The sequence below is a fragment of the Pseudomonas sp. NY11955 genome, from assembly GCF_048068035.1.
In the GTDB taxonomy this organism is placed as follows: domain Bacteria; phylum Pseudomonadota; class Gammaproteobacteria; order Pseudomonadales; family Pseudomonadaceae; genus Aquipseudomonas.
The window spans coordinates 1-93,858 of the sequence record NZ_JBLUPS010000020.1 but is presented as its reverse complement, the minus strand read 5'-3'; the positions used below and the strand labels follow the sequence as shown (position 1 = coordinate 93,858).

The window sequence follows — 93,858 nt, the reverse complement described above, 5'->3', positions numbered from 1 at the left end:
AACAAGGCGGTCGCGCGCAAATGGCACAGGCAACACTGGCCCGAAACAAACGTAGGAGCGAGCAAAGCTCGCGATGCGCCGCGCGGGCGGCGCTCGATCTCATAGGCGCCACAACAACAAAGGCAGGCACCTTTCACAACCAATGCCATCCCAAGGCAAGCCCATAGCCACCCCGACACCCACAACAGCAACACCCCCCAAAAACAAAGCGGGGAGGCCTACCGGCCTCCCCGCTTCTATATAGCTACACCACCCGGCAATCACTCCGCCTTCAGGGTAACCCGGCCAAACGACTTCTTCCCCGCCTGGCACACATGAGTAGCGCCAAGGACAAACATGAAGTCCTTGTCGACTACCGCGCCATCAACCTTCACCGCACCGCCACTCAGCAAGTCCCGCGCCTGCGCTGAGTTCTTCACCAGGCCAGCCCGGTTCAACACCGCAGCAATCGGCAGGTCTTCCGACGCAGCCACTTCGATTTCCGGCAGGTCTTCTGGCAGCTCGCCCTCCTTCATACGGTTACCCGCAGCACGGTGAGCATTGGCGGCAGCCTCTTCACCGTGGAAGCGCGCCACGATCTCTTCCGCCAGCTTGATCTTGATATCGCGCGGGTTCGCGCCATTGGCGACATCAACCCGGAACTGCTCGATCTCTTCCATCGAGCGGAAGCTCAGCAGCTCGAAATAGCGCCACATCAAGGTATCCGGGATCGACACCAGCTTGCTGTACATCACCCCTGGCGCCTCCTGGATACCGACATAGTTACCCAGCGACTTGGACATCTTCTTCACGCCATCGAGCCCTTCGAGCAGCGGCATGGTCACGATGTTCTGCGCTTCCTGGCCATAGGCGCGCTGCAGCTCGCGCCCCATCAGCAGGTTGAACTTCTGATCGGTACCACCCAGCTCGACGTCCGCCTTCAGCGCCACCGAATCGTAGCCCTGCACCAGCGGGTAGAGGAACTCGTGGATGGCAATCGGCTGGTTGGTGGTGTAGCGCTTGTCGAAGTCGTCGCGCTCAAGCATGCGCGCCACGGTGTACTGCGACGCCAGGCGAATGAAGTCGGCCGGAGTCAGCTTATCCATCCAGGTGGAGTTGAACGCGACTTCGGTCTTGGCCGGGTCGAGGATCTTGAACACCTGCTGCTTGTAGGTCTCTGCGTTATCCAGCACCTGCTCGCGCGTCAACGGCGGGCGCGTCGCGCTCTTGCCACTGGGGTCGCCGATCATGCCGGTGAAGTCACCTATAAGGAAGATGACCTGATGGCCCAGCTCCTGGAACTGGCGCAGCTTGTTGATCAGCACCGTGTGACCCAGGTGCAGGTCTGGTGCGGTCGGGTCGAAGCCGGCCTTGATACGCAGAGGTTGGCCGCGCTTGAGCTTCTCCACCAGTTCCGACTCGACCAATACTTCTTCCGCACCGCGCTTGATAAGCGCCAGCTGCTCTTCAACCGACTTCATAGACAAACCCGCAAGGCTCAGATTCAGGGGGAGCCAACCATACAAGATCGGCCGTCAATTACAAGTTTCGCAAAGGAATGTGACCCGAACACGGGTTTGCGGCGTCTACGCGCCCTTGCGTGAAAATGGATTTGGTTATATTTTATACAGTTATTTCATCTTCATCATGTCATTCATCTTTTCCATTTCACCTTTTTCAAAGTCACCTTGCCCATGACCAACGAACCGCCTAAAGCGCCCCCGCTTTATCCGAAGAGCCATCTGTTGGCCGCCAGCGGCATCGCCGCCCTGCTCAGCCTGGCTTTGCTGGTATTTCCCTCCAGCGAAGTGGAAGCCAAGAAAACCACCCTCAACCTCGAGCTGGAAAGCCCTGCCGAGCAGTTGAAAGACGAATCTCGCGCAGCGCCCCTGGTGCAAGCCGAAGGTGAGCAAGGCTCGCCTTTCGCCCAAATCGAAGAGACTGCCCCCGAAACCCAGAAAGCCGAACAGCAGCCCCCCGCCGTCGAACCGGTCGCCGAAGCGGCCAAGGCGCCTGGCCACCGCGAAGTCACCGTAGCCCGTGGCGATACACTCTCCACCCTGTTCGCCAAAGTTGGCCTGCCGGCCAATGCTGTGCATGACTTGCTGGCGGCCAACAAGCAGGCCAAGCAGTTCAGCCAGCTCAAGCACGGCCAGGTGCTGCAGTTCGAACTCGACAAGGATGGCCAACTGGCCAGCCTGCACAGCAAGGTCAGCAACCTCGAAACCATTCGCCTGACCAAGACCGCCAAGGGCTACACCTTCAACCGTGAAATCAGCAAGCCAGTGGTGCGTACCGCCTATGCCCACGGCGTCATCAAGAGCTCTCTGTCGGCTTCGGCCCAGCGCGCCGGCCTGTCACACAGCATGACCATGGACATGGCCCGTGTGCTGGGCTACGACATCGACTTCGCCCAGGATATTCGTCCGGGTGACGAGTTCGACGTGGTCTACGAGCAGAAGGTGATGGACGGCAAGGTCGTCGGCACCGGCAACATCCTGTCCGCCCGCTTTACCAACCGCGGTAAAACCTACACCGCCGTGCGCTATACCAACAAGCAGGGCAACAGTACCTACTACACCGCTGACGGCAACAGCCTGCGCAAGGCGTTCATCCGTACCCCGGTCGACTTCGCCCGCATCAGCTCGCGCTTTTCCGCCGGCCGCAAGCACCCGATCCTGAACAAGATCCGCGCCCACAAAGGCGTGGACTACGCAGCCCCGCGCGGCACCCCGATCAAGGCTGCCGGTGACGGCCGTATCGAACTGGCCGGGCGCCGTGGCGGCTACGGCAATACCGTGATCATCCAGCACGGCAACCGCTACAAGACGCTGTACGGCCATATGCAGGGCTTTGCCAAGGGCATCAAGACCGGCAGCACGGTCAAGCAGGGCCAGATCATTGGCTACATCGGCACTACCGGCCTGTCCACCGGCCCGCACCTGCACTACGAGTTCCAGGTCAACGGTGTGCACGTCGACCCGCTGAGCCAGAAGGTACCGATGGCCGACCCGATCGCCAAGAACGAGCGCCAGCGCTTCCTGCAGCAGAGCCAGCCACTGATTGCCCGTATGGATCAGGAAAAGGCCACCCTGCTCGCAGCGAACAAGCGCTAAGCCATGGCGCTCTACCTGGGGGTGATGTCCGGCACCAGCCTCGACGGCCTGGACATCGCCCTGATCAAGCAAGGCGAGCAGCTTGAGCTGCTCGCCACGCATTACCTGCCCATGCCCGGCGATTTGCGCCAGGAGTTGCTTGCCCTGTGCAGCAGCGGCCCCGACGAGATCGCGCGCGCGGCGCTGGCGGAAAACCGCTGGGCCAGCCTGGCGGGCGAAGGTATCCGCCAGTTGCTGGCCCGCCAGGGCCTGCAGGCTGACGCCATCCGCGCCATCGGCAGCCACGGCCAGACCATCCGCCACGAACCGGCACGCGGTTTTACCGTGCAGATCGGCAACCCGGCGCTGCTCGCCGAGCTTACCGGCATCAGTGTGGTCGCCGACTTCCGCCGCCGCGATGTGGCAGCCGGTGGCCAAGGCGCGCCGCTGGTGCCGGCCTTCCACCAAACCCTGTTCAGCCACCTTGGCCAGCGCCTGGCAATTCTGAACGTGGGCGGCTTCAGCAACCTGAGCCTGATCGAACAAGACAAACCGGTCCACGGTTTCGACTGCGGCCCCGGTAACGTGCTGCTGGACGCCTGGATCGAGCGCAAACGTGCTCAGGCCTACGATGCCGATGGTGCCTGGGCAGCCTCTGGGGTGGTACAGGCGGGTCTGCTCAGCGCATTGCTCGCCGACCCGTTCTTCGCCGGCAGCGGCCCGAAGAGCACCGGCCGCGAAGTGTTCAACCTGCCTTGGCTGGATGGCCACCTGGCCCGCCTGCCCACTTACCGCGACGAAGACGTACAGGCGACACTGCTGGAACTGACAGCTCGCAGCATCATCGACTCGCTGAGCAATGCCCAGCAAGGCACCGAAGCGCTGCTGGTATGTGGCGGTGGCGCCCGTAACGGTGCACTGATGACCCGCCTCGGCCAGCTGTTGCCCAAGGCCCGCGTGGCCAGCACTGGTGCCCATGGCGTGGACCCGGACTGGGTCGAAGCCATGGCCTTTGCCTGGCTGGCGCACTGCTGCCTGGAAGGCATCGCCGCCAACCGCCCCAGCGTCACTGCAGCCAAGGGGCTGCGCGTACTGGGCGCGATCTACCCGGCATAACCACTACGCCAGAAAGCAAAACGCCGCGCAATTGCGCGGCGTTTTCGTTTTGGCCAGGCCTTAGATCGAGAACGACGACCCGCAACCACAGGTGGTGGCGGCATTCGGGTTCTTGATCACGAAGCGCGAACCTTCCAGGCCTTCCTGGTAGTCCACTTCGGCGCCGGCCAGGTACTGGAAGCTCATCGGGTCGACCACCAGGGAAACGCCCTCGCGCTCGACGATGGTGTCGTCTTCGGCCACGTCCTCATCGAAGGTGAAGCCGTACTGGAAGCCCGAGCAACCGCCACCGGTCACGAACACCCGCAGTTTCAGACGTTCATTGCCTTCCTCATTGACCAGGTTCTTCACCTTCTGGGCTGCCCCATGGGTAAATTCCAGGCCGGTAGGGGTGAAGGTTTCGACGCTCATGTTGATTCTCCCGGCGCGGTAGCCGCCATAAAACTCGATGACGCGCATTATCCGCTTTCCCGAGAAAATCGGTCAAGAATTGTGCGGCTTTAGTCGCGACATGCAAAAAGGCCCGCACGACGCGGGCCTTTCTCCAACGCTGGCTGCTTACGGCAGCAAGCCGGCATGGGACAGGCCCATGCGTTCATCCAGGCCGAACAGGATGTTGAGGTTCTGTACCGCCTGGCCGGAGGCGCCCTTGACCAGGTTGTCGATGACCGACAGCACCACCACCAGGTCACCGCCTTGCGGGCGATGAACGGCAATGCGACAGACGTTGGCACCGCGCACGCTGCGGGTTTCCGGGTGGCTGCCAGCTGGCATCACGTCGACGAACGGTTCATCGGCGTAGCGCTTTTCAAACAGCGCCTGAAGGTCGACCGAGGTATCGACGACATTCGCGTACAGGGTGGCGTGGATACCACGGATCATCGGCGTCAGGTGCGGCACGAAGGTCAGGCCGATATCCTTGCCCGCGGCCAGGCGCAGGCCCTGGCTGATCTCCGGCAGGTGACGATGGCCCTTGACCGCGTAGGCCTTCATGCTTTCGCCGGCTTCGCAGAACAGCGAGCCCACAGCCGCGCCACGGCCAGCACCGCTGACACCCGACTTGCAGTCGGCGATCAGGCGCGAGGGATCGGCCAGGCCCGCTTCCAGCAGCGGCAGGAAACCCAGCTGGGTAGCGGTCGGGTAGCAACCCGGCACAGCGATCAGGCGCGCTTGGCGGATCTTCTCGCGGTTGACTTCAGGCAAGCCATACACCGCGTCCTTGAGCAATTCTGGCGCGCCGTGCGGCTGACCGTACCACTTGCCCCACTCGACGGCATCCTGCAAGCGGAAGTCAGCCGACAGGTCGATTACCTTGGTGCCTGCCGCCAGCAGCTCACCAGCCAAGGCGTGGGCCACACCATGCGGGGTGGCGAAGAACACCACATCGCAGGCAGCCAGTGTCTTGCTGTCCGGCACACTGAACGCCAGCCCGTCATAGTGCCCGCGCAGGTTCGGGTACATGTCCGCCACCGCCACGCCCGCCTCGGAGCGCGAAGTGATGACCGCCACTTCGGCCTGTGGATGCTGTGCCAGCAGACGCAACAGTTCGACGCCGGTGTAACCCGTGCCGCCGACGATACCGACCTTGATCATAACGCTTGCCCCTTATCAACGAGCCGTCTGGAAAGCGCACGATAATAGGGGCGCAGGGCGCCTGTAACAACTCTTCGGGTGACCCTTCGGGCGCTTGACCACTACTATCTGACGACCGTGATTACCTGAAGGAACTCCCTCCATGCTTTACCTATGGATCAAAGCGCTGCACATCGTCAGCGTGGTCTGCTGGTTCGCCGGCCTGTTCTACCTGCCGCGGCTGTTCGTCTACCACGCCCAGAGCCAGGACAGCGTCAGCCAGGACCGCTTCGTGACCATGGAACGCAAGCTGTACCGCGGCATCATGAACCCGGCAATGATCGCCACCTACGTGTTCGGTGCCTGGATGCTGTACCTCACCCCCGGCTGGCTTAGCCAAGGCTGGCTGCATGCCAAGCTCACCCTGGTGATCCTGCTGACCGGCTACCATCACGTGTGTGGCGCCCAGCGCAAGCGCTTCGCCAGCAACACCAACACCCGCAGCCACGTCTACTATCGCTGGTTCAACGAAGTGCCCGTGCTGTTCCTGCTGGGTATCGTAATTCTGGTGGTGGTCAAACCGTTCTGACATAGCCACCCGCTCAAGGAGCCTTGCCATGTCGTTACCTGCCTCGCTCGAACAACGCCTGCGGCTGCCCGTGGTTGCCGCGCCGATGTTCCTCATCTCCAACCCCCAACTGGTGCTGGCCTGCTGCGCCAGCGGCGTGGTCGGCAGTTTCCCGGCCCTAAATCAGCGCGACAGCGCCGGTTTCAGGGCCTGGCTGGAAGAGATCGAGGCAGGCCTGGCCCAACTGCAGGCACCAGCGCCCTACGCCGTCAACCTGATCGTCCACCCGACCAACCCACGCCTGCAGGCCGACCTGGCCTTGTGCGTGGAACACCGCGTACCGATCGTCATCACCAGCCTGGGCGCGGCAAAGGAAGTGGTCGATGCCGTGCACGGCTACGGTGGCCTGGTGTTCCACGATGTCACCACCCGCCGCCATGCCGAGAAGGCCGCCGCAGCGGGTGTCGATGGCCTGATCGCCGTCGCCGCAGGCGCGGGTGGCCATGCCGGCACCTGGAGCCCGTTCGCCCTGGCTGCGGAAATTCGCCAGTTCTTCGACAAAACCTTGCTACTGGCCGGCTGCATCAACCACGGCCATGAGATCCTGGCCGCGCAACTGCTGGGCGCCGACCTGGCGTACATGGGCACGCGGTTCATCGCCACCGCGCAAAGCCAAGCCCAGGACGCCTACAAACAGATGCTGCTGGATGCCCATGCCGCCGACATCATCCACACGCCAGCGGTCTCCGGCATTCCCGCCAGCTTCCTGCGCCCAAGCCTCGAGCAGGCCGGCTATGACATGAACACCCTGAAGGGGGGCCATGAGCAAGGCAAGCTCAAGCCGATCGATGACGAAGCCAAAGCGTGGAAGACCGTATGGTCAGCGGGCCAGGGGGTCGGCGCAATTCACGACCTGCCCGACGCCTGCGCATTGATCGAACGGCTGCATAGCGAGTACCGGGAAGCCCTGGAACGCTGCCAGGTTTTGCGCGCCCGCACCTTGTAGCAAAAGGCAACACCTTGCTTGGGCAAGCTGTACACTAGGCGCCCTCTTCCGTCCCCAGGAGCCTTGCATGACCCGTTACGCCATGATCACCGGTGCTTCCAGCGGCCTGGGCCTGGCCCTGGCGGAAGCGCTGGCACGGCGCGGGCGCAACCTGATCCTGGTGGCACGCCAGCGGGAAACCCTGGAACCTGTAGCCATCGAGTTGACCCAGCGTTTCGGTGTCGAGGTGCTGTTCCGCGCCTGTGATCTCAGCCAGCCGCTGCGCCTTTCAGGCTTCGTGCTGGAGCTGGAAGAAGGCGAACGGCGCATCGACCTGCTGGTCAACTGCGCGGGTTTACGCACCTACGGGCCGTTCCTGGCCCATGAGTGGGCCGACGAGCAAGACCTGCTGGAAGTCAACGTGCTGGCCCTGAGCCGCCTGTGCCACGCCATCGGTAACCTGATGGCCGTACAGGGTGGCGGGCAGATCCTCAACGTCGCCGGTCTGGCTGGCGTGGCACCCGGCCCGTGGATGGCCGCCTATGCCGCCAGCAAGGCCTACGTGTTGAGCTTTTCCCAAGCCCTGCGCGAGGAGCTCAAGCGCACCGGCATCAAGGTTTCGGTACTGTGCCCCGGCCCAGTGCGCTCGACGCGCCGGCGCATTGCGCGGCTCGATGGCAAGCCGCGCTGCCTCAGCCCCGAGGAAGTGGCGCTGTACACCGTGCGCGCACTGGACAAGAACCGCGCGCTGATCATGCCCGGCCGGCGCAACCGCTGGCTGGCGTTCGCCCCCCGCCTACTGCCGCGCTGGCTGGTGCGCAAGCTGGCCGGGGCCATCCACCGCCGCTATTGCCCAGTTGGCATGGAATAGCCACTGGGCGAGCGGCGCACGGCTGAGTACACTCGGCCCGACCCTCACCATGGAGCAAGTGCTGTGGACGATCTATTCCTCAAAATCATCAACCGGGAAATCCCGGCGGATATCATCTACGAAGACGACCAGATCCTGGCCTTCAAGGACATTGCACCCGCGGCGCCGGTACATTTTCTGGTCATTCCGAAAAAGCACATCCGTACCCTCAATGACCTGACCGAAGAAGACAAGGCCCTGGCTGGCCACATCTTGTTCACCGCCCAGCGCCTGGCTGTCGAGCAAGGCTGCGAGGAAGGTTTCCGCGTGGTCATGAACTGCAACCCGAAAGGCGGCCAAACCGTCTACCACATCCATATGCACGTGCTTGGCCAGCGCCAGATGAACTGGCCACCGGGCTGATCCACGGCAAGCGACCCCGCCGCTATTGCGGTAAACTGTCGGGCACATTCTTGCGGAGGTGCCCGATGGCTACCGAACGTCACTACTCGCCGCTCGACCGCTTGTTGCTGCAGGCCGATACCGCCATGCGCACCTTGCTGCCCTTCAGCGGCCAACCCGCCCGGCCATCGCCGGCCATCATCCAGCCAGACGCCGATCTGGACGAGCAACAGAGCCGCCACATTGCCGGGCTGATGCGTATCAACCACACCGGCGAAGTCTGCGCCCAGGCGCTGTACCAGGGCCAAGCCCTGACCGCCAAGCTGCCCGAAGTGCGCAAGGCCATGGAGCATGCCGCCGAGGAAGAAGTGGACCACCTGGCCTGGTGCGAACAGCGCATTCGCCAGTTGAACAGCCACCCGAGCGTGCTCAACCCCCTGTTCTACGGCATGTCCTTCGGCATCGGCGCACTCGCCGGGCTGGTCAGCGACAAGGTCAGCCTGGGCTTCGTCGCCGCCACCGAGCACCAGGTGTGCAAGCACCTCGACGAACACCTGGAGCAGATCCCGCAGGCAGATGAAAAGTCCCGGGCCATTCTCGAGCAAATGCGCATCGACGAAGAGCAGCACGCCGAGTCCGCACTGGAAGCCGGTGGCTATCGCTTCCCGGCCCCGGTCCGCTTTGGCATGAGCTTGCTGGCCAAGGTCATGACCAAGAGCACCTACCGCATCTGAAGGCATCGCCATGACGGACCGTTTCGACGCCAAGGACCTGGCGCGCGCCGTGCAAGCCGGCATTCTCCAGCCAGGCCAGGACCAGAGCCTGTTGGCATTCCTGCGCCAGCAGCCGGCACCACGCGGCAGCTTTCAGCTGGCCCATGTGGCGTTCTACTTTGGCGCCATGCTGATCATGGCAGCCATGGGCTGGTTGCTCACCCAAGCCTGGATGAGCATCGGTGACGGCGCGCTATTGATCATCGCCAGCCTGTATATCCTGCTGATCACCTTGTTCGCCCTCAACCTGCAGCGCCGCGCCCAGCCAGTCGCCGCCGGGGTGCTGGCGGCTGTCGCGGTCAGCATCGTGCCACTGGCAGTGTTCGCCATCGAACGCCTGGCAGGCTGGTGGCCACTGGACGACGCCCAGGCCAACTACCACCAGTACTACACCTACGTGCAGGGCGGCTGGCTGGCGATGGAAGCCGCCACGGTGCTTGCCGGGCTGTTGATGCTGCGGCTAATCCCCTACCCGTTCGTGGTCATGCCGATAGCCGTGGCCTTGTGGTTCATGTCGATGGACCTGAGCGAGTGGTTCTTCGGCTCGCCGTTCAGCTGGGAGCAACGCCGCCAGGTCTCGCTGTGGTTCGGGCTTGGCTTGCTGGTGGTGTTCCTTGTGATAGATGGCCGCACACGCGAAGACTATGCCCGCTGGGGCTACCTGGCCGGGCTGGCGGCATTCTGGGGCGGGTTGACGCTGCTGGATAGCGGCAGTGAGTTGGGCAAGGCCATGTACTGCCTGGTCAACATTGCACTGATGGGCATGGCGGTGCTGTTACGCCGGCCGGTGTTCATGGTGTTTGGTGCGCTGGGGGTGGCGGCTTACCTGGGCTACCTGTCGTACGAGGTGTTTGCCGAGTCGCTGCTGTTCCCGGTGGTGGTGACCTTGATCGGGCTGGGGGTTATCGGGCTGGGGTTGGTTTATCAGAAACGGCGGGAGCGGTTGAGCCAAGTGTTGCGGGGATGGTTGCCAGGGTGGGTGCGGGCTGCACTGCCAGCGCTTCGGAGCTGAAATTGCCGGGGCTGCTTCGCAGCCCATCGCAGGCAAGCCAGCGCCTACAGGTACGGCGCTGGCCTGCAACGGAGCGAAATAGCCCCAGAACCTCAGTTTCAGGCCAACTCTACGATTTCATACCCATGGGTAATCTCAACCCCGGCACGCTCCAGCATGATCGAAGCCGAGCAGTACTTCTCTGCCGACAGCTCCACCGCACGCTTGACCTGTGCTTCTTTCAGCGCACGCCCTTTCACCACGAAGTTCATGTGAATCTTGGTGAAGACTTTCGGGTCTTCGCTGGCGCGCTCCGCCTCCAGGAAGGCCTCGCAGCTTTCCACCGCCTGGCGCGACTTCTTCAGAATGCTCACCACGTCAAAGCTGCTGCAGCCACCCAGGCCCAGCAGCAGCATTTCCATCGGGCGCACACCCAGGTTGCGACCGCCGGCCTCGGGCGGGCCGTCCATCACGACGACATGGCCGCTCCCCGATTCGCCGAGGAACATTGCTTCACCGGCCCACTGGATACGTGCCTTCATCTACCCGGACTCCTGATTTTCGAAAAAGGGTGTCAGCTTAGACCTTGTGCGCCTGTGGGAAAAGCACGAGACGTGTCGGTTTAATACCGAAACATCCGCTAGTGTCTGATAAGCTGGCGCCAAATGACTGGCGCTTTCCGTCAGCCAACCTCAAAAAAAAGCCTTTGCCTCGTATCGAACAGGATTTCGTGATGGTTGCCTCCGCCCTACCCGCCAAGATCAAGAACATCGACAAACTGCTGGTGCACTGCCAGCGCCGTCGCTACACCGCCAAAAGCAACATCATCTGCGCCGGTGACCGGGCCGAGACACTGTCGTTCATCATCAAGGGTTCGGTCACCATCCTCATCGAGGACGACGACGGCCATGAAATGATCATCGCCTACCTCAACAATGGCGATTTCTTTGGCGAGCTGGGCTTGTTCGAGCCGGTTGAAGGCGAACAGCAGCGCAGTGCCTGGGTACGCGCCAAGACCGAATGCGAAGTGGCCGAAATCAGCTACGAGAAGTTTCGCGAACTGGCGCGCCAGGACCCGGAAATCCTCTACGCCCTGGGCAGCCAAATGGCCCAGCGCCTGCGCAACACTACGCGTAAAGTCGGCGACCTGGCATTTTTTGACGTGACCGGGCGGGTTGCCCGCTGCCTGCTGGAGTTGTGCAAACAGCCCGATGCCATGACCCACCCCGACGGCATGCAGATCAAGATTACCCGTCAGGAAATCGGCCGTATCGTCGGCTGTTCGCGGGAAATGGTCGGCCGCGTCCTCAAGGACCTCGAGGAACGCAGCCTGGTGCAGGTCAAAGGCAAGACCATGGTGGTCTACGGTACCCGCTAGTCCTTGGGCAACTCCGCCAGTACCTTGGCGTAAGCCTGTGAAAGCCGCTCGAACCACGGCGCCGCGGGCGCCACTTCATGCAAGGCAATGTGCGCATCGGCGCGGCAGCGTTGTTCCAGTTCGCAGCACTCGTTGAAGCGGTTGACCGCCGCCACCATCGACTCACGCTCGTTGTCCAGCAGCAGCGCCCCGTGCACCAGCACCACCGGGCGCTTGCCACCCAAGCCCTGGCGCCAGCGCTGGGCTGTGCCCACCAGTTTGCGGCCATTGAGGTTGACGTTGTAGCGGCCATCGCAAAAGGCGCCGTCGATTTCCCCCACCGACGCCACCCCGCCCCACTCGCGCAGTACATCGCACAGCGGCAGGCACAACCGTTCGTAGGCATTTTCGATGCGACCGTGGTCGCCTTCACTGCGCGGGGCGGCATAGACCAGTGCAACGTTCACCGTCGAATGCGACTGCGGCACCGGCTCACCGCCGGTTTCGCGCAACAATACTGGCCAACCGGCAATCGCCAGTTCCGCGCAGGCGGCCTCGAAGTTGTCCAACCGGCTCATGCGCCGAGGCATGACCAGGGCATGGTCGGTCGGGCGCCAGAACAGCACGCCGCTGCCACATTCGCCACGGCAGACGGCGGCCAGCAGTTCCTGCTCGGCGTGTAGCCCTTGTTCGACGGTCAGGGCCAGGGGTTGATCGGTCATTGATCCACCTTTGATATTGTGGTGTCACTGTGGGAGCGGGCGTGCCCGCGAAGAGGCCATTGCAGGCCTACAAAAAAGCCGGCAAAAACGCCGGCTTCGTTTGATCAGTCCAGTGGCTGAACAGTCTTCTTCACCTGCTCGGGGAAGAACAACCGCTGCAACTCCAGGCCAGGCTGCTCCGCTCGCATGAACGCCTCGCCCACCAGGAACGAGTAAACCTCGTTGATCGCCATCAGCTCCACATCGGCCCGGTTGAGAATCCCGCTCTCGGTGATCGCCAGGCGATCACGCGGAATGCGCGGCAGCAGGTCGAGGGTGGTTTCCAGGCTGACCTCGAAGGTGTGCAGGTTGCGGTTGTTCACCCCGACCAGCGGCGTATCCAGGGTTTTCAACGCGCGCTCCAGCTCATCGCCATCGTGCACTTCCACCAGCACGTCCAGGCCGACATCCTTGGCAGTGGCAGCCAGTTCGGCCATTTTCACATCGTCCAACGCCGACACGATCAACAGCACACAGTCCGCACCCAAGGCCCGAGCCTCGACGATCTGATAAGGGTCGACCATGAAGTCCTTGCGGATCACCGGCAACGAAACCGCCGCGCGGGCCTGCTGCAGGTACTTATCGGCCCCCTGGAAATAATCGACGTCGGTCAGCACCGACAGGCAGGTAGCGCCGCCCTTCTCGTAGCTGACAGCGATTTCCGCCGGCACGAAGTGCTCGCGGATCACGCCTTTGCTCGGCGAGGCCTTCTTGATCTCGGCAATGACCGCCGGCTGCTTGCGCTTGGCCTGCTCGATCAACGCGTTGGCAAAGCCGCGTGGGGCATCGGCGGCCTTGGCCAGCCCTTCCAGCTCGGCGAGGCTGACGCGCGCACTGCGCTCGGCCACTTCCTGAAACTTGCGGGCAATGATCCTTTCCAGCACCGTCGGTACACTCATGCTTCGTTCTCCACCTTGAATACCGCTGTAAAGGCACCCAGCTCCTGCAGCTTCTCCCAGGCCAGTCCGGTGTGCAGGACGTCGTGGGCCAGTTCGACACCTTGTGCCAGGGTCATTGCATGATCGGCGGCATACAGCGCCGCGCCCGCGTTGAGCACAATCATTTCCGCAGCCTTCTGACCATTTTCGGTCTTGCGCCGGCCCAGCGCATCACGGATCAGCTCCAGCGAGGCCTGTGGGTTCTCGACTGCCAAGCCATGCAGGCTCTGGCTTTTCATGCCGAGGTCTTCCGGCTCGACCCAGTATTCGCTGATCTGGTCATTCTTCAGTTCGGCGACGAACGTCGGTGCGGCCAGGCTGAACTCGTCCAGGCCATCCTTCGAGTGCACCACCAGCACATGTTTGCTGCCCAGGCGCTGCAGCACCTCGGCCAGCGGGCGGCACAGCGCCTGGCTGAATACGCCAACCACCTGGTGCTTCACACCGGCCGGATTCGTAAGCGGGCCAAGCATGTTGAACAAGGTACGCAACCCCAGATCACGACGCGGGCCAGCGGCATGCTTCATGGCGGAGTGATGGCTCTGGGCGAACATGAAACCGATACCGAGGCTGTCGATGCAGCGCGCAACCTGCGTTGGCGTCAGGTTCAGATAGATGCCTGCGGCTTCCAGCAGGTCGGCACTGCCGCTCTTGCCAGATACCGCGCGGTTACCGTGCTTGGCAACCGTGCAGCCCGCCGCCGCCAGGACGAACGCGGAGGCAGTGGACACGTTGAAGATATTGGCGCCATCACCGCCGGTGCCGACAATGTCGACTACGCCATCGAGGCTTTTCAGTTCAACCTTGTCGGCCAGCTCGCGCATCACCGACACCGCCCCGACAATCTCGTCGATGCTTTCGCTTTTCATGCGCATGCCCATCAGGAAGGCGCCGATCTGCGCCTCGCTGCATTGGCCGGTCATGATCTGGCGCATGACGTCGCGCATTTCTTCGGTGGAGAGGTCCAGGTGGCCGACGATACGGCTCAACGCGCTCTTGATGTCCATCTTCGATCCTTAGCGGCGGCCGCCGGTCTGCTTGAGGAAGTTGGCGAACAGTTCGTGGCCCTGCTCGGTCAGGATCGACTCGGGGTGGAACTGCACCCCTTCGATATTCAGCGTTTTGTGGCGCAGGCCCATGATCTCATCGACCGAGCCGTCCGCATGGGCGGTCCAGGCGGTCACTTCCAGGCAGTCGGGCAAGGTTTCGCGCTTTACCACCAACGAGTGGTAACGGGTCACGGTCAGCGGGTTGTTAAGGCCGGCAAACACGCCAAGGTCGCGGTGATGGACCGGGCTGGTCTTGCCGTGCATGACCTGCCGTGCGCGAACCACGTCACCGCCAAAGGCCTGGCCGATGGACTGATGGCCCAGGCACACACCGAGGATTGGCAACTTGCCGGCAAAATGCAGGATGGCTTCGATGGACACACCTGCCTCGCTCGGCGTGCACGGGCCTGGGGAAACGACGATGCGCTCAGGGTTGAGGGCCTCGATTTGGGCGATGGTCATTTCGTCATTGCGAATGACCTTGACCTCGGCACCCAGCTCGCCAAGGTACTGAACGACGTTGTAAGTGAATGAGTCGTAATTGTCGATCATCAGTAACATGGTGTTAAACCTCTTGAATCTACTGACTTCAGAATTCGAACCTTCCAGCACCAGCCACAGGCGCGGCTTTGCCACAACGGGCGGTAAACGGGAAGGCAAACGGGGGCGGGCCGGGCAGGCCGGCAGGAGATAAAGTCAGGCGCGCCAACGCCAACGGGCGTGGGCCTTGATTACGCGCATCAAGAGTTTGCTGACGATCAACACAGGATAGGTCTCGCTCATACGTCCCGGCACAGTAGCCTACCGGGGCCACGGGCGCAATATGCCTGTAAACACGGGGAAACGAATGGACTTGGGAGGGATGCACAGCGATTTGCTAAGGTCGATGGGGTTGTCCCAATAAAAACAAAGAAAAGGATGTTCCCTGATGCGAAAAGCCCCGTTATTGCGTTTTACCCTCGCCACACTGGCATTTGCCTGCAGCCAGGCCTTCGCGGCACCCTCACCCTATTCCAGCCTGATCGTGTTCGGCGACAGCCTCAGCGACGCCGGGCAGTTTGGCGGCGTACGCTTCACCAACCGCGATGCCGATGGCAACTATGCACCAGTGTCACCGATGATCCTGGGTGGGCGACTGGGTGTGAGCCCGACGGAGCTTGGCCCTTCCACCTCCCCGCTCAAACCGGCATTGGGGCTTCCCGACGGCAATAACTGGGCGGTCGGCGGCTACACCACCCAACAGGTCCTCGATTCGATCACCAGCACGTCCGAGACGGTCATCCCGCCGGGCCGCCCCGGCGCCGGGCAGGTTCTAAGGGAAAAACCGGGCTACCTGGCCAATGGCCTGCGCGCCGACCCCAACGCATTGTACTACCTGACCGGCGGCGGTAATGACTTCCTGCAAGGCCTGGTAAACAGCCCGGCCGATGCCATCGCCGCCGGTGCCCGCCTGGCCGCCAGCGCCCAGGCCCTGCAACAAGGCGGTGCCCGCTACATCATGGTCTGGCTGCTGCCTGACCTGGGCCAAACACCTAACTTCAGCGGTACGCCACAACAAAACCCGTTGTCATTACTGTCCGGCGCCTTCAACCAGTCGCTGCTCGGCCAACTGGGGCAGATCGATGCCGAGATCATCCCACTGAACGTCCCTTTGCTGCTGAGCGAAGCATTGGCCAGCCCCAGCCAGTTCGGCTTGGCCAGCGACCAGAACCTGGTCGGCACTTGCTACAGCGGCGAAGGCTGTGTGGCCAACCCGGTATATGGCATTACCGGTACCACACCCGACCCAAGCAAACTGCTGTTCAACGACGCGGTGCATCCGACCATCGCTGGCCAGCAACTGATTGCCGACTACGCCTACTCGATCCTCTCCGCACCGTGGGAACTGACCCTGCTGCCGGAAATGGCCCATGCCAGCCTGCGCGCGCATCAGGATGAATTGCGCAACCAGTGGCAGACACCCTGGCAGGCCGTTGGCCAGTGGCAAGCCTTCGTCGCCAGCGGCGCCCAGGACCTGGACTTCGACGACCAGCACAGCGCGGCCAGCGGCGATGGTCGCGGCTACAACCTGACCGTGGGCGGCAGCTATCGCCTGAACGACGCCTGGCGCCTTGGCCTGGCTGGCGGTGCATACCGGCAGAAGCTGGAAGCTGGCGAACAGGACTCGGACTACAAGCTGAACAGCTATCTGGCCAGTGCCTTTGCCCAATACCGCCAGGACCGCTGGTGGGCCGATGCGGCGCTGACCGCCGGGCACCTGGACTACAGTGACCTCAAACGCACGTTCACCCTGGGCGTGAATGACCGCAGCGAAAAAGGTGACACCGACGGCGAGGCCTGGGCAATGTCCGGGCGGCTGGGCTACAACCTGGCGGCCGACGGTAGCGACTGGCAGCTGGCCCCCTTCATCAGTGCCGACTATGCCCGAGTGAAGGTGGATGGCTACGCCGAGAACAGCGGGCGCTCAACGGCGCTGGGCTTCGATGACCAGGAACGCACCTCACGCCGCCTGGGCGTGGGGCTGTTGGGCAGTGTGCAGGTACTGCCAAGTATCCGGTTGTTTGCCGAAGTGGCGCAGGAGCATGAGTTCGAAGACGACCAGCAGGATGTGACGATGCACTTGACCCGCTTGCCGGCGAATGATTTCACCCTGACCGGGTATACGCCGCACAGCGACCTGACCCGAGCGAGCCTGGGGGTGAGCCATGAACTGGTGGCGGGGGTGCATGTGCGCGGCAACTACAACTGGCGCAAGAGTGATGAGTTGACGCAGCAGGGTGTGAGCCTGGCGGTCAGCTTGGACTTCTGAATTGACGGGGCCGCTTTGCGGCCCTTCGCGGGCGTGCCCGCGAAGGGCTGCAAAGCAGCCCCACTCTGTTTACTTGGCCGAAGTCTGCTCAGCCAGCGCCACGGCACGGAACATCGCCCGGCGCTTGTTGATGGTTTCTTCCCACTCCAGCGCCGGCACCGAGTCGGCAACGATGCCGCCACCGGCTTGCACATGCAGCTCACCGTCCTTGATCACGGCAGTACGGATGGCAATTGCGGTGTCCATGTTGCCGTTCCAGGCAAAGTAGCCGACAGCACCACCGTAAACCCCACGCTTGACCGGTTCCAGCTCGTCGATGATTTCCATGGCGCGGATCTTCGGCGCACCCGACAAGGTGCCCGCCGGCAGGATCGCCCGCAGTGCATCCATCGCCGTCAGCCCTTCACGCAGTTGGCCGGTAACGTTGGAGACGATGTGCATCACGTTGGAATAACGCTCGATCACCATTTTTTCGGTCAGACGCACGCTACCGGTCGAAGACACACGGCCCACGTCGTTGCGGCCCAGGTCGATCAGCATCAGGTGCTCGGCAATCTCCTTGTCGTCCGACAGCAGGTCGTCTTCCAGCGCGCGATCGGCCTCTTCGGTCGCGCCACGCGGGCGGGTGCCGGCAATCGGGCGCACGGTGACCAGGTTGTCCTCGACACGGACCAGCACCTCGGGCGAGCTGCCGACCACGTGGAAGTCACCGAAGTTGAAGAAGTACATGTACGGCGTCGGGTTGAAGCAGCGCAGCGCGCGGTACAGGTCTATAGGCGCAGCCTTGAAGTCGATGGACATGCGCTGCGACGGCACCACCTGCATGCAGTCACCCGCCAGGATGTATTCCTTGATGCGGCCGACGGCGTTTTCGTAATCCTCACGGGTGTAGCTGGAACGGAATTCCGGCTCGGCAGCCTGCGGGCCGCTCAGGTCCAGGCCGCGGCGCGGGGTGATGGGCTGACGCAGGGTTTCCAGCAAGCCCTGCAGGCGAGCCTGGCCCTGCTCGAAAGCCTGTGCCTCAGCCGGATCGACCAGCACAATGGCGTGCATCTTGCCCGCCAAGTTGTCGAACACCACTACCGCATCGGACACCATCAGCAGGATATCCGGTACGCCCAGCGGGTCCGGGTTTGGGCTCGCGCCCAAGCGCTTTTCAACATAACGCACGCAATCGTAGCCGAAGTAGCCGACCAGGCCGCCGTTGAAACGCGGCAAGCCGGGGATGTCGGCAACCTTGTAGCGGTCCTTGAAGGTTTCAACGAACGCCAGCGGGTCTTCGACATCATGGCTTTCCACTTCCACGCCATCCTGCAGGATGCTGACGTGGTAGCCATGCACACGCATCACCGTGCGCGATGGCAAGCCGATCATCGAATAGCGGCCCCACTTCTCGCCGCCCTGCACCGATTCGAGCAGGTACGAGTTGGGCTGGTCGGCCAGTTTCAGGTAGATCGACAGCGGCGTGTCGAAGTCGGCCAGGGTTTCGCAGGCCAGGGGAATGCGGTTGTAGCCGGCAGCGGCCAGGCGCAGAAATTCTTCGCGGTTCATGAGTAGCCTCGGGGCAAGCAGCAATAGGTCAGGCAAACGGACGGGCCGGCACGCGCCGGCAGGCAAAAGTCAGGCGCGCCAACGCCAACGGGCCAGGGCCTTGATGACTTTCATCCAGAATTTGCCAGTAACCACCACGGTGGGCTCTCTGTCTTGTGAGGCTTGAAGGTCCGCCAACGTTATCCCAGTGGCCGGGTCTGCGCAACCGGGCAGCAAAGCACGCAGGTCGTCGATCACCAGGCTGGGAGACTCGTCATCGATCGGCCGGCCATGGTTGTAACCGTAGGTCAGGCCCACGCACTGCACGCCAGCCGCCTTGGCGGCCAGCACGTCACTGCGCGAATCGCCGACGAACAGCGACTGCTGCGGGGTAACGCCAGCCATCTGCATGACAAACAGCAGCGCCGCCGGGTCGGGCTTTTTCTGCGGCAGGGTGTCGCCGCCAATGATCCAGCGGAAATAGCGGCCGATCTTCATCTGATCCAGCAGCGGGCCAACAAAACGCTCAGGCTTGTTGGTGATCAGTGCCATCTCCACACCCTGCTTGCGCAGCCAGCGCAGGGTGTCCTGCACGCCGGGATACACCACAGTCAGCTCATGGCTTTCGGCGTAAGCATCCATGAACAACGCCAGCGCCTGCTCAGCAAGCGCATCGTCCACAGTGGTGTGGTCGATGCTTCCTGCCAATGCCCGGCGCACCAGCACCTGGGCGCCATTGCCAACCCAGTGGCGCACCGCTTCGAGGCCAGCAGGCGGGCGCCCCAGTTCGAGCAGCATACGGTCCACGGCGGCGGCCAGGTCTGGCACGGAATCGATCAGGGTACCGTCCAGATCGAACATCACCAGCCTGGGCAGCGTCCCCGGGAACAGCTGCTCGAAGCCACTCATGGGCGGGCCTGGGCCAGTTCGGCGCGCATCTTGGCGATGACTTCCTGGTAGTCCGGGGCGTTGAAGATCGCCGAGCCGGCCACGAAGGTGTCGGCGCCAGCGGCAGCGATCTCACGGATGTTGTTGACGTTGACGCCGCCATCGATCTCCAGGCGGATATCACGGCCACTGGCGTCGATCAGCGCGCGCGCTTCGCGCAGCTTGTCGAGGGTGCCGGGGATGAACTTCTGCCCGCCGAAGCCTGGGTTGACGCTCATCAACAGCACCATGTCGATCTTGTCCATCACATACTTCAGGGCATCCAGGCTGGTGGCCGGATTGAACACCAGGCCGGCCTTGCAGCCACCGTCCTTGATCAACTGCAGCGAACGGTCGATGTGCTGAGTGGCTTCCGGGTGGAAGGTGATGTAGGTGGCGCCGGCTTCGATGAAGTCGCCGATGATGCGGTCGACCGGGCTGACCATCAGGTGCACGTCGATCGGCGCGGTAACGCCGTACTTGCGCAGGGCAGTGCAAACCATCGGACCGATGGTCAGGTTGGGGACGTAGTGGTTGTCCATGACATCGAAGTGGACGATGTCTGCACCCGCAGCCAATACCTTGTCGACATCTTCACCCAGACGGGCGAAATCGGCGGAGAGAATGGAGGGGGCAATAGCGTAGGGCTGCATGGCGCACCTGTTGGCAGAATCACGGTGGCGCGCATTGTAACTCAGGCGAACGGGTAGAGGCTGATTGGTATCAATCGGTGTCGACCAGCTGCTGCAACCTGTGCGGGCCTCTTCGCGGCTGTAGGAGCAGCCTGGTGCTGCGAAGAGGCCAGTAGGGCTTGAGAACAAATTTTGCCTTACCGGCCTCTTCGCAGCACCAGGCTGCTCCTACAGTGACTCACTCAGGCTGGCTGCTGGGTTCTCAGCTTCTCGCTGCGCCCACGCAACCACTCCAGGGTCAGCAGCAACACCACCGAAAAGGCGATCAGCAAGGTCGCCGCCGCGGCAATGGTCGGGCTCAGGTTCTCGCGAATACCGCTGAACATCTGCCGTGGCAGGGTCGCTTGCTCCGGCCCGGCCAGGAACAGTGTCACCACCACCTCGTCAAACGAAGTGGCAAATGCGAACAGCGCACCTGAAATGACACCGGGCGCGATCAGCGGCAGGGTCACCCGGCGGAACGTCAGCAGCGGCGAGGCACCCAGGCTGGCCGCCGCACGCACCAGGTTGTAGTTGAAGCCCTGCAACGTTGCCGACACGGTAATGATGACGAACGGCACACCCAGCACCGCATGCACCAGAATCAACGAGGTAAAGCTGTTGCCCATACCCAGCGGGGCAAAGAACAGGTAGCTGGCGACCCCGATGATCACCACCGGCACCACCATGGGTGAAATCACCAGCGCCATCACCAGCGACTTGCCGGGGAAGTCGCCACGGGTCAGGCCGATGGCCGCCAAGGTGCCGAACACCATGGCCAGCACCGTGGCTGCCGGGGCAACGATGATGCTGTTCTTCAACGCCCGCATCCACTCGGCCGAGCCGAAGAAGTCCTGATACCACTGCAGCGAGAACCCCTGCAGCGGATACACCAGGAAGCTGCCACTGTTGAACGACAGCGGCACGATCACCAGTACCGGCAAGATCAGGAACAGCAGGATCAGGCCGCAAAGAATGCGCAGGCTATAGAACCAGACCCGCTCCACGGGCGACATGTATGGGCTCAGCATGACAGGCTCCTCAGCTCAGGCGCAGGCGGCTGGCGCCGACCAGCCAGCTATAGATCAGGTACAACAGCACGGTCGCCAGCAGCAGCAGCCCGCCCAGCGCGGTAGCCATGCCCCAGTTGATGCTGGTGTTGGTGTAGAAGGCGACGAAGTAGCTGACCATCTGGTCGTTCGGGCTACCCAGCAGCGCCGGGGTGATGTAGTAGCCGATGGCCAGGATGAACACCAGCAGGCAACCCGCGCCAACACCTGCGTAGGTCTGTGGGAAGTACACCCGCCAGAAGCTGGCGAATGGGTGGCAACCCAACGAGATTGCCGCACGCATGTAGCTTGGCGAAATGCCCTTCATCACGCTGTACAGCGGCAGGATCATGAACGGCAGCAGAATGTGCACCATCGAGATGTACACGCCGGTACGGTTGAACACCAACTCCAGTGGCTGGTCGATGATGCCCATGGCCATCAGCGCACTGTTGATCAGGCCGCCCGACTGCAACAGCACGATCCACGCCGCCACCCGTACCAGGATCGAGGTCCAGAACGGCAGCAGCACCAGGATCATCAGCAGGTTGCTCTGCCGGGTCGGCAGGTTGGCCAGCAGGTAGGCCAACGGGTAGGCCAGCACCAGGCAGATGGCGGTAATCACCACACCCATCCACAGGGTGCGGGCGAAGATATCCAGGTAGATGGCCTGGTCCGGGGTGGCCTTGGCCAGTTCGCCAAGGTCGTCGATACGGTGGTCGAGCGAAGCCAGCAGGTAGAACGAGGTCACCGTGCTGGTGTTACGGCGGATTGCCTGCCAGTAAGCCGGGTCGCCCCAACGCTCGTCGAGGGCCTGCAGGGCATCTTTATAGGAAGCCGGTTCACTCTTGAATGGCAACGCCCGCGCGGTCTTGGCCAACAGGCTGCGGTAACCGGCCAGTTCCATGTTCAGGCGCTTGGACAGGTCGCCAAGGGTCTGGTTCTTGCGCGACTCGGCCAGGTCCTGGCTCAGCGCCTTGTACACGTCTTCGCCGGGCAGGCTCTTGCCATCCCACTGGCTGATGACCTCGACCGTGCGCGGCAGGCCGCCGACCACTTCCGGGTTGCCGACGCTCTTGTACAGCAGCGCCGCGATCGGCACCAGGAACACCAGCAGAAGAAACAGCGCCAGCGGCGCGATCAACGCCTGCGCCTTCCAGCGGTTGACCCGCTCGGCGTGCTTGAGGCGCTGCTTGAGACTTGGACCTGCGCCTTCTTTGAGGGGCACTGCAATGGCCATGGCGAACTCCGCAATACAGGCTGAAATGGGGGCCGCTTGGCGGCCCCGCATACTGGACGTTTACTTCTTCGCCGCCCAGGCGTTGAAGCGTTGCTCCAGCTGCTCGCTGTTGTCGGCCCAGAAGGCCACGTCGATCTGCACCTGGTTGGCGATGTTCTCAGGCGTGGTCGGCATGTCCTTTTTCACCTCATCCGACAGCAGGCTCACAGCCTTGGAATTGGCCGGGCCATAGGCGATGTTCTCGGAGTAGGTCTTCTGCTGCTCGGGTTGCACGCTGAAGGCGATGAATTTCTTCGCTTCGTCGGCATCCTTGGCACCTTTCGGGATGGCCCAGGCGTCGAAGTCGTAGATGCCACCGTTCCACACCACCTTCAGATTGCTCTCCTTCTGCACGGCGGCAATGCGACCGTTGTAGGCCGAGCTCATGACCACATCACCCGACGCCAGGTACTGCGGCGGCTGGGCGCCGGCTTCCCACCACTGGATGCTTGGCTTGAGTTCGTCGAGCTTCTTGAAGGCGCGGTCCACGCCCTCCTTGGTGCCCAGCACCTGGTAAACGTCCTTCGGCGCCACGCCGTCGGCCATCAGGGCGAACTCCAGGGTGTACTTGGCGCCCTTGCGCAGGCCGCGCTTGCCCGGGAATTTCTTGGTGTCCCAGAAATCGGCCCAGCTGGTGGGTGCTGTTTTCAGCTTGTCGGCGTTGTAGGCCAACACCGTGGACCATACAAAGAAGCCCACGCCGCAAGGCTGGATGGCACCCGGCACGTAATCGGCCTCATTGCCGAACAGGGCCGGGTCGAGCTCCTCGAACATGCCCTCGTCGCAGCCACGAGCCAGCTCCGGCGATTCCACTTCCACCAGGTTCCACGACACGCTCTTGGTGTCGACCATGGCTTTGACCTTGGCCATTTCGCCGTTGTACTCACCCGCGACGATCTTGCCCTTGCCGGCCTTTTCCCACGGCTCGTAGAACGCCTTTACCTGGGCTGCCTTGTTGGCACCGCCGAACGAGACCACGGTGAGGTCTGCGGCCATGGCCTGGCCAGCGGCGAACAGCCCCAGGGCCAGGGCGGTCAGTTTCAACTGCTTGCGCATTATTATTCTCTCCACAGTACAGGGTTGGTGAAGCAATCCATCAATGGGCTTCGGCAATTGGATCGAGCGCGCGGGCGTGCTCCACCTCCCAGCCCAGCGGTACCACATCGCCCACGGCCAATGCCGGGTCGAGCTCGGCAATCGGCTGTTTCACGAAGAAGTCGCCCTTGCCGCAAACTTCCAGGCGCACCCGCACGTGGTCGCCCAGGTAAATGAATTCGGCCACCCGGCCAGAGAAGCGATTGACGCAGCTTTCGCTGTGGCCGTTCAGGCGCACACGCTCCGGGCGAATCGACAGGGTTACCGGCTCGCCGGCCTGGCCGACGTTCACCGCCAGCGCCTCGACCCGCTCGCCACGCGGCAACTGCACCTGGCAGCGTTTGCCATCGCTGGCCAGCAGGGTGCCGTTGATGCGGTTGTTCTCGCCGATGAAGTTGGCGACGAAGGTATTGCAGGGCTCTTCGTACAGCGTGCGCGGGTCGGCGATCTGCTGGATCTCGCCCTGGTGGAACACGGCCACGCGGTCAGACATGGTCAGCGCTTCGCCCTGGTCGTGGGTCACATACACCACGGTCACGCCCAGGCGCTGGTGAATGTGCTTGATCTCCATCTGCATGTGTTCGCGCAGCTGCTTGTCCAGTGCGCCGAGTGGCTCGTCCATCAGCACCAGCTGCGGCTCGAACACCAGTGCCCGTGCCAGCGCCACACGTTGCTGCTGGCCGCCGGATAGCTGCCCAGGGTAACGCTTGGCGAAGGCATCGAGCTGGACCATGTTCAGCACGCGTTTGACCCGCTCGCTGATGTCGGTCTTGCTCAGGTTGCGCACGGTCAGCGGAAAGGCCAGGTTCTCGGCCACGGTCATGTGCGGGAACAGCGCGTAGTTCTGGAACACCATGCCGATGTCACGCTTGTGCGGCGGCACATTGTTGATCGAGCGCCCGGCCAGCTGGATTTCGCCGGCGGTGGGGGTTTCGAAACCGGCCAGCATCATCAGGCTGGTGGTTTTGCCAGAGCCGGACGGGCCAAGCAGGGTAAGGAATTCGCCCTTGCGGATATCCAGGTTGAGGTCTTTGACGATCAGCGACTCGCCGTCGTAGCTCTTCTGCACACCACGGAAGCTGACCAGCGTTTCGCCGGTTGCAGCGTTCGACTTCGCCTCGCTCATGCCTGCACCTTCTTGTTGGATGACTGCGTAGGCAAAAGAGTAGAAGAGGCGCAAGCGCCCGAAAATCGGGGGGGCTGAGAGAATGCCATCATCCAGATGGAAGATTCGCTGTAGGGAATGCCCTACAAGGATGGCGGGATTGGAATGCCCTTCCGAGTCACCCACTAAACCTGTGGGAGCGGGCATGCCCGCGAAGAGGCCGGTTCAGCCATAGAGATCAGCAGGCCAGGCCCTTTCGCGGGCATGCCGCACCCACAACGGGGATGTCGCAATCAGACCAGCTTGTGCTCCATGGCGTACTTCACCAGCTCCGCCAGCGAGTTCACCTTCAGCTTCTGCATCAAGCGCGCCTTGTGCGTGCTGATGGTCTTGCTCGACAGCGCCAGCTGCTGGGCGATGTCGTTGACGTTGGCACCTTGGGCCAGGCGTTCGAACACCGAAAACTCCCGCTCCGACAACAGCGTGTGCAACGGACGCGACTCGGTCAGGCCGACTTCGAACACCATGCGATCAGCCAGCGCCGGGTCGATGTAGCGCCCGCCGCTGGCCACCCGGCGAATCGCCGTCAGCAACAGCGCCGGGTCGCTGTCCTTGGTGGCATAACCGGCGGCGCCCGCTTTCAATGCCCGCGCCGCCATCTGCGCTTCATCGTGCATCGACAGCATCAGGATGGCCGGTGCATCCTGCAATGCGCGGATCCGCGGGATCGCTTCCAGGCCATTCACCCCCGGCATCGAGATATCCAGCAATACCACCTCGCACGGCGTGTGCCGCAGGGTTTCGAGCAACTGCTCGCCATTACCGGCCTCCCCCACCACCTGCATGTCCTTGGCCAGACCAATCAACTGCTTGATGCCTTCACGGACAATGGTGTGGTCTTCGGCCACCAGCACTCGAATCACGCTCGCTCTCCTACTCCAACGGAATGGCCACGCTCAGGCTGGTGCCTTCGCCCGGTTGACTGTCCAGCGCCATGCTGCCACCCAGCATCAGCACGCGCTCGCGCACCCCCACCAGGCCGAACGAGGTGGGCCGGGTCTGCTCGCGGCAGAAACCCTGGCCATCGTCACTGACCGTCATGCGCAACTGACCGTCCTCATGCACCAGTTCGATCTCCACGCTGTGGGCCTGGGCGTGACGCATCACGTTGGTCAGCGCTTCTTGAAGAATACGAAACAGCCCGGTGGCCTTGGCATCGCTCAATGCTGGCAGATTATCCGGTACTTGTACCAGGCAGGGGATTTGCGTGCGGGCCTCGAAGCGCCGCGCCTGCCATTCGATGGCCGAGGCTATGCCGGCATCGAGAATCGGCGGGCGCAAGGCGGTGGCCACATCGCGCACCAGCTGGAACAGCTGCGCGATCAGGCGCTTCATGCTGGTCAGGCGTTCGTTCAGGCCTGGGTCCAGCTCGGCGAATGCCAACTCGCACATCGACACTTCCAGCTTGAGCACGGTCAGCATCTGCCCCAGCTCATCGTGCACTTCCCGGGCGATACGCGCCTTTTCTTCTTCACGCACGCTTTCCAGGTGGGCCGACAGTTCGCGCAGTTGCTCCTGGGATTTGGCCAACGCCAGCTCGGCCCGCTTGCCCTGAGTGATGTCCCACACCACACCGTCCCACACCACTTGGCCGCTAACCAGGCGCCGGGTGCTGGCCTTGATGTCGGCCCAGCGCTGTTCGCCCTGGCGGGTGAGGATGCGCCCCTGCCAGGACCAATCCTGGTCGCTGGCCAGGGCCAGGTCTTGCACCCGATGGTAATCGGCGCGGTCCTCGGGGTGCACCAGGTTGCGCAGGCCCATCTGCGGGTGCTGGATCTCGCCGGGTGTGTAGCCCACCAGCGCCTCGCTGCCCTCACTGATATAGGGGAACTCCAGGTCGCCCTCGGCCGGGTCGCGCTCCAGGCGGAACACCAGCCCCGGCACGTTGCCGGCTATGCCCTTGAGCCGCGCCTCGCTTTCGCGCAGCGCCGCCAGCGCGCGATGGCGCTCGGTGACATCGGCGAGGTAGACCACCAGGTACTCGGAATCACGAAAGCGCAGAAAACTCAGCGACAGCTCCACCGGCAGCAAGCTGTTATCGGCCCGCCGGCACTGCGCCTCGAACTGACCCACACCGCCCGCCCCCGTACGCGCGCCCTTCCAAAGCTCCAGCCAGCGGTCCATGTTCAGGCTTGGCTCGAAGTCGCTCAGCGGCCGCTCCAGCAGCTCGCCCTCGGCGTACCCCAGCATGCGTTCGGCAGCGTGGTTGGCGTAGCGCACGTGGCTGTCCCAATTGACCCAGAGGATACCCACCGTACTCTGGTCGATGGCGAACTGGCTCAGGCGCAGCGCCTCCTCACGCACTTGGCGCTCCACCAGGTTTTCCCGCGTGGCCAGTAGGCTGCGCTCCAGCTGGCGCTGCTGCCGGCGTTGCCACACCAGCGTGGCCAGCGCGCACAACAGCAGCATGCCAAACAACAAGGCCAGGTTTTGCCAGAAGCCAGGCGACTCGCTCAGGCGTGGGTACTTGGGCTGCAACCAACGCTGGTGCAGCTGTTCCAGCTCCTTGGCCGGCAGCGCCTGCAAACCACGCTCAAGGACATCGGCCAACACAGGCCAGTCGCGCCGCGAACCGATGCGCAGCAGCTGCGGCAGGCCAATATCGCCGACCACTGCCAGTTCGCCGAACTCGCTCTCGCGTGACAAGCGGCTGAGCTGTGCTTCATCCAGCACGGCGAAACTGGCCTGGCCGCCCACGACCAACTGCAGCGCTTCACGCTCGTTGGGTACCCCCTGCACGTTGAGGTTGCTGTAGTTACCGCGCAGGTAGTCCGCCAACGGGCTGGGCATGCGTACCGCCACACGCTGCTCGGGTTCAAGCTTTTCCAGCTCCACCGCCATGGCCCCGGTGCGCAGCCCCACCACCAGTTGCGGCACGCGCATGTACGGGTCGCTGAACAACCACAGGCGCAGGCTGGCTGGCGTCTGGGTAAGGCCAGGGGCGAAGTCGATTTCGCCGCTCTGCAGGGCATGCTCCAGGCTGGCCTGGTCGCTGAAGTTGCGCCAGGTAAGGTCCAGCCGCAGCGCCTGTGCCAGGCTGTTCACCAACTCCACATTGGCCCCGTACAGTTGCTGCAGGCGCCGATCGAACTGGGCGTAGGGCGCCTGCAGCACCAGGCCGACACGCAAGCTGCGGTGGGTGTCCAGCCACTGCTGCTGGGCAGGCTCCAGCACCACGGAGGGCTGCGCCTCGGGCCTGGCCAATGCCATCAAGGGCAGCCACAAGCAGCCGATAACCAACAGGCGACGCATTCGCTTCATCTACACGCTCGTCTTGGCAAAGGCGGCCATGCAGCATGGCCGCCACGGGCAAATACTATTAGGCTGCCGGTATCATTCTGGCCTTGGGTCGACTCATGTCCACACTTTATCGCACGACGCTGGCAATGTGCTGCCTGGCCTCGCTCCTTCCACTCGGCGCCCTGGCCGCCGATGCCGAAACACCACCTGTCAGCAGCGCCGCACCGGCGACTGAAGCGCCGCGACCACCGCTGCTGGAACGCAGCCAAGAGGATGCCCAGGCGCTCGAACGGCTGGTGCCCAAAGCCGAGCAACAGACCCTGCAGGCGGGTGCCGAGAGTTTCCTGGCCCTGTGGAAACCGGCCAACGACAGCGACCCGCAGGGCGCGGTGATCATTGTCCCGGGTGCTGGCGAAACGGCCGACTGGCCGAATGCCGTCGGCCCGCTGCGGCAGAAATTCCCGGATGTCGGCTGGCACAGCCTGAGCATCAGCCTACCCGACCTGCTGGCCGACAGCCCACAGGCGCGAGCCGAAGCCAAGCCCTCTGCCGAGCCGGAAAAGCCCAAGGGAGAAAGCGCTCCGGCCAAGGACGTACCTGCCGACGCCAATGCCAATGTCGCCCAGGCCACTGCGGCCGATGCCGACACGGCGCAAGGCACCGACGCCGAACAGGTCAGCGAACAGAACGACCCGGCCGACGCCGAACGTATTTTCGCCCGCCTGGACGCCGCCGTGGCCTTTGCCCAGCAACACAACGCCCGTAGTATCGTGCTGGTCGGCCATGGCAGTGGCGCCTATTGGGCGGCCCGCTACCTGAGCGAGAAGCAACCGCCGCAGGTGCAGAAACTGGTGATGGTGGCTGCGCAGACGCCGGCACGGGTAGAAGATGATCTGCAAAGCCTGGCCCCAACCTTGAAGGTGCCCACGGCCGATATCTACTACGTCACCCGTAGCGCTGACCGCAATGCCGCCGAGCAGCGCCTGCAGGCCAGCAAACGGCAGAAGGATAGCCAGTACCGGCAGCTGTCGTTGATTGCCATGCCGGGGAACAAGGCTGCGGAGCAAGAGCAGTTGTTCCGCCGCGTGCGAGGGTGGATGAGCCCACAGGGTTGAGCTGAAATCGATGGGCCGCAAAGCGGCCCGTTTTTTACAGGCCCCGCCGTTTGCGGATCATGGCATAGGCCTGATGCAACTCACGGGTACGCTCGGTCGCTTCACGCACTTGCGCCTCGCTGGCGCCGGTACCCGCCAGCTTGTCCGGATGATGCCGGCTGACCAATCGGCGGTAGGCCTGCTTGACCTTGTCAGCATCGGTATCGGCCTCCACCGCCAGCAAGCGCAACGCTGCCGCATAGGTCATGGGTACGCCTTCTGCTGTCGGGGCCTTGCGCGGCTCGTACTCCAGCGACATGGCCTGCACCTGGCGCCGGCTCATGCCCAGCTTCTGCCCCCAGTCCAGCAGCAACTCACGCTCCTTGTTACCCATCTTGCCGTCAGCCCAGACCATGCGCCAACAGGCCCGCAAGGTGCCTTCGGCAGCATGGGGCTGCTGGCGGATACGCCGCAGGTGCCCGCCCAGCCGGTCCTTGCCCGCCTTGCCACGGTTGAACGCATTGATAGCGCGCAGCCGAGCTGCCTCGGCCAGGTCCAGGCGCACCATCTCCTGACGCGCCTGCTGGATATGCTGCTCCCCCACCCGGCCATCGCACTTGGCCAGGCGCCCGAGCATCACGAACAGCAACTCGTCGTCGCGCAAGGCCGAGCGCCCGCCCAGGCGCTCGCGCATGTCGTCCCAGCCTTGCAAGCGCAGCCGGCGGTCCATGGCCTGCCCAAGCAAGGCACCGAGCAAGGCACCCGGAATGCTCGCGACGGCAAAGCCGGCACCTACACCAATCACCGTGCCTGGCCACCACATGTCAGGCGCGCTCGCCAATCAAACGCTCAACCTCGGCCAAGCGTTCGAGCGTGCCGACATCCACCCAGTGCCCTCGGTAGTGTTCACCCGAGACCTTGCCGGCGGCCATGGCCTGGCGCAACAACGGTGCCAGCTTGAAGGCACCCGCCTGGCAACCTTCGAACAGCGCCGGGCGCAGTAGCGAAATGCCACTGAAGGTCAAGGTGCCGGGCGCGTCGTCACCATCGACCACTTGCTCGCCCAGCAGACGGAAGTCACCACGGCCATGATGGCCAGGGTTGTCGACCAGCACCAGGTGAGCCAAGCCTTGCAGCGGAGCCTGCAGGCGGGCGAAGTCGTAGTCGGTCCAGACATCGCCGTTCACCAACAGGAATGGCGCGTCACCCAGCAAAGGCAGGGCCTTGAAGATGCCGCCGCCGGTTTCCAGCGGCTCGCCTTCCGGCGAATAGCGGATGCTCAGGCCGAAGCGGCTGCCGTCACCCAGATGATCTTCGATTTGCTGACCGAGCCAGGCGTGGTTGATCACCACTTCGGTGACGCCCGCCGCCGCCAGGGCGCGCAGGTGATATTCGATCAGCGGCTGGCCGGCGACCGGAACCAACGGTTTGGGGGTGTGCAGGGTCAGCGGGCGCATGCGCTCGCCCTTGCCCGCAGCCAGGATCATTGCCTTCATGCACGCGCTCCGGCCTGCAACTGCGCAATCAGCTCACCCAGCTCCGCCAATTCGGGCCGGCGACCGATCACTTCATTTATATAGGCGAAGAAACGCGGCACGTCGCCCAGGTAACGCGGTTTGCCGTCGCGGTGGCAGATGCGGGCAAAAATACCGATCACTTTCAGGTGGCGCTGCACACCCATCAGGTCGCTGGCACGCTGGAACGCCTCGAAGTCGGCCTGCAGCGCAATACCGGCCGCCTGCGCCTTGTGCCAGTAGTCACGCAGCCAACCTTCGACCCGTGACTGCGGCCAGCTGAGGAAGGCGTCCTTGAACAGGCACGTGATGTCGTAGGTGACCGGGCCGTACACCGCGTCCTGGAAGTCCAATACGCCGGGGTTTGGGGTGCTCTGCATCAGGTTGCGTGGCATGTAGTCGCGGTGTACCAGCACCTTGGGCTGGGCCAGGGCGCTGTCTATCAGCAACTGGCTGACGCGCTGCCAGGTGGCCTTCTGGGCATCGGTGAAGGCCAGGCCCAGTTCACGCCCCACGTACCACTCGGGGAACAGTTCCACTTCACGGCGCAGCAGGGCGTCGTCGTAACTGGGGAGCGGCGCATCCATTGGCAAACGCTGGAACTTGAGCAAGGCATCGATGGCATCGGCGAACAAGCTGTCGGCGTTGTCGGCATCAATGATGTCCAGGTATGTCTGGTGGCCCAGGTCGCCCAGCAGCAGGAAGCCGCGCTCCAGGTCCTGGGCGTGAATCAGCGGCACGTGTACGCCGGCGCTGGCCAGCAGGTGGTCAATGGCGACGAACGGTCGGCAGTTTTCCTGCGGGGGTGGCGCATCCATGATCACGAAGCTGTGGCCAGCGCCCTGCCAGCGGAAATAGCGGCGGAAGCTGGCGTCGCTGCTGGCAGCCGTCAAGCTGCCTGCAGGCACTTCGCCCCAGGCGTTGTTGCGGAAAAGCTCATCGAGCTGCTCATCGAGCCAGGCGGTCAGTTGTTGCAGGCGTACATCGTGTTCAGGCATTACAAGGGTCTCCGACGGCCCTAGCCGTCAAGCGGGTCATGCTTTATTATCCAGCATCTTTTTCAGACCATCGAGAGGCGTGCGGCCCCACACGCGGGCAGATGGCACGCAGGAAGCCCGGACTAATAAGATGGCATTGAAATCCCCCGCGTTTCGTAGAAAGTTTCCGTTGCTGGTAACCGGCGGTCTGCTGGCCCTGCAACCTCTGGCCAGCTCATACGTAGTGGCAGCCGAACAGTTCGACTGCCAAGTGTCCGCCGCCGGTGGCTGGGACTGCAAGCCCAAGGCCCCAGTCAACAACCTGCCACCGCGCCCGGTGCACGAAGGTGCGGCCGTAAGCGCCGGCAGCGAAGCCGCGAGCGAAAGCGAAACCGCGGACCGGCCAATGTTGGTTACCGAGGCCAAGGGCCGTGCCCTGAAGTCGCGCAGCGAAGACTACAGCCACCTGGACTGGGTACCGCGTGAAAAGCTCACCGCCGCGCAACTGGCCGAAACCGGCCCGTACTGCGGTGGCGCCTATGTCGAGCCAACCCGCCCGGGCATGGCCGACACCACGCCGAAGGACGAGTCGCCGACCTACATCAACGCCAAGGTGTCCAAGTACCAGCAGGAGCAGCAGATCGCTACCCTGGCCGGTGACGTGGTGATGCGCCAGGGCAGCATGCAGGCCGAGGCCGACGAGGCCAACCTCTACCAGACCGAAAACCGTGGCGAGCTCAAGGGCAACGTCAAGATCCGTGACAACGGTTCGCTGGTGGTCGGTGACGAGGCACAGATCCAGCTCGACACGGGCGAAGCCCAGGTCGACAACGCCGAATATGTGATGCACAAGTCGCACATTCGCGGCAGCGCCCTGTACGCCAAGCGTGGCGAAAACGCCATCATCCGCCTCAAGGACGGTACGTACACCACCTGCGAACCGGGCAGCAACGCCTGGCAGCTGAAGGGCAACAACATCACCCTGAACCCGGCCACCGGTTTCGGTACCGCGACCAACGTTACGCTGCGGGTCAAAGATTTCCCGGTGTTCTACACACCGTACATCTACTTCCCGATCGACGACCGTCGACAGTCCGGCTTCCTGCCGCCATCGTTCAGCACCAGCAGCGACACCGGCTTCATGCTGGTCACGCCGTACTACTTCAACCTGGCGCCGAACTACGACGCCACGTTGTACCCGCGTTACATGGCCAAGCGCGGCCTGCTGATGGAAGGCGAGTTCCGCTACCTGACGCCTTCGAGCGAAGGTCAGTTTGGCGGTGCCTACCTGAACGACAAAGACGATGATCGTAAAGACCAGACTGACTACAAAGATCAGCGCTGGATGGTCAACTGGCAGCACAAGGGCGGGTTGGACGAGCGCCTGATGACCGAGGTGGACTACACCGACATCAGCGACCCGTTCTACTTCCAGGACCTGGAGTCCGACCAGATCGGCGTGGAAAGCCGCGACCTGCTGAACCAGCAGGGTGCGCTGACTTACCGTGGCGACAGCTACACCGCACGACTGAACGTGCATGCCTACGAGATGGCGACCATCTCGCAGATCACGCCGTATGATCGTCTGCCGCAGGTTACCTTCAACGGTACGTTGCCGTTTGAGCCGGGCGGCCTGAACCTCGCCTACGAGACTGAAGCTGTTCGCTTTGAACGGGACCTGAAGAGCGGGACTGTAAGAAATAAAGATGGCGAACTCGATACCTCTGCTGGCGAAGATGGCCGCAGGATCGACCAGAACGTTTCGGGTATTGCACGCGCTAACGGCACTCGCCTGAATTTCGCGCCTTCGATCAGCTTGCCGATGCAAGCGAGCTATGGCTATCTGACACCCAAGCTGAAGTACGCGTACACCCATTACGACCTGGACTTGGACAGCCAAGGCAAAGCGCAGGCCATTACTCAATCGGCTAACCCTGCCTACGGTAGCTACAACAGTTCGCTCAACCGCGATGTTCCGATCTTTAGCGTCGACAGCGGCCTGTACTTCGACCGCAACACCTCGCTGTTTGGCACAAACTACAAGCAAACGCTTGAGCCGCGTCTGTTCTATCTCAATGTCCCGTACAAGGATCAGAAAGACATCCCGCTGTTCGACTCGGGCGAAACCCTGTTCAGCTATGACTCGCTGTTCCGCGACAACCGCTTCAGCGGTACCGACCGTATCGGCGACGAAAACAAGCTTTCGCTGGGCGTGACTACCCGCTGGATCGAAGAGAACGGTTTCGAACGCCAGAACTTCAGCATCGGTCAGGCGTACTACTTCAAGGATCGCAAAGTCCAACTGCCAGGTATCGACTACCGTACCCGCAAGGATTCGCAGTCCGACGTATCGCCATACGCATTGCTGTACAACTACTACTTCAACCGCGACTGGCGCTTCAACTCGGACTTCAACTGGGACCCGGACAGCCGCAGCACCCGTTCGGGCAGCGCGATGTTCCACTACCAGCCTGAAGACAACCCGAACAAGGTGGTCAACCTGGGTTATCGCTACCGCAACGACACCATTTCCTACGACTCCACGACCGGTACGTGGAAAGTGGGCGGCGGCGACTACGGTACCCCGGGCAGCCCGAACTACATCAAGGACTACTACAAGATCCAGCAGCATGACTTCTCGGTCATCTGGCCGATCGTTCCGCAGTGGAGCGTCATCGCTCGCTGGCAGCATGACTACAACCGCAACCGCACCCTGGAAGCCATGGGCGGTTTCGAGTACGACAACTGCTGCTGGAAGCTGCGCCTGATCAACCGCTACTGGATCGATTACGACGACTTCAGCCAGGCACTTCCGCAGAACGAAAAAGGCGACCACGGTGTCTTCCTTCAGATCGTCCTGAAAGGCCTCGGTGGCGTAGTTGGCAACAAGGTCGAATCTTTCCTCGACCAAGGCATTCAAGGTTACCGTGAACGTGAAGACCAAGCTTATTGATCGTCTGCGCCCAGTGTTGCTGGGCGCCGCTTTGCTGAGTGGCGCGGTGCATGCCGCGGTACAACCTCTTGATCGCGTGGTGGCCATCGTCGACAACGACGTGGTCATGCAAAGCCAGCTGGACCAGCGCGTCCACGAGGTGCAGCAGACCATCGCCAAACGTGGCGGCGGCGTGCCGCCCACTGGCGCCCTGGAACAGCAGGTGCTGGAACGCCTGATCGTCGAGAACCTGCAGTTGCAGATCGGCGAGCGCTCCGGCATCCGCATCACCGACGAAGAGCTGAACCAGGCCATCGGCACCATTGCCCAGCGCAATGGCATGTCGCTGGACCAGTTCCGCGCCGCCCTGGCCCATGACGGCCTGTCGTTCGACGACGCTCGCGAGCAGGTCAAGCGCGAGATGATCATCAGCCGCGTGCGTCAGCGCCGCGTGGCCGAGCGCATTCAGGTGTCCGAGCAGGAAGTGAAGAACTTCCTCAACTCCGACATGGGCAAGATGCAGATGTCGGAAGAGTACCGCCTGGCCAACATCCTCATCCCGACTCCGGAAGCCGCCAACTCGGATGATATCCAGAAGGCCGCGCGCAAGGTCGGTGACGTGTACCAGCAACTGCGCCAGGGCGCCGACTTCGGCCAGATGGCGATTGCCAACTCGGCCAGCGAAAACGCCTTGGAAGGCGGCGAGATGGGCTGGCGTAAAGCCGGCCAGCTGCCACCTGACTTCGCCAAGATGCTCAGCAGCATGCCGGTGGGTGAAATCACCCAGCCCATTCGCATCCCCAACGGCTTCATCATCCTCAAGCTCGAGGAGAAGCGCGGTGGCAGCGAGAACGTGCTGCGTGACGAAGTGCATGTACGCCACATCCTGATCAAGCCAAGCGAGATCCGCAGCGAAGCGGCCACCGAGCAACTGGCCGAGCGCCTGTACGACCGCATCAAGAACGGCGAAGACTTCGGCGAGCTGGCGAAGAGCTTCTCGGAAGACCCGGGTTCGGCGCTCAACGGCGGCGACCTCAACTGGGTAGACCCGAACAGCCTGGTACCGGAGTTCCGTGAGCAGATGGCCAACGCCCAGCAAGGCGTCGTGACCAAACCGTTCAAGACCCAGTACGGCTGGCACGTTCTGGAAGTGCTGGGCCGCCGCGCCACCGACAGCACCGAGCAGGCTCGCGAACAGCAGGCCCTGAGCGTACTGCGCAACCGCAAGTACGACGAAGAGCTGCAAACCTGGCTGCGCCAGATCCGCGACGAAGCTTACGTTGAAATCAAGCTGCCTGGCGCTGACCAGGCCGCCCAGTGAAGCCCCTGCGCTTCGCCGTCACACCCGGCGAGCCAGCCGGCATAGGCCCCGACCTGTGCCTGCTGCTCGCCGCAGACGCCCAGCCCCACCCCCTGATCGCCATCACCAGCCGTGACCTGCTCGCCGAGCGGGCCACGCAGCTGGGGCTGGCTGTCGACCTGCTGCCGGTAGCGCCGGGCCAATGGCCCGAGCAGCCGGCGCCAGCGGGCAGCCTGTACGTCTGGGATACCCCGCTGTCGGCCCCGGTAACGGCTGGCCAGCTCGACAAGGCCAACGCCGCGTTCGTGCTGGAAACCCTGACCCGCGCAGGCCAAGGCTGCCTGGACGGGCATTTCGCCGGGATGATCACCGCCCCTGTGCACAAGGGTGTGATCAACGAAAGCGGTATCGCCTTCTCCGGGCATACCGAATTCCTTGCCGAACTGACCCACACCGCGCAAGTGGTGATGATGCTGGCCACCCATGGCCTGCGCGTGGCCCTGGTGACCACGCACCTGCCGCTGCGCGATATTGCCGATGCCATCACTGCCGAGCGCATCGAGCGCGTAACCCGTATCCTGCATGCCGACATGCGCGACAAGTTCGGCATTGCCGACCCGCGCATCCTGGTGTGCGGCCTCAACCCGCACGCGGGCGAGGGCGGCCACCTGGGCCGCGAGGAAATCGACATCATCGAGCCGACCTTGGCCCGCCTGCGCACCGAAGGCATGGACCTGCGCGGGCCGCTGCCGGCCGATACCCTGTTTACCCCCAAATATCTGGAGCACTGCGATGCGGTGCTGGCGATGTACCACGACCAGGGCCTGCCCGTACTCAAGTACAAAGGCTTTGGCGCTGCAGTGAACGTGACCCTGGGCCTGCCGATCATCCGCACATCGGTCGATCACGGCACCGCCCTGGACCTGGCCGGCACCGGCAAGGTCGACACCGGCAGCCTGCGCGTCGCGCTGGAAACCGCCTACCAGATGGCCGAGAACCGACCATGAACGAGCAATACCAACACCGGGCGCGCAAGCGCTTCGGCCAGAACTTCCTGCACGACGCCGGCGTCATCGACCGCATCCTGCGTGCCATCAATGCCAAGGCTGGCGAACACCTGCTGGAAATCGGCCCGGGCCAGGGCGCCCTCACCGAAGGCCTGCTGGGCAGCGGTGCACAGCTGGACGTGGTGGAACTGGACAAGGACCTGGTGCCGATCCTGCAGCACAAGTTTGCCGGCCGCAGCAACTTCCGCCTGCACCAGGGCGACGCGCTGAAGTTCGACTTCAACCAGCTCGGCGTGCCGCCGCGCAGCCTCAAGGTGGTGGGCAACCTGCCCTACAACATCTCCACCCCGCTGATCTTCCACCTGCTCAGCCATGCCGGGCTGATTCGCGACATGCACTTCATGCTGCAGAAAGAAGTGGTCGAGCGCATGGCCGCCGGCCCTGGCGGTGGTGACTGGGGGCGCTTGTCGATCATGGTGCAGTACCACTGCCGCGTGGAGCACCTGTTCAATGTCGGCCCTGGCGCCTTCAACCCGCCGCCGAAGGTGGATTCGGCCATCGTCCGCCTGGTGCCGCACGAAGTGCTGCCACACCCGGCCAAGGACGCGAAACTGCTGGAGCAGGTGGTACGCGAGGCGTTCAACCAGCGCCGCAAGACCCTGCGCAACACCATGAAAGGCCTGCTCGACAGCGCAGCCATCGAGGCTGCCGGCGTGGATGGCAGCCTGCGCCCCGAACAGCTCGACCTGGCGGCCTTCGTGCGCCTAGCCGACCAACTGGCTGATCAGCAAGCCTGATATCGCCTGTACCGGTCTATTCGCGGGCTTGCCCGCTCCCACAGGTAAATCACCCCCTGCAAATGTGGTGAGATCCTGTGGGAGCGGGCAAGCCCGCGAACAGGCCGGCACCAAAAACGCAAATCCCCAAGCCCCCACGCCGCTGGCCCTCCCCCCTCCCAATGGCCTAGACTGCGTTATTGCGTCAGTTCGCCCAAGGCCCTTGCATGTCCGACCCCCGCTATCAGATCGACGTCAGCGTCGTGACCCGCTACCTGAAAGAACAATCCGACCCCGAAAACAGTCGTTTCGCTTTCGCCTACACCATTACCGTGCAGAACAACGGCTCGCTCAAGGCCAAGCTGCTGTCGCGCCACTGGCTGATCACCAACGGTGACGGCGAGGTCGAGGAAGTACGCGGCGCCGGCGTGGTCGGCCAGCAACCCAATATCGACCCTGGCCAGAGCCACACCTACAGCAGTGGTGCCGTCATCAGCACCCGCGTGGGTACCATGCAGGGCAGCTACCAGATGTTCGCCGAAGACGGTAAACGCTTCGACGCCGAGATCGCTCCCTTCCGCCTGGCGGTGCCCGGGGCACTGCACTGATGGCCACCTACGCCGTCGGTGACCTGCAGGGCTGCCTGCAGCCACTCAAGTGCCTACTGGAGCGTGTCAACTTCAACCCTGCCGTCGACCGCCTGTGGCTGGTCGGCGACCTGGTCAACCGTGGGCCCGAGTCACTGGAAACCCTGCGTTTCCTGTATTCGATCCGTCAGTCGCTGGTCTGCGTACTAGGCAATCATGACCTGCACCTGCTGGCCGCCTGGCACAACGTTGAGCGCCTGAAGAAAAGCGACACCCTGCGCGAAATCATCGAAGCCCCGGACGCCGACCAGCTGTTCGACTGGCTGCGTCAGCAAAAGCTGCTGCATTACGACGAGGCCCGCGGCATCGCCATGGCACACGCAGGCATTCCGCCACAGTGGACGCTCGGCCAGGCCCTGGGCCTTGCGGCGGAGGTGGAAGAAGTGCTGCGCGACGATGGCCGCCTGAAGCTTTACCTGGATGGCATGTACGGTAACGAGCCGAACAAGTGGAGCAAGAACCTCACCGGTGTCGAGCGCCTGCGGGTCATCACCAACTACCTGACCCGCATGCGGTTCTGCACCGCCGAGGGCAAACTCGACCTCAAGAGCAAGGAAGGCCTGGGTACCGCCCCCAAAGGTTACAAGCCCTGGTTCGCACACAAGGACCGCCGCTCCCGGCACGTGACCATCATCTTCGGCCACTGGGCCGCCCTCGAAGGCCGCGTCGACGAACCGGGCATCATCGCCCTGGACACCGGCTGCGTGTGGGGCGGCGCCATGACCCTGTACAACGTCGACAGCGGCGAATACCACCGCTGCGACTGCGCCGACGACGGCACCCTGCGCCAAGCGGCGCAACCCACTACACTCAACGACCACACCTGAAGGAAGTAGTACCCATGAGCGAATTCAAGCGCATCCCTCCCGAGCAGGCCTTGGAGCTTCGCAAGAAAGAAGGTGCGGTCGTCGTCGACATTCGCGACCCGCAGGCCTTCGCCGCCGGCCATATCACCGGCGCCCGGCACCTGGATAACCATTCGGTTGCCGATTTCATTCGCAGCGCCGACCTCGACGCCCCCACCCTGGTGGTCTGCTACCACGGCAATTCCAGCCAGAGCGCTGCCGCCTACCTGGTAGGCCAGGGCTTCTCCGACGTGTACAGCGTGGACGGCGGCTTCGAGCTGTGGCGCGCGACCTACCCGGCCGAGACCGCCCAAGGCGCCGCCGAATAATTTTTCATTTTCCCTGCAGCCCGCGCCCCGTGCGGGCTTGCGGGTTATCTGACGAACGGTAGTTGGTAACTTCTACCCTCCTCGCCCCTTGACCTTGCGGATAACCAACTACGCTTAAGCTCAGGCCATCCAAAAAAGGGGAGAGCCGGTACACCGGCGTGCGGGTCATCGGTAGCGTTACAGGGTGTTCTGGGGGGTATACAGCAATCGGCCAACCCGGTTGCATGCCAGCATCAGCTGACTGATCCGGCGTCGTCTCCACGTATCGAGCGAGGTGACGTCATGAGTATTTTTAGCCACTTCCAACAACGTTTCGAGTCTACGCGCCAGGAAGAACTCTCGCTGCAGGAGTACCTCGAGCTGTGCAAAGGGGATCGCAGTGCCTACGCATCGGCGGCCGAACGGCTGTTGCTGGCCATCGGTGAGCCAGAGCTGATCGACACCTCTACCAACTCCAGGCTGTCGCGAATCTTCTCCAACAAGGTTATTCGCCGCTATCCGGCCTTTGCCGACTTCCATGGCATGGAAGAGTGCATCGACCAGATCGTGTCTTACTTCCGCCACGCCGCCCAAGGCCTGGAAGAGAAGAAACAAATCCTCTATCTGCTGGGCCCGGTAGGCGGCGGCAAGTCCTCGCTGGCGGAAAAACTCAAGCAGCTGATGGAAAAGGTACCGTTCTACGCGATCAAGGGCTCGCCGGTATTCGAGTCGCCTTTGGGTTTGTTCAATGCCACTGAAGATGGGGCCATTCTCGAGGAAGAGTTCGGTATCCCACGGCGCTACCTGAATACCATCATGTCGCCATGGGCCACCAAGCGCCTGCAGGAGTTTGGCGGCGATATCTCCAAGTTCAAGGTGGTGAAACTCTACCCGTCGATCCTCAACCAGATCGCCATTGCCAAGACCGAACCTGGCGATGAGAACAACCAGGACATCTCGGCCCTGGTCGGCAAGGTCGATATCCGCAAGCTTGAAGAATACCCACAGAACGACGCCGACGCTTACAGCTACTCGGGCGCGCTGTGCCGGGCCAACCAGGGCCTGATGGAATTCGTCGAAATGTTCAAGGCGCCGATCAAGGTCCTGCACCCCTTGCTCACCGCCACCCAGGAAGGCAACTACAACAGCACCGAAGGCCTTGGGGCGATTCCCTATACCGGTATCCTGTTGGCGCACTCCAACGAATCGGAGTGGCACACCTTCCGTAACAACAAGAACAACGAAGCGTTCATCGACCGGATCTACATCGTCAAGGTGCCGTACTGCCTGCGCGTCAGCGATGAAATCAAGATCTACGACAAATTGCTGGTCAACAGTTCGCTGTCCAAGGCCCATTGCGCGCCGGATACGCTCAAGATGCTGGCTCAGTTCACGGTGCTGTCACGCCTCAAAGAGCCTGAAAACTCCAATATCTATTCGAAGATGCGTGTCTACGACGGGGAAAACCTCAAGGATACTGATCCAAAGGCCAAGTCGATCCAGGAATACCGGGACTCGGCCGGCGTCGACGAAGGCATGAACGGCCTCTCGACTCGCTTTGCCTTCAAGATCCTGTCCAAGGTGTTCAACTTCGACCCACACGAAATTGCGGCCAACCCGGTGCACCTGCTGTATGTGCTCGAACAACAGATCGAACAGGAACAATTCCCGGCTGAAGTGCGCGAACGCTACCTGCGCTACCTGAAGGAATACCTGGCACCGCGCTACATCGAGTTCATCGGCAAGGAAATCCAGACAGCCTACCTGGAGTCCTACAGCGAATACGGTCAGAACATCTTCGACCGCTACGTGCTGTACGCCGACTTCTGGATCCAGGACCAAGAGTACCGCGACCCGGAAACCGGCGAGATCCTCAACCGCATCGCCCTCAACGAGGAGCTGGAGAAGATCGAGAAACCGGCCGGCATCAGCAACCCGAAAGATTTCCGCAACGAAATCGTCAACTTCGTATTGCGCGCACGCGCCAACAACAATGGCAAGAATCCAAGCTGGCTGAGCTATGAAAAGCTGCGGGTAGTGATCGAGAAGAAAATGTTCTCCAACACCGAAGACCTGCTGCCTGTCATCAGCTTCAACGCCAAGGCCAGCAAAGAGGACCAGAAGAAACACAACGACTTCGTCACCCGGATGGTGGAGCGTGGCTACACCGACAAACAGGTACGCCTGCTGTCGGAATGGTACCTGCGGGTCAGGAAATCGCAATAAAGCGGCAAGCTACAAGCCGCAGGCTTCAAGCTGCCCAGCGCCGAGCGCAAGCCCGGCGCCGTAGCTTGCAGCAGCGGTGGCTGCTCTTTCCTGCAGCCAGAAGCTTGTGGCTTGCAGCTGCTCCCAGCTACCGGAGGGACCATGAGCTACGTTATAGACCGACGCCTGAACGGCAAGAACAAGAGCACGGTCAACCGCCAGCGCTTTTTGCGGCGGTACCGCGAACACATCAAGAAGGCCGTCGAAGAGGCGGTGAGCCGCCGTTCCATCATGGACATGGAACATGGCGAGCAGATCAGCATTCCCGGGCGCGATATCGACGAACCGGTGCTGCACCATGGTCGCGGAGGCAAGCAGACCATCGTGCACCCGGGCAACAAGGAATTCACTGCCGGTGAACACATCCCACGCCCGCAAGGTGGTGGAGGTGGCGGAGGCGGTCGCGGCAAGGCGGGCAATTCCGGCGAGGGCATGGACGAATTCGTCTTCCAGATCACCCAGGAAGAGTTTCTCGAATTCATGTTCGAGGACCTCGAGCTGCCCAACCTGGTCAAGCGTCACCTGACGGGCGCCGATACCTTCAAGACCGTGCGTGCCGGTATCGCCAACGAAGGCAACCCGTCGCGTATCAACATCGTGCGCACCCTGCGCTCGGCCCATGCCCGGCGTATCGCCCTGACCGGCAGCAGCCGAGCCCTGCTGCGCGAAGCACAAAAGGAACTGGACCGCCTGCGGGTCGAGGAGCCGGACAACTTCACCGATATCCAGGAAGTCGAACAGGAAATCGAGCGCTTGAAGGCGCGCATCAACCGCCTGCCCTTCCTCGACACGTTCGACCTCAAGTACAACCTGCTGGTCAAGCAGCCCAACCCAAGCTCGAAAGCGGTGATGTTCTGCCTGATGGACGTATCCGGTTCGATGACCCAGGCCACCAAGGACATCGCCAAACGCTTCTTCATCCTGCTGTATCTGTTCCTCAAGCGTAACTACGATCGCATCGAAGTCGTGTTCATTCGCCACCACACCAGTGCCCGGGAAGTCGATGAGGAAGAGTTCTTCTACTCGCGGGAAACCGGCGGCACCATCGTGTCCAGCGCCCTGAAGCTGATGCAGGAGATCATGGCCGAACGCTACCCGGCCAGCGACTGGAACATCTACGCCGCGCAGGCCTCCGACGGCGACAACTGGAACGACGACTCGCCGATCTGCCGCGACATCCTCTCCAAGCAGATCATGCCGCATGTGCAGTACTACACTTACGTTGAGATCACCCCCCGTGAACACCAGGCGCTGTGGTATGAATACGAGCGCATCGGCGAAGCCTACCCCGACACGTTCGCCCAGCAGCAGCTGGTATCGGCCGGCGACATCTACCCGGTCTTCCGTGAACTCTTCCAGCGCAGGTTAGCCACATGACCGCCAGAGCACAGAGACGCCAACCCATTTCCACCGGGTCCGAGTGGACGTTCGAGCTGATCCAGACCTACGACCGGGAAATCAGCCGCCTGGCCGAGCGTTACGCCCTGGACACCTACCCCAACCAGATCGAGGTGATCACTGCCGAGCAGATGATGGACGCCTACGCCTCGGTCGGCATGCCGCTGGGCTATCACCACTGGTCCTATGGCAAGCAGTTCCTCAGCACGGAAAAGTCCTACAGCCGTGGCCAGATGGGGCTGGCCTACGAGATCGTGATCAACTCCGACCCGTGCATCGCCTACCTCATGGAAGAGAACACCATGTGCATGCAGGCACTGGTGATCGCCCACGCCTGCTACGGCCATAACAGCTTTTTCAAAGGCAATTACCTGTTCCGCACCTGGACTGATGCCAGTTCGATCATCGACTACCTGGTGTTCGCCAAGCAGTACATCGCCCAGTGCGAAGAGCGCCACGGCATCGATGCTGTGGAAGACCTGATCGACTCTTGCCACGCCCTGATGAACTACGGCGTCGATCGCTACAAGCGGCCTTACCCTATCTCCGCCGAAGAGGAGCGGCGCCGGCAACAGGAACGCGAAGAGCATCTTCAGCGCCAGATCAACGACCTTTGGCGGACCATTCCGAAAAGCGCCGAAAAGGGCAGCGACCGCGATGAGGGGCGCTTCCCCGCCGAACCGCAGGAAAACATCCTGTATTTCATCGAGAAGAACGCACCGTTGCTCGAACCCTGGCAGCGTGAAGTGGTGCGCATCGTGCGCAAGATCGCCCAGTACTTCTACCCGCAGCGCCAGACCCAGGTGATGAACGAAGGCTGGGCAACCTTCTGGCACTACACCCTGATGAACGACCTGTACGACGAGGGGCTGATCACCGAAGGCTTCATGATGGAGTTTTTGCAGTCGCATACCAGCGTGGTGTTCCAGCCCGGCTTCGACAGCCCGTACTACAGCGGTATCAACCCCTACGCACTAGGCTTTGCGATGTACACCGACATCCGCCGCATGTGCGAAAACCCAACGGAGGAAGATCGCCACTGGTTCCCCGACATTGCCGGCAGCGACTGGCTTTCTACCATCAAGTTCGCCATGAGCAGCTTCAAGGACGAGAGCTTCATCCTGCAGTACCTGTCGCCCAAGGTGATGCGCGACCTCAAGCTGTTCAGCATCCTCGATGACGACCAGCGCGACGACCTTCTGGTGCCCGCCATTCATGATGAAGCCGGCTACCGGGTGATTCGTGAACAGCTGGCAGCGCAGTACAACCTGGGCAACCGCGAGCCGAACGTGCAGATCTGGAGTGTCGACCGCCGCGGCGACCGTTCCCTGACCCTGCGCCACCAGCAACATAACCGCAAACCGCTGGGCGACTCGACCGATGAAGTGCTCAAGCACCTGCATCGCCTGTGGGGCTTCGATATCCACCTGGAGACCGTACAGGGCGAGCAAGTGATGAAGACCCACCACATGCCCCCGCGCGGCGAGCACGGCGAAAGCGCCGACTATGGCCGCATGGACCTGGCCGTCATCCACCATCTCTGATGCAACGCCATAACTACCGACAGGGTATCCTGTCGGTAGTTATGGAGAGCTGCACATGCACATCTACAAAGTCGGCGGCGCCGTGCGCGACCGCCTGCTAGGCCGCCCGGTCAGCGATATCGACTGGCTGGTGGTTGGCGCTACCGTCGAAGACATGCTTGCCAAGGGCTATCGGCCGGTCGGGGCCGATTTTCCAGTGTTCCTGCACCCGAAAACCGGCGAGGAATACGCCCTGGCACGCACCGAGCGCAAGAGCGGGCGCGGCTACGGCGGGTTCACCTTTCATGCCAGCCCCGACGTCACCCTGGAAGAAGACCTGATCCGCCGCGACCTCACCATCAACGCAATGGCCGAGGATGAGACGGGCACGGTATACGACCCCTACCATGGCAAGGATGATCTCGATCAACGCCTTTTACGCCATGTTTCCCCGGCGTTCGCCGAAGATCCTTTGCGCGTACTGCGCGTCGCACGCTTTGCTGCGCGCTATGCACCACTGGGTTTCCGGGTTGCCGACGAGACCCTGGAACTGATGCGCCAGATCAGTGCCTCGGGCGAACTGCAGGCACTGACCGCCGAGCGCAGCTGGAAGGAAATCGAACGCGCGCTGATGGAGGCTCGACCCCAGGTGTTCTTCCATGTGCTGGGCGCTTGCGGCGCCCTTCACGAGCTGCTCCCGGAGCTTGTCGACGATGCACAGGCCCTGGCGGCGCTGGACCAAGCAGCGGCGCACGAGCAACCCCTCCACGTACGCTGGGCTTGCCTGCTGCATGGGCTGGCACTGGCATCGATCAAAGCCGTCAACCAGCGCCTCAAGGCACCACGGGAATGCCAGGAACTGGCCTTACTGACCGGAGAGTGCCTGGCGCAGGGTAATCAGGCGCTGGAGCTGCCACCCACGGCATTGCTGGAGCTACTGCAGAAGTTCGATGTGTATCGGCGACCGCAGCGGTTCGAGGATTTTATTACGGTGTGCGAGATGGTGGTGCAGGCCGATGGCGAGTCGAGTTATCCACAAGCCAAGTATCTACGTGGCGCAGCAGCAGCGACGCGGGCAGTGGATGTAAGGCCACTGGTGCAGGCAGGGCTGACAGGCCAGGCGCTGGGCGAAGCGCTCAAAGGTGAGCGACTGAAGGCTGTCGAGGCTTACAAGCGCAGTTGACCCTGTGGGAGCGGGCGTGCCCGCGAAGAAGCCAATGCGGTGGATGGCACCGGCTGTGCCGGTGTTCGCGGGCATGCCCGCTCCCACAAATCACCGCGAACATCTGTCAGGCCGGGGTCAGCTGCAACCCGCGCCATTCGAAGGCTACCGGGGCCAGCACCTGGTCGATCTGCGCCTCATGCCACAACTGCGCCATGGTCTTGCCCGCCCCCGGATGTACCAACTCTGGCGCGAGCAACGACAACGGCCACAGCACAAACGCGTTCTTCAGGATTTCGGCCCTGGGCAGTACCAGCCCATCGAACGTACCGTGCAGGTCTTCATACATCAGCACATCGATATCCAGCGGCAACCCTTTGCGGTCCGGCGCATAGCGGCCATTGTCGGCCTCGATGAACTTCAGCCGGCGGTCCAGCTCGATCAAGGGCAACGCCGTTTTCCCAGTGACCACGAAGTTGATGAACGGCCCGCTCTTGATCCCTACCGCCTGGCTTTCGAACGCCGGCGAACAATGCATGTCCGTCAGGATGCCGGCCAACGCATCGAGCCCGGCGCACAAATGCGCCTCACGGTCGATGTTACTGCCCAGCCCCAGGTAAACCGTGCTCAGAGACATCCGCGCTCGATCTCCACACCTACACCGCCACGGGCCGCCGGCACCGCACCCGGTTTGGTCAGCTTCAACCGCACCCAGGGGATGTGGAACTCTTCCATCAAGGTTGCCACCAGGCGCTCGGCAAAGGTTTCCACAAGCTCGAACCGAGCCTGCTCGGCAAACGCCTGGATGCGGGCCGACACACTGGCATAGTCCAGCGCCAGGTTCAGGTCGTCACCGGCGGCAGCCGGGCGGTTGTCCCAGGCAAAGCTCAGGTCCAGGCGCAAGCACTGGCGAATATCCCGCTCCCAGTCATAGGCACCGATGACGGTATCGACTTCCAGGCCTTCGATGAACACTCTGTCCAAGCACTTTTCTCCACAGCACGACAAGGGCGACTGGCGCCGTTAGAATCAGGGCGTCCTCGCCCGGAATAGTTAGCATGTTTTGGTTACTGGCGTTGCTCGCCTACCTGCTCGGCTCGCTGTCCTTCGCCATTGTCCTCAGCCGCCTTTCGGGCAGCCCGGACCCGCGTTCCAGCGGCTCAGGCAATGCCGGCGCCACCAACATGCTACGCCTGGCAGGGCGCAAACTGGCGATCCTGACCCTGCTTGGCGACCTGTGCAAGGGCCTTTTGCCGGTATTGCTCGCCCGCGCCGCCGGGCTGGACCTGCACGCGCAGGCCTGGGTGGGCGTATGCGCGGTACTTGGCCACCTGTTCCCGCTGTACTTCCGCTTCCAAGGCGGCAAGGGCGTGGCGACGGCTGCCGGCATGCTCATGGGCCTGTATTTCCCGGCCGCGCTGCTGGCCATCGGCGCCTGGCTGCTAACTTTCTACCTCACCCGCACCAGCTCGCTGGCGGCACTGATCGCCACACCACTGACCTTGCCATTGCTGGCCTGGCGCGAGCCCGAGGCGCTGCTGCCAATCACCGTGTTGACCGTGCTGATCGTGTGGCGCCACCGCAACAACCTGCGCGACCTGTTCGCCGGGCGCGAACGGCACTTCTGAACCTTGCAGCCAAACCTTACAGCGGCGGCAACTGCTCCATCGGCCAGCGCGCCTGCACGCTGATCGCCAGGTCTTGCTGTTGCCCGGCCAACAGGCGCTGGCAACCGGCGTAGGCGATCATCGCGCCATTGTCGGTGCAGAACTGCGGACGCGCGTAATACACGTTGCCCTTCATACCGACCAGCATCTCTTCCAGCGAGGCACGCAGCGCTTTGTTGGCACTCACGCCGCCAGCGATGACCAGGCGCTTGAGGCCAGTCTGCTTGAGGGCACGCTTGCACTTGATGGTCAAAGTTTCCACCACCGCCTGCTGGAACGCCAGGGACACGTCGCTACGGGTTTGCTCGCCGTCGTCGCCAGCCTCCTTGCATTGCTGCCAGGTGTTGAGGGCGAAGGTCTTGAGGCCACTGAAACTGAACTCCAGGCCCGGACGGTCAGTCATCGGCCTTGGGAACACGAAACGGCCAGGCACGCCCTGCTCTGCCAGGCGCGCGATTTCCGGCCCACCTGGGTAGTTGAGGCCGATCAACTTGGCGGTCTTGTCAAACGCCTCGCCGGCAGCGTCGTCCAGGCTCTCGCCCAGCAGTTCGTATTGGCCGATGCCATCGACCCGAACCAGCTGGGTATGGCCGCCGGAAACCAACAAGGCGACGAACGGAAACTCGGGCGGGTTTTCTTCCAGCATGGGCGCCAACAGGTGGCCTTCCATGTGGTGCACACCTATTGCCGGAATGTCCCAGGCAAAAGCCAGCGCCTGGGCGCAGGAAGCGCCCACCAGCAACGCGCCGACCAGGCCAGGGCCTGCGGTGTAGGCGATGGCGTCGATCTCTGTGGCAACGCAACCCGCCTCATCCAGCACCTGGCGGATGAGCGGCAGCATGCGCTTGACGTGGTCACGCGAGGCAAGCTCGGGCACCACCCCACCAAACACGCGGTGCAGGTCGATCTGGCTGAACAGTGCGTCGGCTAACAAACCGCGCTCGCTGTCGTATAATGCGACGCCGGTTTCGTCGCAGGATGTTTCCAATCCCAGTACTAGCATGGGTTCGTCCCTTGTGGGGGCTGAATTCGAAGCCGCGCATGATAGTCCCCGTGTCGGATGCCGACCAGCGGTTTTCGATCAGAGGCTTTGCATTCCTGCTTGCTAAGGGTTAACATCCGCAACCCTTGAAAACCGACGTTCTCCAGCACACCTTTGTTTTGCCAGGAGCACGTCTACCCCGGTAATGAATTAAGGTAGCCCTGGATGCCAGCCGTCAAAGTTAAAGAGAACGAACCCTTCGACGTAGCTCTGCGTCGTTTCAAGCGCTCCTGCGAAAAAGCCGGTGTACTGGCTGAAGTTCGTAGCCGCGAGTTTTACGAGAAGCCGACCGCAGAGCGTAAGCGCAAAGCAGCTGCTGCTGTTAAGCGTCACGCCAAGAAAGTTCAGCGCGAACAGCGCCGCGCCGTTCGTCTGTACTAATACAGGCGTTCAACGCAAAGCTTCTGCCCTGCCCGGCTAACCGCCGGGCGATGGCAGTGGTCGCTTCACACTTGAGCAGCTAGCTCAAGGCCCTGCACAAGCTTCATGCGAACTGCATCATGGGCAACCTGCCTGAAACGTCAGAGCTGGTCCTCCTTGCTGTATGACCAGACGTGCACGTCCGACTGACGGGCCCTTCGGGGCTGGCGACGAGCACACATTCCCTCGCACTTCCCCAAGCAACACTCGCCCCATTCGGCGCGTGAGCGATTAGACTTGCCAGTTGCCAGATGACGAGACTGCCATGGCCGGGCTGATTCCCCAGAGTTTCATTGACGACCTGATCAACCGCCTCGACATTGTCGATGTGGTGAGTTCGCGCGTCCAGCTGAAAAAAACCGGCAAGAACTACTCCGCCTGCTGCCCGTTCCACAAGGAAAAAACCCCTTCCTTCACGGTCAGCCCCGACAAGCAGTTCTATTACTGCTTCGGCTGCGGCGCCGGTGGCAACGCCCTGGGTTTCGTCATGGACCACGACAACCTGGACTTCCCCCAGGCGGTCGAAGAACTGGCCCGCGCCGCCGGCATGGAAGTGCCCCGCGAACAAGGCCGCCGCGACCACAAGCCGCGCCAGCCCACCGATTCGCCGCTGTACCCGCTGCTGGATGCCGCCTCGGAATTCTACCGCCAAGCCCTGCGCAGCCACCCGACCCGCAAGGCGGCGGTGGATTACCTCAAGGGCCGCGGCCTGTCCGGGGAAATTGCCCGCGACTTCGGCTTGGGCTTTGCCCCGCCCGGCTGGGACAACCTGCTCAAGCACCTGGGTGCCGACACCCTGCAGCAGAAAGTGATGATCGATGCCGGCCTGCTGATCGAGAACGCCGAAAGCGGCAAGCGCTACGACCGCTTCCGCGACCGGGTGATGTTCCCGATCCGCGACAGCCGCGGGCGCATCATTGCCTTCGGTGGCCGGGTGCTCGGCGACGACAAGCCCAAGTACCTGAACTCCCCGGAAACCCCGGTGTTCCACAAGGGCCAGGAACTGTACGGGCTGTACGAGGCACGCAAGCACAACCGTAACCTCGACGAGATCATCGTAGTCGAGGGCTACATGGACGTCATCGCCCTGGCCCAGCAAGGCCTGCGCAATGCCGTTGCCACCCTCGGCACCGCCACCAGCGAAGAGCACCTGAAACGCCTGTTCCGCGTGGTGCCCAGCGTACTGTTCTGCTTCGACGGCGACCAGGCCGGGCGCAAGGCCGCCTGGCGCGCACTGGAATCGGCCTTGCCGAACCTGCAGGACGGTCGTCGCGCACGCTTCCTGTTCCTGCCCGAAGGCGAAGACCCGGACAGCCTCGTGCGCGCCGAAGGCACCGACGCGTTCATGGCCCGTATCAACCAGCATGCCCAGCCGCTGGCGGACTACTTCTTCGAGCAACTGGGCGTCGAAGCCGACCCGCGCTCGCTGGAGGGCAAGGCGCACATGGCGACCCTGGCCGCACCGTTGATCGAAAAGATCCCCGGCGCCAACCTGCGCCAGTTGATGCGCAACCGCCTGAAGGAAATCACCGGCCTGGACCCACAGCAGGTCGAGCAGTTGGCGCAACAAGCGCCAGCGGCCAGCAGCGTGCCAGACTACGACCCTGGCTACGACTACGACGCCATGGCCAGCTACACCCCCGACTACGGCGACATGCCGCAGCACGACTACGCCCCCGTTCATCAGGAGCAGGCGTGGAAACCCAACAAGGGCGGCGGCAAGAAGCAATGGAGCGACAAGCCCTGGGACAAGAACCGCAAGGGCGGCAAACCCTGGCAGCAACGTGACGAAGCGCCACCCCGCGTACCGGCCCCGGTCGAGCCGCCAACGCTGGCCGCCCTGCGCACCCTGCTGCACCACCCGCTGCTGGCCGGCAAGGTAGAAGATGCTAGCCATTTCGCCGACGAAGAACACCTGTACAGCCAGCTGCTGGTGGCATTGATCGAAGCCGCACAGAAAAATCCTGGGCTAAGCTCAATGCAGTTGATCGCTCGTTGGCATGGCACCGAACAGGGCCGCCTGCTGCGGGCGCTGGCGGAAAAGGAATGGCTGATCGTGGCCGACAGCCTTGAACAACAGTTTTTCGACACTATAACTAGCTTGTCCGCCCGCCAACGCGAGCGCAGCCTGGAACAACTGCTCAGGAAATCACGTCAAAGCGAATTGACCAGCGAGGAAAAAACCCAGCTCCTCGCCCTGCTGAGCCGGAATGTTCCCGCACAAACGCCGACCTCATCTGGCGCGTGAGGCCCATGCTCGGGTATAATCCTCGGCTTGTTTTTTGCCCGCCAAGACCTTCAGTGGATAGGGTGTTATGTCCGGAAAAGCGCAACAGCAGTCTCGTATCAAAGAGTTGATCACCCGCGGTCGTGAGCAGGGCTACCTGACTTACGCGGAGGTCAACGACCACCTGCCTGAGGATATTTCAGATCCGGAACAGGTGGAAGACATCATCCGCATGATCAACGACATGGGGATCAACGTATTCGAGAGTGCTCCGGATGCGGATGCCCTTCTGTTGGCGGAAGCCGACACCGACGAAGCCGCGGCCGAAGAAGCCGCTGCTGCGTTGGCGGCAGTTGAAACCGATATCGGCCGCACGACCGACCCGGTGCGCATGTACATGCGCGAAATGGGTACCGTCGAGCTGCTGACCCGCGAAGGCGAGATCGAAATCGCCAAGCGTATCGAGGAAGGCATTCGTGAAGTCATGGGCGCCATCGCCCACTTCCCGGGCACTGTCGATTACATTCTCGGCGAATATGACCGCGTCACCACCGAGGGTGGCCGCCTGTCGGACGTTCTCAGCGGTTACATCGACCCTGACGACAACATCGCCGCGCCAACCGAAGAAGTGCCGATCCCGGGCACCAAGGCCGCTGCCGCGAAGGAAGAGTCCGACGACGACGAGGAAGAATCCGAAAGCGGTGACGACGAGGAAGAGGCCGAGAGCGGCCCGGACCCAATCGTTGCAGCCCAACGCTTCGGTGCGGTATCCGACCAGCTTCAGGCAACCTCCAAGGTCCTGAAGAAAAACGGTCGTAGCCACAAGGAAAGCATCGAGGCCCTGCAGGCCCTGGCTGACCTGTTCATGCCGATCAAACTTGTACCGAAGCAGTTCGAGGTACTGGTCGAGCGCGTACGTGACGCCCTGAACCGTCTGCGCCAGCAAGAACGCGCCATCATGCAGCTGTGCGTGCGTGACGCCCGCATGCCGCGTGCCGACTTCCTGCGCATGTTCCCGAGCAACGAAACCGACCAGACCTGGAGCGGTGACCTGGCCAAGCGCAACACCAAGTGGGCTGCCGCCCTGGGTGAAAAGGACGCTGCCATCGTCGCTTGCCAGCAGAAACTGATCGACCTTGAGACCGAAACCGGCCTGACCGTAGCGGAAATCAAGGAAATCAACCGTCGCATGTCGATCGGTGAAGCCAAGGCCCGCCGCGCCAAGAAAGAAATGGTCGAGGCGAACCTGCGTCTGGTGATCTCCATCGCCAAGAAGTACACCAACCGTGGCCTGCAGTTCCTCGACCTGATCCAGGAAGGCAACATCGGCTTGATGAAGGCGGTGGACAAGTTCGAATACCGTCGCGGCTACAAGTTCTCGACCTATGCCACCTGGTGGATCCGCCAGGCGATTACCCGTTCGATCGCCGACCAGGCGCGCACCATCCGTATTCCGGTGCACATGATCGAGACGATCAACAAGCTCAACCGTATTTCCCGCCAGATGCTGCAGGAAATGGGTCGCGAACCGACCCCGGAAGAGCTGGGCGAACGCATGGAAATGCCTGAGGACAAGATCCGCAAGGTACTGAAGATCGCTAAAGAACCGATCTCCATGGAAACCCCGATCGGTGACGACGAAGATTCGCACCTGGGCGACTTCATCGAGGACTCGACCATGCAGTCCCCGATCGACGTGGCCACGGTCGAAAGCCTCAAGGAAGCCACCCGTGACGTGCTCTCGGGCCTGACCGCACGCGAAGCCAAGGTGCTGCGCATGCGTTTCGGTATCGATATGAACACCGACCACACCCTCGAAGAGGTGGGCAAGCAGTTTGACGTAACCCGTGAGCGGATTCGTCAGATCGAAGCGAAGGCGTTGCGCAAACTGCGCCACCCGACTCGCAGCGAGCACCTGCGCTCCTTCCTCGACGAGTGATGACAAAACCCCGGCCCAGGCCGGGGTTTTTCTTTAGTGGTCCGTAACATAAAGCCCGTCTTCCACTGCACACCTGCAGCAATGCCCGTCTACACTCGACTTCAGACCACCTGAATGCGAGGCTGCCATGTCCTTGAAGCCGGCCATTCTGTTGCTGCTCCTGATGTTGTGGAACACAACGGCCGGCGCCCTGACCCTGACAGACGAGGAAAAAGCCTGGCTGGCTGCCCACCCGCAGCTGAGCCTGGGCGTAGACGCCTCTTGGCCACCGTTCGAGTTTCGCGACCAGGAGGGCCGGTACCAGGGATTGGCCGCCGACTACATCGCCACGATCCAGCAGCGCCTGGGCGTGACGCTCAAACCGGTCGAACCCAGCAGCTGGACCGAGGTACTGGCACAGGCGCGAGAAAGCCGCATCGACCTGCTACCCGGCATCATGTCCACCCCCGAACGCCAGGGCTACCTGGCCTTCACTCGCCCGTACCTCGACTTCCCCATTGTCATCCTCGCCCACAAAGGCGGCGCACAACCGCGCAAGCTGGAGGACCTGTACGGCCTGAAAATCGCCGTTGTCGAGAACTACGCCCCGCACGAGTTGCTGCGCACCCACCACCCCGACCTCAACCTGGTGGCGTTGCCCAATGTCAGCTCCACACTGCAGGCCCTGGCCACCGACCAGGTGGATGCCGTGGTCGGTGACCTGGCGTCCAGCATCTGGAGCCTGCGCCAGCTCAAGCTCGACGGCCTTTACGTCAGCGGCGAAACACCCTACCGCTACCAGCTGGCGATGGCCGTCCCCCGCGACAAGGCCGTGTTGGTCGGCATCCTCGACAAAGTGATGGCCGACATGAGCAGCAGCGAAATCAGCCATATCCAGCAGCGCTGGGTGGGCAATGTGGTCGACCAACGGATGTTCTGGTCCGACTTGCTGGTGTATGGCCTGCCCACGGTGCTGTTGCTGATGGCCGTGCTGGCCGTGGTCATCCGCATCAACCGCCGCCTCAGCTCGGAAATTTCCCGGCGCATCGCCCTGGAGCAAGAACTGCGCAGCAGCGAATACCACTACCGCGGTCTGGTAGAGAGCCTGTCTGCCATCGCCTGGGAAGCCGATGCCAACGACTTCACCTACAGCTATGTTTCCCCCCACGCCGAAGACCTGCTCGGCTACCCCTTGAGCGACTGGCTGCGGCCCGGCTTCTGGCGCAGCATCCTGCACCCGGAGGACGCCCTCTGGGCCCAGGCCTACTGCGACAGCGAAACCGCGGCTGGGCGCGACCACAGCCTGGACTACCGGGTGATCCGCGCCGACGGCCAACCCTTGTGGGTACGCAATATCGTCAGCATGATCGAACACGGCCACCTACCGGTGATGCGTGGCCTGATGATCGACATCAGCGAAACCAAGCGCACCGAAGACGCCCTGCGCCTGTCCGAGCAGAAGTTCGCCTCGGTGTTCCAACAATGCCCAGACATCCTGCTGATCGCCCGCCACAGCGATGGCTGCCTGCTGGAGGTGAACGAAGCCTTCGAAGAGCAGATCGGCCTGACCCCAGGCCAGGTGATTGGCCGCACCGCAACCGACCTGAAGCTATGGGGCGTCGAAGGCAGCGGCCCGCTAGTGCTCGAACGCCTGCACCAGGGCGGCATCCGCAACCTGGAAATGAGCTTCCGCCGCAGCAATGGCCAGCTGTTCACCGGCCTGACTTCGGCCGAAACCTTTGAACTCGATGGCACCCCCGCGCTGGTAGTGGCGGTACGCGACATCAGCCAGCTCAAAGAGACCCAGCAACAGCTGCAAACCTCGGAAGAGAAGTTCGCCAAAGCCTTCCACGCCTCGCCCGACGGCCTGCTGCTTTCACGCCAGAGTGACGGTTTGCTGCTTGAGGTGAACGAAGGCTTCTGCCGCCTCACCGGCTACGACCTCAACCCGACCATCGACCAGACCTCGCTGGACCTGGGTATCTGGGTAGACCTCAACGAGCGCAAGCGCCTGGTCGACCAGCTCAACCGCGACGGTTTCGTGCGCGACTTCACCTGCCATATCCGCCGCAGCGACGGCCAGATCCGCCTGTGCGAGCTGTCCGCCCGGCCCCTGCCGATTACCGGCGTCGACTGCATGCTGACCATCGCCCGCGACATCACCGAGCGCCACCTGATGCAGGAGAAACTGCAGCTGGCCGCTACCGTGTTCGAGAACACCGCCGAAGGCGTGTTGATTACCGACATCGACCAGCACATCAGTGCCGTCAACCGAGCCTTCAGCGAAATCACCGGTTACAGCGAAATCGAAGCCCTCGGCCAGACCCCGCGCCTGCTCGCCTCCGGCCAGCACGACAGCGCATTCTATGCGGCCATGTGGCACCAACTGACCGACGAAGGCCACTGGCAGGGCGAGATCTACAACAAGCGCAAGAACGGTGAGCTTTACCCAAGCTGGCTGACCATCAGTGCCGTGCGCAACAGCGAACGCGAGATCACTCACTTCGTGGCGGTTTTCGCAGACATCTCCAGCATCAAGCACGCCCAGGCCAAACTCGACTATCAGGCCCACCACGACCCGCTGACCGGCCTGCCCAACCGCGCCCTGTTCGAGAACCGCCTGCAGGCCGTGCTCACCTGCGCGCAGGTGTCCAACCGCCAGGGCGCGGTGCTGTTCCTCGATCTCGACCGTTTCAAGCACATCAACGACAGCCTCGGCCACCCAGTAGGCGACCTGTTGCTCAAGGGCATCGCCCAGCGCCTGAAGGAGCAGGTGCGGGATGTGGACACCGTTGCCCGACTGGGTGGCGACGAATTCATCATCCTGCTGCCCGGCCTGCACAAACCCAGTGACGCCAGCACGATCGCCAACAAGCTGCTGGCGTGCTTCAACGCCCCGTTCCAGGCGGGTGAGCATGAGTTCTTCACCAGCGCCAGCATCGGCATCAGCCTCTATCCACAGGACGGCACCGACGTTGCCACACTGATCCGCAACGCCGACGCCGCCATGTACCGTTCCAAGGCCAAAGGCCGCAACCGTGTCGAAGCCTACACCCGCGACCTCACTGCCCAGGCCAGCGAGCGCATCGCCCTGGAGCATGAACTGCGCCGCGCCATCGAACGCAACGAAATGAGCCTGTGCTTCCAGCCCAAGCTCAGCCTCAAGACCCAGCGCCTGGTGGGCGCCGAGGCGCTGATCCGCTGGAGCCACCCGACCTTTGGCGAGGTACCGCCGGAGCACTTCATCCACCTGGCGGAAGAGAATGGCACCATCCTCCAGCTCGGCGACTGGGTACTGGAGCAAGCCTGCCGGCAGATGCAGGCCTGGAAGCTGCACTACGAACCCTTCGGCCCGCTGTCGATCAACCTTGCCGGGGCCCAACTGCGCCACCCACACCTGGCCCGGCGCATCGAGCAACTGCTCAAGCACTACCAGCTGAAGGCCGGCGACCTGCAGCTGGAAATCACCGAAAACTTCATCATGAGCCAGGCAGAAGAGGCCTTGGCCGTGCTGTACCAGTTGAAGAAACTGGGCGTGCAGCTGGCCATCGACGACTTCGGCACCGGTTATTCCTCGCTGAGCTACCTCAAGCGCCTGCCGCTGGACATTCTCAAGATCGACAAGTCATTCATCCGCGGCCTGCCCGATGATCCGCACGATGCCGCCATCGCCCGCGCAATCATCGCCCTGGGCCGCAGCATGCAGTTGACGATCATTGCCGAAGGTGTGGAAAACCAGGCCCAGCAGCGTTTTCTGGCAGCGGAAGGGTGTGAACAGATCCAGGGCTACATCGTCAGCCTGCCACTGCCACCGGATGAGTTCGCGGCCGCGTTCCTTCGCATAGCACTATCAGATCTTTCAGATGGCACAGGTGCGAAACCCTCGTTATAATCCGGCCACTCACTGAGGGCCTATAGCTCAGTCGGTTAGAGCAGAGGACTCATAATCCTTTGGTCCACGGTTCGAGTCCGTGTGGGCCCACCAGATACGACAAAGCCGCGCAAATGCGCGGCTTTTTCATGCCTGTCGATCAGCCGAGCCATTACGCTCGCTCTTCAATGCATGCCCTGCCCCAACCAATCCCGTTGAGTGCGCAGGTGCGACAAAGCACGCCATTTGCCGGCGCCTGCTGCTCGTGCACAAAGCCCATTCAGGCGCATCACTCATCCCGCGCTGGGAAACCCCGCATCTCGACCTGTCGTGGGTTGTAAAAGGTCATGCCAGTCGGAATATCCCGCGTAACCAGCGACATCGCGCCAATCACCACGCTGTCGCCAATATCGATGCGGTCAGCAACGATGCAGCTATTGGCGCCCATGCTCACGTTGTCGCCAATGCGCAGCGCATATTCCTCAAGGCCAAGGGTCTTGATGCCGATCGAGCAGTTCTGCCGGATGAAGAAATTACGCCCGATGCTCACGTGCCGGGTGATCACTACCCCCGGCAGGTGCGCGATGCGCAGGCCGGGCGCGATGTGTGCGCCGATGTCGATGTCCACGGCGTACTTGAGGTTGAGCCGCTGCTGCATGCGCCGGGCGTGTCGCCGGGCCAGCCCGCCACGGGCGTCGAGATACTGGGCCAGGCGGTAGGCGAAGAGAAAGCGCAGTTTGTTGTCCTTGCGTGCGCGGCGCAGCACGTTGAACAGCAGGCTGATACGGCGTCCGGGCCTTTTCTTGTTGGAGACTTCCAGTCGCCAGCATTCGAGGAGTTGATCGAGATTCACACTGAGGTTCCCGTTGGACGAGTGCTTCATCATGCCGAAGGCAAAGCCATCGGGCCAGCGCCGCCCGCTTTGACTGCCCTTGCCCTCATCGGCATTGGCTGGCTAGGCTAGCGGGCCAACCGTAGAGACTCGCCATGTCGGATTCCCGCTCCATCACACTGGATGAAATCGATCGCCAGCTGATCGCCCTGTTGCAGATCAACGCCCGCGAAAGCGTCGCCACCCTCGCCCGCCAGCTGGGCATCGCCCGCACCACGGTCAACTCGCGCCTGGAGCGGCTGGAGAAGAACAAGGTCATCTCCGGCTACGGCGTGCGTCTTGGCCAGCAAGTGATGGGCGGCGGGCTGCAGGCGTACGTGGGGATCAAGGTGCAGCCGCGCTCCGGCAAGGAAGTGGTGCGCCGCCTGAGTGCCATGGGGCAAGTGCAACAGCTGTGTGCAGTGAGCGGCGAGTTCGACTATGTAGCCTGGCTGCGTACGGACTCGCCCGAGCAACTTGACCAGTTGCTCGACCAGATTGGCAGTGTCGACGGGGTGGAAAAAACCACCACGTCGATCATTCTCAGCAGCAAGGTAGATCGCGGGCAGCCAATCTGAGCAGCCCCCAGCAGGGCTGCCATGCAAGTGAAAAGCGAAATGCCGTATCAGCGTGCCGAGCTTCCTTCTGCGTTACTTGCTGCAATTCATTCGTGCTTAAGCGCAGCTTCAATGCGTAATAGGCTGGGTAGAGGCAGGATTGACACACCTCACCACACCTCCCAAACTATACGCAGATAACGTACAGCGCATGGACGCCGTTTTTGTTGAGCTTCCCTCATTTGAACGTCATCGCCTCAGCTACCTGAGCGACGAAGACTTTCGCTCCTTGCAACAACTCTTGTTGAAGAACCCGCTTGCTGGAGATTTGATTCAAGGCACAGGAGGGCTCAGGAAGCTGCGGTTTCCCGATTCCCAACGGCAGAAGGGTAAACGCGGCGGCATCCGCATCATCTACTACTTCTGGCTTCCGGGGACTCAGTTCTGGCTGTTTACTCTATACGGCAAAGACATACAGGATGACTTGACCGACTCCCAGCGAAAAGCACTGAGAACCATGCTCGAACGCGAATACCTGTCGAGGACCCATCATGCCACGCAACCTGTTCACTGAGCTTACTGAAGGTTTCGACGCCCTGGCCGAAGAACGCCAAGGCAAGAAGACCCTGCGCTCGCACAAAGTCAGTTTCATCGAACTGACCCCCTTGGCCCCGAATGAATTGCTAGAGCTACGCCAGCGCCTCAACATGTCCAGGGCTCTCTTCGCTACGTATCTGCGAACCAACGCCAGAACGCTGGAGAACTGGGAGCAAGGCCGTTCCAGGCCTAACGCGCAGGCTGTTGCACTCATTCGTTTGGTGCAGAAGTACCCCGAGACAGTGGATCACCTGGCATCGCTGACTTGATTCGTCACTATTTATAATTTACCTGCAAATATGACGAACACGGCTACATTAAGACACCACTCTGCATCTTAATTACGAACATCCCACTCCCTAAAATGACCCCCAGGCATCTCCTATACTCAGGCTCCGCTCCCCGCGCAGCCTCTCTGGCAAGGTCACTTCATGAACAAGAAAAACCGCCACCCCGCCGACGGCAAGAAGCCGATCACCATCTTCGGCCCGGACTTCCCGTTTGCCTTCGACGACTGGCTGGAACACCCGGCAGGCCTGGGCAGCATCCCGGCTGAGCGCCATGGTGAGGAAGTGGCCATCGTGGGTGCCGGTATCGCCGGCCTGGTGGCGGCCTACGAGTTGATGAAGCTGGGCCTCAAGCCAGTGGTGTACGAGGCCTCCAAGCTGGGCGGCCGGCTGCGCTCGCAAGCCTTCAATGGCACCGATGGGATCATCGCCGAGTTGGGCGGCATGCGCTTCCCGGTGTCGTCCACTGCCTTCTATCACTACGTGGACAAGCTGGGCCTGGAAACCAAGCCTTTCCCCAACCCGCTGACCCCAGCCTCGGGCAGCACGGTGATCGACCTGGAAGGCCAGACCTACTACGCCGAAAAGCCCACCGACCTGCCCGCGCTGTTCCATGAGGTGGCCGACGCCTGGGCCGACGCGCTGGAAAGCGGCGCCCAATTCGCGGATATCCAGCAAGCCATTCGCGACCGTGACGTACCGCGCCTGAAGGAGCTGTGGAACAAGCTGGTGCCGCTGTGGGATGACCGCACCTTCTACGATTTCGTCGCCACCTCGCGCTCTTTCGCCAAGCTGAGCTTCCAGCACCGCGAAGTGTTCGGCCAGGTCGGTTTCGGCACCGGCGGTTGGGATTCGGACTTCCCCAACTCAATGCTGGAAATCTTCCGCGTGGTGATGACCAACTGCGACGACCACCAGCACCTGGTGGTCGGCGGGGTGGAACAAGTGCCGCAAGGCATCTGGCGTCATGTACCGGAGCGCTGCGTGCATTGGCCGCAGGGCACCAGCCTGAGCGCGCTGCACGGCGGCGCGCCGCGTACCGGGGTCAAGCGCATCGCCCGCGCTGCCGATGGCCGCCTGGCGGTCACCGACAACTGGGGCGACACCCGCCACTACAGCGCAGTGCTCGCCACCTGCCAGACCTGGCTGCTGACCACCCAGATCGACTGCGAGGAATCGTTGTTCTCGCAAAAGATGTGGATGGCCCTGGACCGCACCCGTTACATGCAGTCATCCAAGACCTTCGTCATGGTCGACCGGCCGTTCTGGAAGGACAAGGACCCGGAAACCGGCCGCGACCTGATGAGCATGACCCTCACCGACCGCCTCACCCGCGGTACCTACCTGTTCGACAACGGTGACGACAAACCGGGCGTGATCTGCCTGTCCTACGCCTGGATGAGCGATGCGCTGAAGATGCTGCCGCACCCGGTGGAAAAACGCGTGCAACTGGCCCTGGATGCGCTGAAAAAGATCTACCCGAAGACCGACATTGCGGGGCACATCATCGGCGACCCGATCACCATTTCCTGGGAAGCCGACCCGCACTTCCTTGGCGCCTTCAAGGGCGCGCTGCCGGGCCACTATCGCTACAACCAGCGCATGTACGCGCACTTCATGCAGCAGGACATGCCTGCCGAACAGCGCGGTATGTTCATTGCCGGTGACGACGTGTCGTGGACCCCTGCCTGGGTGGAAGGCGCGGTGCAAACATCGCTCAATGCGGTGTGGGGTATCATGAACCACTTCGGTGGCCACACCCACCCGGACAACCCCGGCCCAGGCGACGTGTTCGACGAAATCGGCCCGATCGCGCTGGCGGATTGAGACAAGGAGGCGCCATGCGCATCGCTCTGTTCCAGGGCGCACCCAAGCCACTGGACGTAGCCGGCAACCTGCAACGGCTGCGCCACCAGGCGCAACTGGCAGCCGAACGTGGCGCCCAGTTGCTGGTGTGCCCGGAGATGTTTTTGACCGGCTATAACATTGGCCTGGCCCAGGTCGAGCGCTTGGCCGAAGCCGACGATGGCCCGGCGGCGATGGCGGTGGTGGAAATCGCCCAGGCGCACCGCATCGCTATCGTGTACGGCTACCCCGAGCGCGGCGATGACGGGGCAATCTACAACAGTGTGCAGTTGATCGATGCGCATGGCCGCAGCCTGAGCAACTACCGCAAAACCCACCTATTCGGTGAACTGGATCGCTCGATGTTCAGCCCAGGCGCCGACCACTTCCCGGTGGTGGAGCTGGATGGCTGGAAAGTCGGCCTGCTGATCTGCTACGACATCGAGTTCCCGGAGAACGCCCGGCGCCTGGCGCTGCAAGGCGCCGAGCTGATCCTGGTGCCGACGGCGAACATGGCACCGTACGACTTTACCTGCCAGGTGACCGTGAGGGCGCGGGCACAGGAAAACCAGTGCTACCTGGTGTATGCCAACTACTGCGGCGCGGAAGAAGAGATCCAGTATTGCGGGCAGAGCAGCATCATCGGGCCGGATGGGAGCTTGCTGGCCATGGCCGGGCGAGGTGAGTGCCAGTTGCTGGCGGAGTTGGAGCATGAGCGGGTGGTACAGGGCCGGGAGGCATTTCCTTACCTGACCGACCTGCGCCAGGATCTGTACCTGCGTAAAGGCTGACGGCCCTTTCGCGGGCATGCCCGCGAAGAGTCCGGGCCTGCAAACAAATGGGTTAGCATGGCCAGCAGCAACCGGAGCCCCCCATGTCTGACGCCACCCGCCACCTCACCCTCGCCAACGGCCTGCAGCTCACCCTGCGCCATGCCCCGCGCCTGAAGCGCTCGGCCGCCGCACTGCGGGTGCACGCGGGTAGCCACGACGCGCCGGGAAAATGGCCAGGCCTGGCCCACTTCCTCGAACACCTGTTCTTCCTCGGCACCACGCGGTATCCCTTGGACGACGGCCTGATGCGCTATGTGCAGGCCCTCGGTGGCCAGGTCAACGCCAGCACCCGCGAACGCACCACCGATTTTTTCTTCGAAGTCCCGCCCAATGCCTTGGCCGGAGGCCTCGACCGCCTGTGCCAGATGCTGGCCGAGCCTGACCTGGGCATCGCGCGCCAATATCGCGAACGTGAGGTGATCCACGCCGAGTTCATCGCCTGGTCGCGCAACCCACAGGCCCAGCAGCAGTTCGCCTTGCTGCAGTCGGTATCGCCTGGCCATCCACTGAGCGCTTTTCATGCCGGCAACCGATACACCCTGGCCCTGCACGACCCGGCCTTCCAGCAAGCGCTTGGGGGCTTTCACCGGCGTTTTTACCAAGGCGGTCAGATGGTCTTGAGCCTGTGCGGCCCGCAGCCACTGGATGAACTGGAGCAACTTGGCCGGCAGCATGCCGAGCAGTTCGCCACAGGCCAGCCAGTGCCGCACATTCAGCCTCCGCCCCTGTCAGTGACGACTACGCCACTGGCTTTCACCCACGAAAACCTCCCGGCGGGTGCCGAGCAGGCGCTGGAACTGTTGATCGCCTGCCTGGCTGACAGCCGCCCTGGTACTTGGCTGAATGCGCTGCGCGAACGTGGCTGGCTGCAAAGTTTCAAAGCCGAAACGCTGTATGCCTTCGCCGGGCAGTTGCTGTGGCACCTTGACCTGAAGCTCAGCGCCGACGCCTGCCCAGACGCGGCCAGCGCCCTGCTGCACGGTTGGTTCAGCTTTATCCGACAGGCCGATCCTGAGCAACTGAACCGTGACTTCGGCCTGCTGCAGCTCAGCCGCGAGCGCAGCGCCAGCGCACTTGAACTGGCCCGCCGAGACAGCACGAAGCAGCCGTTCACCAAGTTGGATACGCAAGGTTTGCAGGCCCTGCAAGCTGTGCTGGAAAGCCTGCCAGGCAGCGAGCATGGCCAGTGGCACCTGCCGCCAACCGATCCGTTGCTGACGGCTGATCTGCCCGTAACCAACGCACAGCCTCTGCCGGCAGCACTGAAGATTAGCGACCAGCTCCCTGGCACCCGCCAATATGCAGCTCTCTATCTGCGCTGGCATGTGCCTTCGCCTTTGCGCCAGCGTTTGCAAGGTGTGCTCGAACAGGCCCTCGCACCGCTGCAGGAGCGCTGTGAACGCGCCTCGGTACAACTGCAGTACACCACTGCTGGGGAATACTGGCAGTTGCGCTGCACCGGGCTGCCGGCCGCAGTGCTGCGGGCAGTGGAGCAGGCCTTGGCTTCGATGCTCAAGCCCCCAGCCAGTTGCTGGCTGCCCTGTGCAGCGTCATCCCCGGCACTGATACCCATCAGGGCCCTGCTCAAGCAACTGCCAGACGCGGTGCTGGGTACCCCGCCCACAACGGTGCTGGCCGGCACGCTGGAGCAGCGGCAACTCAACAGCCTGTGGCAGCAGGCACACTGGCATGCCCTGGCCGTGGGCTTCGACGATGCAGCGCTGAGCGCCTTGGGCACTGCATTGCAGCGCTGCCCAGGGCAAGGTTCGCTGCCTGGCCCGCTGCCTACATGGGGCAACCACCGCTGGCAACATGCCCAAGTTCCGGGCAGTGAACATGCCCTGCTGCTGTTCTGCCCACTACCTGCGGCCGACGAAGCCACAGGCCGCCTGCTGGCTCAGTTGCTGCAGGGGCCGGTTTACCAACGCCTGCGGGTAGAACTGCAACTCGGCTACGCGGTGTTCAGCGCCTTTCGTCAGGTTGAAGGTGTCGGCGGCCTGCTGTTCGGCGTGCAGTCGCCCCACGCCAGCCAAACGCAGATCCTCGATCACCTGCTCACCCTGCTGCGCCTGGGCGTTACCCTGGACCCAGCCGCTCGCGACGCGCTGGCCGGGCAATTCAACGAGACGGCCATGGCCAATGCCGATGTCGCCGAATGGGCGTGGCAGACACACCTGGCTACACAACCCGGCAGGCTGGATGCGCTGCGCAGGGCTATCCTGACCACGCGGCAGACGGATCTGGACCACCTGCTGAGCAACCTGCTCGATACAGGTTCCACTTGGCTATGCTTGGCCAACGCTGCCGCGCCAGACCCTTCCTGGCAGGGCGCAAAGCAATGATTGTTACGCGAGCTGCAATGGCGCTTATCGAATAATTAACCTTTCGGTACAAGTTTTTCTTGTAAGATAGCGCAATCCCAGTTTCAGGGAACTGCCGACCCATGGCGGTACCCAAGTAGTAGCTGAGCAACCCAACCCTCATTCGGAAGGAGTAATTCCATGTGGACCAAACCTGCATACACTGATCTGCGTATCGGCTTCGAAGTCACCATGTACTTCGCTAACCGCTAAGCCCGGCTTAGGGTTCCACGCCTCGGCCTGCCGGGGCGTTTTCGTTTTTTCGATCCGGTTTTCCGCATAGAGAGTGGCCATGTACATCCAGGTTCTCGGCTCCGCCGCCGGTGGCGGGTTCCCGCAGTGGAACTGCAACTGCGTCAACTGCAAGGGCTATCGTGACGGCACCCTGCGGGCCACGGCACGCACCCAATCGTCCATTGCCCTGTCCGACGACGGCGTGCACTGGGTGCTGTGCAATGCCTCGCCCGACATCCGCGCCCAACTGCAGGCCTTTGCGCCGATGCAGCCGGCCCGCGCCCTGCGCGACACCGGCATCAACGCCATCGTGCTGCTGGACAGCCAGATCGACCACACCACCGGCCTGCTCAGCCTGCGCGAAGGTTGCCCGCACCAGGTGTGGTGCACCGACATGGTTCACCAGGACCTCACCACCGGTTTCCCACTGTTCAACATGCTCAGCCACTGGAACGGTGGCCTGCAGTGGAACCGCATCGAGCTGGAAGGGAGCTTCGTCATCGAGGCCTGCCCCAACCTCAAGTTCACCCCCTTCCCCCTGCGCAGCGCAGCACCGCCGTATTCGCCGCACCGCTTCGACCCGCACCCAGGCGATAACCTTGGCCTACTGGTCGAGGACACCCGTACCGGCGGCAAGCTGTTCTACGCCCCAGGCCTGGGCCAGGTCGACGAAAAGCTGCTGGCGATGATGCACGGCGCCGATTGCCTGCTGGTCGACGGCACCCTGTGGGAAGACGATGAAATGCAGCGCCGTGGCGTGGGCACCCGCACCGGCCGCGAGATGGGCCACCTGGCGCAGAACGGGCCCGGCGGCATGCTCGAAGTGCTGGACGGTTTCCCGCGTCAGCGCAAGGTACTTATCCACATCAACAACACCAACCCGATTCTCGATGAAGACTCCCCCGAGCGCGCCGAAGTCCTGCGCCGCGGTGTGGAAGTTGCCTTCGACGGCATGAGCATCGAGTTGTAAGGAGGCCCCATGAGCGACGCACTGCCCATGTCCCCTGCCGAATTCGAGCAGGCCCTGCGCGCCAAGGGCGCCTATTACCACATCCATCACCCCTACCATGTGGCGATGTACCAGGGCCGCGCCACCCGCGAGCAGATCCAGGGCTGGGTGGCCAACCGCTTCTACTACCAGGTCAACATCCCAATGAAGGATGCCGCGATCCTGGCCAACTGCCCGGACCGCGAAGTGCGCCGCGAGTGGATCCAGCGCCTGCTCGACCATGACGGCGCCCCCGGCGAGGATGGCGGCATCGAAGCTTGGCTGCGCCTGGGCCAGGCCGTCGGCCTCGACCCAGACCAGCTGCGCTCGCAAGAGCTGGTACTGCCCGGTGTGCGTTTTGCCGTGGACGCCTACGTCAACTTCGCCCGCCGTGCCAGCTGGCAGGAAGCGGCCAGCAGCTCGCTGACCGAGCTGTTCGCCCCGCAAATCCATCAGTCACGCCTGGACAGTTGGCCGCAGCACTACCCATGGATCGACCCGGCCGGCTACGAATACTTCCGCACCCGCCTGGGCCAGGCCCGACGCGATGTGGAGCACGGCCTGGCGATTACCCTGCAGCACTACACCACCCGCGAGGGACAGGAGCGTATGCTGGAGATCCTGCAGTTCAAGCTGGATATCCTCTGGAGCATGCTCGATGCCATGAGCATGGCCTACGAGCTGAACCGCCCGCCCTATCATTCAGTCACCCAGGAACGGGTGTGGCACAAGGGGATCACCCTATGAGTTTCGACCGTAACCAGGTGCCTAACTGGCGCCCCGGCTACCGTTTCCAGTACGAGCCGGCGCAAAAGGGCCATGTGTTGCTGTACCCCGAAGGCATGATCAAGCTCAACGACAGCGCGAGCCTGATCGGTGGCCTGATCGACGGCCAGCGTGACGTGGCAGCGATCATCAGCGAACTCGAACAGCAATTCCCCGATGTCCCGCAAGTGGCCGACGACATCGAGCAGTTCATGGAGGTGGCCCGTGCCGAACACTGGATCGTCCTCGCCTGAATTGCCGCCCACGCCCGAGGTCGGCCTGCCGCTGTGGCTGCTGGCCGAGCTCACCTATCGCTGCCCGCTGCAGTGCCCGTACTGCTCAAACCCGCTGGACTTCGCCGCCCAGGGCCAGGAACTGAGCACCGAACAGTGGTTCAGGGTGATGGCCGAAGCGCGGGAAATGGGTGCCGCGCAAATCGGCTTTTCCGGCGGCGAGCCACTGGTACGCCAGGACCTGGCCGAGCTGATCGGCGAAGCCCGCCGACTGGGTTACTACACCAACCTGATCACCTCGGGCATTGGCCTGACCGAGGCGCGCATCGCCGACTTCAAGAAAGCCGGCCTGGACCATATCCAGATCAGCTTCCAGGCCAGCGACGAGCAGGTGAACAACCTGCTGGCCGGCTCGAAAAAGGCCTTTGCACAAAAGCTGGAAATGGCCCGTGCGGTGAAAGCCCACGGCTACCCGATGGTGCTCAACTTCGTCACCCATCGGCACAACATCGACAAGATCGACCGCATCATCGAACTGTGCATTGCTCTGGAGGCCGACTTCGTCGAGCTCGCCACCTGCCAGTTCTATGGCTGGGCGCACCTCAACCGCCTGGGGCTGCTACCCACCCGCGCGCAGTTGCAGCGGGCCGAACGCATCACCAACGAATACCGGGACAAGCTCAAGGCCGAGGGCAACCCGTGCAAGCTGATCTTCGTCACCCCGGACTACTACGAGGAGCGTCCCAAAGCCTGCATGAATGGCTGGGGCAACCTGTTCCTCACCATCACCCCGGACGGCACTGCACTGCCCTGTCACGGCGCACGCCAACTGCCGGTTCAATTCCCCAACGTGCGCGACCACAGCCTGCACCATATCTGGTACGAGTCGTTCGGCTTCAATCGCTTCCGTGGTTATGAGTGGATGCGCGAACCGTGCCGTTCCTGCGACGAAAAAGAAAAGGACTTCGGCGGCTGTCGCTGCCAGGCCTTCATGCTCACCGGCGATGCCAGCAACGCCGACCCGGTGTGCGCCAAGTCGGCTGACCACGGCATCATCCTCAAGGCCCGCGAGGAAGCGGAAACCGCCAAGCTCGCCATTGAACAGATGACCTTCCGCAATGATCGAAACTCCCGTGTCATCGCCCGCGGCTGAGTTCAGCGCGGCCCAGGCGGTTGCCGCCGGCACCGACTTCACCGAGCTCAAAGTCAGTGCCGACGGGCTGTTCTGGATCGAATTTCGCCCGGCCGATGGTGCTTGCCGTATCTGGCACTGGCTGCACTACCAGGCCCGCTGCCTGACCCCGGATGGCTTCAGCGTGCGCAGCCGGGTCTACGAGTATGGCGGTGGCAGCTACTGCCTGGGTGGCGACGGCCTGGTCTTCGTCAACGAAAAGGACCAGCAGCTCTACACCCAGCCACTGGACGACTCGCAACCACGGGCGCTGACCCAGGATGCCAGCTGCCGCTACGGCGATGTGCAGTGGCATGACGGCCAGGTGCTGGCCGTCGAGGAGCACCATGCCGAACAGGTGGAGCATCGCCTGGTCGCTGTGGCTGAAAGCAGCCGTGAAGTGCTCGCCGAGGGCGCCGACTTCTATGCCTCACCCACTGTGAGCGCCGATGGCCAACGCCTGGCGTGGATCGAATGGGACCGCCCGGCACAGCCCTGGACCGTCACCCGGCTGATGTGTCGCTCACGGGATGCCAACGGCCATTGGGGGCCGCCGCAGTGTATGGCCGCCGCTGACGAGTCGCTGCAGCAACCACGCTTCGATGCCGATGGCCGGCTGTATTGCCTGTCCGACCGCAAGGGCTTCTGGCAACCCTGGGGTGAAGTCGCTGGCCACTGGCAGGCGTTGCCCGCCGGGCCTGCGGACCATGCGGCCGCACCCTGGCAATTGGGCACCTGCACCTGGTTGGCAATGGGGCCGCAAAGCTACCTGGCCAGTTGGTTCGAGGACGGCTTCGGGCAATTGGGGCTGCGTGCCGAAGATGGCCGCATGGAGCGTTTCGCCAGTGCCTATACGCGCTTTCGCAGCCTGGCCATGGATACCGAACACCTCTATGCCATTGCCGCCTCGCCCATCAGTCCGCCGGCAGTGGTGGCTATCGACCGTGGCAACCATGAAGTACGCGTACTGGCGGGAGGTGCCGAGCTGCTGCCGGCAGGGCAAATCAGCCTGCCGCAGCCCATCCACTACGGCAGTGACCGCGAACAGGCCCATGGCTTCTTCTACCCACCAGCGCAGTCGCAAGGCGCCGCACCGCTGGTGGTATTCGTCCACGGCGGCCCGACTTCGGCCTGTTACCCCGTGCTGGACCCACGCATTCAGTACTGGACCCAGCGCGGCTTTGCCGTGGCCGACCTGAACTACCGAGGCAGCACCGGCTATGGCCGCGAGTACCGCCAGGCACTGCACCTGCGCTGGGGCCAAAGCGATGTGGCCGATGCCTGTGCGGTGGTCGACTATCTGGCGGCTCAGGGCCTGATCGACAAACACAAGGCGTTCATTCGTGGCGGCAGCGCCGGTGGCTACACCACCCTGTGCGCCTTGGCCTTCCATGATGTATTCCGCGCCGGTGCCAGCCTGTACGGGGTCAGCGACCCGGTTGCCCTGAGCCGTGCCACCCATAAATTCGAGGGCGATTACCTGGACTGGCTGATCGGCGACCCGCAACAGGACGCTGAACGCTACCGCCAGCGCACACCGCTGCTGCATGCGGGGCAGATCAGGGTGCCGGTGATTTTCTTCCAGGGTGAGCTGGATGCGGTGGTGGTGCCGGAACAGACGCGGTCGATGCTGGCGGCGCTACAGGCCAACGGGATAGAGGCTGAAGGGCACTTCTATGCGGGCGAGCGGCATGGCTTTCGCAAGGCGCAGAACCTGGCGCATGCGTTGGAAGAAGAGTGGAAGTTCTATTGCCGGGTGCTGGGGCAATAAGCCGAGCGGGCCCTTGTAGGAGCAGCCTTGTGCTGCGAAAGGATCGTCACCGGCAGCGCACTTTCTGTGCCTGTAATGGCCTCTTCGCAGCGCAAGGCTGCTCCTACAGGGACCGTGTTACCGCTTATCGCTTGGCGATGATGTACACCGCGTGCACGATCCCCGGAATGTACCCCAGCAGGGTCAGCAGAATATTCAGCCAGAACGCCCCGCCAAACCCGACCTGCAGAAACACCCCCAGCGGCGGCAGGATGATGGCGATGATGATGCGGATAAAGTCCATGCGAGTCTCTCCTGAAGGGTTACAGCAAAGACTAGCTGCCCGCCCTAGAGGTTCCACAGGCAAAAAAAAACGCCCCAGGCCGAATGAAACAGGCCAGGGGCGATGCGCAGGAACGCCAGACGGTTCGTAGAATTCTCGGTCTTGCTACACAGTTACGCCGGCACCTCGCGGCGGGCCTGCTGCTGGGCATGCAGGCGGGCGAAGGCGCGGGCCAGGCGCAGCAGCATCTCGTCGATGTTGCCCTTGCTCACGGTCAGCGCCGGCGAAAACCGCACCACATCGGCTTGCGGCGCGTTCAGCAGCAGGCCTTCGTACAGGGCTGCCGCTACCAGTTCGCGGGCCAGGTTTTCTTTCAGTTGCAGGGCCCACAGCAGGCCTTGCCCACGCACTTCACCCTGGCCATAGCGCCCGGCCAGACGGCTCAGGCCTTCACGCAGGTGGCGGCCGTTATCCTGCACCTGGGTGAAGAAACCAGGCTCCAGCACGGTCTCCAGCACTGCCAAGCCGGCGGCGCACATCAAGGCGTTGCCATGGTGGCTGCCTTCCAGCTCACCCGGCTCGGCGCAGCATGCCGTGCCCCGGGCCAGCAAGGCGGCCAGCGGCACGCCACCGCCCAGGCCCTTGCCCAGGGTGATGATGTCGGCGCGCACGCCATAGGTCTCTTCTGCCAATAGCGCACCACAGCGGCCAACACCGGTCTGCACCTCATCGAGGATCAGCAGGATGCCCAGTTCGCGGCACAGCGTTTCCACGCCCTTGAGGTATTCCTGGGTTGCCGGGATGACGCCCGCTTCGCCCTGGATCGGCTCAAGCATGATTGCCACGGTGCGTGAATCCACCGCAGCGTGCAGCGCCGCCAGGTCATTGAACGGCACCTTGCTGAAACCCGGCAGGCCCGGTTCGCAGCGATTGCACGGCAGCGGGTCGGACGCAGACAACGCACCCAGGCTGCGGCCATGGCAGGCCTGGCTGGCGGTGATGATGTGATAGGCACCGTTGCGGTGCAGCTGGCCCCACTTGCGCGCCAGCTTGATCGCACCTTCGCAGGCCTCGGCACCGCTGTTGAGCAGGTAGGCCTGGTCACTGCCGGTGCTCTGGCACAGGCGGTTGACCAGGCCCAGCAGGCCTCGGCTGTGGAAGCCCGAGCCCGGGTTGATCAGCGCCTGGGCCTGGTTGCCCAACGCTTTTACCAGCACACTGGGGCTGTGGCCCAGGCTATTGACCGCTCCACCCTGAGTGAAGTCCAGGTAGGCGTGCCCTTCGTTGTCCCACAACCAGGAGCCCTGGCCCCGCACGAATACCTGCGCTGCACGTTCGGCGCTGGGCATCAGGCGATCACGCGACAGCTCGGCTGCTTGCGGCACGATCACCGGCGCACGCTTGGGCTCGGCGACGGCGGCAGGGGCCGAGCGGCGCAGGTTGAACAGGTTCATCAGGGCTCCAACCAATCACGGTAAAGGGCGGCACGGTGCGGTCTTGCTGCCGTCACTCGATATTTTGCCTTGCCTATCAAAAGTGTTTTTCATCCGGGGTAACAATCGAGCTATTCATCGCTGTAACCCTTTGGAATACGGCGATAGACTAGGCCCCGCGAGGGTTTTCGACCATTTCGTTTTTCCAGCATTTTCGATAAGTGTTACTTATGGATTTCCGCCAACTGCGTTATTTCGTCGCGGTGTATGAAGAAGGGCACGTAGGCCGTGCCGCCGAACGCCTGTCGCTGTCTCAGCCGGCGCTGTCCCAGCAAATCCGTCAGCTGGAGCACAGCCTCGACCTAAGTCTGTTCGAGCGCAGCAACAAGCGCCTGTTGCCGACCCTGGCCGCCCACACCTTGTACAACCATGCCTTGCCGTTGCTCGACGGCCTGCAGCGTGCTCACGAGGCCATGCGCAACTTCAAGGGCCAGTCGCTGCGCACCTTGGCCATCGGCGTGCTGCAGACCGTGCGGCCTAGCCTGGTGCCACAGCTGCTCGAACGGCTACGCAAGGCTCAGCCTCACCTGGTCGTGCAGATTTACGAGTTGTCGGGGTTGGAGATCGAACGGCGCCTGCTCAATGGCAGCCTGGACATCGGTATCAGCTACTTGCCGCCGCGCCAGCCAGGGCTGCATGGCCTGCTGTTGTACGAAGATGAGCTGCAACTGGTCATACCCGATACCCACCCGCTGAAGGACTTCAAGAAGGTCTCCATCCGCCAAGCCGCCGAGTTGCCCATGCTGATGCTGGGCGAAGAGTTCCAGATCCGCCAGATCTGGCAGGCACAGCTGGCCAGCCAAGGCCGACGGCCGCAGGTGCAGGCAGAGATGAACAACATGGCGGGGATTCTCGACAGCCTGGCGCACACGGCGCTGGCCACCATTCTGCCGGGGCGGGCCAAGGAGGCTGCCGAGGATGACCAGGGGCTGCTGTGGAAGCCGCTGAGCGAGCCGCGCGTGCCGCTGAAGGTTGGCCTGGTGTTCCGCGATGCCCAGCGCCAGCAGGCCTCTGTGGAGCTGCTACGCACGCTGCTGGAGGAAGAAACCGATGCCCGCCTGTTGGGGACGTCACCGCTGGATGTGCTGGCCTGAAAAAACACGCGCACAAAGAAAACCCCGCCGAAGCGGGGTTTTCCAGACTGTTTCCCTGTGACATCCGTATCATCCCGCCGTCCTGGCAGGTGGTCCTTCGTCGTCTTCCTTGATCTGTCCTTTGCGCTTCCTGCGCAACGTCCATGTGGTAAAGATTAACCATGGATCCAATCTGAGAACAGTGGAGAAAAGTCACCACGTTGTGTAGGAAAAAGCTTACAAGCCAAGCGCTGTCAAAACTGCTCGGCATCCAGCAGGTACAGCGACTCACTCCCCGCCTTCACCGAAGCCACCAGCGAGTCCACCCGTGGCAGCAACCGCGCAAAGTAGAACCGCGCCGTACCCAGCTTCCCGGAGTAGAACGCCTCATCACCCTCACCCGCCTTGGCGGCCCGTGCCATCAGTGCCCACATGTAGCCATAGGCAACATAGCCAAAGGCATGCAGGTACTCGACCGAAGCCGCGCCAATTTCATTCGGGTTGCCCTTGGCCTGTTGCAATACCCACTCGGTCAGCCCATCGAGCTGATCGAGCGAAGCGCCCAGTGGGTTGGCGAATTCGTGCAGTTCGCTGCCCGCACTGGCAATGAACTGGCGAATCTCATCGGAGAACAGCTTGTAATACGCCCCGCCACTGGCCACCACCTTGCGACCCATCAGGTCCAACGCCTGGATACCGTTGGTGCCTTCGTAGATTTGCGTAATGCGCACATCGCGCACCAGTTGCTCCTGGCCCCACTCGCGAATATAACCATGCCCACCGAACACCTGCTGGCCATGCACCGCACACTCCAGGCCCAGGTCGGTGAGGAACGCCTTTGCCACCGGCGTCAGCAGTGCCACCAGCTCTTCGCTGCGTTTGCGCACATTGGCGTCTTCGCTGTACTTGGCACTGTCCAGCTGCATGGCCACGTAGGTGGAGAAAGCGCGGCCCCCTTCGATCAGCGCCTTCATGGTCAGCAGCATGCGGCGCACGTCCGGGTGGACGATGATTGGGTCGGCGGCCTTGTCCTTGGCTTGCGGGCCGGTCGGGGCGCGGCTCTGCAAACGATCGCGGGCGTACTCAACGGCGTTCTGGTAGGAACGCTCGGCCGACGCCAGGCCCTGGATGCCAACACCCAGGCGCTCGTAGTTCATCATGGTGAACATTGCCGCCAGGCCCTTGTTCGGCTCGCCGACGATGTAACCGACCGCTTCGTCGAAGTTCATCACGCAGGTAGCCGAAGCCTGGATACCCATCTTGTGCTCGATCGAGCCGCATGTGGCCGGGTTACGCGCGCCGAGGCTGCCATCTTCATTGACCAGGAACTTCGGCACCAGGAACAGCGAGATGCCTTTCGGCCCCGCCGGTGCATCAGGCAGCTTGGCCAGCACCAGGTGGATGATGTTTTCGGTCAGGTCGTGCTCGCCACCGGTGATGAAGATCTTGGTGCCGCTGACCTTGTAGCTGCCGTCGGCCTGGGGCTCGGCCTTGGTGCGGATGATGCCCAGGTCGGTACCGGCATGTGGCTCGGTCAGGCACATGGAACCCGCCCACACGCCGGCGTACATGTTCGGCAGGTATTTTTCCTTCAAAGCTTCGCTGGCGTGGGCGTTGATCGACAGGCAGGCGCCCGCGGTCAGCATCGGATACAGACCGAAGGCCAGGCTGGAGGCATTGACCATTTCCTCGACCTGCGCCGAGATGACCTTGGGCATGCCCATGCCACCGAACAGCGGGTCGCCGCCCACGCCCACCCAGCCACCTTCGGCGTAGGTGTTGTAAGCCTCGATGAAGCCGGCTGGGGTGCGCACTGCGCCGTTGTCCCAGTGGCACCCTTCTTCATCGGCGGCGCGGCTGAGCGGCGCGATGGTTTTGGCGGTGACTTTGCCGGCTTCTTCCAGCACGGCCATGGCCGTGTCGGCATCCACAACTTCGGCCAGCGCGGGCAATTGCCCCCACTGCTCGGCCACGTTGAAGACTTCATTCAGTACGAAGCGCATGTCGCGCAGGGGCGCTTTATAGTCAGCCATGACAACCTCTCGCTAGTCGGGTCGGGGCGGTCTCGGGGAACCGCGACACTGGGGTTACTGGCAGTGTAACCGAACAACTTTTACGAGACATAGGGTCATCACTCGACCATACAGTCTTGTTCGGTCACGCCATGCGCACCGCCCCACGCTGCGATTGTTGCCCATGCACCATGACACAATTGCGCCCTGCGCCTTTGGCGCTGTACAGCGCCTGGTCAGCGGATTTCAGCACCGCTTCGGGGTTGCGATGATCAGCCTGACGCTCGGCCACGCCGATGCTGATAGTGACCGATACCGTGCCGCCACCGCTGCCCGCCCGCCGCTGACGCCCAGCCGTATCGTCCTGCGGGCGGTTGCTCTGGTCGCGCAGGTGCATCACATAGTTGGCGATCACCTCGCGCACGGCTTCCACGTGGGGCACACATTCCTCGGCCGTCTTGCCGGCGAACACCAGGGCGAACTCCTCGCCACCATAACGGTAGGCTCGGCCGCCGCCGGTCACCTTGGACAAGCGGCTGGCCACCAGACGCAACACCTGGTCGCCCACGTCGTGCCCGTGGGTATCGTTGAATTTCTTGAAGTGGTCGACATCGGTCATGGCGATCACATAATTGCGCCCCAGGCGCTGCATGCGTTCATTCAGCGCCCGGCGCCCCGGCAGCCCGGTCAGTTCGTCGCGGAAGGCCATCTGGTAAGCCTCGTGCGCTACTGCCGCGGCGATCATCAGCATCACCTGGCTGCACATGATGTTCAGGGTGAATGGCAGGATGAAGGTTTGCGGCAGCATCCAGAAAATACCTACCAGGCCCGTTATCAACGCAGCGTGCAGAGGCCGCGGTGCACGCAGGTATTGAACTATCAGCAGGATGAACACGCCGATGAACAAGGGGTAGACCATCTGGATCAGGCTCATCCACTGGCCGTGCAAGGCCGGCCAACGGATTTCCGCCAGCCATGTCAGCAGTGCTTCGGGATAGCTTTGTTCGAGGGCCACCGCCACGCTACCCACGGCAAACAGCACGGCGCTGCGGGCAATCAGGTCCTGCAGCAGGTGGGTACGTTCCTGCCAGGCGCCATACAGCCCGAACAGCGCGGGCAGCAGCAGGCACACCAGGTGGAAGATCACTGCGGCGTCCTCGCGCACGCGGCCATGGTCACGGTAGAAGTCGGTCTGGGTATCGAGCAGGAAGTAGGCGATGTACACCGTGAGCATCATGAACAGCTCACGCTGGCGGCGATACACCGCGCAGTAGGCGCCGCCCAGCAGCAGGACCAAGGTAGGCAGGACATTGAACAGCGATGTGAAAAAGACGCTGAGGTCTCTCACATAGGCTGCGGCGAGCCCTGCCAACAACAGAACCAGCGATGGCAGAAAGTGGCTTGCGCGAACAGCGTTAAGACGAAACAAGGGTAATCTCCAACCCGGCAGATCAATAATGGCATTGTGCCCTTACTTCATCGGCAGCACACATGAACAATTGAATTTCCGATCAGGTGCGATCCTTGTAGGAGCAGCCTTGTGCTGCGAAAGGGCCGGTATGACAGAAATTTTTTTGGGCAGTTATGGCCTCTTCGCAGCACAAGGCTGCTCCTACAAGGGATAGGCGTCTGGTTGCAGAAAAAAAAACCCGCCTGCCCCGGTAAGGGCAGGCGGGCTTTCGTTACAACCGATGGATCAGTACGACAGGCCGAAGTGCTCTTCGTCCATTTCCATCAGGTTGTTGGCACCCGACAGCATGGTCGCCACATGGGTACGGGTACGCGGCAAGATGCGTTGGAAGTAGAAGCGTGCCGTCTGCAGCTTGGCGGTGTAGAACGCCTCTTCACTGGTGCCGGCTGCCAGTTTCTCTGCCGCCAGGCGGGCGATGTCGGCCCAGAAGTAGGCCAGGCAGGCATAGCCGGAATACATCAGGTAATCGACCGAGGCCGCCCCCACTTCTTCGCGGTCTTTCATGGCAGCCATGCCCACTTTCATGGTCAGCTCGCCCCACTCCTTGTTGATGGCAGCCAGCGGCTCGACGAACTCCTTGACCGCTTCGTTACCTTCCTGCGCCTGGCAGAACTTGTGCACGATCTTGGTGAAGCCCTTCAGCGCTTCGCCCTGGGTCATCAGCACTTTACGGCCGAGCAGGTCGAGTGCCTGGATACCGGTAGTGCCTTCGTACAGCATGGAGATACGGCTGTCGCGCACGTTCTGCTCCATGCCCCATTCGGCGATGAAGCCATGGCCACCGTAGATCTGCACGCCGTGGTTGGCGGCCTCGAAACCGACTTCGGTCATGAACGCCTTGGCAATCGGGGTCAGGAACGCCAACAGGGCGTCAGCCTTTTTACGCGCTTCTTCGTCCTGGCTGTACTTGACGATGTCCACCTGCTTGGCGGTGAAGTACACCATCGCACGGTTGCCTTCGGCGAAGGCCTTCATGGTCAGCAGCATGCGGCGCACGTCCGGGTGGACGATGATCGGGTCGGCAGCCTTGTCCGGTGCTTTCGGGCCGGTCAGAGAACGCATTTGCAGGCGCTCGCGGGCGTACTTCAAGCCACCCTGGAACGCCACCTCGGCGTGGGCCAGGCCTTGCAGCGCGGTACCCAGGCGAGCGGTGTTCATGAAGGTGAACATGCAGTTCAGGCCTTTGTTGGCCGGGCCGATCAGGTAGCCGGTGGCCGCATCGAAGTTCATCACGCAGGTCGCGTTACCGTGGATGCCCATCTTGTGCTCGATGGACCCGCAGCTCACGCCGTTGCGCTCACCCACGCCGCCTTCGGCATTGGGCAGGAACTTCGGCACGATGAACAGCGAAATACCTTTGGTACCGGCCGGTGCGTCCGGCAGGCGGGCCAGGACGATATGGACGATGTTGTCGGCCATGTCGTGCTCACCGGCCGAAATGAAGATCTTGGTGCCCGACACTTTGTAGCTGCCGTCGGCCTGTGGCTCGGCCTTGGTGCGCAGCATGCCCAGGTCGGTACCGCAGTGCGGCTCGGTCAGGCACATGGTGCCCGTCCACTCGCCAGACACCAGCTTGGTCAGGTAGGTGTGCTGCTGTTCGGCGGTGCCATGCGCAGAGATGGTGTTCATCGCGCCATGGGACAGGCCTGGGTACATGCCCCACGACCAGTTCGAACCGCCGACCATTTCGCTCAGGGCCAGGCCCAGCGACTCCGGCAGGCCTTGGCCGCCATGCTCGACGTCATGCGCCAGGCTCGGCCAGCCGCCTTCGACGAACTGCTCGTAGGCCGCTTTGAAGCCAGTCGGGGTTTTCACGCCCGATTCGCTCCAGGTACAGCCTTCCTGGTCACCCACACGGTTCAGCGGCGACAGCACCTGCTCACAGAACTTCGCACCCTCTTCGAGGATCGCGTCGACCATGTCAGGCGTGGCGTCCTGGCAGCCCGGCAGGCTCTGATAGTGCGCCTCATAGCCAAGCAGCTCGTCGCGAACGAAGCGGATATCACGCAAGGGGGCTTTGTAATCAGGCATTGCGATGAACCTCTGAGTCAGTTCTGTGGGGGTGACCAGCTCTTGGCGGCCGTCTATCAAACAGTTGTTTGAAACTTACGTTTAGCACCGCGTTCTGTCAAGGATGGACTATGGTGCCATTTACGCCGCGAAAAATGGCATTTACGTCATCCCCAGGAAAAAGATGCCCCTGTGGGAGCGGGCGCGCCCGCGAAAGGGCCCGGCCAGACAGTTGAGATGTCTGACCTGACGCATTCGCGGGCAAGCCCGCTCCCACAGGGGTCATCTGCAAAGTTCGAGTGAGCGGCCTATCAGGCGTAGGTATCGATGATCCGGCCGAGCATTTCGTCGGATGCCTTGACCACTTTTGCGCCAAGTTCGACTTCGGTTTTGCCCACCGCCTGTTGCACGATGCTGGTGGCCAGGTCCATCTGCTGGCTGCGGTCGACCGCGCGCAGGCGCTCGGCCTGAAAGTCACTGGACTGGCTGGTGGCGGTACGTTCGGCAGTGGTGTTGGCGATCTGGCCGGCGGCCTGATCGACGCGGTTCTGGCCGGTGTGGATTGCGCTCAGGCCCGCGTAATAGGCGGAGCTACCGGTGATTTCCATGTCAGGACTCCATTGACGCTGGATGACGAACAGCCCCAATTAAAGCAGGCCAAGCGCGAAAAGGCCCGTTTAAATCCCTAATGGCCTGGTGCCAGTCGATAGCCCTTGGGTATATCTGCACCGGCCTCTTCGCGGGCACGCCCTGTATTGTACCTGTGGGAGCGGGCAAGCCCGCGAAAGGGCCGGGCCTGGAAACGGCTAATCCAGCAGATCCAGTTGCAGATGCTCAGCCACCATGTCGGCACTGGCTTGCTTGAGCTTGGGTACCCGCCCTAGACACGGCGCCGGCAAACGCTCTGCCAAGCTGGCCAGATTCTCTTCGAGCCGCGAAGTTCTCGGCTCGATGATGTTCGCCACCCACCCCGCCAGCTGCAGCCCGTCCCGCTCGATCGCCTCGGCGCTGAGCAAGGCATGGCTGATGCAACCCAAGCGCACCCCGACCACCAGAATCACCGGCAACTGCAGGGCAACGGCAAGGTCGGACAGGTTCTCCAGGCCCGACAATGGCACACGCCAGCCACCGGCCCCTTCCACCAGCGTGAAGTCGGCATTTTGTTGCAGCACATTACGCATGGCCGCCAACAGCGCCGGCACGGCCAGCGTCACCCCCGCCTCGCGTGCCGCCACGTGCGGGGCAATGGCCGGCTCGAAGGCAAACGGGTTGACCTGTTCATAGGGCAACTTGATCGTGCTTTCGTCGATCAGTGCCTGGGCATCGCTGTTGCGCAAGCCTTTGGGCGTCATCGTGCAACCAGAGGCCACCGGCTTGGCGCCCAGTGTGCTCATGCCCTGCAAGCGCGCCGCATGCAACAGCCCGGCGGCGATGGTGGTCTTGCCGACATCGGTGTCGGTACCGGCAATGAAATAAGCCTGGCTCATCGTGCTCCCCTTACCCCCGTGGCTTGCGCAACACACCATAGACCACTTGATAGGTGGCTGGCAGCCCCGCAGGCTGGCGAAACGCCTCATAGGCCTGCAACAAGCCCTGCATACGCGCCCTGCCGGTGAGGCCGGAGGGGCGCCCAGGGTTCAGATTGTGCGCTCCCAGCGCCTTCAGCTCATGGGTCAAGCTGCGCACATCCGGGTAGTGCAGCACATGCGGGCAGCGCTGCAGCTCAAGTTGTTCGAAGCCGCTGGCTGCGCACAGGCGTTGGTAGTCTTCGAAACGGCGGAAGCGGTTCACATGCACCAGGCCATCCACCGCCTGCCAGCTGGCGCGCAGTTCGTCGAGGGTGCCCACGCACAGGCTGCTGAAAGCCAGAACACCGCCAGGGCGCAACACCCGCTGCGCCTCGGCCAACACACTGGCGAACTGGTCGCACCACTGCACCGCCAGGCTGGAAAACACTAGGTCGACACAACCGTCACGCAGCGGCAAACGCTCGGCGTCGCCGGCCACGTGATACTGCGCCCCGCCCTGCTCACAACGAGCATGGCGCAGCATGCCTTCGGCGATATCCACCGCCACGCCACTGGCCTGGGCGAAGCGCTCAGCCAGCATGCGGCTGAAATGCCCGGTGCCGCTGCCCAGGTCCAGCCAATGCAAAGGCTGCAAGCCTGCCGGCAACTGCTCCAGCAGGTTCGAACCTACCGCGCGCTGCAAGGCCGCCACGCTGTCGTAACTGGCCGCGGCGCGGGAGAACGAAGCCGCTACCTGGCGTTTGTCGGGCAATGCGCCGGGCAGGGTCGGACGGGAAAGGTCAGTCATCGCCACTCTCATGCAGGAAACTCTTGATGCCCGCCGCCAGCTCCTGCGGGTACTCCAGCAGGAACGCGTGGGAACTGTCTTCGACCAGGCCCACTTCCACATCGGGCAGCAATTCGCTCAACGCCTTCGCTGCCTCTGCCGGCACCAGCGCATCGCTGCCGGCGAACAGGTGCAACTGCGGGCCGCCGTAGGCCTGCAGCGCTTCGCGGGTGTCCAGCTTGGCCAGCACCTCAAGGCCGGTGGCCAGGTACAGCGGGTCGGTGTCCGGCACGCCGACACCCAATTGGCGCAACAGGGTGCGCGGTTGCAGGGCACCCTCGCTGCACAAAGTACGGAAGCGCTTGAGGGTGACCTGGGTATGGCTGCGGCAGCCGTCGAGGAAGGTGCCGAAGGTGTCTTCGGCCATGCCGTGGGGCCAGTCCGCGCGGGCCACGAAACTGGGGTTGCTGCCCAGTGTCAGCAGGCCACAGCAGTGGTCGCCACGCTTGTGCGCGAGCGCGCTGGCGAGCATGCCGCCCAACGACCAACCGCCCAGCCAGACATCCCCCGGCAACTTGCGGTCCAGGTGGTCAAGCCAGGCTTCCACGTCGCTATGAGGCAATTCCGGCAGGGGCATCAGCTCTACCTGCAGGCGAGAGTCCTGGGCGCGCAGGCTAGCCGCCAGCGGCTCCAGGGCAGCAGTGCCCAGGCCCCAGCCGGGCAACAGAACAAGTCGATTACGCATCGGCGTTCTCCAACTGTGGATAACACTCGGCCAATGCATTCAACAATAGCTGCACCTGCGCTTCGCTGTGCGCGGCACTCAGGGTGACCCGCAGGCGGGCACTGCCAGCCGGCACGGTAGGGGGGCGGATGGCCGTCACCAGCAAGCCGCGCTCACGCAGCATGCGAGACAGGCGCAAGGCCTGCGCGCTGTCGCCGATAACGATAGGCTGGATCGGTGTCGGGCTGTCCATCAATTGCAGCCCGATCTGCCGCGCGCCTTCGCGGAACTGGCCGATCAACGCTGCCAAGTGTTCACGACGCCAGGTTTCACGGCGCAGCAGCTCCAGGCTCTTGAGCGTGGCGCAGGCCAGCGCCGGTGGCTGGCTGGTGGTGTAGATGTAGGGGCGGGCGAACTGCACCAGCGCCTCGATCAGTTCTTCGCTGCCGGCAACGAAGGCACCCGCCGTACCGCAAGCCTTGCCGAGCGTGCCGATGAGCACCGGCACATCCTCCATGCTCAGGCCGAAGTGCTCGACGATGCCACCGCCCTGTGCGCCCAAGGTGCCCAGGCCATGAGCGTCGTCGACCATCAGCCAGGCGCCCCGCGCCCGGGCCACATCGGCCAGCGCTGGCAGGTCGGCCAGGTCGCCGTCCATGCTGAACACGCCATCGGTCACCACCAGGGTATTGCCGATGGCCTTGTCCAGGCGGCTGGCCAGGCTGGCCGGGTCGTTGTGCAAATAGCGGTTGAAGCGAGCACCGCTGAGCAGCCCGCCGTCCAGCAACGAGGCATGGTTCAGGCGGTCTTGCAGCACCGTGTCACCCTGCCCCACCAACGCGGTGATGGCGCCCAGGTTGGCCATGTAGCCGGTGGAGAACAACAGCGCGCGCGGGCGCCCGGTGAGTTCGGCCAGCGCCTCTTCAACCTGGTGGTGCGGCGTGCTGTGGCCGACCACCAAGTGCGAAGCACCGCCACCCACACCCCAGCGCTCGGCGCCGGCCTGCCAGGCAGCGATCACTTCGGGGTGGTTGGCCAGGCCCAGGTAGTCATTGCTGCAGAAAGCCAGCAAGCGCTGACCGTCGACCACCACTTCCGGCCCCTGCGGGCTTTCCAGCAATGGCCGCTGCCGATACAGGTCTGCGGCGCGCCGTTCGGCCAGGCGCGCCGCCAAGTCGAAGGCCATATCAGGCCGATGCAGCGTTGTAGAACATCTCGCTGCTGCGCTGCTCGACCAGCGCCTGCTCGATGGCTGCCTGGTGCACTTCATCGGCGTGCTCTTCCCGCGCTTCAGGCTTGATGCCCAGGCGTGCGAACAGTTGCATGTCCTTGTCGGCCTGCGGGTTGGCGGTAGTCAGCAGTTTTTCGCCGTAGAAAATCGAGTTGGCGCCAGCCATGAAGGCCAGGGCCTGCATCTGCTCGTTCATCTGCTCGCGGCCGGCGGACAGGCGCACGTGCGACTTGGGCATCAGCAAGCGGGCCACGGCCAGCATGCGGATGAAGTCGAACGGGTCGACGTCCTCTTCCTCGGCCAGCGGCGTGCCGGCCACCTTGACCAGCATGTTGATCGGCACCGACTCCGGGTGCTCGGGCAGGTTCGCCAGCTGGATCAGCAAGCCAGCGCGGTCGTCCAGCGACTCGCCCATGCCCAGGATGCCGCCGGAACAGATCTTCATCCCGGCGTCACGCACGTAGGCCAGGGTCTGCAGGCGCTCGCTGTAGGTACGGGTGGTGATGATGCTGCCGTAGAACTCCGGCGAGGTGTCGAGGTTGTGGTTGTAGTAGTCCAGGCCAGCCTGGGCCAGGGCCAGGGTCTGATCCTGGTCGAGCTTGCCGAGGGTCATGCAGGTTTCCAGGCCCATGGCCTTCACGCCTTTGACCATCTCCAGCACGTAGGGCATGTCTTTGGCCGACGGGTGCTTCCAGGCCGCGCCCATGCAGAAGCGGGTAGAACCGATGGCTTTGGCGCGGGCGGCCTCTTCCAGCACTTTTTGCACTTCCATCAGTTTCTGTTTTTCCAGCCCGGTGTTGTAGTGGCCGGACTGTGGACAATATTTGCAATCTTCCGGGCAGGCACCGGTCTTGATCGACAACAGGGTCGAAACTTGCACGCGGTTGGGGTCGAAATGCGCGCGGTGTACCGTCTGCGCCTGGAACAGCAAGTCATTGAACGGTTGCTGGAACAGCGCCTTGACCTCGGCCAGGGACCAGTCGTGACGTGTTGTTGCAGTTGTGCTGGCGCTCATCGGCGTTTCCTTGTTTAGGCTGTAGCTGGCGCCGGGACAGAAAAGCCCGCCAGCGCATCACGGATAGCTCGCATAGTCATGGAAGCCCTATGAACTGTCAACCACACTGGAAAATGCTGGTTTACAAGTGCTCATTTACTGACCAGGCTTGTTCGCTCTGCGATGAGCCCGCCGAGCAGCGCTATCCGTTATGCGTCGCCTGCGAGCAAGAACTCCCCTGGCTGGGTGATCACTGCCAGTATTGCGCCCTGCCCTTGCCGATGGCTGGGTTGACCTGCGCCCAGTGCTGCCGCCGCTTGCCGGCCTTCGATCAGGTCATTGCCCTGTGGCATTTCGGCTTTCCGGTGGACACGTTGATCAGCCGCTTCAAGCACAATCGCCAATGGCCATTGGGGCGTTTGATGGCAGAGTTGCTCGGGCATGGTTTGCTGCACCGCTTTGCCGAAGGGCTGCCGCGACCTGACGTGCTGTTGCCTGTGCCCTTGGCCAAGCGTCGACTGCGCGAGCGCGGGTTCAACCAGGCCGGGATGCTTGGGCGTTGGTTGTCCTCGCAGCTGGGGTTGACTTGCGACCAGCGGTTGCTGGTGCGCACGCGCGAAACGCCCACGCAGCAACAGCTAGGCGCCAAGGCAAGGCGGCGCAATTTGCGCCAGGCGTTTGCGGTGGCGGGTGAGCTGGAGGGCAAGCATGTCGCCATTGTCGATGATGTACTGACCACCGGTGCCACTGCGCAGGCCGTTGCCGAAGTGCTGCGCAAGGCTGGCGCGCGGCGAGTCGATGTGTATTGCCTGGCGCGTACCCCCATGCCGGGGTATGCATGACCCTGTGCTGTCCTCCACAATTCACCTTCAAGCCATTCACCTACAACGACTCAATGCCCATGCCGCTGCCCACTCTGCTTACCCAGCACATCGCTCGCCGCCCCCAGCGCATCGCGTTGTTGCAGCACATTGCCGAGCAAGGCTCGATCACCCGCGCCGCCAAGGCGGCGGGCATCAGCTACAAGGCTGCCTGGGATGCCATCGACGAGCTCAACAACCTGGCCAGCCAGCCCTTGGTCGAGCGCAGTACCGGTGGCCGCGGCGGTGGCGGTGCGCGCTTGTCGCCCGAGGGCGAGCGGGTGCTGCGCCTGTATCTAAGGCTGCAGGCCCTGCAGGCGCAAATCCTCGAAGCCGCCGAAGAGTCCAGTGATCTCGACCTGCTAGGGCGCCTGATGCTGCGCACCAGCGCGCGCAACCAACTGCAGGGCCAGGTCAGCGGCCTGCGCCGCGAAGGCCGGTATGACCGCATCAGCCTGGCATTGGGCGGTGGGCTGGAGATCGATGCGCTGATTACGCACGACAGTACCGCGCGGCTGGAACTGACGCTGGGAACGATGGTGGTGGCGTTGCTCAAGGCTGGGTGGGTGCGGTTATTGCCGGAAGGTGAAGCGGCCGAAGCAGGCAGCAACTGCTTGAGCGCAACAGTGGAAGAAGTGCTGACCGAAGACGGACCGAGCGAGGTCCGCCTGGCGCTGGGCAATGGGCAGACATTGTGTGCCATTGCCGAGGTGGAATGGCTGGCAGGGCAGCAGGTGGCGCCTGGCAGTTCGGTACGGGTGCAGTTTCATCCGTCCGTTGTGCTGATCGGGGTTCCTGCATAGCCTGGGCGGGCCTCTTCGCGGCTAAAGCCGCTCCTACAGGGACCGCGCCGCCTGAGGGATGTTCACAAAACCCGTGGGAGCGGCTTTAGCCGCGAAGAGGCCGGCACAGGTATAACGCTGTACCATGGGCTCCATGCCGCCTATCCCCGGAGCCCCCATGTCCCACCCCTTCGACACCCTCACCCCCGACCTGGTCCTGGACGCCGTGGAAAGCCTGGGCTTTCTCAGCGATGCCAGGGTGCTGGCGCTGAACAGCTATGAAAACCGCGTCTACCAGGTGGGCATCGAAGACGCGCGGCCGCTGATCGCCAAGTTCTACCGCCCAGGCCGCTGGAGCGATGCGGCCATCCTCGAAGAACACGCCTTCACCGCCGAACTCGCCGACTGCGAAGTACCGGTGGTTGCGCCAATGCGGCACGACGGCCGCACTCTGTTCGAACATCAGGGCTTTCGTTTCACACTGTTCCCCCGCCGCGGCGGCCATGCCCCCGAACCAGGCAACCTCGACCAGCTGTATCGCTTGGGCCAACTGCTAGGCCGCCTGCATGCCGTGGGCGCCAGCAAACCGTTCGAGCACCGTGAGGCCCTGGCTGTGGACAACTTTGGCCATGCCTCGCTGAACACCTTGCTGGAGGGCGACTTCGTTCCTCGTGAACTGCTGCCGGCGTTCGAATCCGTGGCCCGCGACCTGCTCAAGCGGGTCGAGGACATCTACGCCCGCACACCCCATCAGCTCATCCGCCTGCACGGCGACCTGCACCCCGGCAACTTGATGCACCGTGACGAGGTGTACCACGTGGTCGACCTGGACGATTGCCGCATGGGCCCGGCAGTACAGGACCTGTGGATGATGTTGGCCGGTAGCCGCGAAGAGCGCCTGGGGCAACTGGCCGAGCTGATTGACGGCTATAACGAGTTCCACGACTTCGACCCGCGCGAACTGGCCCTGATCGAGCCGCTGCGCGCCCTGCGCCAGTTGCACTACAGCGCATGGCTGGCGCGGCGCTGGGATGACCCGGCGTTCCCGCCCAGCTTCCCTTGGTTCGGCCAGCCCCGCTACTGGGGTGACCAGATCCTCGCCCTGCGCGAACAAATGGCGGCGCTGGATGAAGCACCGCTGAAATTGTTCTAGAAGCACGCCAACCTCTGTCTACAATAGGCGTCGCTTTATTTAGCTACCTAAGCAAGGATTCTGCATGCACGCCGCAAACCCGCGTCGCGGGTACATACTGGGCCTGAGCGCCTACATCATCTGGGGCCTGTTCCCCATTTACTTCAAGGCGATACAGAGCGTCCCGGCGGTGGAGATCATTGTCCACCGGGTGCTCTGGTCGGCGCTGTTCGGCTCGTTGCTGCTGCTGGTGTGGAAACACCCAGGCTGGTGGCGTGAGCTGCGCGACAACCCACGCCGGCTGGGCATCCTGGCACTGAGCGGGGCACTGATCGCCGGTAACTGGCTGACTTACGTGTGGGCGGTGAACAACGGCCGTATGCTCGAGGCCAGCCTGGGCTACTACATCAACCCGCTGATCAACGTGCTGCTGGGCATGCTGATTCTTGGCGAGCGCCTGCGCCGCCTGCAGTGGCTGGCGGTGGGCATGGCCGCCGTGGGTGTGGCCCAGCAGGTATGGCAAGTGGGCAGCCTGCCCTGGGTCTCGCTGGTGCTGGCGCTGAGCTTCGGCTTCTATGGGCTGATTCGCAAACAGGCGCCAGTCGCGGCGCTGCCGGGCCTGGTGGTGGAAACCTGGATGTTGGTGCCGCTGGCCCTTGGCTGGCTGCTGCTGCACCCGGCGGCGATGAGTGCCCAAGGGGCGTTCTACACCAGCAGCGAGGCGCTGTGGCTGATGGCTGCCGGGCCGGTAACGCTGGTTCCGCTGGTGTGCTTCAATGCTGCGGCGCGGCACCTGCCTTACACCACGCTGGGCTTCTTGCAATACCTGGCGCCGACCTTGGTGCTGCTGCAGGCAGTGCTGCTGTTCGATGAGCACCTGTCGTCGAGCAACCTGGTAGCGTTCATGTTCATCTGGGCGGGCCTGGCGATTTACAGCGTCGATGCCTGGTTGAGCTTGCGCAAGCGCAGCTGATCAAAAAACAACCAAAACTCTGCAGGCCATGTAGGTCGCGGCCTGCAGAGACATCTCCAAAGGTTATCCACACCCTCGTCCCCGTGCTTTGTGCACAAGCTGCTGATATTTGGGTGTTTTTTGATCAAAGCTGGGTAAGGCACAGGGTGCCTGGGCTGCAGGGGTACACCCCCAGGTTATCCACAGGGCCTTCCCCGAGATATCGGGATAACCGCGGGGGCGGCTTTGCAGCCCCCGGCGTTGTCAATCCTCCGCCCGTAACTGCAACTCCACCATCAAATCATCCGCCAGGCTCTCCAGCTTCTGCTGCAGTTCATCCAGCGACAGGGTCAACGGTAACGCCAGTAACGCATCAGCATGGAAAAGCGGCTCACTGCTCATCGGTGCTGGCCGCACCTCAGTGGTAAACCGCTCCAGATTCACCCCCATATCAGCCAGCAGCCTAGTGATATCCCGCACTATCCCAGGCCGATCATTACCCACCAGTTCCATGGCAATCGGCTTCCAGGTACGCGACGGTTCGATCCCGCTCTCGGCAATCAGCACCCGAATGTCATACCGGGCCAGCCCCTGCAGCGACGCCACCAGCTCAGTGTAATTTTCTGCCGGCACCGCCACCCGCAAGATACCGGCAAACTGCCCAGCCATGCGCGACATGCGGCTTTCCAGCCAGTTGCCACTGTGGTCGGCGATGCACTGGGCAATGCGTTCGACCTGGCCGGCCTTGTCAGGGGCAATAACAGTCAGTACAAGATGATCCACAAGCCCTTCCTCGTGTCGGACCGCGCCGGGCGGCAGAAAATCGGGGGATCGACTCAGTATAGGCAAGGCGCGGCAACCTGCCGCAGGGCAATTCGCACGACGAATCGTGTACTGTTTCAAGATTTATCTGGAACAATCCACCTGTTTTTTGCGAACATACCCACTCCCAGCGTGACCATACGCGACCAACGGGTCGCATAACGGCGCTTTTAGTCTGATTTTGCCCCGCCTACTGCTTCATGTAGTATCCCGTGGCGCGGACTACAAAACGTCGTTTGGATGTCTGCCAAGGCGCCTGTGAAAATACGCACATTGTCCGCCAGCCTGTCTGGCAGGCCGCACCCAGCCGCGCCCGGCGCAATCCGGGGCACGCACTGGTGCCGTGTTTAGAGAAGCGCTACAGGCTTAATACAGAAGAGCGAAATAGCTGAGCAGAGTGAGGCAAGCAATGACTGGATACGTTCAAGTCGGTGGCCTTCAGGTCGCCAAGGTCCTGTACGACTTCGTTAACAACGAAGCCATCCCAGGGACCGGCATCGTCGCCGAGCAGTTCTGGGCGGGTGCAGAGAAGATCATCAATGACCTCGCTCCAAAGAACAAAGCCCTGCTCGCCAAGCGCGACGAGCTGCAAGCCAAGATCGACGCCTGGCACCAGGCACGCAAAGGCCAGGCCCACGACGCCGTAGCCTACAAAGCATTCCTCCAGGAAATCGGCTACCTGCTGCCACAAGCCGACGATTTCCAGGCCACCACCCAGAATGTGGACGAAGAAATCGCCCACATGGCCGGCCCGCAGCTGGTCGTTCCGGTGATGAACGCCCGCTTCGCCCTGAACGCCGCCAACGCCCGTTGGGGTTCGCTGTACGACGCCCTGTACGGCACCGATGCCATCAGCGATGAAGGCGGCGCCGAAAAAGGCCAGGGTTACAACAAGGTACGTGGCGACAAGGTCATCGCCTTCGCCCGCGCCTTCCTCGACGAAGCCGCGCCACTGGCCGCCGGCTCGCACGTCGACTCCACCGGCTACCGCATCGAAGGCGGCAAGCTGATCGTCGCCCTGAAAGGCGGCAGCAACAGCGGCCTGCGTGACGATGCCCAGCTGATCGGCTTCCACGGCGACGCCGCCGCACCGACCGCCGTGCTGCTCAAGCACAACGGCTTGCACTTCGAGATCCAGGTCGATGCCAGCACCCCAGTTGGCAGCACCGATGCCGCCGGCGTCAAAGACATCCTGATGGAGTCGGCGCTGACCACCATCATGGACTGCGAAGACTCGGTTGCCGCCGTCGATGCCGACGACAAGGTGGTCGTCTATCGCAACTGGCTGGGCCTGATGAAAGGCGACCTGGCCGAAAGCGTGAGCAAAGGTGGCAAAACCTTCACTCGCACCATGAACCCGGACCGCGAATACGCCGCGCCCAACGGCGGCAGCGTGACCTTGCATGGCCGTTCGCTGCTGTTCGTGCGCAACGTTGGCCACCTGATGACCAACCCGGCGATCCTCGATGCCCAGGGCAACGAAATTCCCGAAGGTATCCAGGACGGCCTGTTCACCAACCTGATCGCCCTGCACAACCTCAACGGCAACACCAGCCGCAAGAACACCCGCAGCGGCAGCGTGTACATCGTCAAGCCGAAGATGCACGGCCCGGAAGAAGTGGCCTTCGCCGCCGAAATCTTCAGCCAGGTTGAAGACCTGCTGGGCATGAAGCGCAACACCGTCAAGGTCGGCATCATGGACGAGGAACGCCGCACCACGGTCAACCTCAAGTCCTGCATCAAGGCGGCCGCCGAGCGCGTGGTGTTCATCAACACCGGCTTCCTCGACCGTACCGGCGATGAAATCCACACCTCGATGGAAGCCGGCGCCGTCGTGCGCAAAGGCGCCATGAAGAACGAGAAGTGGATCGGCGCCTACGAGAACAACAACGTCGACGTTGGCCTGGCCACCGGCCTGCAAGGCCGCGCGCAAATCGGCAAGGGCATGTGGGCCATGCCTGACCTGATGGCGGCCATGCTCGAACAGAAAATCGCCCACCCGCTGGCCGGTGCCAACACCGCCTGGGTACCGTCGCCGACTGCCGCCACCCTGCATGCCCTGCACTACCACAAGGTGGATGTACAGGCGCGCCAGCGTGAACTGGCTTCGCGTACCCCGGCCTCGGTGGACGACATCCTGGCCATCCCGCTGGCTGCCGACACCAACTGGTCGGCCGAAGAGATCCGCAACGAGCTGGACAACAACGCCCAGGGCATCCTCGGCTACGTGGTGCGCTGGATCGACCAGGGTGTGGGTTGCTCGAAGGTGCCGGACATCAACAACGTCGGCCTGATGGAAGACCGTGCCACCCTGCGCATCTCCGCCCAGCTGCTGGCCAACTGGCTGCGCCACGGCGTGGTCAGCCAGGAGCAGGTGCTGGAAAGCCTCAAGCGCATGGCCGTGGTGGTCGACCAGCAGAACGCTGGCGACGCCCTGTACCGCCCAATGGCGCCGAACTTCGACGACAACGTCGCGTTCCAGGCGGCTGTGGAGCTGGTGGTGGAAGGTGGCAAGCAGCCGAACGGCTATACCGAGCCGGTTCTGCACCGCCGTCGCCGCGAGTTCAAGGCGCGTAACGGGTTGTAAACCGCAAGGGGCCGCTTTGCGGCCCATTCGCGGCACAAGGCCGCTCCTACAAGGGAACGCGTAACCCCTGTAGGTGCGGCCTTGTGCCGCGAATGGGCTGCAAAGCAGCCCCTTTCCGCCTCACTGCATTTTCAATTCTTTTTTCACCAATTCCAGCAGTTTGCCCAGGTCCACCGGCTTGAGCAGGAAATCCACCACCCCCAGGTGCATCACATCCACCGCCTCTTTCACATCGGTGTCACCCGACACCACGATGATCGACAACGCCGCCCGCTCCGACTCACGAATCCTCCGGATCAACTCCAGGCCATCCTCGGGCTGCATGCGTAAATCCGTGATCATCAAACTGATCCGTTGCTGGTAATGCAGGTACAACCTGGCTTCCTCCGCCCCGTCCGCCCCGACTGCATCGATGCCCCGGCTTTTCAGGTAAAGGATCAGCGCCTCCCGGTTGACCGCGTTGTCATCCACCACCAACACCAGCGGCCTGGGCGCCACAGGCGCACTCACCACGGCCAATGCCTCGCGTTCGGCGTCGCTCAGGATGTCGGTGTGCTCAGGCATGCTTGTCTCGTCAAAAAATTCCGCTTCAGCAGTAGGACCGCATTACTTGCGTAACCCGTTTCGCCTTTCGTCGGGTCTCTGACAGGGGCGCCCATAGACTTACGTCCAATGGGCACCACCCCGCCGCAAGCCGACCATGGAGGCAGAGAACAACAGGGCCGGCACCTATATATAGATATATATAGTTCGGCGTAGCGATACGGTCAGTTTCATGAGCAAAAAGGACGCCTACAGCCAGGCGGGCAGGACAGCAGTGCTGCAGAACATCCAGGGCACCTTGCAATTCCTGCAGCGCTTCCCGCCATTCAACCAGATGGAACACAGCCACCTGGCCTACCTGGTCGAGCAGTGCCAGCTGCGTTTCTATGCGGGCGGCGAGAGCATCGTCAAGCCTGCAGACGGGCCAGTCGAGCACTTCTACATCGTCAAGCAGGGGCGCGTGGTCGGCGAGCGCCAGCACCTCGTCAAACCGGGTGTCGAGACCACCTTCGAAATCACCAGCGGCGAATGCTTCCCGCTGGCTGCCCTGCTGGGCGAGCGGGCAACGCGCACCGAGCACCTGGCGGGTGAGGACACCTTCTGCCTGCAGTTGAACAAGGCCGCGTTCATCCGCGTGTTCTCGATGTCTGAAGTGTTTCGAGACTTTGCCCTGCGCGGGGTCAGCAGCCTGCTGGACCAGGTGAACCAGCAGGTCCGCCAACGTGCCGTGGAAACCCTCGGTACCCAGTACTCGCTAAATACCCCCCTGGGCGAACTGGCCATGCGTCACCCGGTGGTGTGCAGCGCCGATACACCGTTGCGTGACGCCGTGCGGCTGATGCACGAGCAACAGGTCGGCAGCATCGTGGTGGTCGACCCGCAGCGCTACCCCATCGGCATCTTCACCCTGCGCGATCTGCGCCAGGTGGTGGCCGCGGAAAGTGCCGACCTGGGTGCACCCATCGACCGGCACATGACCGCCAAACCCTTCTACCTAAGCCCCCAAGCCAGCGCCTTCGACGCCGCCATGGCCATGACCGAGCGACACATTGCCCATGTGTGCCTGGTAGAAAACCGGCGCCTGTGCGGGGTGGTTTCCGAACGTGACCTGTTTTCCCTGCAACGGGTCGACCTGGTTCACCTGGCGCGCACCATCCGCCATGCCCCTCGGCTCGACACCCTGGTCTCGCTGCGCGGTGAAATCAGCCAACTGGTCGAGCGCATGCTGGCCCATGGCGCATCGTCGACGCAGATCACCCAGATCATCACCTTGCTCAACGACCATACCGTGTGCCGGGTCATCGAGCTGGCCCTGGCCGAGCGTGGCGACCCAGGCGTGCCCTTCAGCTGGCTGTGCTTTGGCAGCGAAGGCCGACGCGAGCAGACCCTGCACACCGACCAGGACAACGGCATCCTCTTCGAAGCCGTCGACAAGGCCGAGGCCGACGCCATCCGCGCCCGCCTGCTGCCGCTGGCGCAATACATCAACCAGTGCCTGGCCCAGTGCGGTTTCACCTTGTGCATGGGCAATGTCATGGCCGGCAACCCCGAGCTGTGCCTGTCGCGCAGCGAATGGGCGCGGCGCTTTGCCGGTTTCGTTCGCGAAGCCAGCCCGGAAAACCTGCTGGGTTCGAGCATCTACTTCGACCTGCGGGTGGTGTGGGGCGACGAGCAGGGCTGCGAACAACTGCGCCAGGGCCTGCTTCAGCAGGTAGCCGACAATCGCATCTTCCAGCGCATGCTGGCCGACAACGCCCTGCGCCAACGCCCACCGGTAGGCCGCCTGCGCGAGTTCGTGCTGACCCGCCAAGGTAACGACAAAGCCGCCACCCTCGACCTCAAGGTCCAGGGCCTGACGCCCTTCGTCGATGGCGCCCGTTTGCTGGCCCTGGCCAATGGCATAGGTGCCTGCAATACCCTGGAGCGCCTACGCCAACTGGTGGCCAAGGGCGTGATCGAACCGCTGGATGGCGCTGCCTATGAAGAGGCCTATCACTTCATCCAGCAAACCCGTATGCAGCAGCATCAGCGCCAGACCCGCGACAACCTGCCTTACTCCAACCGGCTTGACCCGGACAGCCTCAATCACCTGGACCGGCGCATCCTGCGCGAGTCCCTGCGCCAGGCCCAGCGCCTGCAAAGCAGCCTGGCCTTGCGGTATCAGCTATGAGCCTGTTCGCCTGGCTGCGCCCCAGTGCGCCCGAACTGGACCATGCCACGCGCCAGCGCCTGGCCCGGCAGCCAAAACCCGCGCCACTGGGTGTGTGCAGCTTGCGCGAGCAGCGCTGGGTGGTGCTGGACCTGGAAACCAGTGGGCTCAACCCCAACCGTGACCAGGTGCTGTCGATCGGGGCAGTGGCCATCGAAGACGGCGCCATCGACTTTGCCCAGCAGTTCGAGCGCACCTTGCACCGGCCGTTGCAGAAGACCAACGCCAGCGTGCTGATCCACGGCCTGGGCCCCAGCGCCCTGGCTGCCGGTTGCGACCCGGCCGAGGCCTTGCTGGATTTGCTCGATTTCATTGGCGACAGCCCGGTGCTGGCGTTCCACGCGCCATTCGACCAGCGCATGCTGGCACGGGCGTTGAAAGAGAGCCTTGGCCATCGCTTGCAATCTGTTTTTCTCGACGTTGCCGAGCTTGCGCCGATGCTCAACCCCGACACGGTGTTGCGCGAAGCCGGGCTGGATGACTGGGTGGCGCGCTTCGGTCTGCAAGTGGAAGAGCGCCACCATGCCAGCGCCGATGCCCAGGTAACCGCAGAGCTGGCACTGATTCTGTTCAGCCAGGCCCGGCGCCAGCAACTGGACAGCCCGTTGCAGCTGGAACAACGGTTGCGTGGGTGGCGGCGGCGCATCGTGCAAAGTCACGGTTTGTAGGGGTTGAGTGCTGCGGCGCCGGTGAGATCGAGCGCCGCCCGCGCGGCGCATCGCGAGCGAAGCTCGCTCCTACGTTTGTTTCGGGCCAGTAACGCCTGCGCCAACGCGCGCGACCGCCTTGTTTGTACGACG

General features: G+C 62.8%; 83 protein-coding genes, 1 tRNA gene and 1 pseudogene. 48 read left to right on the top strand and 37 right to left on the bottom strand.

The window, feature by feature from the left end; all coding sequences use genetic code 11:
- Positions 1–260 precede the first annotated feature (260 nt).
- Complete coding sequence (tyrS, locus tag ACNFBR_RS26375; RefSeq protein WP_416737447.1) at positions 261–1,460, bottom strand: tyrosine--tRNA ligase; 1,200 nt, start codon at positions 1,458–1,460, stop codon at positions 261–263.
- A gap of 213 nt (positions 1,461–1,673) precedes the next feature.
- On the opposite strand from tyrS, the gene ACNFBR_RS26370 reads away from it, so the two are divergent.
- Positions 1,674–3,095 (top strand): peptidoglycan DD-metalloendopeptidase family protein, encoded by a 1,422-nt coding sequence (locus ACNFBR_RS26370; RefSeq protein WP_416737446.1) that lies wholly within the window; start codon positions 1,674–1,676, stop codon positions 3,093–3,095.
- A 3-nt stretch (positions 3,096–3,098) separates the two neighbouring features.
- Positions 3,099–4,190, top strand: coding sequence for an anhydro-N-acetylmuramic acid kinase (locus tag ACNFBR_RS26365; protein WP_416737445.1), 1,092 nt, complete (start codon positions 3,099–3,101; stop codon positions 4,188–4,190).
- A gap of 60 nt (positions 4,191–4,250) precedes the next feature.
- On the opposite strand, the gene erpA is transcribed toward ACNFBR_RS26365, so the two are convergent.
- Positions 4,251–4,601 carry an iron-sulfur cluster insertion protein ErpA gene (gene erpA / locus ACNFBR_RS26360; protein WP_003255511.1) on the bottom strand — a complete coding sequence of 117 codons (351 nt, stop codon included), beginning with the start codon at positions 4,599–4,601 and terminating at the stop codon, positions 4,251–4,253.
- 147 nt (positions 4,602–4,748) lie between these two features.
- Positions 4,749–5,783: an N-acetyl-gamma-glutamyl-phosphate reductase gene (gene argC, locus ACNFBR_RS26355; protein ID WP_416737444.1), complete on the bottom strand. Its 1,035-nt coding sequence runs from the start codon at positions 5,781–5,783 to the stop codon at positions 4,749–4,751.
- 142 nt (positions 5,784–5,925) lie between these two features.
- Between argC and hemJ the strand changes: the two genes are divergently transcribed.
- The 6 genes from hemJ to ACNFBR_RS26325 all read left to right on the top strand — a co-directional run bounded on the left by hemJ (position 5,926) and on the right by ACNFBR_RS26325 (position 10,352).
- Complete coding sequence (hemJ, locus tag ACNFBR_RS26350; protein WP_416737443.1) at positions 5,926–6,351, top strand: protoporphyrinogen oxidase HemJ; 426 nt, start codon at positions 5,926–5,928, stop codon at positions 6,349–6,351.
- 28 nt (positions 6,352–6,379) lie between these two features.
- Complete coding sequence (locus ACNFBR_RS26345) at positions 6,380–7,336, top strand: NAD(P)H-dependent flavin oxidoreductase (RefSeq protein WP_416737442.1); 957 nt, start codon at positions 6,380–6,382, stop codon at positions 7,334–7,336.
- Positions 7,337–7,403: 67 nt separating this feature from the next.
- On the top strand, positions 7,404–8,186 hold the full coding sequence (locus ACNFBR_RS26340; protein ID WP_416737441.1) for an SDR family NAD(P)-dependent oxidoreductase: 783 nt from the start codon (positions 7,404–7,406) through the stop codon (positions 8,184–8,186).
- A gap of 63 nt (positions 8,187–8,249) precedes the next feature.
- A complete protein-coding gene (locus tag ACNFBR_RS26335; RefSeq protein ID WP_003255518.1) occupies positions 8,250–8,588 on the top strand; it encodes a histidine triad nucleotide-binding protein in 339 nt (112 codons plus the stop codon).
- Between the two features lie 65 nt (positions 8,589–8,653).
- Positions 8,654–9,301: a 2-polyprenyl-3-methyl-6-methoxy-1,4-benzoquinone monooxygenase gene (gene coq7 / locus ACNFBR_RS26330; RefSeq protein WP_416737440.1), complete on the top strand. Its 648-nt coding sequence runs from the start codon at positions 8,654–8,656 to the stop codon at positions 9,299–9,301.
- A gap of 10 nt (positions 9,302–9,311) precedes the next feature.
- Positions 9,312–10,352, top strand: a complete 1,041-nt coding sequence (locus ACNFBR_RS26325; RefSeq protein WP_416737439.1) for a DUF2157 domain-containing protein — start codon at positions 9,312–9,314, stop codon at positions 10,350–10,352.
- Positions 10,353–10,450: 98 nt separating this feature from the next.
- Here ACNFBR_RS26325 and ACNFBR_RS26320 read toward each other — a convergent pair whose 3' ends face one another.
- Entirely contained in the window at positions 10,451–10,873 is a 423-nt protein-coding gene (locus ACNFBR_RS26320; RefSeq protein WP_416737438.1) for an OsmC family protein, read from the bottom strand.
- A 191-nt stretch (positions 10,874–11,064) separates the two neighbouring features.
- On the opposite strand from ACNFBR_RS26320, the gene crp reads away from it, so the two are divergent.
- Positions 11,065–11,709, top strand: a complete 645-nt coding sequence (gene crp / locus ACNFBR_RS26315) for a cAMP-activated global transcriptional regulator CRP (protein WP_012270218.1) — start codon at positions 11,065–11,067, stop codon at positions 11,707–11,709.
- On the opposite strand, the gene ACNFBR_RS26310 is transcribed toward crp, so the two are convergent.
- From ACNFBR_RS26310 to ACNFBR_RS26295, 4 genes are all read right to left on the bottom strand, one after another.
- Positions 11,706–12,410 (bottom strand): lipoate--protein ligase family protein, encoded by a 705-nt coding sequence (locus ACNFBR_RS26310; RefSeq protein WP_416737437.1) that lies wholly within the window; start codon positions 12,408–12,410, stop codon positions 11,706–11,708. The two genes, crp and ACNFBR_RS26310, sit on opposite strands and share 4 nt — an antisense overlap.
- 104 nt (positions 12,411–12,514) lie before the next feature.
- On the bottom strand, positions 12,515–13,348 hold the full coding sequence (gene trpC, locus ACNFBR_RS26305) for an indole-3-glycerol phosphate synthase TrpC (protein WP_416737436.1): 834 nt from the start codon (positions 13,346–13,348) through the stop codon (positions 12,515–12,517).
- On the bottom strand, positions 13,345–14,394 hold the full coding sequence (trpD, locus tag ACNFBR_RS26300; RefSeq protein ID WP_416737435.1) for an anthranilate phosphoribosyltransferase: 1,050 nt from the start codon (positions 14,392–14,394) through the stop codon (positions 13,345–13,347). Before trpD ends, trpC begins: the two co-directional genes overlap by 4 nt.
- A 9-nt stretch (positions 14,395–14,403) precedes the next feature.
- On the bottom strand, positions 14,404–14,997 hold the full coding sequence (locus ACNFBR_RS26295; RefSeq protein WP_039613257.1) for an aminodeoxychorismate/anthranilate synthase component II: 594 nt from the start codon (positions 14,995–14,997) through the stop codon (positions 14,404–14,406).
- Between the two features lie 367 nt (positions 14,998–15,364).
- On the opposite strand from ACNFBR_RS26295, the gene estP reads away from it, so the two are divergent.
- Positions 15,365–17,245 (top strand): esterase EstP, encoded by a 1,881-nt coding sequence (estP, locus tag ACNFBR_RS26290; protein ID WP_416737434.1) that lies wholly within the window; start codon positions 15,365–15,367, stop codon positions 17,243–17,245.
- Positions 17,246–17,314: 69 nt separating this feature from the next.
- On the opposite strand, the gene trpE is transcribed toward estP, so the two are convergent.
- The 9 genes from trpE to ACNFBR_RS26245 form a co-directional block, all read right to left on the bottom strand.
- A complete protein-coding gene (gene trpE / locus ACNFBR_RS26285) occupies positions 17,315–18,796 on the bottom strand; it encodes an anthranilate synthase component I (protein ID WP_416737433.1) in 1,482 nt (493 codons plus the stop codon).
- Between the two features lie 69 nt (positions 18,797–18,865).
- Complete coding sequence (locus tag ACNFBR_RS26280) at positions 18,866–19,684, bottom strand: phosphoglycolate phosphatase (RefSeq protein WP_416737432.1); 819 nt, start codon at positions 19,682–19,684, stop codon at positions 18,866–18,868.
- Positions 19,681–20,355: a ribulose-phosphate 3-epimerase gene (gene rpe / locus ACNFBR_RS26275; protein WP_016484625.1), complete on the bottom strand. Its 675-nt coding sequence runs from the start codon at positions 20,353–20,355 to the stop codon at positions 19,681–19,683. Before rpe ends, ACNFBR_RS26280 begins: the two co-directional genes overlap by 4 nt.
- Before the next feature lie 221 nt (positions 20,356–20,576).
- Entirely contained in the window at positions 20,577–21,404 is an 828-nt protein-coding gene (locus ACNFBR_RS26270) for an ABC transporter permease (RefSeq protein WP_003260880.1), read from the bottom strand.
- 10 nt (positions 21,405–21,414) lie between these two features.
- Positions 21,415–22,662, bottom strand: a complete 1,248-nt coding sequence (locus tag ACNFBR_RS26265; protein ID WP_416737431.1) for an ABC transporter permease — start codon at positions 22,660–22,662, stop codon at positions 21,415–21,417.
- Positions 22,663–22,722: 60 nt separating this feature from the next.
- Positions 22,723–23,757, bottom strand: coding sequence for an ABC transporter substrate-binding protein (locus ACNFBR_RS26260; RefSeq protein WP_186690128.1), 1,035 nt, complete (start codon positions 23,755–23,757; stop codon positions 22,723–22,725).
- Positions 23,758–23,797: 40 nt separating this feature from the next.
- On the bottom strand, positions 23,798–24,922 hold the full coding sequence (locus ACNFBR_RS26255) for an ABC transporter ATP-binding protein (RefSeq protein ID WP_416737430.1): 1,125 nt from the start codon (positions 24,920–24,922) through the stop codon (positions 23,798–23,800).
- A 272-nt stretch (positions 24,923–25,194) separates the two neighbouring features.
- On the bottom strand, positions 25,195–25,824 hold the full coding sequence (locus ACNFBR_RS26250) for a response regulator (protein ID WP_416737429.1): 630 nt from the start codon (positions 25,822–25,824) through the stop codon (positions 25,195–25,197).
- A gap of 10 nt (positions 25,825–25,834) precedes the next feature.
- Positions 25,835–28,222 (bottom strand): PAS domain S-box protein, encoded by a 2,388-nt coding sequence (locus ACNFBR_RS26245; RefSeq protein WP_416737428.1) that lies wholly within the window; start codon positions 28,220–28,222, stop codon positions 25,835–25,837.
- 95 nt (positions 28,223–28,317) lie between these two features.
- On the opposite strand from ACNFBR_RS26245, the gene ACNFBR_RS26240 reads away from it, so the two are divergent.
- Entirely contained in the window at positions 28,318–29,316 is a 999-nt protein-coding gene (locus tag ACNFBR_RS26240) for an alpha/beta hydrolase family protein (protein WP_416737427.1), read from the top strand.
- Between the two features lie 34 nt (positions 29,317–29,350).
- Here the strand turns inward: ACNFBR_RS26240 and ACNFBR_RS26235 are convergent, their stop codons facing one another.
- The 3 genes from ACNFBR_RS26235 to ACNFBR_RS26225 are packed head-to-tail and all read right to left on the bottom strand — an operon-like array spanning position 29,351 to position 31,807.
- The gene (locus tag ACNFBR_RS26235) at positions 29,351–30,118 is read right to left on the bottom strand and encodes a TerB family tellurite resistance protein (protein WP_416737426.1); all 768 of its coding nucleotides are present in this window, start codon (positions 30,116–30,118) and stop codon (positions 29,351–29,353) included.
- Position 30,119: 1 nt separating this feature from the next.
- On the bottom strand, positions 30,120–30,791 hold the full coding sequence (gene murU, locus ACNFBR_RS26230) for an N-acetylmuramate alpha-1-phosphate uridylyltransferase MurU (protein WP_416737425.1): 672 nt from the start codon (positions 30,789–30,791) through the stop codon (positions 30,120–30,122).
- Positions 30,788–31,807 carry an aminoglycoside phosphotransferase family protein gene (locus tag ACNFBR_RS26225; protein WP_416737424.1) on the bottom strand — a complete coding sequence of 340 codons (1,020 nt, stop codon included), beginning with the start codon at positions 31,805–31,807 and terminating at the stop codon, positions 30,788–30,790. Before ACNFBR_RS26225 ends, murU begins: the two co-directional genes overlap by 4 nt.
- 130 nt (positions 31,808–31,937) lie before the next feature.
- Between ACNFBR_RS26225 and ACNFBR_RS26220 the strand changes: the two genes are divergently transcribed.
- The 11 genes from ACNFBR_RS26220 (at position 31,938) to ACNFBR_RS26170 (ending at position 45,970) form a co-directional block, all read left to right on the top strand.
- Entirely contained in the window at positions 31,938–34,739 is a 2,802-nt protein-coding gene (locus ACNFBR_RS26220) for an LPS-assembly protein LptD (RefSeq protein ID WP_416737423.1), read from the top strand.
- Positions 34,720–36,039, top strand: coding sequence for a peptidylprolyl isomerase SurA (gene surA / locus ACNFBR_RS26215; RefSeq protein WP_041166352.1), 1,320 nt, complete (start codon positions 34,720–34,722; stop codon positions 36,037–36,039). Before ACNFBR_RS26220 ends, surA begins: the two co-directional genes overlap by 20 nt.
- Positions 36,036–37,025: a 4-hydroxythreonine-4-phosphate dehydrogenase PdxA gene (pdxA, locus tag ACNFBR_RS26210; protein ID WP_416737422.1), complete on the top strand. Its 990-nt coding sequence runs from the start codon at positions 36,036–36,038 to the stop codon at positions 37,023–37,025. The genes surA and pdxA overlap by 4 nt, the downstream gene beginning before the upstream one ends.
- Positions 37,022–37,822 (top strand): 16S rRNA (adenine(1518)-N(6)/adenine(1519)-N(6))-dimethyltransferase RsmA, encoded by an 801-nt coding sequence (rsmA, locus tag ACNFBR_RS26205; RefSeq protein ID WP_416737421.1) that lies wholly within the window; start codon positions 37,022–37,024, stop codon positions 37,820–37,822. The genes pdxA and rsmA overlap by 4 nt, the downstream gene beginning before the upstream one ends.
- 206 nt (positions 37,823–38,028) lie before the next feature.
- Positions 38,029–38,409, top strand: coding sequence for a Co2+/Mg2+ efflux protein ApaG (apaG, locus tag ACNFBR_RS26200; protein ID WP_012270198.1), 381 nt, complete (start codon positions 38,029–38,031; stop codon positions 38,407–38,409).
- Complete coding sequence (locus ACNFBR_RS26195) at positions 38,409–39,275, top strand: symmetrical bis(5'-nucleosyl)-tetraphosphatase (protein ID WP_416737420.1); 867 nt, start codon at positions 38,409–38,411, stop codon at positions 39,273–39,275. Before apaG ends, ACNFBR_RS26195 begins: the two co-directional genes overlap by 1 nt.
- Positions 39,276–39,289: 14 nt before the next feature.
- Positions 39,290–39,622: a thiosulfate sulfurtransferase GlpE gene (glpE, locus tag ACNFBR_RS26190; protein ID WP_416737419.1), complete on the top strand. Its 333-nt coding sequence runs from the start codon at positions 39,290–39,292 to the stop codon at positions 39,620–39,622.
- A gap of 282 nt (positions 39,623–39,904) precedes the next feature.
- Positions 39,905–41,827 (top strand): PrkA family serine protein kinase, encoded by a 1,923-nt coding sequence (locus ACNFBR_RS26185; RefSeq protein ID WP_012270195.1) that lies wholly within the window; start codon positions 39,905–39,907, stop codon positions 41,825–41,827.
- Between the two features lie 141 nt (positions 41,828–41,968).
- Positions 41,969–43,243 (top strand): YeaH/YhbH family protein, encoded by a 1,275-nt coding sequence (locus ACNFBR_RS26180; protein ID WP_012270194.1) that lies wholly within the window; start codon positions 41,969–41,971, stop codon positions 43,241–43,243.
- Positions 43,240–44,808, top strand: a complete 1,569-nt coding sequence (locus ACNFBR_RS26175) for a SpoVR family protein (RefSeq protein WP_416737418.1) — start codon at positions 43,240–43,242, stop codon at positions 44,806–44,808. Before ACNFBR_RS26180 ends, ACNFBR_RS26175 begins: the two co-directional genes overlap by 4 nt.
- Positions 44,809–44,863: 55 nt before the next feature.
- Positions 44,864–45,970, top strand: coding sequence for a multifunctional CCA addition/repair protein (locus ACNFBR_RS26170; RefSeq protein ID WP_416737417.1), 1,107 nt, complete (start codon positions 44,864–44,866; stop codon positions 45,968–45,970).
- Between the two features lie 106 nt (positions 45,971–46,076).
- Here ACNFBR_RS26170 and folK read toward each other — a convergent pair whose 3' ends face one another.
- Together folK and folB are read right to left on the bottom strand one after the other, a co-directional pair.
- Positions 46,077–46,586, bottom strand: coding sequence for a 2-amino-4-hydroxy-6-hydroxymethyldihydropteridine diphosphokinase (gene folK, locus ACNFBR_RS26165; protein ID WP_416737416.1), 510 nt, complete (start codon positions 46,584–46,586; stop codon positions 46,077–46,079).
- Positions 46,577–46,933 (bottom strand): dihydroneopterin aldolase, encoded by a 357-nt coding sequence (gene folB, locus ACNFBR_RS26160; protein ID WP_004375185.1) that lies wholly within the window; start codon positions 46,931–46,933, stop codon positions 46,577–46,579. The genes folK and folB overlap by 10 nt, the downstream gene beginning before the upstream one ends.
- 74 nt (positions 46,934–47,007) lie before the next feature.
- Here folB and plsY point away from each other — a divergent pair, with 74 nt between their 5' ends.
- Positions 47,008–47,577: a glycerol-3-phosphate 1-O-acyltransferase PlsY gene (gene plsY, locus ACNFBR_RS26155; RefSeq protein ID WP_416737415.1), complete on the top strand. Its 570-nt coding sequence runs from the start codon at positions 47,008–47,010 to the stop codon at positions 47,575–47,577.
- A gap of 16 nt (positions 47,578–47,593) precedes the next feature.
- Here the strand turns inward: plsY and tsaD are convergent, their stop codons facing one another.
- Entirely contained in the window at positions 47,594–48,619 is a 1,026-nt protein-coding gene (gene tsaD, locus ACNFBR_RS26150; RefSeq protein ID WP_416737414.1) for a tRNA (adenosine(37)-N6)-threonylcarbamoyltransferase complex transferase subunit TsaD, read from the bottom strand.
- Between the two features lie 204 nt (positions 48,620–48,823).
- On the opposite strand from tsaD, the gene rpsU reads away from it, so the two are divergent.
- From rpsU to ACNFBR_RS26125, 5 genes are all read left to right on the top strand, one after another.
- Entirely contained in the window at positions 48,824–49,039 is a 216-nt protein-coding gene (gene rpsU, locus ACNFBR_RS26145) for a 30S ribosomal protein S21 (RefSeq protein WP_003255575.1), read from the top strand.
- 304 nt (positions 49,040–49,343) lie between these two features.
- Positions 49,344–51,326 carry a DNA primase gene (gene dnaG, locus ACNFBR_RS26140; RefSeq protein WP_416737413.1) on the top strand — a complete coding sequence of 661 codons (1,983 nt, stop codon included), beginning with the start codon at positions 49,344–49,346 and terminating at the stop codon, positions 51,324–51,326.
- Between the two features lie 67 nt (positions 51,327–51,393).
- Positions 51,394–53,244 (top strand): RNA polymerase sigma factor RpoD, encoded by a 1,851-nt coding sequence (gene rpoD, locus ACNFBR_RS26135; RefSeq protein WP_416737412.1) that lies wholly within the window; start codon positions 51,394–51,396, stop codon positions 53,242–53,244.
- Between the two features lie 127 nt (positions 53,245–53,371).
- Positions 53,372–57,115 (top strand): EAL domain-containing protein, encoded by a 3,744-nt coding sequence (locus tag ACNFBR_RS26130; protein WP_416737411.1) that lies wholly within the window; start codon positions 53,372–53,374, stop codon positions 57,113–57,115.
- 16 nt (positions 57,116–57,131) lie between these two features.
- Positions 57,132–57,208 (top strand) — tRNA-Ile (locus ACNFBR_RS26125).
- A gap of 175 nt (positions 57,209–57,383) precedes the next feature.
- On the opposite strand, the gene ACNFBR_RS26120 is transcribed toward ACNFBR_RS26125, so the two are convergent.
- Positions 57,384–57,947: a serine acetyltransferase gene (locus tag ACNFBR_RS26120; RefSeq protein ID WP_416737410.1), complete on the bottom strand. Its 564-nt coding sequence runs from the start codon at positions 57,945–57,947 to the stop codon at positions 57,384–57,386.
- 134 nt (positions 57,948–58,081) lie between these two features.
- On the opposite strand from ACNFBR_RS26120, the gene ACNFBR_RS26115 reads away from it, so the two are divergent.
- The 12 genes from ACNFBR_RS26115 (at position 58,082) to ACNFBR_RS26060 (ending at position 69,606) form a co-directional block, all read left to right on the top strand.
- On the top strand, positions 58,082–58,543 hold the full coding sequence (locus ACNFBR_RS26115; RefSeq protein WP_416737409.1) for an Lrp/AsnC family transcriptional regulator: 462 nt from the start codon (positions 58,082–58,084) through the stop codon (positions 58,541–58,543).
- 190 nt (positions 58,544–58,733) lie between these two features.
- Complete coding sequence (locus ACNFBR_RS26110; RefSeq protein ID WP_416737408.1) at positions 58,734–59,096, top strand: toxin; 363 nt, start codon at positions 58,734–58,736, stop codon at positions 59,094–59,096.
- Positions 59,074–59,388 (top strand): helix-turn-helix domain-containing protein, encoded by a 315-nt coding sequence (locus tag ACNFBR_RS26105; protein WP_416737407.1) that lies wholly within the window; start codon positions 59,074–59,076, stop codon positions 59,386–59,388. The genes ACNFBR_RS26110 and ACNFBR_RS26105 overlap by 23 nt, the downstream gene beginning before the upstream one ends.
- Positions 59,389–59,550: 162 nt before the next feature.
- Positions 59,551–61,233, top strand: coding sequence for a flavin monoamine oxidase family protein (locus ACNFBR_RS26100; RefSeq protein ID WP_416737406.1), 1,683 nt, complete (start codon positions 59,551–59,553; stop codon positions 61,231–61,233).
- A gap of 14 nt (positions 61,234–61,247) precedes the next feature.
- Complete coding sequence (locus ACNFBR_RS26095; protein WP_416737405.1) at positions 61,248–62,042, top strand: carbon-nitrogen hydrolase family protein; 795 nt, start codon at positions 61,248–61,250, stop codon at positions 62,040–62,042.
- Positions 62,043–62,125: 83 nt separating this feature from the next.
- On the top strand, positions 62,126–64,426 hold the full coding sequence (gene pqqF, locus ACNFBR_RS26090; protein WP_416737404.1) for a pyrroloquinoline quinone biosynthesis protein PqqF: 2,301 nt from the start codon (positions 62,126–62,128) through the stop codon (positions 64,424–64,426).
- Between the two features lie 159 nt (positions 64,427–64,585).
- On the top strand, positions 64,586–64,657 hold the full coding sequence (pqqA, locus tag ACNFBR_RS26085) for a pyrroloquinoline quinone precursor peptide PqqA (RefSeq protein WP_003243383.1): 72 nt from the start codon (positions 64,586–64,588) through the stop codon (positions 64,655–64,657).
- 79 nt (positions 64,658–64,736) lie between these two features.
- Positions 64,737–65,648 carry a pyrroloquinoline quinone biosynthesis protein PqqB gene (gene pqqB / locus ACNFBR_RS26080; protein WP_416737403.1) on the top strand — a complete coding sequence of 304 codons (912 nt, stop codon included), beginning with the start codon at positions 64,737–64,739 and terminating at the stop codon, positions 65,646–65,648.
- Positions 65,649–65,657: 9 nt separating this feature from the next.
- On the top strand, positions 65,658–66,413 hold the full coding sequence (gene pqqC, locus ACNFBR_RS26075; RefSeq protein ID WP_416737402.1) for a pyrroloquinoline-quinone synthase PqqC: 756 nt from the start codon (positions 65,658–65,660) through the stop codon (positions 66,411–66,413).
- Complete coding sequence (gene pqqD, locus ACNFBR_RS26070; RefSeq protein WP_416737401.1) at positions 66,410–66,685, top strand: pyrroloquinoline quinone biosynthesis peptide chaperone PqqD; 276 nt, start codon at positions 66,410–66,412, stop codon at positions 66,683–66,685. The genes pqqC and pqqD overlap by 4 nt, the downstream gene beginning before the upstream one ends.
- Positions 66,657–67,817 carry a pyrroloquinoline quinone biosynthesis protein PqqE gene (pqqE, locus tag ACNFBR_RS26065; RefSeq protein WP_416737400.1) on the top strand — a complete coding sequence of 387 codons (1,161 nt, stop codon included), beginning with the start codon at positions 66,657–66,659 and terminating at the stop codon, positions 67,815–67,817. Before pqqD ends, pqqE begins: the two co-directional genes overlap by 29 nt.
- Positions 67,783–69,606 carry a S9 family peptidase gene (locus ACNFBR_RS26060; protein ID WP_416737399.1) on the top strand — a complete coding sequence of 608 codons (1,824 nt, stop codon included), beginning with the start codon at positions 67,783–67,785 and terminating at the stop codon, positions 69,604–69,606. Before pqqE ends, ACNFBR_RS26060 begins: the two co-directional genes overlap by 35 nt.
- 124 nt (positions 69,607–69,730) lie before the next feature.
- Here the strand turns inward: ACNFBR_RS26060 and ACNFBR_RS26055 are convergent, their stop codons facing one another.
- Both ACNFBR_RS26055 and ACNFBR_RS26050 read right to left on the bottom strand, forming a co-directional pair.
- Positions 69,731–69,889 (bottom strand): YqaE/Pmp3 family membrane protein, encoded by a 159-nt coding sequence (locus tag ACNFBR_RS26055; protein ID WP_009681539.1) that lies wholly within the window; start codon positions 69,887–69,889, stop codon positions 69,731–69,733.
- A 152-nt stretch (positions 69,890–70,041) separates the two neighbouring features.
- Entirely contained in the window at positions 70,042–71,322 is a 1,281-nt protein-coding gene (locus tag ACNFBR_RS26050) for an aspartate aminotransferase family protein (protein ID WP_416737398.1), read from the bottom strand.
- 209 nt (positions 71,323–71,531) lie between these two features.
- Between ACNFBR_RS26050 and ACNFBR_RS26045 the strand changes: the two genes are divergently transcribed.
- Positions 71,532–72,455: a LysR family transcriptional regulator gene (locus ACNFBR_RS26045; RefSeq protein WP_416737397.1), complete on the top strand. Its 924-nt coding sequence runs from the start codon at positions 71,532–71,534 to the stop codon at positions 72,453–72,455.
- Positions 72,456–72,688: 233 nt separating this feature from the next.
- Here ACNFBR_RS26045 and ACNFBR_RS26040 read toward each other — a convergent pair whose 3' ends face one another.
- The 9 genes from ACNFBR_RS26040 to bioB form a co-directional block, all read right to left on the bottom strand.
- The gene (locus tag ACNFBR_RS26040) at positions 72,689–74,467 is read right to left on the bottom strand and encodes an acyl-CoA dehydrogenase C-terminal domain-containing protein (RefSeq protein ID WP_416737396.1); all 1,779 of its coding nucleotides are present in this window, start codon (positions 74,465–74,467) and stop codon (positions 72,689–72,691) included.
- 124 nt (positions 74,468–74,591) lie between these two features.
- Positions 74,592–75,875, bottom strand: a complete 1,284-nt coding sequence (locus ACNFBR_RS26035) for a diguanylate cyclase (protein WP_416737395.1) — start codon at positions 75,873–75,875, stop codon at positions 74,592–74,594.
- Between the two features lie 267 nt (positions 75,876–76,142).
- Complete coding sequence (locus ACNFBR_RS26030) at positions 76,143–77,948, bottom strand: phenylacyl-CoA dehydrogenase (protein WP_416737394.1); 1,806 nt, start codon at positions 77,946–77,948, stop codon at positions 76,143–76,145.
- A 290-nt stretch (positions 77,949–78,238) separates the two neighbouring features.
- Entirely contained in the window at positions 78,239–78,535 is a 297-nt protein-coding gene (locus ACNFBR_RS26025) for a pyrroloquinoline quinone biosynthesis protein PqqE (protein ID WP_416737393.1), read from the bottom strand.
- A gap of 198 nt (positions 78,536–78,733) precedes the next feature.
- Positions 78,734–79,414 (bottom strand): dethiobiotin synthase, encoded by a 681-nt coding sequence (gene bioD, locus ACNFBR_RS26020; RefSeq protein ID WP_274082015.1) that lies wholly within the window; start codon positions 79,412–79,414, stop codon positions 78,734–78,736.
- 10 nt (positions 79,415–79,424) lie between these two features.
- Positions 79,425–80,243 carry a malonyl-ACP O-methyltransferase BioC gene (gene bioC / locus ACNFBR_RS26015; RefSeq protein WP_416737392.1) on the bottom strand — a complete coding sequence of 273 codons (819 nt, stop codon included), beginning with the start codon at positions 80,241–80,243 and terminating at the stop codon, positions 79,425–79,427.
- The gene (locus tag ACNFBR_RS26010) at positions 80,236–80,967 is read right to left on the bottom strand and encodes an alpha/beta fold hydrolase (RefSeq protein ID WP_416737391.1); all 732 of its coding nucleotides are present in this window, start codon (positions 80,965–80,967) and stop codon (positions 80,236–80,238) included. The genes bioC and ACNFBR_RS26010 overlap by 8 nt, the downstream gene beginning before the upstream one ends.
- Entirely contained in the window at positions 80,960–82,132 is a 1,173-nt protein-coding gene (bioF, locus tag ACNFBR_RS26005; RefSeq protein ID WP_416737390.1) for an 8-amino-7-oxononanoate synthase, read from the bottom strand. The genes ACNFBR_RS26010 and bioF overlap by 8 nt, the downstream gene beginning before the upstream one ends.
- A gap of 1 nt (position 82,133) precedes the next feature.
- A complete protein-coding gene (bioB, locus tag ACNFBR_RS26000; protein WP_416737389.1) occupies positions 82,134–83,192 on the bottom strand; it encodes a biotin synthase BioB in 1,059 nt (352 codons plus the stop codon).
- Between the two features lie 89 nt (positions 83,193–83,281).
- Here bioB and ACNFBR_RS25995 point away from each other — a divergent pair, with 89 nt between their 5' ends.
- The 4 genes from ACNFBR_RS25995 (at position 83,282) to rarD (ending at position 86,918) form a co-directional block, all read left to right on the top strand.
- Complete coding sequence (locus tag ACNFBR_RS25995) at positions 83,282–84,013, top strand: ComF family protein (RefSeq protein WP_416737388.1); 732 nt, start codon at positions 83,282–83,284, stop codon at positions 84,011–84,013.
- A 59-nt stretch (positions 84,014–84,072) separates the two neighbouring features.
- Positions 84,073–84,834: a TOBE domain-containing protein gene (locus tag ACNFBR_RS25990; protein WP_416737387.1), complete on the top strand. Its 762-nt coding sequence runs from the start codon at positions 84,073–84,075 to the stop codon at positions 84,832–84,834.
- Between the two features lie 157 nt (positions 84,835–84,991).
- Positions 84,992–85,966 carry a serine/threonine protein kinase gene (locus ACNFBR_RS25985; RefSeq protein WP_416737386.1) on the top strand — a complete coding sequence of 325 codons (975 nt, stop codon included), beginning with the start codon at positions 84,992–84,994 and terminating at the stop codon, positions 85,964–85,966.
- Between the two features lie 64 nt (positions 85,967–86,030).
- Positions 86,031–86,918: an EamA family transporter RarD gene (gene rarD, locus ACNFBR_RS25980; RefSeq protein ID WP_416737385.1), complete on the top strand. Its 888-nt coding sequence runs from the start codon at positions 86,031–86,033 to the stop codon at positions 86,916–86,918.
- Between the two features lie 243 nt (positions 86,919–87,161).
- On the opposite strand, the gene ACNFBR_RS25975 is transcribed toward rarD, so the two are convergent.
- Entirely contained in the window at positions 87,162–87,680 is a 519-nt protein-coding gene (locus tag ACNFBR_RS25975) for a glycine cleavage system protein R (RefSeq protein ID WP_416737384.1), read from the bottom strand.
- A gap of 448 nt (positions 87,681–88,128) precedes the next feature.
- On the opposite strand from ACNFBR_RS25975, the gene ACNFBR_RS25970 reads away from it, so the two are divergent.
- Complete coding sequence (locus tag ACNFBR_RS25970) at positions 88,129–90,306, top strand: malate synthase G (protein ID WP_416737383.1); 2,178 nt, start codon at positions 88,129–88,131, stop codon at positions 90,304–90,306.
- 120 nt (positions 90,307–90,426) lie between these two features.
- On the opposite strand, the pseudogene ACNFBR_RS25965 reads toward ACNFBR_RS25970, so the two are convergent.
- A pseudogene (locus tag ACNFBR_RS25965) lies at positions 90,427–90,965 on the bottom strand (response regulator).
- A 116-nt stretch (positions 90,966–91,081) separates the two neighbouring features.
- On the opposite strand from ACNFBR_RS25965, the gene ACNFBR_RS25960 reads away from it, so the two are divergent.
- Together ACNFBR_RS25960 and ACNFBR_RS25955 are read left to right on the top strand one after the other, a co-directional pair.
- Positions 91,082–93,019, top strand: coding sequence for a DUF294 nucleotidyltransferase-like domain-containing protein (locus tag ACNFBR_RS25960; protein ID WP_416737382.1), 1,938 nt, complete (start codon positions 91,082–91,084; stop codon positions 93,017–93,019).
- Positions 93,016–93,726 carry a PolC-type DNA polymerase III gene (locus ACNFBR_RS25955; protein WP_416737381.1) on the top strand — a complete coding sequence of 237 codons (711 nt, stop codon included), beginning with the start codon at positions 93,016–93,018 and terminating at the stop codon, positions 93,724–93,726. Before ACNFBR_RS25960 ends, ACNFBR_RS25955 begins: the two co-directional genes overlap by 4 nt.
- Positions 93,727–93,858 lie beyond the last annotated feature (132 nt).

Coding starts and splice junctions, on each gene's coding strand:
- ACNFBR_RS26130 (WP_416737411.1), top strand. CDS start 53,372: ATGTCCTTGAAGCCGGCCATTCTGTTGCTGCTCCTGATGTTGTGGAAC.
- bioC (WP_416737392.1), bottom strand. CDS start 80,243: ATGACTGACCTTTCCCGTCCGACCCTGCCCGGCGCATTGCCCGACAAA.
- ACNFBR_RS26095 (WP_416737405.1), top strand. CDS start 61,248: ATGCGCATCGCTCTGTTCCAGGGCGCACCCAAGCCACTGGACGTAGCC.
- glpE (WP_416737419.1), top strand. CDS start 39,290: ATGAGCGAATTCAAGCGCATCCCTCCCGAGCAGGCCTTGGAGCTTCGC.
- ACNFBR_RS26060 (WP_416737399.1), top strand. CDS start 67,783: ATGATCGAAACTCCCGTGTCATCGCCCGCGGCTGAGTTCAGCGCGGCC.
- apaG (WP_012270198.1), top strand. CDS start 38,029: ATGTCCGACCCCCGCTATCAGATCGACGTCAGCGTCGTGACCCGCTAC.
- ACNFBR_RS26195 (WP_416737420.1), top strand. CDS start 38,409: ATGGCCACCTACGCCGTCGGTGACCTGCAGGGCTGCCTGCAGCCACTC.
- estP (WP_416737434.1), top strand. CDS start 15,365: ATGCGAAAAGCCCCGTTATTGCGTTTTACCCTCGCCACACTGGCATTT.
- coq7 (WP_416737440.1), top strand. CDS start 8,654: ATGGCTACCGAACGTCACTACTCGCCGCTCGACCGCTTGTTGCTGCAG.
- ACNFBR_RS26180 (WP_012270194.1), top strand. CDS start 41,969: ATGAGCTACGTTATAGACCGACGCCTGAACGGCAAGAACAAGAGCACG.
- ACNFBR_RS26055 (WP_009681539.1), bottom strand. CDS start 69,889: ATGGACTTTATCCGCATCATCATCGCCATCATCCTGCCGCCGCTGGGG.
- bioB (WP_416737389.1), bottom strand. CDS start 83,192: ATGAGCGCCAGCACAACTGCAACAACACGTCACGACTGGTCCCTGGCC.
- ACNFBR_RS25955 (WP_416737381.1), top strand. CDS start 93,016: ATGAGCCTGTTCGCCTGGCTGCGCCCCAGTGCGCCCGAACTGGACCAT.
- crp (WP_012270218.1), top strand. CDS start 11,065: ATGGTTGCCTCCGCCCTACCCGCCAAGATCAAGAACATCGACAAACTG.
- ACNFBR_RS26175 (WP_416737418.1), top strand. CDS start 43,240: ATGACCGCCAGAGCACAGAGACGCCAACCCATTTCCACCGGGTCCGAG.
- ACNFBR_RS26245 (WP_416737428.1), bottom strand. CDS start 28,222: ATGAAGCGAATGCGTCGCCTGTTGGTTATCGGCTGCTTGTGGCTGCCC.
- pqqB (WP_416737403.1), top strand. CDS start 64,737: ATGTACATCCAGGTTCTCGGCTCCGCCGCCGGTGGCGGGTTCCCGCAG.
- trpE (WP_416737433.1), bottom strand. CDS start 18,796: ATGAACCGCGAAGAATTTCTGCGCCTGGCCGCTGCCGGCTACAACCGC.
- ACNFBR_RS26255 (WP_416737430.1), bottom strand. CDS start 24,922: ATGAGCGAGGCGAAGTCGAACGCTGCAACCGGCGAAACGCTGGTCAGC.
- ACNFBR_RS26280 (WP_416737432.1), bottom strand. CDS start 19,684: ATGAGTGGCTTCGAGCAGCTGTTCCCGGGGACGCTGCCCAGGCTGGTG.
- argC (WP_416737444.1), bottom strand. CDS start 5,783: ATGATCAAGGTCGGTATCGTCGGCGGCACGGGTTACACCGGCGTCGAA.
- ACNFBR_RS26370 (WP_416737446.1), top strand. CDS start 1,674: ATGACCAACGAACCGCCTAAAGCGCCCCCGCTTTATCCGAAGAGCCAT.
- ACNFBR_RS26105 (WP_416737407.1), top strand. CDS start 59,074: ATGCCACGCAACCTGTTCACTGAGCTTACTGAAGGTTTCGACGCCCTG.
- ACNFBR_RS26025 (WP_416737393.1), bottom strand. CDS start 78,535: ATGGAAATCACCGGTAGCTCCGCCTATTACGCGGGCCTGAGCGCAATC.
- pqqF (WP_416737404.1), top strand. CDS start 62,126: ATGTCTGACGCCACCCGCCACCTCACCCTCGCCAACGGCCTGCAGCTC.
- ACNFBR_RS26045 (WP_416737397.1), top strand. CDS start 71,532: ATGGATTTCCGCCAACTGCGTTATTTCGTCGCGGTGTATGAAGAAGGG.
- rsmA (WP_416737421.1), top strand. CDS start 37,022: ATGAACGAGCAATACCAACACCGGGCGCGCAAGCGCTTCGGCCAGAAC.
- tyrS (WP_416737447.1), bottom strand. CDS start 1,460: ATGAAGTCGGTTGAAGAGCAGCTGGCGCTTATCAAGCGCGGTGCGGAA.
- ACNFBR_RS26050 (WP_416737398.1), bottom strand. CDS start 71,322: ATGAACCTGTTCAACCTGCGCCGCTCGGCCCCTGCCGCCGTCGCCGAG.
- ACNFBR_RS26185 (WP_012270195.1), top strand. CDS start 39,905: ATGAGTATTTTTAGCCACTTCCAACAACGTTTCGAGTCTACGCGCCAG.
- ACNFBR_RS26265 (WP_416737431.1), bottom strand. CDS start 22,662: ATGGCCATTGCAGTGCCCCTCAAAGAAGGCGCAGGTCCAAGTCTCAAG.
- ACNFBR_RS26345 (WP_416737442.1), top strand. CDS start 6,380: ATGTCGTTACCTGCCTCGCTCGAACAACGCCTGCGGCTGCCCGTGGTT.
- ACNFBR_RS26100 (WP_416737406.1), top strand. CDS start 59,551: ATGAACAAGAAAAACCGCCACCCCGCCGACGGCAAGAAGCCGATCACC.
- ACNFBR_RS26010 (WP_416737391.1), bottom strand. CDS start 80,967: ATGCGTAATCGACTTGTTCTGTTGCCCGGCTGGGGCCTGGGCACTGCT.
- pqqC (WP_416737402.1), top strand. CDS start 65,658: ATGAGCGACGCACTGCCCATGTCCCCTGCCGAATTCGAGCAGGCCCTG.
- dnaG (WP_416737413.1), top strand. CDS start 49,344: ATGGCCGGGCTGATTCCCCAGAGTTTCATTGACGACCTGATCAACCGC.
- ACNFBR_RS26340 (WP_416737441.1), top strand. CDS start 7,404: ATGACCCGTTACGCCATGATCACCGGTGCTTCCAGCGGCCTGGGCCTG.
- ACNFBR_RS26235 (WP_416737426.1), bottom strand. CDS start 30,118: ATGTGGTGGCCAGGCACGGTGATTGGTGTAGGTGCCGGCTTTGCCGTC.
- ACNFBR_RS26225 (WP_416737424.1), bottom strand. CDS start 31,807: ATGCCTGAACACGATGTACGCCTGCAACAACTGACCGCCTGGCTCGAT.
- rpe (WP_016484625.1), bottom strand. CDS start 20,355: ATGCAGCCCTACGCTATTGCCCCCTCCATTCTCTCCGCCGATTTCGCC.
- ACNFBR_RS26040 (WP_416737396.1), bottom strand. CDS start 74,467: ATGGCTGACTATAAAGCGCCCCTGCGCGACATGCGCTTCGTACTGAAT.
- rpoD (WP_416737412.1), top strand. CDS start 51,394: ATGTCCGGAAAAGCGCAACAGCAGTCTCGTATCAAAGAGTTGATCACC.
- ACNFBR_RS26320 (WP_416737438.1), bottom strand. CDS start 10,873: ATGAAGGCACGTATCCAGTGGGCCGGTGAAGCAATGTTCCTCGGCGAA.
- pqqD (WP_416737401.1), top strand. CDS start 66,410: ATGAGTTTCGACCGTAACCAGGTGCCTAACTGGCGCCCCGGCTACCGT.
- ACNFBR_RS26365 (WP_416737445.1), top strand. CDS start 3,099: ATGGCGCTCTACCTGGGGGTGATGTCCGGCACCAGCCTCGACGGCCTG.
- ACNFBR_RS25985 (WP_416737386.1), top strand. CDS start 84,992: ATGTCCCACCCCTTCGACACCCTCACCCCCGACCTGGTCCTGGACGCC.
- ACNFBR_RS25995 (WP_416737388.1), top strand. CDS start 83,282: ATGAACTGTCAACCACACTGGAAAATGCTGGTTTACAAGTGCTCATTT.
- murU (WP_416737425.1), bottom strand. CDS start 30,791: ATGAAGGCAATGATCCTGGCTGCGGGCAAGGGCGAGCGCATGCGCCCG.
- ACNFBR_RS26260 (WP_186690128.1), bottom strand. CDS start 23,757: ATGCGCAAGCAGTTGAAACTGACCGCCCTGGCCCTGGGGCTGTTCGCC.
- rarD (WP_416737385.1), top strand. CDS start 86,031: ATGCACGCCGCAAACCCGCGTCGCGGGTACATACTGGGCCTGAGCGCC.
- tsaD (WP_416737414.1), bottom strand. CDS start 48,619: ATGCTAGTACTGGGATTGGAAACATCCTGCGACGAAACCGGCGTCGCA.
- ACNFBR_RS26220 (WP_416737423.1), top strand. CDS start 31,938: ATGGCATTGAAATCCCCCGCGTTTCGTAGAAAGTTTCCGTTGCTGGTA.
- bioD (WP_274082015.1), bottom strand. CDS start 79,414: ATGAGCCAGGCTTATTTCATTGCCGGTACCGACACCGATGTCGGCAAG.
- ACNFBR_RS26310 (WP_416737437.1), bottom strand. CDS start 12,410: ATGACCGATCAACCCCTGGCCCTGACCGTCGAACAAGGGCTACACGCC.
- ACNFBR_RS25970 (WP_416737383.1), top strand. CDS start 88,129: ATGACTGGATACGTTCAAGTCGGTGGCCTTCAGGTCGCCAAGGTCCTG.
- rpsU (WP_003255575.1), top strand. CDS start 48,824: ATGCCAGCCGTCAAAGTTAAAGAGAACGAACCCTTCGACGTAGCTCTG.
- ACNFBR_RS26170 (WP_416737417.1), top strand. CDS start 44,864: ATGCACATCTACAAAGTCGGCGGCGCCGTGCGCGACCGCCTGCTAGGC.
- folK (WP_416737416.1), bottom strand. CDS start 46,586: ATGTCTCTGAGCACGGTTTACCTGGGGCTGGGCAGTAACATCGACCGT.
- ACNFBR_RS26030 (WP_416737394.1), bottom strand. CDS start 77,948: ATGCCTGATTACAAAGCCCCCTTGCGTGATATCCGCTTCGTTCGCGAC.
- erpA (WP_003255511.1), bottom strand. CDS start 4,601: ATGAGCGTCGAAACCTTCACCCCTACCGGCCTGGAATTTACCCATGGG.
- hemJ (WP_416737443.1), top strand. CDS start 5,926: ATGCTTTACCTATGGATCAAAGCGCTGCACATCGTCAGCGTGGTCTGC.
- ACNFBR_RS26325 (WP_416737439.1), top strand. CDS start 9,312: ATGACGGACCGTTTCGACGCCAAGGACCTGGCGCGCGCCGTGCAAGCC.
- ACNFBR_RS26110 (WP_416737408.1), top strand. CDS start 58,734: ATGGACGCCGTTTTTGTTGAGCTTCCCTCATTTGAACGTCATCGCCTC.
- plsY (WP_416737415.1), top strand. CDS start 47,008: ATGTTTTGGTTACTGGCGTTGCTCGCCTACCTGCTCGGCTCGCTGTCC.
- trpD (WP_416737435.1), bottom strand. CDS start 14,394: ATGGACATCAAGAGCGCGTTGAGCCGTATCGTCGGCCACCTGGACCTC.
- bioF (WP_416737390.1), bottom strand. CDS start 82,132: ATGGCCTTCGACTTGGCGGCGCGCCTGGCCGAACGGCGCGCCGCAGAC.
- trpC (WP_416737436.1), bottom strand. CDS start 13,348: ATGAGTGTACCGACGGTGCTGGAAAGGATCATTGCCCGCAAGTTTCAG.
- ACNFBR_RS26295 (WP_039613257.1), bottom strand. CDS start 14,997: ATGTTACTGATGATCGACAATTACGACTCATTCACTTACAACGTCGTT.
- ACNFBR_RS26240 (WP_416737427.1), top strand. CDS start 28,318: ATGTCCACACTTTATCGCACGACGCTGGCAATGTGCTGCCTGGCCTCG.
- ACNFBR_RS25990 (WP_416737387.1), top strand. CDS start 84,073: ATGCCGCTGCCCACTCTGCTTACCCAGCACATCGCTCGCCGCCCCCAG.
- ACNFBR_RS26270 (WP_003260880.1), bottom strand. CDS start 21,404: ATGCTGAGCCCATACATGTCGCCCGTGGAGCGGGTCTGGTTCTATAGC.
- ACNFBR_RS25960 (WP_416737382.1), top strand. CDS start 91,082: ATGAGCAAAAAGGACGCCTACAGCCAGGCGGGCAGGACAGCAGTGCTG.
- ACNFBR_RS26115 (WP_416737409.1), top strand. CDS start 58,082: ATGTCGGATTCCCGCTCCATCACACTGGATGAAATCGATCGCCAGCTG.